This is a genomic window from Bradyrhizobium sp. SSBR45G, assembly GCF_030159255.1.
In the GTDB taxonomy this organism is placed as follows: domain Bacteria; phylum Pseudomonadota; class Alphaproteobacteria; order Rhizobiales; family Xanthobacteraceae; genus Bradyrhizobium.
In genome coordinates, this window is record NZ_BSCT01000016.1 from 1 (window position 1) to 90,395 (window position 90,395).

Annotated in this window: 77 protein-coding genes and 1 pseudogene; 34 read left to right on the forward strand and 44 right to left on the reverse strand. The window is 66.1% G+C overall.

Annotated features, from left to right (window positions below; all coding sequences use genetic code 11):
• Positions 1 to 359: 359 nt before the first annotated feature.
• Positions 360 to 1,979, reverse strand: a complete 1,620-nt coding sequence (locus QQL87_RS19080) for a GMC family oxidoreductase (protein ID WP_284418860.1) — start codon at positions 1,977 to 1,979, stop codon at positions 360 to 362.
• Positions 1,980 to 2,165: 186 nt separating this feature from the next.
• Between QQL87_RS19080 and QQL87_RS19085 the strand changes: the two genes are divergently transcribed.
• On the forward strand, positions 2,166 to 3,335 hold the full coding sequence (locus QQL87_RS19085; RefSeq protein WP_284418861.1) for a M20 aminoacylase family protein: 1,170 nt from the start codon (positions 2,166 to 2,168) through the stop codon (positions 3,333 to 3,335).
• A 7-nt stretch (positions 3,336 to 3,342) separates the two neighbouring features.
• Here the strand turns inward: QQL87_RS19085 and QQL87_RS19090 are convergent, their stop codons facing one another.
• The 3 genes from QQL87_RS19090 to QQL87_RS19100 all read right to left on the reverse strand — a co-directional run bounded on the left by QQL87_RS19090 (position 3,343) and on the right by QQL87_RS19100 (position 7,649).
• A complete protein-coding gene (locus tag QQL87_RS19090; RefSeq protein WP_284418862.1) occupies positions 3,343 to 4,608 on the reverse strand; it encodes a TIGR02281 family clan AA aspartic protease in 1,266 nt (421 codons plus the stop codon).
• A gap of 210 nt (positions 4,609 to 4,818) precedes the next feature.
• The gene (locus QQL87_RS19095) at positions 4,819 to 6,303 is read right to left on the reverse strand and encodes a UdgX family uracil-DNA binding protein (protein WP_284418863.1); all 1,485 of its coding nucleotides are present in this window, start codon (positions 6,301 to 6,303) and stop codon (positions 4,819 to 4,821) included.
• Positions 6,304 to 6,410: 107 nt separating this feature from the next.
• On the reverse strand, positions 6,411 to 7,649 hold the full coding sequence (locus tag QQL87_RS19100) for a putative DNA modification/repair radical SAM protein (protein ID WP_284418864.1): 1,239 nt from the start codon (positions 7,647 to 7,649) through the stop codon (positions 6,411 to 6,413).
• A gap of 182 nt (positions 7,650 to 7,831) precedes the next feature.
• On the opposite strand from QQL87_RS19100, the gene QQL87_RS19105 reads away from it, so the two are divergent.
• From QQL87_RS19105 to QQL87_RS19130, 6 genes are all read left to right on the forward strand, one after another.
• Complete coding sequence (locus QQL87_RS19105) at positions 7,832 to 8,626, forward strand: ImuA family protein (protein ID WP_284418865.1); 795 nt, start codon at positions 7,832 to 7,834, stop codon at positions 8,624 to 8,626.
• Positions 8,520 to 10,109, forward strand: a complete 1,590-nt coding sequence (locus QQL87_RS19110) for a Y-family DNA polymerase (protein WP_284418866.1) — start codon at positions 8,520 to 8,522, stop codon at positions 10,107 to 10,109. Before QQL87_RS19105 ends, QQL87_RS19110 begins: the two co-directional genes overlap by 107 nt.
• Before the next feature lie 379 nt (positions 10,110 to 10,488).
• Positions 10,489 to 14,133, forward strand: a complete 3,645-nt coding sequence (locus tag QQL87_RS19115; protein WP_284418867.1) for an error-prone DNA polymerase — start codon at positions 10,489 to 10,491, stop codon at positions 14,131 to 14,133.
• 187 nt (positions 14,134 to 14,320) lie between these two features.
• Positions 14,321 to 14,848, forward strand: a complete 528-nt coding sequence (locus tag QQL87_RS19120) for an REP-associated tyrosine transposase (RefSeq protein WP_284418868.1) — start codon at positions 14,321 to 14,323, stop codon at positions 14,846 to 14,848.
• A gap of 1,194 nt (positions 14,849 to 16,042) precedes the next feature.
• Positions 16,043 to 17,290, forward strand: coding sequence for an efflux RND transporter periplasmic adaptor subunit (locus QQL87_RS19125; protein ID WP_284419033.1), 1,248 nt, complete (start codon positions 16,043 to 16,045; stop codon positions 17,288 to 17,290).
• A gap of 42 nt (positions 17,291 to 17,332) precedes the next feature.
• Positions 17,333 to 20,455, forward strand: coding sequence for an efflux RND transporter permease subunit (locus QQL87_RS19130; RefSeq protein WP_284418869.1), 3,123 nt, complete (start codon positions 17,333 to 17,335; stop codon positions 20,453 to 20,455).
• On the opposite strand, the gene QQL87_RS19135 is transcribed toward QQL87_RS19130, so the two are convergent.
• From QQL87_RS19135 to QQL87_RS19165, 7 genes are all read right to left on the reverse strand, one after another.
• A complete protein-coding gene (locus QQL87_RS19135) occupies positions 20,452 to 21,153 on the reverse strand; it encodes a branched-chain amino acid ABC transporter ATP-binding protein (protein WP_284418870.1) in 702 nt (233 codons plus the stop codon). The two genes, QQL87_RS19130 and QQL87_RS19135, sit on opposite strands and share 4 nt — an antisense overlap.
• Entirely contained in the window at positions 21,150 to 22,913 is a 1,764-nt protein-coding gene (locus QQL87_RS19140; RefSeq protein ID WP_284419034.1) for a branched-chain amino acid ABC transporter ATP-binding protein/permease, read from the reverse strand. Before QQL87_RS19140 ends, QQL87_RS19135 begins: the two co-directional genes overlap by 4 nt.
• Positions 22,914 to 22,959: 46 nt before the next feature.
• Positions 22,960 to 23,796, reverse strand: a complete 837-nt coding sequence (locus QQL87_RS19145) for a branched-chain amino acid ABC transporter permease (protein WP_284418871.1) — start codon at positions 23,794 to 23,796, stop codon at positions 22,960 to 22,962.
• A 61-nt stretch (positions 23,797 to 23,857) separates the two neighbouring features.
• Positions 23,858 to 25,021 (reverse strand): substrate-binding protein, encoded by a 1,164-nt coding sequence (locus tag QQL87_RS19150; protein WP_284418872.1) that lies wholly within the window; start codon positions 25,019 to 25,021, stop codon positions 23,858 to 23,860.
• A gap of 45 nt (positions 25,022 to 25,066) precedes the next feature.
• Positions 25,067 to 25,897, reverse strand: coding sequence for a nitrilase family protein (locus QQL87_RS19155; RefSeq protein ID WP_284419035.1), 831 nt, complete (start codon positions 25,895 to 25,897; stop codon positions 25,067 to 25,069).
• Between the two features lie 284 nt (positions 25,898 to 26,181).
• Positions 26,182 to 26,805: an ANTAR domain-containing response regulator gene (locus QQL87_RS19160; RefSeq protein ID WP_284418873.1), complete on the reverse strand. Its 624-nt coding sequence runs from the start codon at positions 26,803 to 26,805 to the stop codon at positions 26,182 to 26,184.
• 14 nt (positions 26,806 to 26,819) lie between these two features.
• Entirely contained in the window at positions 26,820 to 27,995 is a 1,176-nt protein-coding gene (locus QQL87_RS19165) for a transporter substrate-binding domain-containing protein (RefSeq protein WP_284418874.1), read from the reverse strand.
• Between the two features lie 1,250 nt (positions 27,996 to 29,245).
• Between QQL87_RS19165 and QQL87_RS19170 the strand changes: the two genes are divergently transcribed.
• Both QQL87_RS19170 and QQL87_RS19175 read left to right on the forward strand, forming a co-directional pair.
• Entirely contained in the window at positions 29,246 to 30,325 is a 1,080-nt protein-coding gene (locus QQL87_RS19170; RefSeq protein ID WP_284418875.1) for an AI-2E family transporter, read from the forward strand.
• A gap of 486 nt (positions 30,326 to 30,811) precedes the next feature.
• Positions 30,812 to 31,873, forward strand: coding sequence for a fatty acid desaturase (locus QQL87_RS19175; protein ID WP_502871192.1), 1,062 nt, complete (start codon positions 30,812 to 30,814; stop codon positions 31,871 to 31,873).
• A gap of 396 nt (positions 31,874 to 32,269) precedes the next feature.
• On the opposite strand, the gene QQL87_RS19180 is transcribed toward QQL87_RS19175, so the two are convergent.
• From QQL87_RS19180 to QQL87_RS19195, 4 genes are all read right to left on the reverse strand, one after another.
• Positions 32,270 to 33,232 (reverse strand): amidohydrolase family protein, encoded by a 963-nt coding sequence (locus QQL87_RS19180; protein WP_284418876.1) that lies wholly within the window; start codon positions 33,230 to 33,232, stop codon positions 32,270 to 32,272.
• Between the two features lie 368 nt (positions 33,233 to 33,600).
• A complete protein-coding gene (locus QQL87_RS19185; protein ID WP_284418877.1) occupies positions 33,601 to 35,019 on the reverse strand; it encodes a TolC family outer membrane protein in 1,419 nt (472 codons plus the stop codon).
• A 546-nt stretch (positions 35,020 to 35,565) separates the two neighbouring features.
• A complete protein-coding gene (locus QQL87_RS19190) occupies positions 35,566 to 36,345 on the reverse strand; it encodes an enoyl-CoA hydratase (protein WP_284418878.1) in 780 nt (259 codons plus the stop codon).
• An 82-nt stretch (positions 36,346 to 36,427) separates the two neighbouring features.
• Positions 36,428 to 36,802: a hypothetical protein gene (locus QQL87_RS19195; RefSeq protein ID WP_284418879.1), complete on the reverse strand. Its 375-nt coding sequence runs from the start codon at positions 36,800 to 36,802 to the stop codon at positions 36,428 to 36,430.
• A 334-nt stretch (positions 36,803 to 37,136) separates the two neighbouring features.
• Between QQL87_RS19195 and QQL87_RS19200 the strand changes: the two genes are divergently transcribed.
• Positions 37,137 to 37,682 (forward strand): sigma-70 family RNA polymerase sigma factor, encoded by a 546-nt coding sequence (locus QQL87_RS19200; protein ID WP_284418880.1) that lies wholly within the window; start codon positions 37,137 to 37,139, stop codon positions 37,680 to 37,682.
• A gap of 2 nt (positions 37,683 to 37,684) precedes the next feature.
• Entirely contained in the window at positions 37,685 to 38,323 is a 639-nt protein-coding gene (locus QQL87_RS19205) for an NrsF family protein (RefSeq protein ID WP_284418881.1), read from the forward strand.
• Positions 38,324 to 38,339: 16 nt separating this feature from the next.
• On the opposite strand, the gene QQL87_RS19210 is transcribed toward QQL87_RS19205, so the two are convergent.
• On the reverse strand, positions 38,340 to 39,449 hold the full coding sequence (locus QQL87_RS19210; RefSeq protein ID WP_284418882.1) for a DUF2336 domain-containing protein: 1,110 nt from the start codon (positions 39,447 to 39,449) through the stop codon (positions 38,340 to 38,342).
• Positions 39,450 to 39,460: 11 nt separating this feature from the next.
• Positions 39,461 to 40,609, reverse strand: a complete 1,149-nt coding sequence (locus QQL87_RS19215; protein ID WP_284418883.1) for a sensor domain-containing diguanylate cyclase — start codon at positions 40,607 to 40,609, stop codon at positions 39,461 to 39,463.
• A 323-nt stretch (positions 40,610 to 40,932) separates the two neighbouring features.
• Here QQL87_RS19215 and QQL87_RS19220 point away from each other — a divergent pair, with 323 nt between their 5' ends.
• From QQL87_RS19220 to QQL87_RS19235, 4 genes are all read left to right on the forward strand, one after another.
• Positions 40,933 to 41,502, forward strand: coding sequence for a sigma-70 family RNA polymerase sigma factor (locus tag QQL87_RS19220; protein ID WP_009027432.1), 570 nt, complete (start codon positions 40,933 to 40,935; stop codon positions 41,500 to 41,502).
• Positions 41,499 to 42,383: a hypothetical protein gene (locus QQL87_RS19225; protein ID WP_284418884.1), complete on the forward strand. Its 885-nt coding sequence runs from the start codon at positions 41,499 to 41,501 to the stop codon at positions 42,381 to 42,383. Before QQL87_RS19220 ends, QQL87_RS19225 begins: the two co-directional genes overlap by 4 nt.
• Positions 42,384 to 42,452: 69 nt before the next feature.
• On the forward strand, positions 42,453 to 44,084 hold the full coding sequence (locus tag QQL87_RS19230) for a S8 family serine peptidase (RefSeq protein WP_284418885.1): 1,632 nt from the start codon (positions 42,453 to 42,455) through the stop codon (positions 44,082 to 44,084).
• Positions 44,085 to 44,516: 432 nt separating this feature from the next.
• Positions 44,517 to 45,221: a TIGR03809 family protein gene (locus QQL87_RS19235; protein WP_502871193.1), complete on the forward strand. Its 705-nt coding sequence runs from the start codon at positions 44,517 to 44,519 to the stop codon at positions 45,219 to 45,221.
• A gap of 4 nt (positions 45,222 to 45,225) precedes the next feature.
• On the opposite strand, the gene QQL87_RS19240 is transcribed toward QQL87_RS19235, so the two are convergent.
• Entirely contained in the window at positions 45,226 to 46,599 is a 1,374-nt protein-coding gene (locus QQL87_RS19240; RefSeq protein WP_284418886.1) for a TIGR03808 family TAT-translocated repetitive protein, read from the reverse strand.
• A gap of 241 nt (positions 46,600 to 46,840) precedes the next feature.
• Between QQL87_RS19240 and QQL87_RS19245 the strand changes: the two genes are divergently transcribed.
• Positions 46,841 to 47,128, forward strand: a complete 288-nt coding sequence (locus QQL87_RS19245) for a GlsB/YeaQ/YmgE family stress response membrane protein (RefSeq protein WP_284419038.1) — start codon at positions 46,841 to 46,843, stop codon at positions 47,126 to 47,128.
• A 13-nt stretch (positions 47,129 to 47,141) separates the two neighbouring features.
• Here QQL87_RS19245 and QQL87_RS19250 read toward each other — a convergent pair whose 3' ends face one another.
• The 12 genes from QQL87_RS19250 to QQL87_RS19305 form a co-directional block, all read right to left on the reverse strand.
• Positions 47,142 to 47,588: a cupin domain-containing protein gene (locus tag QQL87_RS19250; RefSeq protein WP_284418887.1), complete on the reverse strand. Its 447-nt coding sequence runs from the start codon at positions 47,586 to 47,588 to the stop codon at positions 47,142 to 47,144.
• A gap of 67 nt (positions 47,589 to 47,655) precedes the next feature.
• Complete coding sequence (locus QQL87_RS19255; RefSeq protein WP_284418888.1) at positions 47,656 to 48,312, reverse strand: pyroglutamyl-peptidase I; 657 nt, start codon at positions 48,310 to 48,312, stop codon at positions 47,656 to 47,658.
• Positions 48,309 to 49,301 (reverse strand): methylmalonyl Co-A mutase-associated GTPase MeaB, encoded by a 993-nt coding sequence (meaB, locus tag QQL87_RS19260; protein WP_284418889.1) that lies wholly within the window; start codon positions 49,299 to 49,301, stop codon positions 48,309 to 48,311. The genes QQL87_RS19255 and meaB overlap by 4 nt, the downstream gene beginning before the upstream one ends.
• 35 nt (positions 49,302 to 49,336) lie before the next feature.
• A complete protein-coding gene (locus QQL87_RS19265; RefSeq protein ID WP_284419039.1) occupies positions 49,337 to 50,083 on the reverse strand; it encodes a DUF3298 and DUF4163 domain-containing protein in 747 nt (248 codons plus the stop codon).
• A gap of 145 nt (positions 50,084 to 50,228) precedes the next feature.
• On the reverse strand, positions 50,229 to 52,385 hold the full coding sequence (scpA, locus tag QQL87_RS19270) for a methylmalonyl-CoA mutase (protein WP_284418890.1): 2,157 nt from the start codon (positions 52,383 to 52,385) through the stop codon (positions 50,229 to 50,231).
• Positions 52,382 to 52,534: a hypothetical protein gene (locus QQL87_RS19275; RefSeq protein ID WP_284418891.1), complete on the reverse strand. Its 153-nt coding sequence runs from the start codon at positions 52,532 to 52,534 to the stop codon at positions 52,382 to 52,384. The genes scpA and QQL87_RS19275 overlap by 4 nt, the downstream gene beginning before the upstream one ends.
• A 32-nt stretch (positions 52,535 to 52,566) precedes the next feature.
• Complete coding sequence (locus tag QQL87_RS19280; RefSeq protein WP_284418892.1) at positions 52,567 to 53,031, reverse strand: GFA family protein; 465 nt, start codon at positions 53,029 to 53,031, stop codon at positions 52,567 to 52,569.
• Between the two features lie 2 nt (positions 53,032 to 53,033).
• The gene (locus QQL87_RS19285) at positions 53,034 to 54,899 is read right to left on the reverse strand and encodes a methylmalonyl-CoA mutase subunit beta (protein WP_284418893.1); all 1,866 of its coding nucleotides are present in this window, start codon (positions 54,897 to 54,899) and stop codon (positions 53,034 to 53,036) included.
• A 102-nt stretch (positions 54,900 to 55,001) separates the two neighbouring features.
• A complete protein-coding gene (gene folK / locus QQL87_RS19290; protein ID WP_284418894.1) occupies positions 55,002 to 55,493 on the reverse strand; it encodes a 2-amino-4-hydroxy-6-hydroxymethyldihydropteridine diphosphokinase in 492 nt (163 codons plus the stop codon).
• A gap of 5 nt (positions 55,494 to 55,498) precedes the next feature.
• Complete coding sequence (folB, locus tag QQL87_RS19295; RefSeq protein WP_284418895.1) at positions 55,499 to 55,867, reverse strand: dihydroneopterin aldolase; 369 nt, start codon at positions 55,865 to 55,867, stop codon at positions 55,499 to 55,501.
• Positions 55,864 to 56,721, reverse strand: a complete 858-nt coding sequence (gene folP / locus QQL87_RS19300) for a dihydropteroate synthase (RefSeq protein ID WP_284418896.1) — start codon at positions 56,719 to 56,721, stop codon at positions 55,864 to 55,866. Before folP ends, folB begins: the two co-directional genes overlap by 4 nt.
• A gap of 79 nt (positions 56,722 to 56,800) precedes the next feature.
• On the reverse strand, positions 56,801 to 57,208 hold the full coding sequence (locus QQL87_RS19305; RefSeq protein WP_284418897.1) for a DUF4332 domain-containing protein: 408 nt from the start codon (positions 57,206 to 57,208) through the stop codon (positions 56,801 to 56,803).
• Positions 57,209 to 57,825: 617 nt separating this feature from the next.
• Here QQL87_RS19305 and QQL87_RS19310 point away from each other — a divergent pair.
• Together QQL87_RS19310 and QQL87_RS19315 are read left to right on the forward strand one after the other, a co-directional pair.
• The gene (locus tag QQL87_RS19310; RefSeq protein WP_284418898.1) at positions 57,826 to 59,436 is read left to right on the forward strand and encodes a helicase HerA-like domain-containing protein; all 1,611 of its coding nucleotides are present in this window, start codon (positions 57,826 to 57,828) and stop codon (positions 59,434 to 59,436) included.
• A 157-nt stretch (positions 59,437 to 59,593) separates the two neighbouring features.
• A complete protein-coding gene (locus QQL87_RS19315) occupies positions 59,594 to 60,997 on the forward strand; it encodes a M20/M25/M40 family metallo-hydrolase (protein ID WP_284418899.1) in 1,404 nt (467 codons plus the stop codon).
• A 268-nt stretch (positions 60,998 to 61,265) separates the two neighbouring features.
• Here QQL87_RS19315 and QQL87_RS19320 read toward each other — a convergent pair whose 3' ends face one another.
• Together QQL87_RS19320 and QQL87_RS19325 are read right to left on the reverse strand one after the other, a co-directional pair.
• On the reverse strand, positions 61,266 to 62,483 hold the full coding sequence (locus QQL87_RS19320) for a GGDEF domain-containing protein (protein WP_284418900.1): 1,218 nt from the start codon (positions 62,481 to 62,483) through the stop codon (positions 61,266 to 61,268).
• A 140-nt stretch (positions 62,484 to 62,623) separates the two neighbouring features.
• Positions 62,624 to 63,721, reverse strand: a complete 1,098-nt coding sequence (locus QQL87_RS19325) for a trypsin-like peptidase domain-containing protein (RefSeq protein ID WP_284418901.1) — start codon at positions 63,719 to 63,721, stop codon at positions 62,624 to 62,626.
• Between the two features lie 222 nt (positions 63,722 to 63,943).
• Between QQL87_RS19325 and groES the strand changes: the two genes are divergently transcribed.
• The 5 genes from groES (at position 63,944) to QQL87_RS19350 (ending at position 67,707) form a co-directional block, all read left to right on the forward strand.
• The gene (groES, locus tag QQL87_RS19330) at positions 63,944 to 64,258 is read left to right on the forward strand and encodes a co-chaperone GroES (protein WP_284418902.1); all 315 of its coding nucleotides are present in this window, start codon (positions 63,944 to 63,946) and stop codon (positions 64,256 to 64,258) included.
• Positions 64,259 to 64,304: 46 nt separating this feature from the next.
• Positions 64,305 to 65,927, forward strand: a complete 1,623-nt coding sequence (gene groL / locus QQL87_RS19335) for a chaperonin GroEL (RefSeq protein ID WP_284418903.1) — start codon at positions 64,305 to 64,307, stop codon at positions 65,925 to 65,927.
• Between the two features lie 254 nt (positions 65,928 to 66,181).
• Positions 66,182 to 66,412, forward strand: a complete 231-nt coding sequence (locus tag QQL87_RS19340; protein ID WP_284418904.1) for a hypothetical protein — start codon at positions 66,182 to 66,184, stop codon at positions 66,410 to 66,412.
• 218 nt (positions 66,413 to 66,630) lie between these two features.
• Positions 66,631 to 67,080, forward strand: a complete 450-nt coding sequence (locus tag QQL87_RS19345) for an Hsp20 family protein (RefSeq protein WP_284418905.1) — start codon at positions 66,631 to 66,633, stop codon at positions 67,078 to 67,080.
• 87 nt (positions 67,081 to 67,167) lie between these two features.
• On the forward strand, positions 67,168 to 67,707 hold the full coding sequence (locus QQL87_RS19350) for a hypothetical protein (protein WP_284418906.1): 540 nt from the start codon (positions 67,168 to 67,170) through the stop codon (positions 67,705 to 67,707).
• Positions 67,708 to 67,828: 121 nt separating this feature from the next.
• Here QQL87_RS19350 and QQL87_RS19355 read toward each other — a convergent pair whose 3' ends face one another.
• A complete protein-coding gene (locus QQL87_RS19355; protein ID WP_284418907.1) occupies positions 67,829 to 68,608 on the reverse strand; it encodes a class II aldolase/adducin family protein in 780 nt (259 codons plus the stop codon).
• Between the two features lie 106 nt (positions 68,609 to 68,714).
• Positions 68,715 to 70,367, reverse strand: coding sequence for a glycosyltransferase family 39 protein (locus QQL87_RS19360; protein ID WP_284418909.1), 1,653 nt, complete (start codon positions 70,365 to 70,367; stop codon positions 68,715 to 68,717).
• Positions 70,368 to 70,808: 441 nt separating this feature from the next.
• On the opposite strand from QQL87_RS19360, the gene QQL87_RS19365 reads away from it, so the two are divergent.
• Together QQL87_RS19365 and QQL87_RS19370 are read left to right on the forward strand one after the other, a co-directional pair.
• Positions 70,809 to 71,735, forward strand: coding sequence for a hypothetical protein (locus QQL87_RS19365; protein WP_284419040.1), 927 nt, complete (start codon positions 70,809 to 70,811; stop codon positions 71,733 to 71,735).
• A 193-nt stretch (positions 71,736 to 71,928) separates the two neighbouring features.
• Positions 71,929 to 72,345: a Ros/MucR family transcriptional regulator gene (locus QQL87_RS19370; RefSeq protein ID WP_284418910.1), complete on the forward strand. Its 417-nt coding sequence runs from the start codon at positions 71,929 to 71,931 to the stop codon at positions 72,343 to 72,345.
• 10 nt (positions 72,346 to 72,355) lie between these two features.
• Here the strand turns inward: QQL87_RS19370 and QQL87_RS19375 are convergent, their stop codons facing one another.
• Positions 72,356 to 72,781, reverse strand: coding sequence for a SufE family protein (locus QQL87_RS19375; protein ID WP_284418911.1), 426 nt, complete (start codon positions 72,779 to 72,781; stop codon positions 72,356 to 72,358).
• A 74-nt stretch (positions 72,782 to 72,855) separates the two neighbouring features.
• A complete protein-coding gene (locus QQL87_RS19380; RefSeq protein ID WP_284418912.1) occupies positions 72,856 to 73,317 on the reverse strand; it encodes a DUF5330 domain-containing protein in 462 nt (153 codons plus the stop codon).
• Positions 73,318 to 73,704: 387 nt separating this feature from the next.
• Between QQL87_RS19380 and QQL87_RS19385 the strand changes: the two genes are divergently transcribed.
• Genes QQL87_RS19385 through QQL87_RS19395 form a run of 3 tightly spaced genes read left to right on the forward strand, consistent with a single transcriptional unit; the run spans position 73,705 to position 76,627 of the window.
• On the forward strand, positions 73,705 to 75,537 hold the full coding sequence (locus QQL87_RS19385) for a PAS domain-containing sensor histidine kinase (protein ID WP_284418913.1): 1,833 nt from the start codon (positions 73,705 to 73,707) through the stop codon (positions 75,535 to 75,537).
• On the forward strand, positions 75,530 to 76,225 hold the full coding sequence (locus QQL87_RS19390) for a peptidoglycan-binding domain-containing protein (RefSeq protein ID WP_284418914.1): 696 nt from the start codon (positions 75,530 to 75,532) through the stop codon (positions 76,223 to 76,225). The genes QQL87_RS19385 and QQL87_RS19390 overlap by 8 nt, the downstream gene beginning before the upstream one ends.
• A gap of 51 nt (positions 76,226 to 76,276) precedes the next feature.
• Positions 76,277 to 76,627, forward strand: a complete 351-nt coding sequence (locus QQL87_RS19395; RefSeq protein WP_284418915.1) for a DUF1491 family protein — start codon at positions 76,277 to 76,279, stop codon at positions 76,625 to 76,627.
• Positions 76,628 to 76,631: 4 nt separating this feature from the next.
• On the opposite strand, the gene QQL87_RS19400 is transcribed toward QQL87_RS19395, so the two are convergent.
• On the reverse strand, positions 76,632 to 77,597 hold the full coding sequence (locus QQL87_RS19400; RefSeq protein WP_284419041.1) for a DUF2336 domain-containing protein: 966 nt from the start codon (positions 77,595 to 77,597) through the stop codon (positions 76,632 to 76,634).
• 393 nt (positions 77,598 to 77,990) lie between these two features.
• On the opposite strand from QQL87_RS19400, the gene QQL87_RS19405 reads away from it, so the two are divergent.
• Positions 77,991 to 78,179 carry a hypothetical protein gene (locus QQL87_RS19405; RefSeq protein WP_284418916.1) on the forward strand — a complete coding sequence of 63 codons (189 nt, stop codon included), beginning with the start codon at positions 77,991 to 77,993 and terminating at the stop codon, positions 78,177 to 78,179.
• Between the two features lie 26 nt (positions 78,180 to 78,205).
• On the forward strand, positions 78,206 to 78,958 hold the full coding sequence (locus QQL87_RS19410) for a hypothetical protein (protein WP_502871194.1): 753 nt from the start codon (positions 78,206 to 78,208) through the stop codon (positions 78,956 to 78,958).
• A gap of 6 nt (positions 78,959 to 78,964) precedes the next feature.
• Here the strand turns inward: QQL87_RS19410 and QQL87_RS19415 are convergent, their stop codons facing one another.
• On the reverse strand, positions 78,965 to 79,858 hold the full coding sequence (locus QQL87_RS19415) for a LysR family transcriptional regulator (RefSeq protein WP_284418919.1): 894 nt from the start codon (positions 79,856 to 79,858) through the stop codon (positions 78,965 to 78,967).
• Positions 79,859 to 79,955: 97 nt separating this feature from the next.
• On the opposite strand from QQL87_RS19415, the gene QQL87_RS19420 reads away from it, so the two are divergent.
• Positions 79,956 to 80,813: an MBL fold metallo-hydrolase gene (locus QQL87_RS19420; RefSeq protein ID WP_284418920.1), complete on the forward strand. Its 858-nt coding sequence runs from the start codon at positions 79,956 to 79,958 to the stop codon at positions 80,811 to 80,813.
• Here QQL87_RS19420 and scpC read toward each other — a convergent pair.
• The 5 genes from scpC to QQL87_RS19445 form a co-directional block, all read right to left on the reverse strand.
• On the reverse strand, positions 80,791 to 82,281 hold the full coding sequence (scpC, locus tag QQL87_RS19425) for a succinyl-CoA:acetate CoA-transferase ScpC (protein ID WP_284418921.1): 1,491 nt from the start codon (positions 82,279 to 82,281) through the stop codon (positions 80,791 to 80,793). The genes QQL87_RS19420 and scpC overlap by 23 nt on opposite strands.
• Before the next feature lie 105 nt (positions 82,282 to 82,386).
• On the reverse strand, positions 82,387 to 82,890 hold the full coding sequence (locus QQL87_RS19430) for a CYTH domain-containing protein (RefSeq protein WP_284418922.1): 504 nt from the start codon (positions 82,888 to 82,890) through the stop codon (positions 82,387 to 82,389).
• A 115-nt stretch (positions 82,891 to 83,005) separates the two neighbouring features.
• On the reverse strand, positions 83,006 to 83,590 hold the full coding sequence (locus tag QQL87_RS19435; RefSeq protein ID WP_284418923.1) for a DUF1254 domain-containing protein: 585 nt from the start codon (positions 83,588 to 83,590) through the stop codon (positions 83,006 to 83,008).
• Positions 83,587 to 84,168, reverse strand: a complete 582-nt coding sequence (locus QQL87_RS19440) for a DUF1214 domain-containing protein (protein ID WP_284418924.1) — start codon at positions 84,166 to 84,168, stop codon at positions 83,587 to 83,589. Before QQL87_RS19440 ends, QQL87_RS19435 begins: the two co-directional genes overlap by 4 nt.
• Before the next feature lie 15 nt (positions 84,169 to 84,183).
• A complete protein-coding gene (locus QQL87_RS19445) occupies positions 84,184 to 86,463 on the reverse strand; it encodes a transglycosylase domain-containing protein (protein ID WP_284418925.1) in 2,280 nt (759 codons plus the stop codon).
• A gap of 361 nt (positions 86,464 to 86,824) precedes the next feature.
• Here QQL87_RS19445 and QQL87_RS19450 point away from each other — a divergent pair, with 361 nt between their 5' ends.
• Together QQL87_RS19450 and QQL87_RS19455 are read left to right on the forward strand one after the other, a co-directional pair.
• Positions 86,825 to 87,337 (forward strand): YcgN family cysteine cluster protein, encoded by a 513-nt coding sequence (locus tag QQL87_RS19450; RefSeq protein WP_284418927.1) that lies wholly within the window; start codon positions 86,825 to 86,827, stop codon positions 87,335 to 87,337.
• Between the two features lie 169 nt (positions 87,338 to 87,506).
• Entirely contained in the window at positions 87,507 to 89,090 is a 1,584-nt protein-coding gene (locus QQL87_RS19455) for an MDR family MFS transporter (RefSeq protein WP_284418928.1), read from the forward strand.
• A gap of 187 nt (positions 89,091 to 89,277) precedes the next feature.
• Here the strand turns inward: QQL87_RS19455 and QQL87_RS37340 are convergent, their stop codons facing one another.
• Complete coding sequence (locus QQL87_RS37340) at positions 89,278 to 89,901, reverse strand: helix-hairpin-helix domain-containing protein (RefSeq protein ID WP_502871195.1); 624 nt, start codon at positions 89,899 to 89,901, stop codon at positions 89,278 to 89,280.
• On the opposite strand from QQL87_RS37340, the pseudogene QQL87_RS37345 reads away from it, so the two are divergent.
• Positions 89,893 to 90,395, forward strand: a pseudogene (locus tag QQL87_RS37345) (hypothetical protein); the annotation flags it as partial. The gene QQL87_RS37340 and the pseudogene QQL87_RS37345 overlap by 9 nt on opposite strands.

A 90,395-nucleotide genomic window follows, 5' to 3' on the forward strand; every position in this document is an offset into this window, starting at 1 on the left:
TCTTCCCGTATTCAATATCGATGTGTGAATACGGTAGCCCGCAAGGGGAGAGGGCTCTGTATCGCTCAGTCCGTAGGGTGGGCAAAGGCGCGCCCATGACGTCGGCCGCTTCACTGGAACTCGCGCGCGCCGTGCCCACCATGGGCTTGCGAGAACGCCGAGAGACGGTGGGCACGCGCCGCCCGCGGCGGCGCTTTGCCCACCCTACGATCCTGTCAATTAGCAACGCGTCGCTCACCAACTGGCGTCATTGCGAGGAGCCAAAGGCGACGAAGCAATCCAGAGTCGGGACGGGACTCTGGATTGCTTCGCTTCGCTCGCAATGACGGCAGAGCTGGGTGTTTGACGTGAGCGCCTGGCTAACGCCCATCCTCCAGGATCATCACCGCCGCCTTCTCGGCAATCATCGCCGTCGGCGTGTTGGTGTTGCCCGAGGTGATCGTCGGCATGATCGAGGCGTCGGCGATGCGCAGGCGGTCGAGGCCGCGGAAGCGGAGGCGCTCGTCGACGACGGCCATCGGATCGTCTGATGTGCCCATCTTCGCCGTGCCGACGGGATGGAAGATCGTGGTGCCGATATCGCCGGCCGCCTTGGCGAGCGCCGCATCGTCGTCGCCGACGGACGGGCCGGGGAGATATTCCTCCGGTCGATACGCTGCCAGCGCGCTCTGCTTCATCAGCCGGCGCGTCACCCGGATCGCGTCGGCCGCGACTTGGCGGTCATCAGTGGTGGCGAGATAGTTCGGTCCGATCGACGGCGCTTCATCGATCTTCGGCGAGCGGATGCGCACGGTGCCGCGCGAGGTCGGGCGCAGGTTGCAGGCGCTGACGGTGATCGCCGGGAAACGATGCAAGGGATCGCCGAACTTGTCGAGCGACAGCGGCTGCACGTGGAACTGGATGTTGGCGCGGTCGCGCGTCGCATCCGAGCGGGTGAAGATGCCGAGTTGCGACGGCGCCATGGTCAGTGGTCCCCTGCGGCGGAAGGCGTAGTCCAAGCCCATCAGGCCACGGCGCACCAGCGAGTAGTAGGTCTCGTTGAGCGTCTTCACGCCCGTGACCTTGTAGATCGCGCGCTGCTGCAGATGGTCCTGCAGGTTGCGTCCCACGCCCGGCCTGTCGATGACAACGTCAATGCCGAGCTCGCTGAGCCAGTCCGAAGGGCCGATGCCGGAGCGCTGCAGCACCTGCACCGAGCCGATCGAGCCGGCGCTCAGGATCACCTCGCCCTTGGTGCGGGCCTCGATGGTCTCGCCATTCTGCTGAAAGCGCACGCCAATGGCGCGGCCGTTCTCGACGATCAGGCGATCGACCAGGACGTTGGTTTCGAGCCGCAGGTTCGGCCGGTTCAGGGCCGGCTTGAGGAAGCCCCGCGCGGAGGACCAGCGCCGGCCGCGCTTCTGGTTGACGTGGAAATAGCTGATGCCTTCATTGTCGCCGGTATTGAAATCCGGGATGCGGCGGATGCCCATCTGCTCCGCGGCGTCGCCGACCGCATCCAGCACCGCCCAGGACAGCCGGGGTGCCTCGATCCGCCAGCCGCCACCGACGCCATGATGCTCGCTCTCGCCGAGGAAGTGGTCCTCCAGCTTCCGGAACACCGGCAGCACGTCGGAATAGGACCAGCCGGAGAGACCCAGTTGCCGCCAATGGTCATAATCCGCGGCCTGGCCGCGCATCGAGATCATGGCGTTGATCGCCGAGCTGCCGCCGATCACCTTGCCGCGGGGGTAGGCCAGCGAGCGGCCGTTGAGGCCGGGCTCGGCCTCGGTGCGAAACATCCAGTCGGAGCGCGGATTGCCGATCGCGAAGAGGTAGCCGACCGGAATATGGAACCAGATCCAATTGTCGTTGCCGCCGGCCTCCAGGATCAGGACGCGGCTCTTCGGATCGGCCGACAGGCGGTTGGCGAGGATGCAGCCGGCGGTGCCGGCGCCCACCACGATATAGTCGTAATCGCCCTCGAGCTGTCGCGCCATCGGCATTCCCTTCCCGTCGTTGGGAGGCTTTTAGTCAGCCGGGCGCACCACGGACAAGCGCCACGTTCATGGCTGCTTGACCGAGCCATGAGACAGGCGCAGCCCAGATCCTGCCGATAACTTGGGCGGTGCGACTTTTGCATGCTAAAACGGCTCAAATTTCCTTCTGGAGCTCCGAGAGTCCCCATGCCCATCGTCAACCGCGTCGCCGATCTGCAGCCCGATATCCAGGCCTGGCGGCGGGATATCCATTCGCATCCCGAGCTGCTCTACGACGTGCACCGGACCGCGGCGTTCGTCGCCGATCGGCTGCGCGAGTTCGGCTGTGACGAAGTTGCGACGGGTCTCGGCAAGACCGGCGTGGTCGGCGTCATCAAGGGCCGCAAGCCCGGCCATGGCGAGGTCAAGGTGCTCGGGCTGCGCGCCGACATGGATGCGCTGCCGATCGAGGAGGCGACCGGGCTGCCCTATGCTTCGAAGACCCCGGGCCTGATGCATGCCTGCGGCCATGACGGCCACACGGCGATGCTGCTGGGCGCCGCGCGCTATCTCGCCGAGACCCGCAACTTCGCCGGCGAGGTCGCCGTGATCTTCCAGCCGGCCGAGGAGGGCGGCGGCGGTGCGGACGCGATGATCAAGGACGGCCTGATCGACCGCTTCAAGATCGACCAGGTCTACGGCATGCACAACGGCCCGGGCCTCCCGGTCGGCGCGTTCGCGATCCGCCAGGGGCCGCTGATGGCCTCGACGGACTCGGTCGACATCACGATCGAGGGCCATGGTGGCCACGCCGCCAAGCCGCACAATTGCATCGACTCCCTCATGGTCGGCGCCCAGCTCGTAACGGCGCTGCAGCAGATCGTCGCGCGCAACGTCGATCCGCTGGAGGCCGCGGTGCTCTCGATCTGCGAATTCCACGCCGGCAATGCCCGCAACGTGATCCCGCAGAGCGCGGTGCTGCGCGGCACGGTGCGCACGCTGACTCCCAAGGTGCGCGAGCTGATGGAGAAGCGCGTCCGCGAGGTCGTGACCGGCGTCGCGCAGATGACCGGGGCCAAGATCGATCTGAGCTACACCCGCGGCTATCCCGTGGTGGTCAACCACGCCGAGCAGACCGAGATTGCCATCCGCGCCGCCAAGGAGGTCGCGGGCGATGCCAACGTCCACGAGATGCCGCCGATGATGGGCGGCGAGGATTTCGCCTACATGCTCGAAGCCCGCCCCGGCGCCTTCATTTTCGTCGGCAATGGCGACTCGGCGGGCCTGCATCACCCCGCCTATAATTTCAACGACGAGGCGATCGTCTACGGCACCTCGTTCTTCATCAAGGTGGTGGAGAACACGCTGGCGGCCTGAGCCGCCGCTACTCGTTCAGCGTCTTCGCCTTGAGCTGGATCTCGCGGTCCGAGATCACGACCGTGAACCGGCTCAGGAACGACATGCCGAGCAGGCCGTCGACGCCATCGCCGATGCTCTTGCTGGCGATGATCGTGGGGACGCTGGACGCCGAGACGCCGGCCAGCTTGACGCTGTCCACGGTCGCCAGATTGGCTGAGGTGGTGCCGTTGGCGGTCTGCATTTCGACCGGCTCGGTCCTGAACATCTGCGGCTTCGCCCTGTCGGCGAAGCTGCGGGTGAGGGTGACGAAGCTCGCGCCGGTGTCGACGATGAAGGTGCCGGTGATGCCGTTGATCTGCACCTTGGCGGTGGAGACGCCGTTGGAGCGGCGCGGGATCCGCGCCGTTCCGGTGGCATAGGCCTGGGTGCAGTTGCCCTTGGCAGCCAGCGCGGCGATGCGGCGCAGCAGCGGCTGGGTCGACCGTTTCTCGCTGTCCAGGGCGATATAGGTCTGGATCGGGCCGATCGCCTCGCAGGGGCGGTCGAGCTTCTCGTAGCTGTCCGACATCCGCGTGAACACCTCGGAGACTACGGATTTGGTATCAGGCAGCAGGCGGATCAGCGTCGTGTAGTCGTCGATTGCCGCAGCGTAGCGCTTCAACGCCTGCTCGGAGCGGGCGCGGACGAAATAGGGACGCTGCGCATCCGGCTGATGATCGATTAGGTCGGTGCTCAGCTTGATCGCCTTGTCGTAGTCGCCGAGCAGATAATACAGCTCGCTGGCGCGATAACGCTCGCCACTGCTTTCCGGGCAGTTGTCGGCAAAGCCGCTCAGCAGGTCGGCCGCCCCGCGCATCTCATGGCGCTCCTCGAGCGCGAGAGAGGCCTGGAAGGCAGCGCGGGAGTCGCACGGCTCCTTCTGCAGCGTGGCCAGCAGCGCGCTGAGCTTGGCGCCGTTTTCGATGTCCGACGCCAGCGGGCTGATCCGGTAGCGCTGATAGAGGCCGACGAACCGGCTTTCCGTCCTTGCGGCGTCGGCCGGAGCGGGCCTGCCGAGGTCGGCGGTGACAGGCGTTCGAAACGTCTGGAGGATCTGGTCGACGGGGGCCGCCCAGTCGGGCCTCAGCCAATAGATGCTGCCGCCGGCGATAGCGGCCGCCACGATCAGGCCGAGAAAGATCCGCGGCAGGACGCTGCGCCGTTCGAGGAATTCGGTGGTGCGATGATCGCCCGGCTTGAAATCGTGCGAGGGAGTGGTTGTCTGGCTTGCCGCCGGTTGATCGTCCGTCATCGCCCCCAAGGCCTTCGGCCTCCACCTCGCACGCGGCCACGGCCCGCGCGTTCCCCATCAGCATCCTGAATGCCGAACGCGGTTGCCAAGATCAAGCATCACCAGACCTCGCCGCGTGCGGACGATCTCGATCAGCTCATGGTTGCATTGTCGGGGCGAGAGGATGGACGAAATTGGACCGTGCCGCGGCGTTTGCGGAGCAGCGCGATCTCACGCCGCCTGCGCGCGCTTGAGCGCGGCGGCGGCGATCTTCAGGTCCTCCACGAACAGCTGATACTCCCGCGCCTTGGCCTCGGCGTCGGGCAGCCGCAGCAGATAGGACGGGTGCACCGTGATCATCGCCTTGGGCCCGTCGGGCAGGTCGACGATGTGGCCGCGGTTCTTGGTGACCTGCGTGATCCTGCCGAACACTGCCTGCGCCGCGGTGGCGCCCATCGCCACGACCAGAGCGGGCCTGATAGCGGCGAGCTCGCGCTCGTACCAGGGGCGGCAGGCCTTGATCTCCGGCGTGCCCGGCTTCTGGTGCAGCCGGATCTTGCCGCGGGGAACGAACTTGAAATGCTTCACCGCATTGGTGACGTAGACCTTGGACCGGTCGATGCCGGCCTCGGCAAGCGCGCGGTCGAGCATCTGGCCGGCCGGGCCGACGAAGGGATGGCCGGCGAGATCCTCCTTGTCGCCGGGCTGCTCGCCGACGAGCATCAGCGGCGCATGGTCAGGGCCTTCGCCGAACACGGTCTGCGTGGCATCCTTCCACAGCGGGCAGGCGCGACAGCCGGCGGCTTCTTCACGCAAGGTCTCAAGATCGCTCGCGGCGACGTCACGTGAGGTCTCAGCAGCGGCGGGCGCGTCGTCCCTCGGCTTGCGCGTCATCACGGTCTCCTCGATCCGTTTCTGCGGCTTGTGCGGCTCGGTGCCGGGCTCGGCGATCATCTCGGTGGTGCGCCGGCTGGCGGCCGCGATCAGCGGCTGGATCAGCTTCGCCTCGGGCAGGTTCTGCCAATATTTCTTCGGCATCTCCTTTTCCATCGCCTTCACTTTCAGCCGCGCTGGATTGAAAATGCTGGCGTAATAGCGCAGCCACACCTCTTCGAGCCGGTCTTCAGTTGGCGCTTCAGCCTTGCTCACACCCGGCGTGAACGAGACGTGGCTGCCGTCCCAATGCGCTGATAGCTCCGGCGTCAGGATCGACCAGGGCATGTCGGCGAAGCGGCGGGCGAAGAACGGCGCGGCGCGTGCGACGATGTGATGCTCCGGCTCGAACCAGGCGACATAGCGCGCCTCGCGCTCGCGGCCGACCTCGCGGAAGCGGACGAAGGCGTGCATCTTGTGGACGTCGCGGCGCACGGCGCGGGCGAGCGCGTTGGCCTGGGCGACATCGGGATCGGTCGCGATGTCCATGAGGTCGTGGTTGGTGCGGAGACGCCACAGCAGCCGATAGAGCAGCGCGAAGCGGTTGGGATCATTGTGCAGGATCGCGCTCTCGGCGAGCTCCATGAAGCTCGCCGGCACGGAGAACGCGCCTTTCGGCACCTCGGGCGGCCGTGTCTCTGACTGTTCGTCGAACAGATCAGCCGCCGCCCCCTTCACCCGCCATGACACATCGGCGGGCTTGACGTCGTTCATCGCCAGCGCCCGCGCCGCCTTGCGCCAGCCATCGAAATCAGTGTCGCTGTCGAGGGTTACGACGTGCATTTCACCTCTCTCGTCATTGCGAGGAGCGAAGCGACGAAGCAATCCAGAGTCATCGCGTCGCCCCTGGATTGCTTCGTCGCCTTCGGCTCCTCGCAATGACGACCTTGTTAGAATCCAAATCCCAGCTGCTGCGGTTTCGGCTGCAGCCGGGCTCTGAGGCTGGCGCCGTCGAGCAGGGACGGTGACGGCCGGTGGTCGGAGAGAACGATGAACGGCAGCGCCTTGTTCCTGATGACGTTCAGCTGGGCGAGGTCCGCAAAGCGGATCGTGGCGGTGCGGCGGGTCGAGAGGATGCGCTGCACCGTGCGGGTGCCGAAGCCGGGCACGCGCAACAGCTCCTCGCGGCTCGCTTTGTTGATGTCGAGCGGGAAGCGGTCGCGGTGGCGCAGCGCCCAGGCGAGCTTCGGGTCGATGTCGAGCGGCAGCATGCCCTCGCTCTCCTCGACGATCTCGTCGGCGTCAAAGCCGTAGAACCGCATCAGCCAGTCGGCCTGGTACAGCCGGTGCTCGCGCACCAAAGGCGGCGCCTGCAGCGGCAGCGCGCGGCTGGCGTCGGGGATCGGGCTGAAGGCCGAGTAATACACCCGCTTGAGCTTGTAGGCGCCGTAGAGATTGGCCGAGGTCGACAGGATGACACGGTCGTTGGCTTCGTCGGCGCCGACGATCATCTGCGTGCTCTGGCCTGCGGGGGCGAAGCGCGGCGGCTTGGCCCGGCGCATCGTCTTCTTCGCCTCCGCGGTCTCGTCGAGCTTGAGCCGGAGCCGGCCCATGGTGCGGCGGATCGCGCGCTGGTCCTTCTCCGGCGCGAGCTTGGTCAGGCTCGCCTCCAGCGGCGTCTCGATGTTGATGCTGAGCCGGTCGGCATATTTGCCGGCCTCCGCGATCAGCGCCTCGTCGGCTTCGGGAATCGTCTTGAGATGAATGTAGCCGCGGAAACGATGCTCCTCGCGCAATTTGCGCGCGACGCTGACGACCTGCTCCATGGTGTAATCGGGGCTGCGGATGATGCCCGACGACAGGAACAGGCCCTCGATGTAGTTGCGGCGATAGAAGTCGATGGTCAGCTTGACCACCTCGTCGACCGTGAAGCGCGCGCGGGCCACGTTGGAGGAGGCGCGGTTGACGCAATACAGGCAGTCGAAATTGCAGGCGTTGGTCAGCAGAATTTTCAGCAGCGAGATGCAGCGGCCGTCCGGCGCATAGGAATGACAGATGCCCATGCCGGGCGCGGTCGAGCCGAGTCCCTTGCCGTCGCGGGAATCCCGCATCTCGGTACCGCTGGAGGCGCAGGACGCGTCATACTTGGCGGCATCGGCCAGGATCTCCAGTTTGCGCAACAGCTCCATGCGTTTGAATCCCTTTGATTCCATTGCCTGAATCACACCCGGGGCAATCCCGATTGACTCATCGTCCGGCGTTAGCTTTATATTAGAACGTATCATGAACAAAGAAGGTCGTCGCCGGTTCACTGCCTGATCACTGAAAGAACGGCAGAGCCGGCACGATGGATTGAAAGGAGCGGCGACGGATGACCGGCGCACGCATGGAGACGCTCGCGCAATTGCGCGGACGCATCGCCCGTCTCGAAGTAGCCGATGGCGCACATGATCTGCGCCGGGTCGCGCTGGGCCATGACGAGGCGGATGCAACGCTGCAGGGCGGGCTCGCCACTGGCGCGCTGCACGAGGTGTTCGCCGAGACCGGCCGCCAGGCGGCGGCCGCGACCGGCTTCCTGTGCGGGCTGGCTGCGCGTGTCGCGGCGCGCCGTCCCCTGATCTGGATCCGGCAGGATTTCGCCGAGCGCGAAATGGGCGCGCTGTCGATGAGCGGGCTCGCCGAACTCGGGCTCGACCCGCGCCGGATGGTGATCGTGCGCGCGCCCGACCTCGATCATGCCCTGCGCACCGCCGCCGACGCGCTCGCCTGCGATGCGCTGGGCAGCGTGATGCTGGAGGTCTGGGGCGAGACGCAAAAGCTCGATCTCGTCGCCAGCCGCAAATTGACTCTGGCGGCGCAGGAGTCCGGCGTGACAGCGCTGCTGCTGCGCATCGCCGCTGACCCTGAGCCGTCGACCGCTGAGACGCGCTGGGTGGTGCGCGCCGCGCCGTCGCTGCCCGGGCCGGCCTGGATGGCGTGGGGCGCGCCGCGCCTCGATGCCGCGCTCATTCGCAACCGTCACGGCCAGACCGGACGATGGATCATGGAGTGGACATCAGATGCGTGCCGTTTCAGCGAACCGGCGGCGGATCCTCAGCCTCTGGCTGCCGCGCCTGCCCATCGAGCGCATCAAAAGGCAGCAGGCGTTCACAGGCGCTCCGCCTGAGAGCAAGCCGCAGGTCGTCGTCATCAAGGACGCCAATGCGCTGCTGATCCATGCGCTCGACGAGGCCGCGGCGCGTCACGGCGTGTCGCTCGGCCAGCCCCTGGCGAACGCCCGCGCCGTCTGTCCCGACCTCGTCGTGCACGAGGCCGATCTCGCAGCGGACGCTCAGATGCTGGAGGGCATCGCCGACTGGTGCGACCGCTTCACGCCGCTGGTGGCGCTCGACCCGCCGCATGGCCTGGCGCTCGACATCACCGGGTGCGTGCATCTGTTCGGCGGCGAAACAAAACTGATGCGGTCGGTCTGCGACGCGCTGACCGTACATGGCCTCACGGTGTCGGCGGCGATCGCCGCCAACGCCGTCTGCGCGCGCACCTTGAACCGGCAGGTGCATGGTCGCATCGTGCCTGACGGCGAGGAGGCGGCCGCGGTGGCGCCGCTGCCGGTAGCTGCCCTCGGCGGCAGCGAGGCTGTGACCCTCGGCCTGCGCCGCGCCGGCCTCAAGACCATCGGCGACGTCGCCGCGCGCGGCCGCAACGAGATCACGGCGCGCTTCGGCGCCGCCTTCACCCGCGTGCTGGCGCAGGCGCTGGGCGAGGCCGATGCGCCGATCAGCCCGCGCAAGGTCCCGCCGGACTACATCGTCGAGAAGCGCTTCGCCGAACCGGTCGCGACCGACACGGTGATCGCGGCGAGCCTCTCCAGCCTCGCCGCGATGCTGGTGGCGGCGATGGCGCAGCAGGGCAAGGGCGCGCGGCGGCTGGAGGCCTGCTTCTTCCGCACCGACGGCCTGGTGCGCGTGATCGCCGTCGACACCGGCCAGCCGGTGACCGAGGCAGGGGTCATCGACCGCCTGTTCCGCGAGCGCCTGGATGCCTTGAACGATCCGCTCGATCCCGGCTTCGGCTTCGACATGATCCGGCTGTCGGCGAGCCGTAGCGAGATCGTGGTGCAGCAGCAGCGCGATCTCGATGCCCATGTCCATGACAATGACGAGCTCGCCGCCTTGATCGACCGCATCGCCGCGCGCATCGGCGGCAAGCGCGTCATCGTGCATCTGCCTATTGACACCCACATCCCGGAGCGGGCTGCGCTGCCGCTGCCGGCGCAGCAAAATCTGGCGGCCACCAGCACGGCCGCCTGGCCCGAGCGCGCCGAGGGCGAGCCGCCGCTGCGTCCCCTGCGGCTGTTCGCGCGCCCCGAGGCCATTCAAGTGATCGCCGGCGTGCCGGACGGCCCGCCCGCACGCTTCGTCTGGCGCCGCGCCGCGCATGCGGTCGTGCGCGCCGAGGGCCCGGAGCGCGTCGCCATGGAATGGTGGCGGCCGGACGGGCAGGGCCTGACCCGCGACTATTTCCGCGTCGAGGACGAGCACGGCCTGCGCTTCTGGCTCTACCGCGACGGGCTCTACGACCGCGAGCTTGAGCAGCCCGAAGGCCTGCCCGTGCAGCCCGCCTGGTACATGCACGGCCTGTTCGCATGAAAGGCAAGGCAATCTCAGCGAGCGATCGCAGAGGGGCGATGCTTCCAGATGCGCGCCACGAACTCGGTGTCAATGACTCCGTCATTCCGGGGCATTCGCGCGCAAAATGGCGAAGCCATTTTGAAGCAGCGCGAATGAGCCCGGAATCCATAACCACAGGCCGATGTCGTGAGGCGAGATGCCCACCACCAGCGTGCCTCAAACGGCACCCTGTGGGTATGGGTTCCGGGCTCGCGCTCCGACTTGAGGCCGACATGCGTCGGCCTCAAGCTCCGCGCGCCCCGGAACGACGGCACCTGTGCAAGCCGCTGCGGCAGAACAAATCATCTGTATGGATGGATCGCATCGTCGCCGACCCAGCATTTGCGGCGGCCTCGTCATGACCTCCGTCCGCTATGCCGAGGTCGGCGTCACCACCAATTTCTCGTTCCTGCAGGGCGGCTCGCATCCGCAGGACTATGTGCACCAGGCCGCCGAATACGGCCTGGAGGCCATCGGCATCGCCGATCACAACACGCTGGCCGGCATCGTGCGCGCCTATAGCGAGCTCGGCAATGATCGGCTGAGTTACAAGCCAAAGCTGCTGTACGGCGCGCGGCTGGTCTTCACCTGCGGCACGCCGGATATCCTGGTCTATCCGCGCGACCGCGCCGCCTACGGCCGGCTGTGCCAGCTGCTCACCCGCGGCAAGCGCGGCAGTGATGCCGACAAGGTCGCGAAGGGCGACTGCCGTCTGAGCTTCGATGATTTGTTCGACTGCATCGAGGGCCAGCTCCTGGTGCTGATGCCGCCGCATCGCTTCGACGAGGCCGTCCTCACCCCAATCCTGGCGCGTCTGAAAGCCAGCCCCGCCGAAGGCGTGTGGCTCGCCGCGAGCCTGCTGTATCGCGGCGACGACCGGCGCCGGCTGGCGCGGCTGGCGCGCCTCGCTGCTTCAGCCAAGGTGCCGCTGATCGCCACCAACGACGTGCTCTATCATCATCCGCAGCAGCGGATGCTGCAGGACGTGCTGACCTGCATCCGCGAGAAGGCCTCGATCGAGAGCATTGGCCGAAGGCTGCAGGCCAATGCCGAGCGACACCTCAAGCCCGGACATGAGATGGCGCGGCTGTTCCGCGATCACCCGGACGCCATCACTGAGACCATCCGCTTCACTGACCGCATCATCTTCTCGCTCGACCAGCTCAAATACCAATATCCCGACGAGCCGGTGCCGCCCGGCAAGACCGCGCAGGGCCATCTGGAGGACCTGACCTGGGCCGGCGCGAAGGCCTGTTTCGGCGATGACCTCGACGACAAGCTCCGGGCCGTGCTGAACAAGGAGCTGGCGCTGATCGCCGAGCTCAACTACGCGCATTATTTCCTCACCGTCCACGACATCGTGCGCTATGCGCGCAGCCAGGGCATCCTGTGCCAGGGCCGCGGCTCGGCGGCGAATTCGGCCGTCTGCTATTTGCTCGGCATCACCTCGGTCGATCCGACCAAGATCGATCTCCTGTTCGAGCGCTTCATCTCCAAGGAGCGGCTGGAGCCGCCGGACATCGACGTCGATTTCGAGCATTCGCGGCGCGAGGAGGTGATGCAATATGTCTACCGCCGCTACGGCCGCCACCGCGCCGCGATCATCGCCACCGTCATCCATTATCGTCCGCGTAGCGCCATCCGCGACGTCGGCAAGGCGCTGGGGCTGACCGAGGACGTCACGTCCGTGCTCGCCGACACCGTGTGGGGCAGCTGGGGCGACGGCCTGTCCGACATGCAGGTGCGCCAGGCCGGGCTCGATCCCCATAATCCGATGATCCGCCGCGCGGTGGAGCTCGCCTCCGAGTTGATCAATTTTCCGCGCCATCTGTCGCAGCATGTCGGCGGCTACGTGCTGACCCAGGACCGGCTCGACAGCTACGTGCCGATCGGCAACGCCGCGATGGACGACCGCACCTTCATCGAATGGGACAAGGACGACGTCGATGCGTTGTCGATGATGAAGGTCGACGTGCTGGCGCTGGGCATGCTGACCTGCATCCGCAAATGTTTCGACCTGATCGCCGACCACAAGGGCAAACACTACGTGCTCTCGGACATCAGATCGAAGGACGATGACGAGGTCTACCAGATGCTGCAGCGAGGCGAGTCGCTCGGCGTATTCCAGGTCGAGAGCCGCGCGCAGATGAACATGCTGCCGCGGCTCAAGCCGCGCACGTTTTATGATCTCGTCATCGAGGTTGCCATCGTCCGGCCCGGGCCGATCCAGGGCGACATGGTGCATCCTTATCTTCGTCGTCGGAACGGCCTAGAGAAGGTCAGCTATCCGGCGCCGGCGAATGGCCCAGCCGACGAACTGTACAAGGTGCTGCACAAGACGCTCGGTGTGCCCTTGTTCCAGGAGCAGGCGATGCGGATCGCGATCGAGGCCGCGAAGTTTTCGCCCGAGGAGGCCAACGGCCTGCGCCGCGCAATGGCGACGTTCCGCAACGTCGGCACCATCGGCTCCTACGAGGAGAAGATGGTCGGCAACATGATCGCGCGCGGCTACGATCCTGCTTTCGCCAAGAGCTGCTTCGACCAGATCAAGGGTTTTGGCTCCTACGGCTTCCCGGAAAGCCATGCCGCGAGCTTCGCCCAGCTCGTCTACGTCTCGTCCTGGCTGAAATGCTTCCACCCCGACGCCTTCTGCTGCGCGCTGCTGAACTCGCAGCCGATGGGCTTCTACGCACCGGCGCAGATCGTCGGCGACGCCCACAAGAACGGCGTCGAGATCCGCAACATCGACGTGTCCCACAGCTTTGCCGACAATACGCTGGAGGAGACGGCTGGGAAGTATTGTGCCGTCCGCCTCGGCTTCCGCCAGATCGACGGCTTCCGCTGGATCGACCGCGACGAGGAGCGGATCAGGAAATTGTCGGAGAAGTTGCGAAGAGAGGCGTTGGCGGCTTCAACAACATCACTCTTAGAAGTGCAAACTCTCTCCCCACCGTCATTCCGGGGCGCGCGCAGCGCGAGCCCGGAATCCATAACCACGATCGGGAGTATGGATTCTCCGATGCGCAATTGCGCATCGCAGCTCGCCCTCCGGGCGCCCCGGAATGACGACGGGGAGAGAATAGTTTCTGACTCGCAAGATATTGATACATTGCGAGCGCACGATGCTGTCGCATCGTCCTGGAATGACCACGAGAAACACACTCACAACTCACTCCAGAACGACGTCCCCGACGATGACTGGGCCGACCGCATCATCAAGGCCCGCGCGCGCGGTCCCTTCACCTCGCTCGAAGACTTCGCCCGCGACACCGCGCTGCCCAAGCGCGCGCTGCTGCTGCTGGCCGATGCCGATGCGTTTCGCTCGCTCGGGCTCGACCGCCGCGCAGCCCTCTGGGCCGTGCGCCGGTTGCCCGACGACGTGCCGCTGCCGCTGTTCGAGGCGGCCACCGCGCGCGAGCAGCCGGACGAGGGTGCCAGGCCCCTGCCGGAGATGCCGCTGCCCGAGCAGGTGGTCGCGGACTATCAGACCATCCGCCTGTCCCTGAAGGGCCACCCGATGGAGTTCCTGCGCCGGCGCTTCACCGCCGAGCGCGTGCTGGCCTGCCGCGACGTCAACCATGCCAACGACCGCCGCCGTATCCGTTGCGCCGGCGTGGTGCTGGTGCGGCAGCGGCCGGGCAGCGCCAAGGGCGTGGTGTTCATGACGCTGGAGGACGAGACCGGGATCGCCAACATCGTGGTATGGCCGAAGGTGATGGAGACCTTCCGCAAGGAGGTGATGGGCGCGCGCCTCGTGCTGGTCGAAGGCCGCATCCAGAGCAGCCCCGAGAAGGTGGTGCATCTCGTCGCCGAGCGCCTGATCGATCGCAGCGCCGATCTGGCGCTGCTCTCCGACGATCGCCTCGGCGCAGCCGTGCCCCACGGCCCGATGCCCGCCGAGCCGCTCAACGACGACCGCCGCGACCACCCAGAAAATCCCTCCCAGCGCGTCAGCCACCCCCGCAACGTCCGCATCCTGCCGCGGTCGAGGGATTTTCATTGAGGGGAATGGTGGTGACGCGGTGGGCACGACACTTTGGACGATGCTGCGCATCATCCAAAGTGCCTTTGCCCACCCTACGATTCTTTGTTAGTTGAGAGACTGGTGCCACGAATTGTAGGGTGGGCAAAGGAGCGGCGCGTCTAGCGCCGTGACGTGCCCACCGGCCGCGGGCGCGATGGGGGTGATCATGCCGAACTATCGCAGAGCATCCATCAAAGGCGGCCTGTTCTTCTTCACGGTGGTATTAGAGAATCGAAGCAGCCATCTCCTCGTGGAACAGATCGAGTGGCTGAAATCCTGCTATCGCCTCGCATGCGAGCGTCGTCCGTTTGAAACGGTCGCACTCTGTGTGCTGCCGGACCATCTCCACGCGATCTGGGCTTTGCCGGAGAATGATGCCGACTACTCGATACGCTGGAGCATGATCAAGAGCGGCTTCTCTCGTGGTCTGAAGCCTCAGACTCAATCACGAAGCCTCTTGGCAAAACGCGAGAAGGGAATCTGGCAACGGCGCTATTGGGAGCATGCCATCCGCAATCAGGCGGATCTCGAACGTCATATCGACTACGTTCATTTCAACCCCGTCAAACATGGTCATGTGTCCCGTGTCTCGGATTGGCCGCACAGCAGCTTCCATCGCTTCATCGAACGCGGCTGGCTCGCTCCCGATTGGGGAGGGGACGTCAAGGAAATGGATGGTACGTTCGGTGAGTAAAGACGGTGGGCACGGCACTCCGTGCGATGCTGCGCATCGCCCGAAGCGCCTTTGCCCACCCTACGGTTCTGTACTAGTTGAGAGATTGGTGCCACGAATTGTAGGGTGGGCAAAGGAGCGGCGCGTCAAGCGTCGTGACGTGCCCACCGGCCGCGGGCGCGATGGGGCTGATCATGCCGAACTATCGCAGAGCATCCATCAAAGGCGGCATATGGAGCGCGGCTGCGCGATTCAGAAATCCAGAAAAAATCGCCTCCCACCCCAAACTTCCACTTTCATTTTTTCCGAATTCGTGCTTTATTGCCGCCATCCCGCTCCATCGAGAAGGGGCGTTGCGCGCGATCGTCACGACACGCGGGGCGGGGATGCGATGGCTGTGTTCATGCCGCAGCGTAGCTTGGCTACGCGGACGAACGGCATGGCGCGGACGCGAAAGCGTGTGGTCCTGGCGCCCCGATGCTGGCGCCAAGCCCGCGGGTGATGATCCCGCTGGCGACGGTGGCTCACAAGCCGGACACCGGGGAGAGCGCGCCATAAGCGTGAAAACCGTCGCGCAGGGAAGGCCGGGTCGCTCCGGCTGCACCTGTGGTACCTGCCGCCTGCATTTTTTTGAGCAGGCGGGCCGCAGGCGTCAGTCGGCGCCTGGCCTTCCCTGCGCCCTCCTCACGAGAGGGTGAAACGACCGTCACGACTCGGACGCATCTGCGCCGCGAGACTACGTCTCGATGTTTGTCGCTCGGTCGCTGTTCGCGGGGATCGTCGATGCATCTTACGGCGGATCGTTTGCCAATCGCAGGGCCGTGGAAACCATGACGCGAGATTGCAATGCCTCACGGCATCGCCGACGACTTCGATCCGGAACAGGCTCCTGGGCCGTGGTGATGGAACTGGCTGGAGGAGCGTACCCGCGGAGGTTGGCTTGAATGACAGCAACATCGTCACGGCGAGCCGTCGCCGGCTTCAGCCCACTCATGGTGCATCGCAATGCAGCTGCTCTTGTCCAAAACCAACTGAATGGAAGCTGAACGGCTGTCGTTGAACTTTCAAATTTTTAAAGCAAAACAGAGGCGAGTGGGGCGATTTTTAGGTTGTTTAAAGCTCCAGTTCCGCACTATTAGCGCAACGATGAGACCGCCGAAGCCGGACTCATCCACGGATGAAGCGAGCCGACCGAGCGAGCCAATCGAGCAAGCCATGGCGTCTGACACGAACCCATATCCGCCGATGCTCAGCACCAAGCGGCTGGTGATCGGCCTTGCCGTTCTGGCGTTCGCCGGGGTAGGCGGCTACGGCTACATGCAGCTGCGTGCGTCACCGGCAAAGGACAATATCGAGCTCTCCAGCCAGTCCAAGCGCAACGGCACCACCTTCACGCCGTCGGCGGCGGAATGGGCGACGCTGACGATGGAGCCGGTCTGCGAAAAGATATTCCGCGCCGAGCACATCACAGAGGGCAAGGTTGCCGTCGACGAGGACCGCTCGACACCGGTGTTTTCTCCCTATGCCGGCCGCGTCACGAAGCTGCTGGCACGCCCGGGCGACAGCGTCAGGCAGGGCCAGCCGCTGTTCGTGATCGAGGCCGCCGATACGGTGCAGGCCCAGAACGATTTCATCGCCGCAATCACCGCGATGAACAAGGCGAAGTCCGCGCTCGATCTCGCCGACATTCAGTACAAGCGCGCCAAGGACCTGTTCGAGGGCCGGGCGATCCCGCTGAAGGATTTCCAGCAGGCGGAGGCAACCTCCGTTCAGGCGCAGAATGACATGCGCTCGTCACAAACGGCGCTGGAGGCGGCGCGCAACAAGCTGCGCATCCTCGGTTTCACCGATGCCGCGATCGCCGATTTCCAGAGCAAGGGTGTCATCGATCGCGAGATCACGATCTATTCGCCGATTGCCGGCACGGTCGTGCAGCGCAAGGTCGGTCCGGGTCAATACGTCAATTCCGGCGCGAGCGACCCGGTGTTCGTGATCGGCGATCTCTCCACGGTCTGGCTCACCGCCTTCGTCCGTGAGAGCGACGCGGCGTTGGTCAATGTCGGGGAGGAAATCCTCGTCAACGTGCTGGCGCTGCCCGGCCGGCCGCTGAAGGCCAACATCAACTACGTCGCGGCATCGATCGACCCGGCGAGCCGGCGACTGCTGGTCCGCGCCACCATCGACAACAAGGACGGCATGCTCAAGCCCGAGATGTTTGCCAATGTGACGATCTATTCGCCAGGCGAACAGCCCGCGATCGCGGTGCCCCGGCAGGCGCTGATCTACGAAGGCAATCTGGTGCGCGTCTGGGTTGCCCGTCCCGACAAGTCGATCGAGCTGCGCAAGATCAAGACCGGGCTGATCAATGGCGATCAGGTTGCGGTCGAGAGCAATCTGAATGCGGGCGAGCAGGTCGTGACCAAGGGCAGCCTGTTCATCGATCGCGCCGCCTCGGGCAGCTGAGATGCGCTCCTCCCGCCTGCCGTGCTGAAAGCTCCGACCTGAATGAACCGTCTCGTTGCCATCGCCGTTCAGCGGCGCTTCCTGATGGTCGGAATGTTCGTCGCCGTCCTGATCGGCGGCCTGATCGCGTTCCAGCAGCTCAACATCGAAGCCTATCCTGATCCAACTCCGCCGATGGTCGACATCGTGACGCAGAGCAACGGGCTCTCGGCCGAGGAGATCGAGCGCTACATCACGATCCCGATCGAGACCCAGGTCGCCGGCATCAAGAACCTGCGCACGATCAGAACGATCTCGCTGTACGGCCTGTCCGACGTCAAGCTGCAGTTCTCGTTCGACTATACTTATGACGAGGCGCTGCAGCAGGTGCTGAACCGGCTGTCGCAACTGTCGCCGCTGCCCGGCAACGTGACGCCGCAGATCTCGCCGTTGAGCGCGGTCGGCGAGATCTATCGCTACCGGCTGCGCGGTCCGCCCGGCTACAGCGTGCTCGACCTCAAGACCTTGCAGGACTGGGTGCTGCAGCGCCGCTTCCGCGCCGTGCCCGGCGTCATCGACGTCACCGGCTGGGGCGGCAAGACCAAGACCTATGAGATCCAGGTCGACTTCAACAAGCTGGTCGCCAACGGCCTGACCCTGCCGCAACTGTTGCAGGCGGTCGGAAATTCCAACATTAATGTCGGCGGCAACACCGTCGATATCGGCACGCAATCCGCCGTCGTGCGCGGTGTCGGCCTGATCCGCTCGATGGACGACCTCGCCAACACGATGGTGTCGCAGAGCGGCGGCAATCCGGTGCTGGTCAGGGACGTCGCCACCGTCACGATCGCGGAAAAGCAGCGGCTCGGCATCGCCGGCCTCAACAACAATGACGACATCGTCCAGGGCATCGTTCTGATGCGGCGCGGCGAGCAGAGTTCGCCGACGATCGCGCGGGTCGAGCAGCTGGTCGACCAGATCAACAATTCGACGATCCTGCCGCCGGGCGTGCGCATCGAACGCATCTACGACCGCAAGGACCTGATCGACACCACGACCCACACCGTGCTCCACAACATGGTGGTCGGCATCGGCCTGATCGTGCTGCTGCAGTGGATCTTCCTCGGCAATCTCAGAAGCGCGCTGATCGTCGGCGCCACCATTCCGTTCGCGCTGTTCTTTGCCGTCATCATCCTGGTGCTGCGCGGCGAATCCGCCAATCTGCTGTCGGTCGGCGCGATCGATTTCGGCCTGATTGTCGATGCCACCGTCATCATGGTCGAAGCGATCTTCCGCCGGCTGACGCAGACCACGCCATTGTCGGCGGCCGAGGAGAGCCACATCTCGCCGGAAACGATGATGGGCATGAAGAGCCACGGCATTCTGTCGGCGGCCGCCGACGTGTCGCGCTCGATCTTCTTTGCCGCCGCCATCATCATCGCCGCCTTCCTGCCGCTGTTCACCTTGAGCGGCGTCGAGGGCAACATCTTCGGGCCGATGGCGCGGACCTATGCCTACGCGCTCGCCGGCGGACTGCTCGCGACCTTCACGGTGACGCCGGCGCTGAGCGCGATCATCCTGCCGGCCCATGTCGAGGAGACCGAGACGCGCCTGATGCGTCTGCTGCACGCCATCTATGCGCCGGTGCTGCGCTGGGCGGTCGGCAACCGCAACCTGGTGATGACCGGGGCGATCGGCCTCGTGCTGCTCACCGTGGTGGTGGGCCGCCTGCTGGGCCTCGAATTCCTGCCCAAGCTGGAGGAGGGCAATCTTTGGATCCGCGCGACCTTGCCGCCGACGATCTCGCTGCAGGAAGGCAACGCCTACGTCAACGAGATGCGCAAGATGATCCGCGCGCGGCCCGAGGTCGAGGCCGTGGTGTCGCAGCACGGCCGTCCCGACGATGGCACCGATGCCGCCGGCTTCTTCAATGCCGAATTCTTCGCGCCGCTGAAGCCGGTCAAGGACTGGCCCGGCACCAAGGACAAGGATCAGCTCACTGCCGAGCTGCTGAAGCAGCTCGATGAGCGCTTCCCCGGCGTCGAGTTCAACTTCTCGCAATATCTGCAGGACAACGTCTCGGAAGCCGTGTCCGGCGTGAAGGGCGAGAACTCCATCAAGCTCTATGGCAACGACCTGCAGGCGCTGACCGACACCGCCAACAAGATCAAGCAGGTGCTGTCGACGGTGCAGGGCGTCACCGACCTCGCGGTGTTCACCTCGCTTGGCCAGCCGACGGTCCAGATCGATATCGACCGCGCCAAGGCGGCACGTTATGGGCTCGCGCCGGGCGATATCAATGCCACCATCAAGGTCGCGATCGGCGGCGACACCGCGGGCGATCTCTACGAGCCGGGAAGTGACCGGCATTTCCCGATCATCGTCCGCCTCGCGCCGGAATATCGCAAGAGCGCCGAGGCGATCGAGAATCTGCGCATCGGCGCCCAGGGGCCGAACGGCATCACGCAGATTCCGCTGAGCGAGGTCGCGACCATCAAGCTGGTGTCGGGCGCGGCCTATATCTATCGCGAGCAGCAGGAACGCTATCTGCCGATCAAGTTCTCGGTGCGCGAACGCGACCTCGGCAGCGCGATCCAGGAGGCGCAGCAGAAGGTCGCCGACCAGGTGCAGCTGCCGCCCGGCTCTCGCGTCGAATGGGTCGGCGAGTTTGGCAATCTGCAGGATGCGATCAAGCGGCTGTCGATCGTGGTGCCGATCAGCCTCGCTTTGATCGGCGTTCTCTTGTGGTTCAATTTCGGCTCGATGGCCGACACGCTGCTCGCCATGAGCGTGATCCCGATGGCGATCTTCGGCGGTGTCGTCGGCCTCGTTTTGACCGGCATCCCGTTCAGCGTGTCGGCGGCGATCGGCTTCATCGCGCTGTTCGGCATCGCCGTGATGGACGGCATCATCATCCTGTCGCAGTTCAACCAGCTGATCGACGAAGGCCTCGATCGCATCGAAGCCGTCATCCGCACCGGCGAGCTGCAACTACGGCCCGTGCTGATGACCTGCGTCGTCGCGGGCATCGGCCTGCTGCCGGCGGCGGTGTCGAGCGGGATCGGCTCGCAGGTGCAGAAGCCGCTCGCGATCGTCGTGGTCACCGGCATGATGCTGGCGCCGATGGTCATCCTGATCACGCTGCCGGTGCTGATCTCGCTGTTCTCGCGCCGGCGGCCTCGCTAGATACGCATGTGCTCGTCGATCCGCGCAGCGGAGGTCTCATCCACGACGGCGGCATCGACGATCTCGCCGCGCTTGAACACCAGGTAGCGGTCGCTGATCCCCAGCGCGAACGGCAGATGCTGCTCGACCACGATCATGGAGGTGCCGATCTCGCGCCGAGCCCGCACCAGCACCTCCGACAGCCGGTCGACGACGGAGGGCTGCAATCCTTCCGTGACCTCGTCGAGCATCAGCACGTCGGGTTTCGCCATCAGCGCCCGCGCCACGATCAGCATCTTCTGCTCGCCGCCCGACAACGTCCCGGCGCGCTGGCTCAGCCGCTTGGTCAGCACCGGAAACCAGCCGCCGACCTGCTCGAACAGGGCGTCGATGTCCTTGTCGGACAGCAGCCCGAGCCTGAGATTGTCGCGCACCGACAGGTCCTGGAACAGCGCATGCTCCTGCGGCACATAGACCAGCCCCATCTTGCGCTTCTGATGCGGCGCAACCCGCGTGACGTTCTTGCCGCCGAGCTTGACGCTGCCGCGCCACGCCGGCAGGAAGCCGATGATGGCCTTGAGCAGCGAGGTCTTGCCCATCCCGTTCTTGCCGACGATGGCCAGCGTCTCGGCCTTTGCCAGCGCAAAGCCGACATTGCTGATCACCTCCGACGAGCCGTAGCCGCTCGCCAGATCACTCACTTCCAGGGCGGCGCTCATGCGTGGGCCTCCGCCTGCGGCACATGCTGGCCGGTATATATCTCGCGCACCAGCGCGCTGTTGACGACCTCGTCGACCGAGCCGTCGAGCGCGAGCCGACCCTGGTGCAGCACGATGATGCGCGAGGAGATCTCGCGGACGAAATCGAGATCGTGCTCGACGAGGAGAATGCAGAGGCGGTCGCGCTGCGCCAGCGCGGTCAGGATGTCGGCGAAGCTCTGTCGCTCGGCGCGGGTGAGGCCAGCGGTCGGTTCGTCCAGCAGCAGCACATCCGGCTCGAGCGACAGCACCATCGCGAGCTCCAGCGCCTGCTTCAGGCCGTGGCTCAGATTGCGCGCCTCCTCGTCGAGCCGCTCACTGAGACCGGACCGCTCGACCACGGACAGCGCCGCGGCCGGCAAGGTCAGGGTTGCGGAGCGCGATGTCAGGGCCGGCGGATCGGCATGGGTGCGAGCGACGCGCAGGCATTCCGCGACCGTCAACGTCTCGAAGACCGACGCCGTCTGGAACTTGCGGCCGAGACCAAAGCGCACGACGCGATCGGGCGGCAGCCGCCCGATGTCGTGGCCGGCGATGGCGACATCGCCAGCCGAGCGCTCGCGGCCGTCGGACAGGCAGCGGATCAAGGTGGTCTTGCCGGCGCCATTGGGACCTACGAGGCTGAGCAACTCGCCGCGATGGGCGGTGAACTGCACGCCGTCGAGAACCGAGAGGCTGCCGTAATGCTTGCCAAGCGACCGCACCTCGATGGCGACGGCATCCGGATGGCTGACCGCCGTGGCGGCGGGCGCCGGGCGCAGCATCGTGCCGGCGCCTTGCCCAGAGCCGCCGCGCTTGATCAGGCGCATCGCCGCGCCGAGCAGACCATCGGGGAAAACGAGGATGACGATGATCAGCGCCAGCCCCACGATCAATTCCCAGACGTAAGGCAGGCTGTTGGCCAGATAGGCGCTCGCCACCTCGATGCACAGCGCGCCGATCACGGGACCAATCACCGTGCCGCGGCCGCCGAGCGCAACCATGATGACGAGGTTGGTACCGAAGGTGAAGCTGGCGTTCTCAGGCGCAGCGACGGCACCAAAGCCCGCATAGAAGAAACCCGCGAGCGCGGACACGATCGCGGACAGCACGAGCACGATGATGCGCAGCCGAGACGTGTCGATGCCGAGATAGGTGCAGCGCGCATCATTGTCGCGCAGCGCCGCGAGCAGGCGCCCGGTGTCGCTGCGCATCAGGACGAGCGCGAGGACCGTGGTTGCCAGCAGCCCGAGACCGGCGAGGCGGAGCCAGGTCTCGATCTCCAGATCGAAGCTCTCGAAGCCGACGAGGCCGCTGGACGAGCCCGTGAAGGTGCCGCCGGAATAGAGAATCTGCACCAGCACGATGGGAACGACCAGCGAGATCACCGAGGCGTAGAGCGGTGTCGAGCCCGGATAGAACGACAGCCAGCCGGTGAAGGCGGCAATCGCGGCAGCGACCGCGACCGCGGCGGCAATCGCCGCGCAGACCTGCCAGGTGCCGAAGCCATATTCGGTGAACATGATCGCGAGCGCATAGGCGCCGATGCCGAAGAAGGCGGACTGGCCGAAAGTCAGCGTGCCGCAATAGCCCCACATGATGTCGACCGTGATGGCGGCGATGGCCACGAAGCAGGCGCGCACCAGGATGTTCACGAGATAGGTGTCGAGCAGGAGAGGGGCCGCGACGATCACGACGGCAGCGATCACCACCAGGAGCATCGGGATGATCAGGCGCGGCATCGAACGGCTGGCGAGCGGCGTGTCGTGTGAGACGAGAGGGCGCACCTCAGGCACGGGCAAAACCCTCCGGCCGAATCCGCAGCACGATGGCGGCGCAGATCGCAATGGTCAGCCCGCCAAGGATCGGATTGACGAAGGTGGAGACCAGCACCTGCAGCGTGCCGAGCACGAGACAAGAGCCGGCAAGTGCCGGAAGCGAGCCGCCTGAGACCATGACCAGCATGAACGCGCCGATCAGCCAGGGCACGCCCATGTTGGGATCGACGCTCGACAGCGGCGTGATCAGGGAGCCGGAGAGCGCCGCAAGTCCGCTGCCGAGCGCGAAGGTGATGAGCCGCACGCGCGAGGAATCGACACCGAGCCCTTGCGCCAGCGTCTCATTCATGATGACGGCCTTGGTCGACAGGCCGAGCCGTGTGCCGTTGAGCAGCGCAGTGAACAGCAAAGCAACGATCACAGCGGCCACGATCATCACCAGCCGATAGGCGGAGTAGTCGGCACCGAGCAGATGCACCGTGCCCGAGATCGGTGCCTGGACGAACTGGACCTCGCGGCCGAACATCAAAGTGATGAGCTGGCCGAGCACGATGCCAAGTCCCCAGGTGGCGAGGATCGCGTCGAGCGGGCGCTTGTAAAGGCGGCGAACAATCACGACTTCGGTGATGCCGCCGCAGACCGCGCCCGCGACGAAGGCGAGCGGCAGGATCAGGAACCACGGCAGATGCAGCTGGGCGCCGACCAATGCGGCATAGGCGCCCACGGTGAGAAAGGCAGCGTGGGCGAAGTTGATGATCTTCATGACGCCGAACACGATCAGCAGGCCGGCGGCGATGATGAAGAGCATGGCGGCCGTCGTGACGGCATCGAGGGCGACGGTCAGCATGGTCATTCCCGGTCGAGAGGGACGAGGCGGAGACGCTCCGCCTCGCCGGGATCATAGACGATCAGGACTTGCCCGGGCACTGCGCGCCCGGATCGACGTTCTTGAAGCTCTGGATCACCTTCACGCTGCCGTCGGCCTGGACTTGGCCGAGATACATGGTGAGCGGCGCATGGCGCTGCTTGTCCATCTTGATGGTGCCGCGCGGGCCCTCGACCGAGACCTCGGCGAGCGCCTTCAGCACCTTGTCCTGGTCGGTGCTGCCGGCCTTTTCAACGGCGGCCTTGTAGGCGTAGACCGCTTCATACTGCGGAACGGAGAGATCGTTCGGAGTCTTCAGCTCGGCGCCGAACTTCTTGGTCATCGACGCCAGGAAGGTCTTGTTGGCCGGCGTGTCGATGCTGGTCACGTAGGACGCGGACAGGTAGATGCCGGCGGCGTCAGCGCCCATGCCCTTGGCCGTGCCCTCGTCGACGGCGAGATTGCCGTAAGGCAGGTTGACGCCGGCCGCGCGCATCTGCTTGGTCAGGGTCACGTTCGGTGCACCGCCCGCGGTCGAGGTGATCAGGGCGTCGGCCCCGGAGGCCTTGAGCTTGGAGATAATCGAGGTCCAGTCGGAGCCGTCCATCGGCAGATACTCTTCGCCGACGACCTTGCCGCCGGTCTTCTCGATATAGGCCTTGGTGAAGCCGAGCATGCCGCGGCCGAAGGCGTAGTCCGAGCCGATCAGGAAGTAGCTCTTGGCCTTCTTCTCCTTGTTGAAATAGTCGACAATCGGCGGCACCTGCTGGTCCGGCACCCAAGCGTTGACGTAAAGGTAGGGGCTGCAGGACTTGCCCTCGTAGAACGAGGTGTAGATGTAGGGCGTCTTGCCGCGGGCGACGATCGGCAGCCCGGCGTTGCGCGCCGCGCTGGTTTCCATCGAGATCAGGACGTTGACCTTCTTCTGGAAGACCAGGGCGTCGAATGCCTTCTGCGCGCCGGCCGCGCCCGAGGCGTCGTCGGCGACCTCGAGCTCGAGCTTGCGGCCGAGCACGCCGCCCTTGGCATTGATCTCCTCGACCGCGAGCTCGGCAGACTGCACCACCGACGGCGCGACGACGGAGTTGGCGCCGGACAGGCCGACGGGGACGCCGATCTTGATCGGATCAGCGGCCAAAGCAGGCGAGAGCGCTGTCCCCGCCAAAAGAGCGAGCGCCAGCGAGGTCGTCAGTAAACGCGATGTCATCGATTGTCCTCCGTGAATAGTCGAAAAGAAAAAGGGGTGAATTGGTCAGTACCAGCCGCGCTTGACGTCGCTGCCGAGCATCTCGTCGTAGACGTCGGAGCGGCGGTCGCGCAGGACCTGGTTGAAGGCGTTCCAGTTGCGGGCGCGGCGGGCCTCGCCGAGCGCCACGTCGGCGATCACGATCTCTTCCTTGTCGCGGCTCGCAGGTCCGGCAACCGGCCAGCCTGTGTAGCTGACGATCAGGCTCTGGCCTTCGAACGGCTGGCCGCGCTCGATGCCGACGCGGTCGGCGCAGGCGATGAAGATCGAATTGGAGTGCGCTGCCGCCATCGCCAGGATGTTGGCCATCGCCTCGCGGCCCTCGGCCTGGCCGGGGATCGGCACCCAGTTGGTCGGCACGCAGACGATGTCGGCGCCCTGCAGCGCGTTGAGGCGGTAGCTCTCCGGGAACCAGCCGTCGTAACAGATCGCCATGCCGATGCGGCCGATCTCGGTATGGTAGACCGGGAAGCCGAGATTGCCGGGTTCGAAATACAGGTTCTCCTCGTTCCACAGGTGCACCTTGCGGAACGTGCCGATGTAGCCCTTCGGCCCGATCAGCACCGCGCTGTTGTACAGCTTAGTTCCGTCGCGCTCGCAGATGCCGGCGACCAGGTGCAGGCCGTGCTTTGCTGCGATCTCGCTCCAGGCGGTCACGGCGGGGCCGCCGGGGATGACCTCGGAGGCGGCGAAGGCCTCCTCGCGCGACTTGAACACGTAGCCGGAGGAGGCGAGCTCGGGGAGCACCACGAGCTTGGCGCCCATTGCTACCGCTTGTTTGATCAGGTCAAGGCTATGGGCGAGGTTGGTGGCCAACTCGCCGACCATCGGCTGCATCTGGATGCAGGCGATCCGCATTTTGCTGTCGTCATCCGTCGTCAAGGCACGAGTCTCCGTTCGCCCGCGGGAGCCGCGTGCGCCAAACAAAAAGCCCCCGACTGCGCCTTGCGGCGCAATGCGAGGGCTACATAGCCTGATGTGAAATGGCCGACCGGCCATTGGCGGACATCCGATGTCCGCGCCTGCCTCAAGTAACTCTCATGCGCGAAACGAAGTCAACGCCATCGCTTGCAAAAATTTGAGGCCTCCGCTGCCCAAGGCATGGGCGCGACAAGGCGCGCTCAGCGCGCGGCTGGCGCATCGAGCACGCCCAATCCACCCAGTGTCTCCTGCGCATTGATGATCGAGATCGCGATGTCGGCCATCGCGACGCGCTTCTGTGTGGCCTGCGCGCGGATCAGCTCATAGGCCTCGAATTCGCCGACCTGCTTCAGCCCCATCAGGATCTTCACCGCCTTGTCGACGTCGCGCCGCGCCTTCAAGGTCTCCTCGAGCTTCTGCACCTTGCCCTCGAGCCGCCGCGTATAGCCGCGCAGCGAGCGCGCCAGCACCAGCGACGACAAAATGCCGAACGAGCGGATCGGCTTGTTGACGACGCCATGCGCGTTGCTGTCGAGCAGGCGCTTCAGGATCGTCGGATTCTCGTAGTCGACGATGGCGATGAAGGTGAGGGGATGATCGCTGGTTCCTTCCGGAAAGATCATCTCCTCCGAGGTCTCGATCAACTGGAACACGGTGTCGATGTCGTGCGGGATCGCCGCCGGCGGCGGCCAGACGCCGCGGACGTTGCAGCCGATCCGCTTGAGCTGGTCGATCAGCGCATCGCCCTCGGCATCGCGCGGATGGATCACCAGCACGCGGGCGCCGCGCAGCTCCTCGATGAGGCGGCGGACGCCGGGCTTCATGCGGTCATCCGGCCTCATGCTGACAGCGCCTCTTCGCTCAGCCAGCGGCCGCCGATCGGCGACACCGAAAGATAGGGATCGGGCTTGATCGGGCTCTTGCTCTCCCAGACGATGTCGAACTGACCATCGGCGCGCACCCGCCCGATCCGCGGCGTGGTCCAGACGTGGTTGTTGTCGGGGTCGATGCGGATCGGCCCCTCCGGCGCTTCGAGGCTGAGGCCGAGCGCGGCTTCGACCAGCTTCTGCGTATCGAGGCTGCCGGCCTGCTCCAGCGCGCGCGCGAACAGCTTGATCTGCGCATAGGCCGATGCGCTCCACATGCTGACGGGAGTCTCGGTCCCAAAAGACGCGGCAAAGGCTGCCTTGAAGCGGTCGTTGCTGTCGCGCGCCAGCGTGCCGAAATAGCTCGCCGAGGTTAGGTGCCCGGCGCAGTACTCGGCGCCGATGGCGCGGACCTCGCCTTCGGCCATGGTGAGGCTCGCGATCGGCAGCCGCTTCGGATCAAAGCCGGCCTTCGCATACATGCGATAGAAGCGCTGCGCGGTCCGGCCGACGATGGTCGAGAACACGACGTCGGGCGCGGTGTCCCTGATGGCGTCGAGGCCGCGCGTAAGTTCGGCGTCAGTCGCCTCCATCGTCACATATTGCTCGCCGACGACGCGGCCTGCATAGGACTCGACGAGGTCGCGCATGATGCGGTTGGATTCGCGCGGATAGATGTAGTCGGAGCCGATCAGATAGACGCGCGGGCCGTGCTTGCGGACGATGTATTCAGCCAGCTGGAACGCGTTCTGGTTCGGCGCCGGTCCGGTGTAGATCACGTTCGGCGAATATTCAAAACCCTCGTAGAGCGAGGGATACCAGAGCAGGCCGTTGCGGCGCTCGATCGCCGGCAGCACCGCCTTGCGCTCGGCCGAGGTCGAGCAGCCGAAGATCACGGAGGCGCCGTCCTCGGTCAGCAGCCGATCGGCGAGCTTGCGGAAGGTTTCGGGGTCAGAGCCCGGATCATAGGCCACGACCTCGATCTCGCGGCCGAGCACGCCGCCGGCTTCGTTGATCTCCTGGATCGCCAGCGCCGTGCCAAAGAAATGCTCGGACTCGGTGATCGCCATCAATCCGCTGCGCGAGAACAGCACGCCGACGCGCCAGACATCCTTGTCGGATGATTTTGCGGTCGGTCTGGTCGTCATCATCATGCCTCCAGGTCAACGGGCCGGTCGCGCCGGCGCGGAAAGCGCGGACTATTGCGGCTTGCCGTGCGCTTGGCAACGGGGCGGGGACCACAGGTAGGGTTCCGTGTCAGGACGCGCCACAGCCTCGCCGCGACGCGCCTGCGTCCGGATCATGCATCAGGCGGGCCCTCGACGATGATGAGGGCGCAGGGAATGCCGGGCGCTGGCCGCACCCATGGCCCGCCTGCAGAAAAAAAGCAGGCGGCAGTCACCACAGGTCAGCCGAACGTTCCGGCATTCCCTGCGCGGCAGTTTTAACGCTTATACGCGATCTCCTCGGTGCACCGGCTTGTTGGCCACCGTTCGCGACAATGCGCTTAACGCGCCTTGCGCTGGACACCAGCTTCGGGGTGTCAGGACCACGCGACTTCACGTCCGCCAGCGCATCATTCGTCCGCACCGAAAGGCGCGCTGATGCCCTCGCGTCCACCGCATTGCCGGCCCAACGTGTCGTGACGACGCGTACGCCCCTCATCCGGACCGGAACGCGGGCACCATACGCCTGATTTGCTGATTTTCGGAAGTGATTTATTTTTCGCGCGGGCTCTTGAAACCGGCTTTGTCGTTGATCGCGTACCCGAAATCGGCGTTTTGGCGCAGTGCCTCGCCACTTGCTCCGCCGTCATTCCGGGGCGGCCCGCTGCAGCGGCCGAGCCCGGAATCCATAACCACGAGCGGTCGTCGCTGAGCGCAGTATCGCCACCTGCAGCGTGCGCCACACAAATGGCGGTGGCTATGGATTCCGGGCTCGCACTGGCGCGCGCCAGGGAATGACGATGGGGACAGAGGGGCTTCGATGAGGCGGCGGGCGTTGGTTGCCGCTCGCGATGTCAAAAGGGAGCCCAGTCTGCGTGTTAGCGCAGGGCTTCGCCACATCCTCAGGCGTCATTCCGGGGTAGCCGCGACAGCGGCTGGGCCCGGAATCCATATTCACGAATGGCTGTGATCGCGGAAGCCGGGGCTACGCTGATCTCGCATCATCTCGAACAGCGGTGGTTATGGATTCCGGGCTCGCGCTGACGCGCGCCAGGGAATGACGATGTGGGGGCAGGGGGCGTCCATGACGTCCGCCCGCATCGGCAATATCGCGCCGTGTTAGAGTCCAAAAGCCGCATTCGTACGTTGACCATCCTCGGTCGAGGCGGCAAACGGTTTGCCGTCGATGAAGGACCGGGTCCACGTCCCGATCGGTCCAATAGGAACTCGATATGCGTAGCCTCGAAGACCGAGCCCTGCTTCTCTTGCTCGTCGTGATCTCGCTGATGTTCGGCTGGATCCTGCTGCCGTTCTACGGTGCGGTTCTATGGGGCGTCATCGGCGTCATCGTCTTCGTTCCGCTTCACCGCTGGTTGTCGCGAGCGATGCACGGCCGACATGGTCTCGCGGCGGCCGTCGTGGTGCTGATCTTCATCATGATCGTCGTGCTGCCGCTGTCGCTGATCGCGGCGTCGCTGGCGCAGGAGGCATCCGGAGTCTACAAACAGATGCAGTCCGGTGAGCTCGACATCGGACAGTATTTTCAGAAGATGCTGGCCGCGCTTCCGGGATGGATGGTCGATCTGCTCAACCGCTTCGGGCTCGGCAGCCTCGCAGGAATGAAGGACAAGCTGTCAGCCGGCCTGCTGAAAGGCAGCGAGGTCATCGCGAGCCAGGCCCTCACCATCGGGCAGGGGACGTTCGAGGTCTTCGTCAATCTGTTCATCATGATCTATCTGCTGTTCTTCCTGCTGCGTGACGAAGGGACGTTGTCGAGGCGCATCCTGGACGCCATTCCGTTGCGTCCTGAGCCGCGCGATGCCCTGCTGCGCAAGTTCACGATCGTCATCCGCGCGACGGTGAAGGGCAGTCTGCTCGTCGCGCTCGCGCAAGGCGCGCTGGGTGGGCTGATGTTCTGGTTCCTCGGCATCAACGCCCCCCTGCTGTGGGCTGTCGTGATGGCCTTCCTGTCCTTGCTTCCCGCAGTCGGAGCCGGCCTCGTCTGGTTTCCGGTCGCGCTCTATCTTCTGGCCACCGGATCGATCTGGCAGGGCGTCGTCCTGATCGCCTATGGCGCGCTCGTCATCGGTCTGGTCGACAATGTCCTGCGTCCGATCCTGGTCGGACAGGACACCAAGATGCCCGACTACGTGGTGCTGATTTCGACGCTGGGCGGGATCGAGGCGTTCGGTCTCAATGGTTTCGTGATCGGGCCCGTGATCGCAGCGATGTTCATTGCGACCTGGGACATCTTCTCCGCCGCGCGACGCGATGGTGCTTTCGCGCCGGTCACGACGCGGGGACCGGGATGACGCGGACGTGATGCGCAGCGTTCGAGGGGGATGGCCCGGCGCCAAGGGCGGTTGCGCGTCATGAGCCCGGCGAGTGACTCGCATTCGCGGTTCCGTCATTGCGGCGAAGGCCCCGTAATGATGCGGAGCGGGAAGATCGCCTTCTCGTCTCGACCGAGCCTCAATTCGTGGGCGGTATTAACGGATCGTAACCCGTCCTCTCCTAGCAATGAGGCGTTCGGCAGGTTAAGTTCCAATGATCCGCCTTGCGCGTCCCTTTTATCTTTCTCCCGACGGGCGTATGCGTCGCAGACTTTCTCTTCCAGACCGGTTCGTCGGCAGGCGCACGATGAACCATTTGGCTTCAACCACGGTTAGACCAGCGAACGCTCATGGTTTCGAGCGCCTGCAGCGCTCCGCGGGCGTCCATTTGGGTGCGGCCGCGACATGCGCGATCGCCAAGAACACAAGGTGGAGACGACATTGCAATTCGATCAGCCAGTCGCGATGGCGATTGTGCCCCCCAAGGACCGCGCCACGCTGCGCACCGGCGACGACGAGGGCCGCGTGGCCGACGCACGGTACTGGATGCAGATTCTCAGCAACTATCGCACGCCGAGCCGCCTGCGCAGCATCACCGAGCTGGTGATCACGGCCGTGCCGCTGGTGGCGCTGTGGACCGCCGCCTGGTTCGCGTTCTCGATCGGCCATGCCTGGGCGTCACTGCTCATCGCGATTCCCGCCGGCGGCTTTCTGGTGCGTCTGTTCATGATCCAGCATGATTGTGGCCATGGCACCTTCTTCGCCGGGCGACAGGCGAACGACTGGGTCGGCCGCGTCCTGGGCGTGCTGACCCTGACGCCGTACGACTGGTGGCGGCGCGCGCATGCGATCCACCACGCCACCAGCGGTAACCTCGACCGGCGCGGCATCGGCGACATCGATACGTTAACCGTGCGGGAATACCAGGAGCGGTCGGCCTTCGCGCGGCTGCGCTACCGGCTGTACCGCCACCCCCTCGTCATGTTCGTGGCCGGGCCCGCTTATCTGTTCTTCCTGCAGCACCGGCTGCCATGCGGCTTCATGCGCGCCGGCTGGCTGCCCTGGGTCAGCACGATGGCGACCAATCTCGGCATTGCCCTGGTCGTCGCCGGGCTGATGTGGCTGATCGGCATCCAGGCGTTCCTGGTCGTGCATCTGCCGATCATGCTGCTCGCCGCCATGGCCGGGGTGTGGTTGTTCTATGTTCAGCATCAGTTCGAGCACACCGTCTGGGAGCGCGACGAGCGCTGGACGATGCAGCATGCCGCGCTCTACGGCAGCTCCCATTACGACCTGCCGGGATGGCTGCACTGGTTGACCGCCAATATCGGCATCCACCACGTCCACCATCTGTCGAGCCGGATTCCCTACTACCGGCTGCCGGTCGTGCTGCGCGATCATCCCGAGCTGCGCGAGATGGGCCGCATCACGCTCCCCGAGAGCCTGCGTTGCGTCCGGCTGGTGCTGTGGGACGAGCAGCAGCGCCGCCTGGTGTCGTTCCGCGAGGCCGGGGCGAGCAGGCGCTGAAGCTTTGGGGATTTGTAGGGTGGGCAAAGCGACGCCGTAGGCGGCGCGTGCCCACCAACGGCGCCGGTGAGTGAGGACGGTGGGCACGGCGCGCGATACAGCTGTGCAAGCCGAGACGGCGGTGGAGCGCGCCTTTGCCCACCCTACGTTCCTCGGCAGCCATACGGCGAGTTGCGTTGCGCTCACCCGCTATGAAGCTGATGCGATGACGTAGCCCGGGCGAGCGAAGCGACTCCGGGGTCTCCGGCGCAGCTCGCGTGAACCTGCATGTCGCTGCGCTCATGCGGGCCACGGATTTTCAGAGCGTAGGGCGGATTAGCGCAGCGTAATCCGCCAGCGGGTGCCGCGCGGCGAGAGTGTGGCGGGTTACGCTGCGCTAACCCGCCCTACGGATTTTCAAAACCCGTACAGCCGCGCCGGATTGTCGACCAGGATCTTCTTGCGGATCGCGGCGTCTGGCGCCCACACCGGCAGCTGGTTCATCAGGCGGCCGTCGTCGATCGCGTAGAACGGCCGGACGTCGCTGACCTTGAGCTCGGGATGCGGTGACGAATCCGGGTGCGGCCAGTCGGTGCCCCAGACGATGCGGTCGGGGTTGGCGTCGATCAGCGCCTTCGCAAACGGGATCACGTCGGCGTAGTCGGGACCACGCGTCGAGGAGCGGTAGGCCCCGGAGATCTTCACATAGGCCTTGCCGCTGCGCACGAGCTCGACGAGGTCGGCAAAGCCCGGCTGCTCGAGGCCGAGCTCAGCCTGTGCGCCGCCGAAATGATCGAATACGGCCGTGACGGGCGACTGCATCACGAGGTCCTTGATCGCCGCGATCATGGCCGGCGTGGTGTAGAGCTGGACGTGCCAGCCACGCGCCTTCATGCGGTCGACGGCGGCCTGGAAGCGGGCGCGACCGACCTTGGGATCATTGACGCCGCCGGTCGCGAGATTGAGACGGATGCCGCGAAAACCCTCGGCGTTCATGGCGTCCAGCTGCGCCTCGGTGGTCTTGTCGTCGATGACGGCGACGCCGCGCGCGTCATTGCCGCGCGCCTTCATGCCGAACAGGGTCGATGCATTGTCGGTGCCATAGATGCTCGGCGTCACGATCACGACGCGCTTGATGTGCAGCGCCTTGTGCAGCGCGGCCATCTCTTCCGGCGAGGCCGGCTCCGGCGTGTAGACGCGGCTCGCGGCGAACGGGAATTTCTCCGGATCACCGTGGATGTGGGTGTGGCAGTCGCAGGCGTCGGCCGGCACGTCGAAGTCGACGGGCGTGGCGGGCTGCGACGGCTTGGCGCGGGCTGTCGTGGTCATCGTCACTCCGGCGGCGAGCGAGGCCAGCAGCAGGCTGCGGCGGTTGAGCATGGTGATCCTCCCCGGATGTCGGCGCGTGCGTTGAGCGTGACGCGCCTGTTGTCCAGGGATCAGCGTGAACCGGCGCGGAGCAGGGGGCAAGAGCGAACAGCGCCGCAAAAAACTCGGTGTCATCCCCGCGAACGCGGGATCCATAACCACAGGAGGCCTTGTGGTGGCAGACGCGTGGCTCCGATCTCGTGTCACCACATCGTCCTAGGAGTATGGGTCCCGGGTCGGCGCCTGCACGGCGCTGGCGCGCCGTTCCGGCTTGCCCGGGACGACAGCGGAGGGCGAGGGGCTGCCTTTCATCTCACTGCAAACGACAACAAGATCGTCATCTGCGCGGCGCGCCCCACAATCGCCCATGGTGACGATCGCTACTGCCCCGCAGGCGTGCGCAGGCCGTGCCAGGCGTCGCGGACCTGGTGGTAGTGGACCTCGGGCAGATAGTCCGGCGTGTTCAGATTGAGGTTCTTGACGTCGAGCCGGCCGACCGCGCTGAGCAGCGTGTAGGAGGCAATGACGCGGTCGCGCTGGGCGCCGATCAGCCGCGCCTTGGCCTGGATCAGGTCTGACTGCGAGTTCAGCACGTCGACCGTGGTGCGCTGGCCGCCCTGCGCCTCGCGCGAGACGCCCTGCAGCGCGACGGTAGCGGCCTTCACCTCGGCCTCGGAGGCGCTCACCGCGACCTTGGCGCCTTCATTGGCGACCCAGGCGCTGATGACGGCGGTGCGCGTCTGGTTGCGAATCTGATCGAGCACGAGGCGGCTCTGCGCCGCGAGCTCCTTGGACTGGCGGGTCTGCGACGCCGCCGTGCCGCCGTCATAGATCGGCGCGGTGACGCTGCCGACGATCGAAGCCTGGTCGGTGCCGAAGGTGCCGAGCGTCTGGTCCGAATCGCGGCTGCGGCTGACATTGCCCTGCAAGGTCACGCTCGGCAGCAATGCGCCCTCGGCGATGTGAATCGAGGTCGAGGCGGCGTCGACGTCGAAGCTCGCGGCGGCGACGGCCGGGTTCTCCTTGTTGGCGAGCGCGATGGCGTCCTCGCGCGAGCGCGGCAGCAGGCGGTCGATCGGATCGGCGGCGCGGAGTTGGCCCGGCGTCATGCCGATGACCTGCGCATAGGTCGCCTGGCTGATGGCGAGATTGACCTCGGCGGCGTTGAGATCGGAGAGACCGCGTGACAGCCGTGCTTCCGCCTGCGCCGAATCGGTCGGGGTGACGTCGCCGGCGTTGAGGCGGCGCTGCGTGACGGACAGCGTCTCGCGCAGGAAGGCGACGTTGGAGCGCTGCGCCTCGACCAGCGACTGGTTGGCGAGCACGTTGGTGTAGGCGGTGACGGCGTCGAGCAGGATGCCCTGGCCGACATTGCGCAGCGCCTCGCGGCCGGACTGCACCTGCAGCTCGGCCATGCGCACGCCGTTGGCGGTACGAAAGCCGTTGAACAGCGTCTGCGTGACCGTCACGCCGATGGTCCAGGGCTTCAGGGTCGCGGTCTGGATGGTGTTGCCGGGGAGCAGATTGCGCACCGCCTGCAGGCCGGCGCCGAGGCTCGCGATCAGCTGCGGACGATAGCCGGCGAGCGCCTGCGGCACATTCTCGTCGGTGGCGCGCTGGCGCGCGCGCTCGGCGTTGAGGGCGGGGTTGGTCTGATAGGCCTTTGTCAGCGCAGCCGCGAGATCCTCGGCACGGACCGGCGAGCATACGGCGACAAGGCCGGCGGCGACGGCCAAGCCAAGGCCAGCCCGCCATGCACGTCCCTTGCCGACGCCAAATTCTTTGGCTCGACTCACCATCCGACTCCGCCGCGTCCCACTGTCTTAACCGGTTGTTTACCTGTTTAAGCCGGAGGGCAGCCACACACAAACCGCGGATGTGGAATTCGGCAGGCTTTTCCATGGTTTGTTGTGGCGGTCGCGCCACAGGCCAATGGTCGCAGCGCTGTGACATGGCCGCGCGGTAGGCGGGTGGGTGAGTCGGCGGACAAGGCGTCACCGCCTGCGTGGGCCGCGAATCATCTCGGTGATGTGCGAGCTATCAACGGCTTGCGCGGTGCACCTCGCCCCGCTTGCGGGGCCGCGACGAGCTTCGCTCGCGCTGAGAGGTCGGATTGCGTCGAAGATGCAATCCGGGTGAGGGGGTACAGGTCTCACTCAGCCCGCTCCTCGCGCGGCTGTCACTCCACTCGCACTTCCCGTGCGGCTGCCCCTCACCCCAGCCCTCTCAGCGCGAGCGAAGCTCGTCGCGGCCCCGTAAGAACGGGGAGAGGGAGCGCACCGTTCGTGTGGAGGCGGCTCGAACTCACTTTCTAGAATATGAACTCAGACTCTCTGAGCCGCTGATCAGCGGTTCTTGTTCACCGGCTTGCGCTTCTCGATGAAGGCGGCCATGCCTTCGGCGCGGTCTTCGAGGGCGAACGTCGCGTGGAAGAGGTTGCGCTCGACGTTCATGCCCTCGGACAGCGGGGTCTCGAAGGCGCGGTTGACGGCCTCCTTGGCCATCGCGGCCGCCGGGCGCGACATCGATGCGATCTTCTCGGCGGCGGCCATCACCTCGTCCATCAGCTTGTCGGCCGGCACGATGCGGCTGACGAGGCCGGCGCGCTCGGCTTCCGCGGCGTCCATCATGCGGCCGGTGAGGCAGAGATCCATCGCCTTGGCCTTGCCGATCGCGCGCGTCAGGCGCTGCGTGCCGCCGATGCCGGGAATGGTGCCGAGCGTGATCTCGGGCTGGCCGAACTTGGCGGTGTCGGAGCAGATGATGAAATCGCACATCATCGCGAGCTCGCAGCCGCCGCCCAGTGCATAGCCGGATACGGCGGCGATGGTCGGCTTGCGGCAGCGCGCGACACGGTCGCCGCCGATCGCGGTGAAGTCGCTGGAGAACATGTCGATGAAGCTCTTCGGCTGCATCTCCTTGATGTCGGCGCCGGCCGCAAAGGCCTTCTCGCTGCCTGTGATCACGATGCAGCCGATGGCGTCGTCGGCCTCGAGATCGTCGACGGCGGCGGCGATCTCGCGGAAGACGCCGAACGACAGCGCGTTGAGCATCTTCGGCCGGTTCAAGGTGATGACGCCGACCGCGCCTTTGCCCTCGACGATGATGTGCTCGTAGACGCTCATGATCCCAACCCCGCAAAATCAAACAGCGGGCAATCTGCCCGCTGAACGGTTGCGCATCAAGTAGGGGTGGGACGGCCGTGCATCAGATCATGAACATCCGCGCGGCCGAGCCCAGCGTGAGCAGCGTGCCGCAGGCGATGAAGATCTTGCCGATGATCGAGGCCTTGTCCCAGCCGGAGCTGTCGTCATTGCTGACGGTGACGAGGTTCACGGTGGCGGACTCGGTCTGGGCCGATTCGCCCTCGGTCGTTTGAGACGCTGGTGCCGCCTGCGCCTCGGCCGCCATTGGCGCCGGAAACACGTCCTGTTTGGCTGCAGGCGCGCTCTCGGATCCGACCGGCAGGAACGGACTGTAGGTCTGCGATTCGGCCGCGGATGCCAATCCAGTGCCTGCAAGGCTCAGGACGCACGCGGCGGCGATGATCAGTGCTGAACGTCCACTGGCTTGGATCGTCATGTTCGGCCTTCTCCCCATCCTGCCAGCCCAGGACGGAGTTGGACCCCGACAGATGTCGAGAACGGGGCAGAAAATGGGTATCTTCCTGCCGCTCACGGCAAAAGGGAGGCGACGCCGAACCGGTCGGCGGCCTTGGCGGCACAGCTCACAAGTCCGATCCTGCAACCGCCGATTCGGTGCTATGAGCGGTTCCCAGATTTGCTTGCGGGCGTGCTCTCCGTGTGGCGCAACTCGGTTAGTTCCGAGGCCACGCAAGTGATCACGAATTTGTGATAATGCCCTGGGAATGTAACAATCCCAGGGGCCCGGCGAACCAGTGGGGGTGGGAGCGTAGGTGCGCGAGCGTGACGACGAGTGGACGGGCTGGATGCGCCAGGCCGTCGCCGGGGACGACGAGGTCTATCATCGTCTGTTGAAGGCGATCACGCCCGTGCTGCGCGCAGCATCACGGCGGGGACTCGCGCGCGCGGGTCAGCCGCCGGATCAGGCCGAGGATATCGTGCAGGAAATTCTATTGGCGGTTCACCTCAAGCGGCACACCTGGGACGTCAACGCGCCGTTCGCGCCCTGGCTGTTCGCGATCGCGCGCAACAAGCTGATCGACATGCTGCGCCGGCGCGGAAGGCGGGTGTTCGTCGACATCGACGATTTCGCCGAGACGCTGGCCGACGAGCCGCCGGCGCCGAGCGTCCCGGCCAGCGAAGTGGAGGCGCAGCTGAAGACCTTGCCGCAGCGCCAGCGCGACGTGCTGCAGGCGATCGCGGTGGAGGCGGCTTCGATCAAGCAGACGGCGCAGAAGTTTTCGATGAGCGAGGGCGCGGTGCGGGTGGCGCTGCACCGGGCGCTCGCGAGCCTCACGGCCAAGCTACGGGATAATTGATCATGGACACCGATCAGCTCATCCGCACCCTCGCCGCCGACAATGCGCAACGTGTGCAGCCGGTCGGCATCATCATGGCGCTGGCGCTGATGGCGGCGACGCCGGTGTCGACCGCGATGCTGCTGATCGGCCTCGGCATCCGGCCGGACATCTGGCTTGCGGTGCGCAATCCGTTCTTCGACCTGAAATTCGTCGTCACCACGGCGCTGGCGATCCCCGCGCTGGTCATCAGCCTGCATCTGGCGCGGCCCGAAGCCTCGCTGCAGGGCTGGAGCTGGCTGCTGATCGCGCCGATCGTCGTCCTGATCGGCGGCATCGCGGCGGAGATGATGCTGCCGCAGCGGGCGCCGATGATGGCGCGGATGGTCGGGCACAATTCGATGCTGTGCGTGAGCGCGATCCCGGTGCTGTCGCTGCCGCTGCTGGCGGCGGCGCTGTTCGGCCTGCGTCATGGTGCGCCGTCGCGCCCGGCGGTCGCGGGCGCCATTGCGGGGCTGGTGTCGGCGGGCATTGCGGCCACGCTCTATGCCGCGCATTGCAACGATGATTCGCCGCTGTTCGTCGCCACCTGGTACAGCACTGCCGCGCTGATCGTGGCCGGCCTCGGGGCTGCGATCGGGCCACGGGTGCTGCGCTACTGAGATTGCGGCGGATCGGTCAGGCCTGTGCGGGCGCCGCGGTGTCCTGCACGCGGTGGAAGCGCAGCACCTGCTGCGCCGTGGAGCGCCGCAGCCGCTCATAGGTCGCCCTGCAGGCGCCGAGGTCGGTCGCGGCTGCGCCGGCCAGCTCATCGCGCATCAGGATGATCGATTCGACCACCGGCCAGGACAGGCTGGCGACCTTGGCGAGGATCATGACGCCCTCGGCGCGGCTTTCGATCATGATGCTCTCGGCGACCGCGACCGGCACGTTGGCCATGGCCGCGACCGCCGCATTGGCCTCGTCGAATTTGCGCTGCTCGGTGAACTGCGCGACGAGCTGCTCGTCGAGCCGGCCGTCGGCATGCAGCGAGCGCACCAGCGCGTGCGCGATCTCGGTCTGGCTGGTCAGCGCCACGGTGCTCGACCGCGCGCGCCGGCTCGCCGTCCGCACCGCCGAGGAGACCTCGTGGGCGAGCTTGGGATTGTCCGCGTCCAGCCGCGCGCGCACCGTGGCGGAGGCCTTGGACACCAGCTTCAGATAGAGGTGGCGGGGCAGATTGGGCCGCATGGCGAGGCAGGCGGCGAGGTTTTCATCGAGCGCGGCGCGGTCGACCAGCGTGTCGAAGCTGCGCTCGGACAGGTCGGCGCCGGGATTGCTCACCGTGCTCTGGACCACCGCGTCATTGCCGCGCCGGAGCAGGATGTCGGTGACCGCCCGGCTCAGCACGCGGCGGATCGAGATCGCGAGCAGATGGGCCTGGCTCTTGGTCTCGGCGGTGCGGATCAGGGCGGCGTCGTCGAGCCGCTCGGATTTCGACAGCACGGGTCCGGCGACCTCGATGGCGTCGTCATCGGCCAGCCGGCGCAGGGTGCGCGGCGGTGCGCGGTCGAGCGGCGCCAGCCGGTTCGCGAGCAGCATCCTGGCTGACGTCTCGATGTGGTCGATCAGGCATTCGAACACGTCGTCGAACAGCGCGACCTGGTCGTCGGCGAAATCCGCCGCGCCGTCGACGAACAGGTCCGTCACCTTGCGCAGGGTCTCGACCCGGCGCGCCACGGTGCCGTGGGCGAGCGTGTCCTCGAGCTCGTCCAGCAGGCTCTCGTTGGGCGCAGGCTTGGGTCTCATGCGGCAATCGCTCAGGTGCCGGTGACGCGATTGCGTCCGCGCGCCTTCGATTCGTAGAGCGCATGATCGGCGCGGGCCAGCAACGAGTCGGCGCTCTCCTCGCCGCGCTGCGTCGCCACGCCGGCCGAGAACGTGACCTGCAGGCCGGTCGAGAACGCGCTCCAGTCGAGGTCGGCAATGATCTGGCGCAGCCGCTCGGTGAGCCGGATCGCCGGCTCCGCCGGCGCACCCGGCAGGACCAGCAGGAACTCTTCGCCGCCATAACGGCCGAAATGGTCGCTCGAGCGGATGTTGGCGAACATCGTGATGGCGAAGGTGCGCAGCACCTCGTCGCCGGTCGGATGGCCATGGCTATCGTTGATGCGCTTGAACCAGTCGAGATCGATCAGCACGATCGAGCAGGGCTTGCCGGCCTGGCGCGACCGCGCCATCGCCTTGTCCAGCACATGCATGATGGAGCGCCGGTTCAGCGCGCCGGTCAGTTCGTCGAGCTCGGCCAACTCCTCGATGCGGCGATAGGCTTCCTTCAGCTTCAGGCCGCGCTGATACAGCGTCTCGCGCAGGCCTGAGGAGAAGATGCCGAGGAACATGCAGCCGGCGATGGTCAGCAGGAACACCAACAGCGTCGCGAGCCGCTCCAGGCCGTTGCCGCTGGGCATGCCGAGCGGCTTGTCGGTCAGCAGGAACAGGCCGGCGAGCCCGAGCGCCAGGAAGGTCCAGCAGATCGCGGTCTGGCGCGGGGTGGCGCGCAGCGAGCTGAAGCCGACGACCAGATACAGCGTGCACAGGAAGACGATGCTGACTTCCGGCGCGATGTAGCAGAACGCGACCGTCAGCATCATGCTGCTGATCGACTGCGGCACGACCAGATAATGGTCCTGGAAGCGATCGTTGAACCCGCTCTCCGACAGCATCGTCCACAGCGCGACGGTGAGAACGCCGATCGCCGCGTAGGACGGCGCGATCGTCGACGGCACGGTGCCGGCCTGGGCGTAGATGAACAGGATGATGGCGTCGATCAGGTAGCAGGCGGCGATCATCGCCAGGATCTGCCGGCGCCGGCCCGCACGCCGCTCCCGCAGCTCCCCCGCGGGGGGCGAGCGCGAGCCGTCCGCCTCGGCAGCGTTGGGACTGGGATAAGGCGGTACGGTCGTATCCATTTGCTCGCAATTCTTCGTCGTTCAACTGAAAATCTACGTGGGAAAGCCTTTAACTTTGGTATCTAGGGAACTGGGACGACGACCTGCGTCGCGCGGCGTCGCGGCAGGGAATCTACGGCTTTCGGGGCGCAATTGGCGAGGGTGCGGCGTAAAATGGCAGGCGGGAACCCGCTAGGCGCGATCGGCCCGGGCGCTGCAGCACAATTCGCACATCTGTGCGCCATCTCACAGTCGGGGACGTATCTTTCCGGTATTTTGAAGAATTTTGCGGTTGTATTCGAACCCCGAGCTCATTCCTCCAGACCAACTTTGCGAGACGGCCATTGAGCGTGACAGCAGCGGCGTCAGACGAAACCCTGATCGCCCGGATCGCTCAAGGCGACCGGCTCGCCATGCAGGTGCTGTATGGGCGGCACCATGTCAGGGTGTACCGTTTCGGGCTCCGGCTCGTGCGGGACGAGCAGGTCGCGGAAGATCTCATCAGCGAGGTCTTTCTCGACGTGTGGCGTCAGGCCGGCAAGTTCGAGGGCCGCTCTGCCGTCTCCACCTGGCTCCTGGCGATCACGCGCTTCAAGGCCCTCTCGGCACTTCGGCGCCGCAAGGACGTTGAGCTGGAAGACGACGCCGCGAACGCGATCGAGGACACGTCCGACGATCCGGAAGTGGCGGTGCAGAAGAAGAATACCGGGGAAGCCCTGCGCAAGTGCCTGACCGCGCTTTCGCCTGACCACCGGGAGATCGTCGATCTCGTCTACTACCACGAGAAGTCCGTGGAGGAGGTGGCCGAGATCGTCGGAATTCCGGAAAACACCGTCAAGACGCGCCTGTTCTATGCGCGCAAGAAATTGGCCGAACTCCTGAAGGCGGCCGGCATTGAAAGAGGCTGGCCATGATGGCTTTGAGCAAGAAGATGCTGGAGCAAGAGCCCGGTGACATCGAACTGCTGTTGCCGTGGTATGCCGCTGGCACGCTGAGCGCGCGCGACATGCGCCGCGTCGAGGACGCGCTGGCGCAGGATGGCGACCTCGCCCGGCAATATGCCGAGATTCAGAAGGAATATGCCGAGACCATCGCGCTGAACGAAACCCTCGGCGCGCCGTCGATGCGCGCGATGCAGAAGCTGTTCGCCGCGATCGAGGCCGAGCCGGAGCAGGCGCCCAAGGCGTCGCCCGGCGCAGGCTCCCGCATCATGGCGTTCTTCGAGAGCCTGTCGCCGCGCACGCTGGTCTGGACGGTGAGCCTCGGCGCGCTGCTGGTGCTGGCCCAGGCCGGCATCATCGGCGCCGTGCTGCTGCGCTCGCAGACCGCGACCTACCAGACCGCGTCGCTGGAGCAGGACAAGGCGGTGGCCACCGAGCCGGCGGCTCCCAGCCCCAAGGCTGCGGCAAGCGGTGCGGTCGCTGAGCGCAGACCCGCGCCGCCGCCGAGCGCTGCGGCTCCGGCCGCCGTCGAGCCGCGGGTCGCCGACAGCCTGAACCGCGCGCGCATGGCCGAAGCGCCGGCGCCCGCTGCCCCCTTGATCCGCGGTCTCGGACCGCAGGTGGCTGGTTCGCCGGCTCCGGTTTACGCGCTGGTGCGGTTCGCTCCGGAGGCGCGGATGGCCGACATCACGGCGCTGCTCGACAACTACCAGGCGTCGGTCGTCGAAGGCGCCAAGGGCGGGCTGTTCAAGCTGCAGCTCGGCAACCAGCCGCTATCGAAGGCCGAGGCCGATGGCCTGATCGGCCGCCTGGCGCGCGAGAAGATCGTCAGCCTGGCGGTGGCCGCGCAGTAGCCGTCCGGGACGTCGTTCGGAGGCACCATGTCGTTCAGCGCGTTGTTGCGGTCCGCCAGATCTCTCGTCATGCTGAGCGCCGTCGCGGCCCTCATTGTGGTGAGTGGAACCGTCGGCGCCTCGGCGCAGGCGATGATGCGCTCGCCGAACATCAACATCCCGAGCCGGGTGCCGAGCATCAATCCGGGCGCAGCGATGCGGGCGCCAGCACCGGGCCTGTCCGGCATGGCCGTGCGGCCCAGCCTGCCGAATGCGCGCTTTTCGCCGAACCTTCAGACCTCCTGCAGTCCGGCCGATCGAAGCGCGTCCGGTGAATGTCTGCGCCTGAAGCCGGCCGCCGATGGCGGGTCTGACAGCGCGACCGCGACCGGCGTCCGATCGAACAAGGGCAGGTCCGCCAAGGCTGCGCAGCGGCGCGAGCCGTCGGCCGCGGCCGCGGCCGATCCGCGCGTCATTGCCGATGAGCTGGTTGCCGAGATCGACGGCAGCCTGTCCGCCGACCAGGCCGACGCGCTGGCGCGCCGTCATGGTTTGCGGCGCATCAGCTCGCAGAGTTTCGCGTTGATCGGCGCCACCATCGGCCTGTTCCGCATCACCGACCGGCGCTCGTTTGACGCGGTCAGCCGCGCCTTTGCCGCCGATCGCAGCGTTCGTTCGGTGCAGCCGAACTATCGCTATATCCTGCAGCAGAGCGCGGCGCCGGCGGAAGGTGATCCGGCGCAATATGCCCTGGCCAAGCTGCGGCTGCCGGAGGCGCACAGGCTGGCGCAGGGCTCCAACGTCACCATCGCGGTGATCGATTCCGGCGTCGATCTCAAGCATCCGGAATTCGCCGATGCCGCGTTCGACACGTTCGATGCGCTCGGCGGCGACGACGCGCCGCATGTCCACGGCACTGGCATCGCCGGCGTGATCGTGTCGCACAAGCGGCTGATGGGCAGTGCGCCCTATGCGCGGGTCATCGCCATCCGCGCGTTCGGCGTCGCCAAGAAGGGCGGCGGCCCGGAGAGCAGCTCCTATGTGATCCTCAAGGCGCTGGACTACGCGGCGCTGCACGGTGCCCAGATCGTCAACATGAGTTTTGCAGGGCCCAAGGACGCCGTGATCGAGCGCGCGATCGCAGCCGTCGCCACCAAGGACGTCGTGATGGTGGCCGCAGCCGGCAATGCCGGCGCGAAATCGCCGCCGCTTTATCCTGCCGCCAATCCGAACGTCATCGCCGTGAGTGCGACCGATCCCAGGGATCAGCTGTTGCCGGCGTCGAACCGCGGCAACTACATCGCGCTCGCGGCACCCGGCGCCGATATCTTCCTGCCGGCACCGGACGGCAAATATCAGATCATTTCAGGCACCTCGTTCTCCGCGGCCTATGTCAGCGGGCTTGCGGCGCTGGTGCTGGAGCGCAACCCGGTGCTGAAGCCGGAGACGGTGCGGACGTTGCTGACCCGGACCGCGCGCGATCTCGGCTCACCCGGGCAGGACGATCTGTACGGGGCAGGGCAGCCGGATGCGTTGGCGGCGGTGCAGGCGGTGGTGTCGCCGCTGGATGCGCCCGCGGTCTCGGCCGCGCCTGCGGGCGGAACGCCGCGCGACACGGGACAGGATCAGGCGCCCGCGCGCGAGCTGCGCCCGGCCTCGGCCGCGGCGATGACGACCGGTGCGGCTCCTGCCGCCGAGGCGCTTCGGCCGGCGCAGCAATAGGCATCAACGTTTTCGTGAACGTTCCAAAATTCCGGCGCTCGTTTTGAACGTGGGCCGGGGCGTTCACGACAGAAAGTATGTGGGAGCGGTGATCCCCTCCCCAGGCTATATACGGCGCGAGCGCCCATCCACCCCAAGCGCCCATATGGCTCGAGCCGTCCGGTTGTCCCCCCGGACGGCTCCTTCATTTTGGGCGATGAGGACTGTGGTCGGTGACCACCCAAGCTCCATCAGATCGCGCGCGTCAGCTGCTGCTGCTGCATCTTTGAGTTGTTGGAAATTGTCGTGGATCGCGCCAGCGTTGCTGCGACGTGCTGGAACCCCGAAAAAATGCGGGCAAAGATTCCGGGCGATTACGGTTTGGCCGCCAAAGAAGATGGCGTTAGCTAGACTTTGTTAACCTTTTCCACAAAATATTCACGTCACGTTGCGTTGATTCGTGCCGAGTGCGTCCGACCCCTTTCTCACGGGCTTTCTATGACACACCGACCGGACGTGGCTTGCAGCCGCGAGCTGGCTGCGCGCTGGTGCGCGCTTGCCGAAAAGCGCCTTGATCATCTCACCGAGCTGTTCGATAGCGGCCGCTGGCGCCGCTACTACACCGAGCAGTCTCTGCTGGACGATATCCGCCACGCCAAGGCTGCGGTGCAGACCTGGAAGGCGTTGGCCGTCGGCGAGACCGAGCAGGTGAGCATCGTGCCAAGCCAGGCGCCGCCTGCGGTCGTGGCCGCCCCGCCGGCACCCGTGCGCCTCGCGGCGCCGGAGCCGATTACGTACCGTCCCATCACGAGGGACACCGCAGACGATCGGCCTTTCGAGCACCGGCCGATCGAGCTGCCGCGCTCGCTCGAAACCATCCTGGCGGAGTCCGAGATCGTCGTCGCGGCCGAACTGGAGCCCGCGGTGGATGATCTTGAGCCGAATGACGTCATCGAACCGGACTATGTTCTGGAAGATGACGTCGTGAGCGAGGATCGCTACGAGCCGGAACTGAGCCTCGCGTCGCCGCGCATCGACATGGCGGCGCTGGAGCAGGCCTTGAGCATCGGCATTGCGTCCGACGCTGACCATGACGAGCCAATGATCGATCTCGATGCGATCGAGCGCCGCTATCCGGCGCTGGCTGTGGCCTATTAGGCTTTCACCGGACGACGGCGTTGCCGCTGACGTTCAGCTGCGCAAAGCGCTGCGCGCCGTCCTGGGTCAGGTCTGATGTCACCGGCCTGATGTGATCGAGCCCGATCACGGCGCCGCGCGTCGTGCCGGAGATCATGTTGTTGCTGACGAGGGCCGTGCCCGCGCCTGGGACGACGGACACGCCGACACCCGCCAAGGCGTTGCGGATCACATTGCCGGAAATGACCACGTCCCTGAGATAGCGGCCCCAGCCGGCGACGATGCCGTAGGACGGGGCATTCTCGACCACATTGCCGGTCACCGACGAGTCCGCCTCGACATAGATGCCGATGCCGGCGTCGTCGTCGGGCGCGGTGCCGATCGGGCGCTTCGGGATCAGGTTGCGGATGATGTTGCCCTGAACCACGGCGATACGGCCGCCTTCGTTGAAGTTGCAGACGGACACGCCGAACGCGGCGCCGTCCACGTTGTTGCCTGATATCACGGCGCCTTCGAACGAGAACTCCGAATACAGCGCGACCTCGCGCACGTCGGTGACGCTGTTGCCTGTGATCTGGATGTTCGAGGCCGAGTTGCCGCGCACCGCGGAGTAGTCGCAATTCCTGATGCGGTTGCCGCGGATGATGACGTTGCCGGCGCGGAAGGCGTTGATGGCGTTTCCGTACTGGCCGGAGCCGCCAGGACCGGCCTTGATGTCCTCGATGCGATTGTCTGTGACCATCGTGCCGTCGTCGCCGATGGCGGTGCGCAGGATCTCGATGCCGTTGTCGCGGGTGCCTTTGATGGTGTTGCGCGAGACGATCAGTCCGAGCGCATCGAACGACACGATCGCGGTGACGGCGATGTCGGTCAGGATATTGCCGCTGACATCGCCCGAGACCTGCTCGAGCCAGATGCCGCTGCCGCCGGAGCGAGTGATCTCGCAATCCGTGATGCTGACATCACGGCCTGCCGCGACGTGAAGCAGGCCGCGGCGCTGGGGCAGGGCGATGCCGCCACCATCGAGCGACAGGCCGGTCAGGCCGAGGCCGTCGGCGCCCTCGGCTGACAGCAGCGAGGGGCCGCCGCCGGTGAACACCAGCCGGGTGGCGCCGCGCACGCCGACCAGCTGGCTGCCCTTGGCAAGCCGCAGCATCGAGCTGCGGTAGATGCCGGGCGGCAGCGCCAGCGGTGCCTGCGCGCGTGCGGCCTCGTCGATCGCTCGCTGCAAGGCACGAGTCTGGTCGTCGGGACTGTTCGGCTTGACGCCCAACTGCGTGGCGTCGCGGCCAAGCGTGGCGATCAGGGGGGCGGCCTGTGTCGCATCCACCGGCAGGGCCAAGGCTCCGGCCGCACCGGCAGCCGATCCAGCCAGAATGCGGCGGCGATTGACGTCCATGGTCAGCGTCTCGCGCAAAAAATGACGTGCTGCCTCGACTTAAGCCGAAAGCCTCAATGCTGATGCCAGGGATCAGCGACGCTGCGCGGGATTGTTGCCGGTAGGGTTAAAGCTTCACATCAGGTCGCCGCTGGCGTTGGCCGGTTTGCCGAAACGCGCATTCGCCGCAACGGTGTCCTTCTGAGGGGAACCAATGGGACTCGCCGGGCTTGTTCCAGCAGGGATCAAGGAGGAGAGGGTCATGCATTTGTCCAACGAGAGTCTGCTGGTTATTCTGTTCGTCGGCGTCGTCGCCGGGTGGCTTGCGGGCCGCGTCATGGAAGGCGGAGGCTTCGGCCTCATCGGCGATCTGATCGTCGGCCTCCTCGGCGCCTTCATCGGCAACTGGCTGCTGCCGCAGCTTGGAGTTCATCTTGGTGTCGGACTGGTCGCCGCGATCATCAACGCCTTCATCGGCGCAGTGGTCCTGCTGCTCATCCTGCGCCTGATCGGCGGCGGATTTGGTGGTCGACGTCGCTGGAGCGTCTGACGTCTAACCCACGTCAATACGGCGTCCCGTCCTTATGGAAATGGCCGGACGCCGTGGCGTGAAGATCGATGTCCGGATAGTGGCATTCATCGTCCCGGGTCACCGGCGAACCGATCTCCAGAACGCGTGCGATCGTCTGGGATCGGTTCTGCAGATGATGACCATTGGCGTCAGTGGGCAGGAAGGCCGCGCAATCGCCGCGCCGCAGAACGTCTTCGCGCCCTTCGGTCACCAGCACGACCTCGCCGTCGACGACATAGACGAACTCTTCGGCCTGGGTGTGCCAATGCCGCTGGCTCGACCACGCGCCCGGTGGCAGCTCCAACAAATTGATGCCGACCTGGGTCAGGCCGGCGGCTTTCGCCAGCCGGCGCCGAAACATCTCCTGACATCGATCATTGAAGCCGGCAGGATAGCGCGAGCCCGCCAGAATCGGCGCGGTATCAATGTCGAGTTTCATCGTCTGCCTCCGCCCGGGTCGGATCAGAATACCCGATCGGCCAGCGAACCGGAAATGATCGCACGGATCATGGGCTGCGATGGCGCGCCCGACGGGTCAGCTTGACCAGCTCCATCAGCATGGCTTCGCCGGCATCGACCAGCGCCTCCAGCGTGATCCGCGGGCTGCCCTGCGGCAACGTCGTGCCGCTCCGCGGCAGCGGCGGAATGTGGATGAAGGCGGCAAGACGCGGGCCATCGGCGGTCTTGGTCGCCTCGATCGCGCGCCAGCTCAGATAGTTGCAGAGATAGCTTCCAGCGTCGCGCGACGGACGGGCATCAATGCCGGTGGCGCGCGCCGCGCGCAGCAGCCGCGCCATGTGCGGACCAAACGACATCGGGTGCGCGCCGGGCACGATCACGCCCTTGCGCGCGACGTGGCGATCGGCATCGGGGAAGGTGGTCGTGACAGCGTTGCGGGCGCGGGTCTCGATGCGGAGATACGGCGTGCGCCCGGCGAGACCGAACATCAGCAGCGCCTGCGGACGCCGTTCTGCGATCAGCTCGGGCAGCTCGCGATCCACGGTGCCGGTGGTGACGTGAAAGATGTGGCGGCTGATCTCCACGTCATCCAGCGCAGGACGCCGCAGCTCGGACAGCCGCTTCACCAGCGGCATGGTCGGATTGAACGGGGCGCCGGGAAACGGGCCGAAGCCGGTGATGAGGATGCGTAGCCGTTCGCTCATGCCAGCATCTCCGCGAGCTGCTCGGCGGCGAGCGCCGGCGCGACGCGGCCTTCGGCGACGTCGGCCTCGAGCTTCTTCACTTTCGTGCGGATCGACGGATCGGTGCGCAGCCGCGCCATCAGCCGCTGCTCCAGCATGGTCCACATCCATTTCACCTGCTGGTCGCGCCGGCGCGCGGCGAACTCGCCGGAGGCGATCATCGCCGTGCGATGCTCGAGCACCTTCTGCCACAGCTCGGCGATGCCGGTGCCGGCCATTGCCGAATAGGTCACGACCGGCGGATGCCAGTGCTCGGAGCGGGGGCTGAGCAGGTGCAGCGCGCCGCGATAGTCGGCGGCGGTGATGTTGGCGCGCTTGATGTTGTCGCCGTCGGCCTTGTTGATCGCGATCATGTCGGCAAGCTCGACCAGGCCCTTCTTGATGCCCTGCAACTCGTCGCCGCCGCCCGGCAGCATGAGCGCGAGGAAGAAGTCGGTCATGTCGCAGACCGCGGTCTCGGACTGGCCGATGCCGACGGTCTCGACCAGGATGACGTCGAAGCCCGCGGCCTCGCACAGCAGCATCGCCTCGCGCGTCTTGGCGGCGACGCCGCCGAGCGTGCCTGACGACGGCGAAGGCCGGATGAAGGCGTGCGCGTGATGCGACAGCCGCGCCATGCGCGTCTTGTCGCCGAGAATGGAGCCGCCGGTGCGCGCCGAGGACGGATCCACCGCCAGCACCGCGACCTTCTGGCCCTGCTCGATCAGGTACATGCCGAGCGCGTCGATCGTGGTCGACTTGCCGACGCCGGGCGAGCCGGTGATGCCGACCCGGATCGCATTCCCCGTCTGCGGCAGCAGCGCCTGGACCAGCTCGCGCGCGGCGGCCTGATGGTCTGCGCGGCGGCTCTCGACCAGCGTGATCGCGCGCGCCAGCGCTGCGCGGCTGCCGGCGCGGATGGCCTCGGCGAGGGACACGGTGTCGGGCGGGGAGGCGGAGCGCAAGGACATGCGCCGGTTATAGCGGATGCGCGGGACCGGGCCAGCTAGTTGTCGTCGGCGTCCCCCTTCGGCCGGCTGCCGGCAAAGATCGCCTGACCTTCCGGCGAGAGATACGGCTTCAGTGTCTCCCACGGCACGAACGCGACGTACTGGCCCTCGGCATAGGAGCCGACGGCGTAGGGCGGATAGTGGAAGGTGAGGCCGGAGCTCTTGCCGGTTTCCGTGGAGGGAGTGAGCGTGACGGCGCCGATGCCGAGCAGTTTCGGCTCAAGCCTCTCGAACAAGTCGGCGGTGATGGTTTCCCCGGCATCGCGCCTCTTCTTCTCGGCCTTGAGCGAGGTGATGATCGCCGCGAGCATTGTCTTCATCGCGGGACCGTTGTCGGCGGTCTCAGTGAAGAACGGGCGGATGCTGATCGGCTTGGCTGCAGTCCTGTCCCACAGGATGGTGTTGACGTCGCTGTAGGGATGCGCGCCGCCTGTGTAGATGTAGTCGTCCCTGAGGACGCTGACATAGCGGCCGGCGACGACAGAGCGGACGGCGAAATTGCGCTCGAACGCCCATTTCCGGTCACGGAACAGTTGCGGGTCGGCCTGGCGCTGCGTGGCGGCGTCAGCGGCGTTCTTGTCGATCCACTTCTTGCCGTCGGCGAGGCAATAGGCCGACAGCGGCGCATCAGCCTTGATCTTCGCGTCGAGCGTGACGCTGGCCTCGACTGCCTTGTTGATGATGCTAGCGTCGGGCTTGGGCTCGGCGGCGAGGGCGGGCGCAACAGCGAGCAGGCCCAGCAGGGCGGAGTGTGGAAAAGCTCATGGCAATCGAAATCCCGTGTGTGGAAATGCGTATCACTTGGGGGCGCGCAGGTTCATGACCGCAAACGCATCGGCGCGCGATCCATGACCGCGCGCCGGCAGCGGCTGTTCGATGATTGACTGGCTACTCCGCCGCCTCGCTATGGCCCAGCCGCGCATTGAGCTTGTGGATCAGCTCCTCGGCAGCATCGGCGATCACGGTGCCCGGCGGGAAGATCGCCTCGGCGCCGGCCTTGTACAGCGCGTCGTAATCCTGCGGCGGCACCACGCCGCCGATGATGATCATGATGTCGTCCCGACCCTGCTTCTTCAGCGCGGCCTTCAGCTCCGGCACCGCGGTGAGATGGGCTGCGGCCAGCGACGACACGCCGAGAATGTGGACGTCATTCTCGACCGCCTGCCGCGCCGCCTCGTCGGCGGTGGCGAACAGCGGCCCGATGTCGACATCGAAACCGATGTCGGCGAAGGCGGACGCAATCACCTTCTGCCCGCGGTCGTGGCCGTCCTGGCCGATCTTGGCGACCAGGATGCGGGGACGGCGGCCCTCGGCCTCCTCGAACGCCTCGATCAGCGCCTGCAGCTTCTCGGCCTTGCCGGACATGGCGGCAATCTCCCGCTTGTAGACTCCGGTGATGGATTTGATCTCGGCGCGGTGGCGGCCGAACACTTTCTCCAGCGCGTCGGAGATCTCGCCGACGGTCGCCTTGGCCCGCGCGGCTTCGATGGCCAGTGCCAGCAGGTTGCCGTTGCCGTCGCCGGCCGAGCGCGTCAGCGCGGCGAGTGCGGCATCGACCTCAGCCTGCTTGCGTTCGGATTTGAGCCTGGAGAGCTTGTCGATCTGCAGCCGGCGCACGGTGGAATTGTCGACCTTGAGCACGTCGAGCGGCGGCTCGTCGGTGGGCTTGTATTTGTTGACGCCGATCACCGACTGGCGGCCGGTGTCGATGCGGGCCTGGGTCTTGGCAGAGGCCTCCTCGATGCGCAGCTTCGGCACGCCGGCCTCGATCGCCTTGGCCATGCCGCCGAGTTCCTCGATCTCCTGGATGTGGCCCCAGGCCTTTGCGGCGAGGTCGCGGGTGAGGCGCTCGACGTAATACGAGCCGCCCCAGGGATCGATGATGCGGGTGGTGCCGCTCTCTTGCTGCAGGAATAGCTGGGTATTGCGGGCGATGCGCGCCGAGAAGTCAGTCGGCAGCGCCAGCGCCTCGTCGAGCGCGTTGGTGTGCAGCGACTGGGTGTGGCCTTGCGTCGCCGCCATCGCCTCGACCGCGGTGCGCACCACATTGTTGTAGACGTCCTGCGCGGTCAGCGACCAGCCGGAGGTCTGGCTGTGCGTGCGCAGCGACAGCGAGCGCGCGTCCTTCGGATTGAACGGCTTTAAGAGCTTCGCCCACAACAGCCGCGCCGCGCGCAGCTTGGCGACCTCCATGAAGAAGTTCATGCCGATCGCCCAGAAGAACGACAGCCTGGGTGCGAAGCGGTCGACGTCGAGGCCGGCGGCGATGCCGGCGCGCAGATATTCGACACCGTCGGCGAGCGTGTAGGCGAGCTCGAGGTCCTGCGTCGCGCCGGCCTCCTGCATGTGATAGCCGGAGATCGAAATGGAATTGAACTTCGGCATCTTCTGCGAGGTGAAGGCGAAAATGTCGGAGATGATCCGCATCGAGGGCGTGGGCGGATAGATGTAGGTGTTGCGCACCATGAACTCTTTCAGAATGTCGTTCTGAATGGTGCCCGACAGTTTTTCCGGCGGCACGCCTTGCTCTTCGGCGGCGACGACGAACAGCGCCAGGATCGGCAGCACCGCGCCGTTCATGGTCATCGACACGCTCATCTGGTCGAGCGGGATGCCGGCGAACAAGGTGCGCATGTCGTAGATCGAGTCGATCGCGACACCGGCCATGCCGACGTCGCCGCCGACGCGCGGATGATCGGAATCATAGCCGCGATGGGTGGCGAGGTCGAACGCGACCGACAGGCCCTTCTGTCCCGCGGCGAGGTTGCGCCGGTAGAACGCGTTGGAATCCTCGGCCGTGGAGAAGCCGGCATATTGCCGGACGGTCCAGGGCTGGTTGACATACATGGTCGGGTAGGGACCGCGCAGATAAGGTGCTGTGCCCGGCCAGGTGTCGAGGAAGTCGATGCCGGCGAGATCGGCCTCGCCATAGGCCGGCTTCACCGGAATGCCTTCGGGCGTCAGCCACGGCTCGGCGGCGCCTGCGGGCGCAGGTGTGGGCGCAGATGCAAAGGCGATGTCGGCAAAATTCGGAATGCGGGTCATTCCCTGGCGTCCTCAAACCTGCGGTTTCGTTCGATCAGTTCTCGAACATTGTTCTTGTAGACCGGATCATCGCGTCGATCCGTCGCGACGCTCCAGCTCCAAAACGAGCGGAACGCCTCTTCGAAGAGTGCGGCCAACCAGCTGAACATGGTTCATCCTAACACTTTCAGAGGTTCGGCACTCAATCATGGTCCGGATGCTGATGGCTGACGATGGTCGCCATCTTGTCCGGACCGTAGTTCTGCTGCGTCGTCTGGCTCGGCAAATTGGCGATCGCGACCACCCAGCCGAGCCGGGATTCCGAGCCGAACTGGCGTGTCGGCACGATGCGGTCGGGCCGGTCGAAGGTGCCGGTCGTGATCTCGATCCGCGGGCCGTCCACGCGGCCGAAGCCGAGCGGCGTGCCGCAGGCGGCGCAGAAGTAGCGGTCGGCGATCGAGGAGGAGCGGAACGTCGCCGGCTGGCCGCGTGTCCAGGTCAGATTCTCGCGATCGACGTCAGCAAAGGAAGCGAACGGCGCGCCCGAGGCCTTCTGGCACATCCGGCAATGGCAGATGCTGACGCGGGTCGGCGCCGCCATCAGCGCGTAGCGGATGGCGCCGCATTGGCAGCCGCCGGTCAGGATGGGCTTGCTCGCCTCGGTCATGCTCACTCCAGATGCGTATAGGCGTCTTCGAGCGTCTTCAGCGCGTCGCCGCCGGCGAACACGAAGCTGCCGATCCCGGCCTCGCGCAGCGCAGCCTCCTGCTCGCCGCCGCGGCCTGCCAGATAGATATGCCGCGCGCCGGCCGCCTGAAGGGCCTTGGCGGCGGGAACCGCTGTTTCGGCATAGACCTTGTCCGACGAGCACAGACAGACGATCGCGGCGCCGGACGCGCGGTAGGCCGCCGCGAGCGCGGCGGGATCGGACGCGCCCTGGCTCTCGATCGCCGCGATGCCGCCGGCCTCGAAGAAGCTGCGGGCGAAGGTGGCGCGTGCGGTGAAATCGGCGGCGCTGCCGAGATTGGCCAGGAAGATCGAGGGACGCTTGCCCTTGCTCTTCAGCCGCGCGTCGGAGCGATCGCGCAGCTGCTCGAAGCCTTCCGCAAGGCGGATCGGCGCGAGCGCAGCGAAGGTGAGGACGGCTTTCGCAGCTGGCGGCGGCGCCACCGGCGCAACGGTCTCCACCGCGACCTCGGCCTCGCTCAGATTTGGAAACTCGCTGGCGCCGGTCAGCACGTCGCGGCGCTTGGCGATGTTGGCCGCCCGCGCCGTGCGCACGCCGGCGACTTTGCTCTGGATCAGTCCGGCCTGCAGCGCGGCCACCACGCCTCCCGCCTTTTCGATCTCCTGGAACAGCGCCCAGGCAGTGCTGCACAACTCGCTCGTCAGTGCCTCGATGCCGCCGGCGCCCGCGGCAGGATCGGCGACGCGGGCGAGATTGCTCTCCTCCAGCAGCACCAGCTGGGTGTTGCGCGCGACGCGGCGGGCGAACGCATCGGGCAGGCCGAGTGCCGCCGTGTGCGGCAGCACCGTCACCGCATTGGCGCCGCCGAGCCCGGCGGCGAAGGCCGCGATGGTCGCGCGCAGCATGTTCACATAGGGATCGCGCCGGGTGAGCATGCGCCACGCGGTCTCTCCGGAGATGAAGAGCGGCTTCGGCGCCAGGCCGCAGGCCTGCTCGATCCGCGCCCAGAGACGGCGCAGGCTGCGGAACTTCGCCAAATTGAGGAACTGATCGGTATCGGCGGCGAGCCGCGCATAGATCATCTCGCGGGCGGTTTCGAGCGCAATGCCATCGGCTTCGAGCGCGCGCAGATAGGCGAGGGCGGACGCCAGCACGAAAGCGAGCTCCTGCGCCTCCGATCCGCCGGCGTCGTGCACGACGCGACCGTCGGCGGCGAAGAAGGGGCCCTTGAAGCCCGCGCCGTGCAACTGCTTCACCAGATCGACGGCGCTGCCTGCCAGCGTGGCCGCGTCAAATGCGTTCGCGCCGCGGCTGGCCGCATCGCCGATCGGATCGAGGCCGAACCGGATGTCGCAGGCGCCGGGCTTGACGCCGCGCTGCTTGACGTCGTCGGCCAGCAGCGCGGCGGCCGAGACCGAGGCTTCGCCGAGCTGCAACTCGATGGCAATCGCAGCATCGAGATGCACGCCGTCGAGTGCGCGCCCCAGCGCGTCGGCCGTGGCGGCAAGGCCGAAGCCACGCGCGGCATTCGATCCGGCAAAGACCAGCGTCAGTCCGGTCGCGCCGTTCTCCAGATCGAGCAGCGCCTGCGCATTGGCCTTGGCCGGATCGGGATGATCGACGCGCTGCATGATCTGCCAGGCTGCCGCCGGCGCGCGGCCGGCGACCGGCGCGGCCTCCTTGGCGCGCGGATAGATCGGCTGGATCTTGAGCCCGTCATAGGTCTTGCCGACCAGCTTCTCGAACGCCGCGCCCTTCAGCACGCCATCGACCAGCTTGCGCCAGTCCGCCTCGCTGGCGGGCGCGAAGTCTGCGGCCAATCGCAGCTGTTCGGTGTCGGTGGTCATGCGGCTGGGTTCTCCCGGAAGCGTCTGTTATCGCGATTATTGTGGCGCAAAATGCCACGTCGCGACCGCCAAGCCAAACGGTTGTTTGGCCGGAGATGTCAGCTATTCGGCTGAGGGCAGGGGGCGGATTCCGTCGCATGAAACGTGCGTCACGGCCTCGCCGACGCGACGGCCGGCAATCCGGCGATCCGGCACGATCTCCGCCAGCGGCACCAGCACGAAGCCGCGCTCGAACAGCCGGGGATGCGGCAGCGTGAGGTCGGGCGTGTCCAGCGTCAGATCATCATAGGCGATCAGGTCGAGATCGAGCGTGCGCGGGCCCCAGCGGGTCTCTCGCGCGCGGTCGCGGCCGAACATGCGCTCGACCTCGTGCAGGATCGCGAGCAAGGCCTGCGGCGCGGTGTCCGTTTCGATGGCGATGCAGGCGTTGACGAAGGGCGGCTGCTGCTCCTCGCCCCAGGGCGGAGTGACATAGTCGGCTGAGCGCGCCACCAGCATGGCGTCGGCTCGACGGCAGATCTCGGCGGTGGCCTGCACGAACGTAGCCCTGACGTTGCCGACATTGCCGCCGAGGGCGATCAGCGCGCTGGCCATCGCGGTCACGGATGCCGCGAGCGCGTCAGCACGACGCCGACATCCTCGAAGATCGCGGCGATCGGCGCATGCGGCTTGTGCACCGTGACCTTCACCGCGCGGATGCGGGCGTAGGTCGACAGGATCGCATCGGCCACCGCGCCGGCCGCGCGTTCGAGCAGGCGGTAGTTGACGTCCTTGAACGCGGCGGTCGCGGTTTCCACCACGTCGGAATAGGACACGGTGTCGGCGAGGCGGTCGCTGCGCGAGGAGTCCGACAGATCCGTGTCGAGCTCGAGATCGATGACGAAGCGCTGGCCGACCTCGCTCTCATGCTCCATCACGCCGTGACGCGCGTGAATGAGAACGCCCTTGATGAAGATCCGATCGGTCATCGCTGTGCCTCGATGCTTGCTGCCACGCGCACGGCCTGAACGGTTTCCGCGACATCATGCGCCCGGATGATCGCTGCACCCCGCTGAGCCGCGATCAGATGCGCCGCGATCGATCCGCCGAGCCGCTGCTGCGGCTCCGACGCCACCACGGTGCTGATGAAACGCTTGCGCGAGGCGCCGACCAGCAGCGGCAGGCCGAAGCGCGCGAAGGTGTCGAGCCGCGCCAAGGCCGTCATGCTCTGCTCGGCGGTTTTGCCGAAGCCGATGCCGGGGTCGAGCACGATGTGTCCCTTGGCAATGCCGGCCTTGGCGGCGATGTCGAGCGAGCGCGCGAAGAAGCCGACCATGTCGTCGATGATGTCGAGTTCCGGATCGACGGCAGCGCGGTTGTGCATCACGACGACCGGAGCGCCATGCGCCGCGACAACCTCGGCCATCGCCGGATCGCGCTGCAGGCCCCAGACGTCGTTGGCGATCACGGCGCCGGCGTCGAGCGCGAAATTCACAACTTGAGATTTCATGCTGTCGATCGAAACAGGCACACCGAGTGCGACGACGGCAGACAGCACCGGCCGCAGCCGCGCCAGCTCCTCATCGGCCGTCACCGGCTCCGCGCCCATGTAGGGGCGGGTGGACTCGGCGCCGATATCGATGATGTCGGCGCCGGCCGCGATCATGGCTTTCGCCTGCGCGATCGCGCGTTCCGGCGCATCGAAGCGGCCGCCGTCGGAGAACGAATCCGGCGTGACGTTCAGGATACCCATGACCGCCGGATACGGACGCGCCAGCCACGGCCGCAGCAGCGGGTGGCTCAATGCGAGGTCCGAAGCGGAGTGCGGCGGAATTGCGCTCATGCGCGCCGCTTTGCGCGGTTGCCATCCCCAAGTCAAGGTGTCGCGCTGCACAAGCGGCGCGCAGCCGATCAGGGCCTGATCAATAGCTGATCTTCGGCTCCAGCCGGCGCGCCTTTTCAATGAGCTGGCCGACCGACTTCTCCGACGGCAGGATGCGAACCAGCTTTCGCCGCGTGTTCACTTCCTTGATGTTCTGCGCCAGCCGCGCCGGATTACGATGCGCCAGCTCGCGCACCGTGGTGACGCCGGCGGCGCGGACCAGGCCAACCTTGGCCTTGCCCATGCCGGGAATGCGCATGTAATCGGCGACATTGGCCCAATCGAGCAGCTGCTGCTCGCTGATGCCGGTCTTGGCGGCGAGCGCCTTGCGCCCCTTCACGGTACGGGCGGCTTCGAGGAACCCATCGGTGGTCCGGATGCCCAAGGCTTTCAGTTTGGCGGCATAGAAGGCCGTCATGCCTTCGAGTTCGGTGATCGGATATGTCATGATACTCGGCGCGCGAAGGTGCTTCAGTCGAACTGGTTCAGGCCCCGCGTGCCTAACCGCATCGTGCCCAGCTGGTCCGTTGCGAGTTGGTCGTGGCCGGACCTGGAAAGTTCAAGGCCGACCGATCGTTGGCTGTGCTGGACAGGTCGGCAAACCGACGTCGAGGCTTAGGGTTGCAGAGGACCTTGAGAAGGACACGTCTGGGCTTTTCAGCCACGGCGCTATCGATGCCGGCCATTCTGGCCAGCGGCTCAATCAGCTCGCTCATGTGAACCCCGTCGTCATCCGGTCCCCCACGACCGGACGTCCTCGCTGAATTCATCTTGATCGGACGATCCGTGAATTACAAGCGACGAGCACGACAGTCGCGCGAATCGATTCGCGATCCACGATGAACTGTTGCAACGATGCAAGACCAGATGCTGAATTCAAGGATGAAACCTGCGTGCCGCGCGGCACCAATGGTATGAAGTGGTGCTCGCGTTCGCGAACGGGGTGAGACTTCCTGACGCTGGTTCCAAACTGCGAGACTAAAGTATGTTACCGCTGGCAATCTCCCTTGGGCGATGTCTTGCGCCGCATGATGCAGAACAATCATTCTCGAAAGACGGATCAACATGGCACCATCCGGAAAATCACTGGCTGATACCGACGACAAGATTCTCGTAGGTGCCGGCGAGCAGCCGGCCTGGTTGACGCTTGCGCTTGCCAACCGCCACGGACTCGTGACCGGAGCGACCGGCACCGGCAAGACGGTGTCGTTGCAGGTGATGGCTGAGGGCTTCGCTCGCGCCGGTGTTCCGGTCTTCGCCTCCGACATCAAGGGCGATCTCTCCGGTATCTCGCAGACCGGCGAAGCGAAGGACTTCATCATCAAGCGTGCAAGCGAGCTCGGCCTCACCTATCAGCCCGATCAGTTCTCGACGGTATTTTGGGACGTGTTCGGCGAGCAGGGGCATCCGGTGCGCGCGACCGTCACCGAGATGGGACCACTGCTACTGGCGCGGATGCTGGATCTGAACGATGTCCAGGAGGGCGTGCTCAACGTCGCGTTCCGCGTTGCCGACGAGAACGGCCTCGCGCTGATCGACATGAAGGATCTGCGCGCGCTGCTCGACGCCATCATTCCGGAGGCGGGCAAGAAGGGGGCGGACGCAGACGCTGATCCGCTGGCGCCGATCCGCAAGGCGGCGCAGTCGTTCGGCAACGTCACGCGCGCCACCGTTGGAACGATCCAGCGCCAGCTGCTCGTGCTAGAGAACCAGGGCGGCGCGAAATTCTTCGGCGAGCCGGCGCTGACCTTGACGGACTTCATGAAGACCGACCGCGACGGCCGCGGCATGATCAACATTCTCGTCGCCGACAAGCTGCTGCAGAACCCGCGGCTCTACGCGACGTTCCTGCTATGGATGCTGTCGGAGCTGTTCGAGGAGCTGCCGGAGGTTGGCGATCTCGCCAAGCCCAAGCTCGTGTTCTTCTTCGACGAGGCACATCTGTTGTTCAACGACGCGCCGAAGGCGCTGATGGACAAGATCGAGCAGGTGGTGCGCCTGATCCGCTCGAAAGGTGTCGGCGTCTATTTCGTCACACAGAATCCGCTCGATGTTCCCGACCGCGTGCTCGGGCAGCTGGGCAACCGGGTGCAGCATGCGCTGCGCGCGTTCACGCCGCGCGACCAGAAGGCGGTGGCTGCGGCCGCCGACACCTTCCGTCCCAATCCCAAGCTCGACACCGCCAAGGTGATCACGGAACTCGGCAAGGGCGAGGCGCTGGTGTCGTTCCTGGAAGGCAACGGCACGCCGGCGATGGTGGAACGCGTGCTGATCCGGCCGCCATCGGCGCGGATCGGCCCGGTCACGCCGGAGGAGCGCAAGGCGATCATCGCTGCGAGCCCGGTCAAGGGCAAATACGACACCGAGATCGACGCTGAATCCGCCTATGAGCTGTTGCAGAAGCGGATTGCCGGAACCGCCGCGACGGCGGAAGCTTCGTCCGGCAGCGTGCTGGGCAAGATCGGCGACATCGCTGCGTCCATCTTCGGCACCAACGTCAAGCGCGGGCAGCTGTCGACGACGCAAGTGATCGCGCGCAACGTTGCGCGCTCCGTCACCGACAAGGTCGTCGGCGGCATCGCGGCCGATCTCGGCAAGCAGGTCGGCGGCTCGCTGGGCAGCTCGATCGGCCGCACCTTGGTGCGCGGCGCGCTCGGCGGATTGTTGCGGCGCTGATCCCGATCCCGTTCGCGGTCGGCACGACATCCTCGGTGATGTCATGCGCCGGCCGCGGACATGCGGCATCGGCTCCCATCGCATCAGGCTGGCCCGCACCGCGCAACGGCGCTACAAGCGGGCCAATAGACGCCAGATTGCGAAGGATCCGTTGGACATGGCCAATGCGCAGCTTCAATCCGTTCTCGACCATATCGATGCCGATTTCGACAACAGCCTCGACCGGCTGTTCCAGCTAATCCGCATCAAGTCGATCTCGGCCGATCCGGCCTTCACGGCCGACTGCAAGGCGGCGGCCGACCATCTCGCCAAGGATCTCGCGACGCTCGGCTTCGCCACCGAGGTGCGTCCGACCGCCGGCCATCCGGCGGTGGTCGGCAAGAGCAACGGTCATGGTGCGGCCAAGCCGCATGTCCTGTTCTATGGCCATTACGACGTGCAGCCGGTCGATCCGCTCGATCTCTGGCATCGTCCGCCGTTCGAGCCGGTCGTCACCGATCATGCCGATGGCCGCAAGATCATCGTCGCGCGCGGCGCCGAGGACGACAAGGGCCAGCTGATGACCTTCGTCGAGGCCTGCCGCGCCTGGAAGAAGGTGGCGGGCGCGCTGCCGCTCGATGTTACCGTGCTGATCGAGGGCGAGGAGGAGGTCGGCTCCAAGAACTTCGTGCCGTTCCTCGAGGAGAACAAAGACGAGTTCAAGGCCGACTTCGCGCTGGTCTGCGACACCGGCATGTGGGACCCGAACACGCCGGCGATCACGACCTCGCTGCGTGGTCTGCTTTACGAAGAAGTGAAGATCAAGGCCGCCAACCGCGACCTGCATTCGGGCGTGTTCGGCGGCGGCGCGCGCAATCCGATTCGGGTGCTCACCGAGGTGCTCGGCGGCCTGTTCGATGCCGACGGCCGCATCACCGTTCCGGGCTTCTATGACGGCGTGAAGGATGTGCCTCCGCAAGTGCTGGAGCAGTGGAAGAAGCTGAACCTGACGCCTGAGAGCTTCCTCAAGCCGATCGGACTGTCGATCCCAGCCGGCGAGAAGGATCGCCTGCTGATCGAGCAGATCTCGTCGCGGCCGACCTGCGACATCAACGGCATCTGGGGCGGCTACATCGGCGAGGGCTCGAAAACGGTGATCCCGTCGCTGGCCCACGCCAAGGTTTCGTTCCGCCTCGTCGAGGGCCAGGATCCGCTCAAGATCCGCAAGGCGTTCCGCGACTATGTGTCGGCGCGCATTCCCGGCGACTGCTCGGTGGAGTTCGGCGATCATTCGGCCGGCGCCGCGATCGCGCTCGACTGGACCATGAAGCCGCTCGCCGCCGCCAAGCAGGCGCTGACGGACGAGTGGGGCAAGGAGACGATTCTGATGGGCTCGGGCGCCTCGATCCCGATCGTCACCGACTTCAAGAAGACGCTCGGCCTCGACTCGCTGCTGGTCGGCTTCGGTCTCGACGACGACAACATCCATTCGCCGAACGAGAAGTACGACCTCAAGAGCTACCACAAGGGCATCCGCTCCTGGGCCCGCATCCTCGCGGCGCTCGCGGAGATGCCGCGGTAGGGCAAAGGACCTCTGTGACCCATGGTCGTGTGATGTGAGGGTGAACACCAACCACACTCTCCGTCATTCCGGGGCGCGCGGAGCGCGAGCCCGGAATCCATACCCACAGGATGTCGTGTGAGGCACCTGGGCCGTGGACGTTCCTGCCTCACATCCGCCTGTGGCTATGGATTCCGGGCTCATTCGCGCTGCTTCAAAATGGCTTCGCCATTTTGCGCGCGAATGCCCCGGGATGACCGCCGGGATGGAGGGCCGCTTGCGGCCGATGTCAAGCTGCGCTGGCGACTGACGTAGCAGTCAGATCGCCGCCAGCGAACTTGCGCAGCGCTGCGAGGTTGGCTTCGGCGGACGCCAGTCGCCAGCATGATTTGCCGCTCGACTTCGCCTCATACAGCGCGGCATCCGCAGCGAACAGCAGTGACTCCGGATCGTTGCCGTGATCGGGCGCCGCGGCGATGCCGATGCTCATGCCGATGTTGACGCGGGTGCCGCCCGGCAGCGTCAGCGGTGCGGTCATTACGTCGATGATGCGCTCGCCGAGTGCGAGCGCGTGATCGATCGCCGGGTCGCTGGCGAGAACGACGAACTCGTCGCCGCCGATGCGGGCAATGACGTCGGCCGGAGAGACGATCTGCCGGAGCGTTGCTGCGACGATCTTCAGCAGCTCATCGCCTGCGGCATGGCCGAAGGTGTCGTTGACCGGCTTGAACCCGTCGAGGTCGAGATAGAGGAGGGCGAAGCTCTGGTCTGCAATGGCCTTGCGCGTGAGTCGGCTCTGCAGCGCATCGATCAAGCCGGCGCGGTTGTTCAAGCCGGTGAGCGGATCGAGCCGCGCCCGCTCGTCGCTCTCGCGCTTGGCATGCATGACGGCGACCAGCATCTTGTTCAGCCGGAAGGCCGCGCCGGTCATCGCCAGGAAGTACACCGGCATCTGCAGGTACATCGCGAACAGCAGCGGCTCATGGGACATGGCGACGCCGGGAATCACCGGACCGACGCTGAAGAGGATCATCGTGCCGACGAGGCGCGGTGCGCTGAAATTGCGAAAGCAGATGCCGCCGACCATGGCGGCCGATGAAATGCAGGTGAGTGACGCCGCGACCCAGTCGCCGGACCCCAGGCTGATGCCGACACCGAAGCCGACGCTGGCGCTCCAGGCGACCGACAGCAGGATGTGGATGTCGGTCGGCGTCCTCATCTTCGCGCGGGCACGGCGATAGGAGATGATCATGACGATCAGCCGCGACAGGCAGATCGCAACCTCCAGCACGAACCAGCTGATGAAGAGAACGGTCGGGGCGCGCAGCGCCAGCGCAGCAGCGACGGCGACGGTGTTAATGGCGCCGCCGGCAAAGACGGACCAGCAGCCATAGAGCTCGCCGATCAATGAGACCCGGATGTCCGATGACACCGGATATCCCGGGTCTGCCAGCCAGCGCGTCACGCGCCAGCGTGGCAAACTGAAAGCCAGACCATCACCCCGCATTTCAATACCTCCGCGGGGTTGCAATAAGCGGCGCGACACTTAACAGGTCTTTAGAGAGGTATCTGAGTCTCGCTCCATGCTTGATGGACGGTAAAATTCGAGTCGAATTGGGGGATTAAAAGCTGAAGGCTGATGCTGCCTCAACCCGACGTGCGCACGCGGGCGCGCTCCTCCGTGATGGGAGCGACCTCCACCGTTGCATTGCCGAGCGCACGGTCGCGCTCGAACACGAGGCGGACGCGCTGGCCGACCGGCGTCAGCCCGATCAGGTTGCGGACCTGGGTCGCGCTGCGCACCGGCATGTCGTTCGCCTTCACGATGATGTCGCCCTTGCGCAGGCCCGCCTGTTCGGCGGGAGATCCTGGGGTCACGTCGGCGACCCGCGCCCCCACGACGCGGCCGTCGGCCGCCGAGTCCAGATCGAGCAGGGTCACGCCGATGCGGCCGCGATCGACGCGTCCGCTGACGGCCAGCTGCTCCATCACCCGCCGCGCCATGTTGATCGGCACGGCAAAGCCGATGCCGACATTGCCGCCCCCGGGCGAGATGATCGCGGTGTTGATGCCGATCAGCTCGCCGCGCAGATTGATCAGCGCGCCGCCGGAATTGCCGGGATTGATCGCGGCGTCGGTCTGGATGAAATCCTCATAGCCCTGCTTGCCGAGGCCGGTGCGACCAAGCGCGCTGACGAGGCCCGAGGTCACCGTCTGGCCCAGCCCGAACGGGTTGCCGACCGCGATCACGAAATCGCCGACCTCGAGCGCGTCGCTGTTGCCGAGTGCAATGGCCCTGAGATCGGCCGGATCGTCGATCTGCAACAGTGCGATGTCGGTTGCGGGATCACGTCCGACCAGACGTGCGCCGAATTTGCGGCCGTCCTTGGTCCTGATCTGCGCCATGTCGGCATGTTCGACGACGTGGTTCGCCGTCATGACATAGCCGCGCTGCGCATCGACGATCACGCCTGAGCCGGCGGCGCTGATCTGCTTTTCGACCTGCCTGGGGACGTCGGCGAAGTCCCGGGATCGTGGGTTCAGGTAGAGCGGATTGTCCTGCCGGACCTTGCCCTCGACCGAGATGTTGACGACGGCCGGGGTGACCTCCTTGACCAGGGGCGCCAGCGTCGGCACCCGGCCGAGCTTGAGGTCCGGGATCTGGGCCAAAGCAGGTGCGGCCAGAAGGCAGAGCACGATCACCGGCATCAGGACCAAAGGCCGGACACAACGCAGAAGCTGCATCGTTTTTCCTCGACGGGGGCTGGACGGATTTTGGCGCTGATAGAGCTGGTCAGGACGGCTGCCGCGGTCAAGAGCCGTCCTGGCAGCCGTTTCCACCGAGTGCCAAAATTTTTTCGTGACCCTCTTGAACGAAAACTTCGGCTTTCATAGGTCGATCAGCGCCCGGGAGCCTCATGGGGCCCGGGTCCTATGACATCGCTGATCTTTCGAAGGAGGATGTGCATGCATTTCCGTCCATTGCACGACCGCGTGCTCGTGCGCCGCATCGATGCCGAAGAGAAGACCAAGGGCGGCATCATCATTCCCGACACCGCCAAGGAGAAGCCGCAGGAGGGCGAGATCGTCGCCGCGGGCCCAGGGGCGCGGAATGAGCAGGGCCAGCTCGTGCCGCTCGACGTGAAGCCGGGAGACCGGGTGCTGTTCGCCAAATGGTCGGGCACCGAGGTCAAGATCGACGGCAAGGATCTCCTGATCATGAAGGAGAGCGACCTGCTCGGTATTGTCGAGACCCCCGTGACGGCCAAGAAGGCCGCTTGATCACCCGCAGAAACTGACAGTCATCGAAAGAAAGGAGACGACGAACATGGCTGCCAAGGACGTGAAGTTTTCGACCGACGCACGCGACCGCATGCTGCGCGGCGTCGACATCCTCGCCAATGCCGTCAAGGTGACGCTGGGCCCCAAGGGCCGCAACGTCGTGATCGAGAAATCATTCGGGGCGCCGCGCATCACCAAGGACGGCGTGACGGTCGCCAAGGAGATCGAGCTGGAGGACAAGTTCGAGAACATGGGCGCGCAGATGGTGCGCGAGGTGGCCTCGAAGACCGCCGATCTCGCCGGCGACGGCACCACCACCGCGACCGTGCTCGCCCAGGCCATCGTGAAGGAGGGCGCAAAGTCGGTCGCCGCCGGCATGAACCCGATGGATCTGAAGCGCGGCATCGACCTTGCCGTCGACGCCATCGTGGCCGACCTCAAATCGCACGCCAAGACCATCACCAGCAACGACGAGATCGCGCAGGTCGGCACCATCTCGGCCAATGGCGACGACGAGATCGGACGCTTCCTGGCCGAGGCCATGCAGAAGGTCGGCAATGAGGGCGTGATCACGGTGGAGGAGGCAAAAAGCCTCGACACCGAGCTCGAAGTGGTCGAGGGCATGCAGTTCGACCGCGGCTATGTCTCGCCATACTTCGTCACCAATTCCGAGAAGATGCGGGTCGAGCTCGAGGATCCCTACATCCTGATCCACGAGAAGAAGCTGTCGGGCCTGCAGACGATGCTGCCGCTGCTCGAAGCCGTGGTGCAGTCCGGCAAGCCGCTGCTGATCGTGGCCGAGGACGTCGAAGGCGAGGCGCTGGCGACGCTGGTCGTCAACAAGCTGCGTGGCGGCCTGAAGATCGCAGCCGTCAAGGCGCCGGGCTTCGGCGATCGCCGCAAGGCGATGCTGGAGGACATCGCGATCCTCACCGGCGGCACCACGATCTCCGAGGATCTCGGCATCAAGCTGGAGAACGTCACGCTCTCGATGCTCGGCCGCGCCAAGAAGGTGGTGGTCGACAAGGAGAACACCACGATCGTCGACGGTGCCGGCGCCAGGAAGGACATCGATGCGCGCACCCAGCAGATCAGGCTGCAGATCGAGGAGACCACCTCCGATTACGACCGCGAGAAGCTGCAGGAGCGGCTGGCCAAGCTCGCCGGCGGCGTTGCGGTGATCCGGGTCGGCGGCGCCACCGAGGTCGAGGTCAAGGAGCGCAAGGACCGCGTCGACGATGCGCTGCACGCGACCCGGGCCGCAGTGGAGGAGGGCATCCTGCCCGGCGGCGGCGTGGCGCTGCTGCGCGCCACCAGGGTGCTCGACGGCGTCAAGACCGCCAATGCCGACCAGAAGGCCGGCGTCGATATCGTCCGCCGCGCCATCCAGGTGCCGGCGCGGCAGATCGTGCAGAACGCCGGCGAGGACGGCTCTGTTGTGGTCGGCAAGCTGCTTGAGAAGGAGACCTACAGCTGGGGCTTCAACGCCGCGACGGGTGAGTACCAGGATCTGGTGCAGGCCGGCGTGATCGACCCGGCCAAGGTGGTCCGCACGGCGCTGCAGGACGCGGCCTCGGTCGCCTCGCTCCTGATCACCACCGAGGCGCTGGTGGCCGACAAGCCGAAGAAGGCGGAAGCCGCTGCGGCTGCGCCGGCGATGGACTTCTGATCGCAATCCGCCGTGACGGGCTCGCACGCCCGTCACGGCTCATCAAAAGAAAGTTAGTAGCTGCGTCACCCGGCCGTGGATCGGCCACAACACGCAGCTATCAATCCGAGCTACGACCGCAATCCGTCCAGAGCCGGCCACATTCGTCATCGCGACCGGCCTGTCGATGGACCGACGGTCGACGGGAGGTGCGGTTGGGCGCTGTCGCGCCGCCCGGTCTCAATGCAGCGCAGCGCGCGTTTGCAGGGGCTATCATGCCTGCCTGGCAGTACAATCATCCGCCGCCCAATCCGGTATCCGTCATGGCGATTGCGGATCCAAGGCGGCTGACGAGGTTTCTCATCGAAAGCGAGCAGCGCGTCGTCGCGCATTGCCAGGCCGTGCTCTCGCGCGGCGACGTCGATCCGCGCGAGCGTGAGCGGCTTGTCAGCGTCTTGCGAGAGGCCACCATGCGGCTGCAACAGCTGTCGGCCGCGGCAGCTTGAGGCCTTGGAATAAGCCATCGGCCTCGTGAGAAAAAATTGCGGAAGGCCCTTGAAACCTGCCTTCCTTCTTCTAATTCCATCGTTGCCGCTTCGGCGGCGCCGGGTGCCGACAGGGCCCGGCGGTAGTCTGGGCGCTGACCGGTTGTCGGGTTCTCAGAAAGTCCTGCATCGGCTCGGCGCTCCTTCGTATCCATCTTGCTCTTAAGGAGGACTTGGCTATGAGGACGTATGATTTCACCCCGCTGTGGCGCTCGACCATCGGCTTCGACCGCCTGTTCGACTTGCTCGACGAGACCCAGCGCGCGGTCGATGACAACTATCCCCCTTACAACATCGAGCGGCTCGGCGACGACCGCTATCAGATCTCGCTGGCGCTCGCCGGCTTCGCCCCGGATGAGCTCGCCATCACGGCCGAGCACAATGTGCTCACCGTGGAGGGCCGCAAGTCCGACAAGGAGACCCGCGAGTACCTGTATCAGGGCATCTCGTCGCGGTCCTTCAAGCGGCAGTTCAGTCTCGCCGACTATGTGCAGGTCAGGAGCGCCTTCTTCGACAATGGCCTGCTGCGGATCGAGCTGGTGCGGGAGATTCCCGAGGCCATGAAGCCGCGGCGCATTACCATCGGCACGGCGCCGGTCGAGCAGATCGCGCAGCAGAAGGCGGCCTGAAGGCTCTTTGATCCGGGACGCGGGCGGCTTGTTGCCCGCGTCCGTGCACCATCTGTCTCTCGTGAAAGGAGCGTAAGGAGACACGCCATGAGTGAGCGCAGTGTTTCGATCATTGCGGGCGGCACCGGTTTCCATCCGGTCTCGCACTACGAATGCCCGGCCGACCTGCTGAACGACAGCAGCCTGTCCCCGGCTGAGAAGCGCCTGATCCTGTCATCCTGGGCGTCGGACATGTACGCCGTCGAGTCGCAGCCGCATCTGCGCAAGATCCCCGGCATCGGCCGGCCGTTGCACCTGGCCGACGTGCTCGGCGCGCTGAGGCAGCTCGACCGTGAGGATCAGCCGCCGCGGCCGCGCGGCGGGGCCGCGATGCGCATCGTGCCCCGAGTCGACGTCAACGCCGACGCTGCGGCGGCGGATGCCGCCCCTGCCGCGGGCGTTCGGCTGCGTCCGGCCGCACGTGTGCGGTTTTCACGCGAAGCCAATGTGCAGCGCTATCGCAAGCTGCTTGCGACCCGGCTTGCCGACCACGAGCGTCGCTTCGTCGAGCGGCGGCTCGCGGAGGAGTTGGAGCAGCCGCCCGTGCTGCCGGAGCGGCGGGGCTTTGCGCGGGCCGGCCGCTGCTGACGCCGGTTGCACACCTTCCCGCGAACCTGCGAACGCAAAAACGCCGCCCGGAATTGGGCGGCGTTTGACTTCAGGAAGCGTAGAGGGTGATGAGTCCTTGTAGCTCAAAAGCCCGCGAACATCAATTCCGGTAGCCCGGATTGACGCGATCGAGCCGGCGCAGCAGCGGCGGCCAGACCAGCTGATTGGAACGGAGCTCGGCGCGGTCCTCGTTTTCGAACAGCTTGGCATTCTTGTCGATGACATCGTCGCGGACCGGATAGGAGGTCGGTCCGAGCGTGCGGGTGCGGACCTGGATCGAGCAGGCGCGCTCCAGGTGATACATGCGCTCGAAGGCGGAAGCGACCGAGCGGCCGACCGTCAGCGTGCCGTGATTGCGCAGCAGCATATTGTTCTTTGTGCCGAGATCACGCTGCAGCCGCGGCCGCTCGTCATGGTCCAGCGCCACGCCCTCATAGTCGTGATAGGCGAGGTCGTGGGTGACGTATTGCGCGATCTGGTTCAGCGGCAGCAGGCCGTCGGCGCAGCTCGACACCGCGACGCCGTCGAGCGTGTGCAGGTGGATGACGCAGCCGGCATCCTCGCGCACCTCGTGGATCGCCGAATGGATGGTGAAGCCCGCCGGGTTGATGCTGTACTCGCTCTCGGAGAGCTGGTTGCCGTAGAGGTCGACCTTGATCAGGCTGGAGGCGGTGATCTCCTCGAACAGCAGGCCGTAGGGGTTGATCAGGAAATGATGCTCGGGGCCGGGCACGCGGGCCGAGATGTGGGTGTCGACGAGATCGTCCCAGCCGAACATCGCCACCAGGCGATAGGCGGCCGCGAGGTTGATCCGCTGCGACCACTCCGCTTCCGTCATGTTTGACGGCACTTCCTTGAGGCGGGCTTCCGCGGGCGACATGGCATTCTCCGATTTCCGAGGGCTGGCCGCAGCCTAAGCGGCCCGCCGCCGCGCGACAAGGCGCGGGGCGGGGAGAGCTGTCATGTCGTTTGACCGAGCCGGCCGCTCAGGGCGCCGGGATCGACAGCAGGCTCGAGATGCTGCGGCCGCGGATGTCGTAGACCCGGGCGAACACGACGTCGTCGCGCTTGATCTCGACCATCACGGGGGCGGTCAGTCCCTTGCAGTAGAACTCGCCGAGCGTCATGGCGAAGTCGGCCGCATGGCTGTCCCAGCCGATGGTGAAATCCGGGCCGAGCGCGACCTGGGCCGGGCGCTGCGGGCCGCACACCGCCACCTTCCATTTGTGCCCGATCGGCGGCACCTCCTGGCGCTCGTCGAGCTGCTCCTTGAGCCCGTCGGAGGCCTGCTTCAGCGCCAGCCCCCAATAGTCCAGCATGTAGCGCGTATCGGCCTCGCGCACGGTGCCGGCGATGTAGTTGAAGTGGGTGTACTGGTAGGGATGCAGCCGGATCATCTCCGCCAGCGGCAGCAGCAGCCCGAAGCAGAAGGTGGCGATGGCCACCGGCTGCCAGCTGCGGCGCTCGTCGGCGTTGAGCCAGGACAACAGCCACGAGAAGGCGACGCCGCCGAGCAGCGCGATCGGCGGGATCACGAATACGAAATGGCGGATGCCGTTGTACAGCGCCGGGCGTTTGACGATCGCGATCAGGATCGGCAGCGTCGCCGCCAAGGTCAGCATCAACAGGATGCTCTTCTGCCGGGCCGGCATGTCCGGCCGCGACAGCGACATCAGCGAGGCGACCGCACCGGCCACGAACAGCGCGATCATCAGCTCGGGCAGCTGCAGCGCGAACAGGGTCGGCAGGTACGACCACGGCATGTCCGGCACCGAGACCAGCGCCCCGTCGAACATCTCCTTCCACGGCTTCTCGAAGAAGTGCGAGAAGTAGGTCAGCGCCCGGAACGGATTGGCAGGCTCGATGATCGACCACGGCCAGATCAGGCCCATGATCAGGTAGCCCAGGATCAGTCCGGGAATCAGCATGTAGAGCACTTGGGCGAAGCGGCGGATCGCCTCGCGGGTACCCTGCGTACGGTATTCGTCCATGAACAGGGGAATGAAGCCGACCATGGCATAGACGACGGCCATGCCGCCCAGGATGCGGCAGCCGATCGAGAAGCCGGCGCCGAGACCCAGGATCAGGATGGTGCGGGGCGAGGGGTAGGGATATTCCTCGGCGAGGCGGACGAGGCCCATCAGCAGCACGACCATGGCGACCGCGAAGGGGGCATCCTTCGGGTTCATGAACATGTGGCCATAGAAGATCGGGCACAGCGCCAGCAGCAGCAGGGCCGACAGGCCGGCCACGGCGCCGCCGATCCGGCGTGCCAGGCGCCATGTCACGCCCAGTCCGACCAGTCCGACGATCGCGCCGACCAGCCGGCGCGTCTCGAACAGCTCCAGCGGCAGAATCTTGTGCAGCAGCGCTGCAACCATGTCGAAGCCGCCGCCGTACATATAGAGATTGGCGAACGACAGCGCCGCCTGGTCCCTGAAACCGGAACCGTACATGCGCAGCAAGAGATCGGCGTATTCGGCATGGGTGTAGTCGTCCCAGCCAAGGCCATAATCCCGGAATGTCAGTCCGGCCACCACCGCGACCGCGGCGAGCACGAACATGGCAAGATCGTCACAAGTCCGTTCGAGTGTCCGCCGTATCGGCGTCTCGAGGACCGAAGTGGTTATCGATGTCATGGCTGATAGTGACCCGGCGTCCCCTAACGACCCCGCTTCCGCGCTTCAGGCCTGTTTTCCCCGCCTGCGTATAGCGCGTCCCGGTTTCCGAGGTGTCGGAAATCTGCGCGTCACGCTTCCATCGCAGTGCAGCAGGGGCCCGAATTTCGGCCGCTTGGCGCCATATTGGCACAGTGACATGAACGCGTCCTGAACCATGCGGCTACGGATAAACCCGGAGGAACCTGAGACGGTTCCGTGGGTTGGCGGGGATTGAATGTGGCGTGATCGTGGCGCATTCAGCCCCGGCAGCGGGCGGATGAGCGTTTCGGCCGAACTTCTGCTGCAAATTGTCGCGGATTTCGACTAGAAACCGGTTTCGAGGACGCGGGCAACCGCAGCTAACTAGTGTGATATCGGTCGGGACGCCGTCCGGAACCGACGCATTAGGGGATGGGTTCGATGATGAGTGCTATGTTGACCGCTGCGGCCATGGTTGTCCTGGCCGGGCTTGCAGCGATCGCTTTTGGAATTCCGAACAAGGAGTTCAGCATCGGCGGCCTGCTGATCCAGTCGGGAACCCTGGGCGTCTGTAGCGGGCTGATCCTGTTCGGCCTGTATGCGGTGCTCGGCGAGCTCAAGGTCATCTCGAGCCGGCTGCGGCAGCGCGGGCCCGAATCGGAGGTCCGGCCGTTGCAGCTCCCGGGCCTCGGCAGCAAGGCCGATCTCGAACCTGCCCCGGTGCCCCCGGCAGAGGACGCATGGCGCGAGGGTGGCTCGCCACGGTCTCGGCCGCGGATGCCGGATCTGTCTTCGCCCCTGTCGTCAGCTCCGTTGTCCCAGGCGCCTTTGTCGCCACCCCTGCCGTCCTCATTGCGGACCGCGTCTGCTGCGGATCAGGAGGCGGACGATCCGGTTGCCGAGCCTGCCGAGCGGCCCCGGCGCAACCTGTTGTTTGCATCGACCTCGCGGCGCGAGCGCGAACGCGCCGAAAAGCGCGCCGGCGAACCGATGCCGACGGATTTCCGCTCGCCGCCGCTCAGCGAGCCGCCTTCTATCCCGCTCGATGAGCCGGCCTCCGAGCCCGCGTCTTCGGGTCTGGACGACACCTGGTCGCGTCCCGAGCGGGCGCGCCCGCCCGAGTCGCTGCGACCGCCATTCCCCCGCCGATTGGCGCGCGCCGCGCCTGCCTTCGAGCCCGAGCCGGCACCGGCTCCCGAACCCCAGGATCTCGATACGCCGCCCGCGAGCATCATCAAGTCGGGCGTCGTCGACGGGATGGCCTATTCGCTCTATTCCGACGGCTCGATCGAGGCGCAGATGCCGGAGGGGATGATGCGCTTCGCATCGATCGACGAGTTGCGCACCCACCTGGAAGGCCGCAGCTGACGCGGCAGCTCGCCGTCAACTGGCATACGGTACACAGTACTGGAATTGGGACAGACGTCTCAAGAAGAAGTCCTCACCTTCTTGTCATTTGGCCAGTCATTTGCCCATATTGCTTGGAGAATTGACAGATGACGCAATCACCCGCTTCGGGTGATACTTGCGAATGAAAGTCAGTGGGCGGGATGAGTTTTCAATGACCGAAGGGGCCGGCAAGAGCTTTATCGATCTGACGGCCGACATCGTCTCGGCCTATCTCAGCAACAATCCGACGCCTGCAGCCGAGATTCCGTCGCTCATCAGCCAGGTGCATGCCGCGCTGACCCGGGTCGCGGCCGGGCGCAGCGAGCCGGCGCCGGAGCCGACGCGCCCCGCGGTGCCGGTGAAGAAATCCATCCACCCGGACTATCTGGTCTGCCTCGAGGACGGCAAGCGCTTCAAGTCGCTGCGGCGGCATCTGCGGACGCAGTACAGCATGACGCCCGAGCAGTATCGCGACAAATGGAACCTGCCGCCGGACTATCCCATGGTGGCGCCGAACTACGCCGTCACGCGCTCGCAGCTCGCCAAGAAGATGGGTCTCGGCCAGCAGCGTCCGGAGCGCGAGAAGTAGCCCGGATCGATCAGGTCGCCGTGGCGAGTGCTTCGCGGGCGTCCGCGCGGATGCGCTCGACCATGGAGCGCAGGCCGTTGGAGCGCTGCGGCGTGAGGTGGTCGCGGAACCCGAGCTCGTCGAACACGGCGGGCGCGTCGATGGTCAGAATCTCCTGCGGCGTCCGTCCGGAATAGAGCGTCAGCAGGATCGCGATCAGGCCGCGGACGATGTGGGCATCGCTGTCGCCGAGATAGTTGAGGATCGGCGTGGCGCTGCCGTCATCGACATGCTTCGACAGCCAGACTTGGCTGGCGCAGCCCTGCACCTTGTTCGCGGCGGAATGCTCGTCCTCCGGCATCGGCGCCAAGGTGCGGCCGAGCTCGATCACATAGCGGTAGCGGTCGTCCCAATCGTCCAGCAGGGCAAAATTGTCGCGGATATCGTCGATCGTCATGGTGCTCTTCGGTCCCGTCCGAACCCCATATAGGCGTTCGGCGCGACGAAAGCGACAGCCGGTTCCGAGACAAATCAGGGCGACGGCGGCAGCTGCCATTCACTGCTGAGGTCGTCGGTCGACAGCGTGTCGGCCGGGGCCTCGCTCGCGGGAACCTCCGCCATGACGGGAGCGTCGATCGAGCCGGTGTGATCGTTGCCGCGTTTGTCGCGGCTGGCCGGCTTCACCGGGCCGATGAACTTGTCGGCGGCGTTTGGCTTCTCGGCCGTCTCGGGCTTGTCGGTGATGATCTGATAGATCTTGCGCGCGCCTTCCTCGGCGCGATGACCGATCACGGTCGCAGCCTGGCCGCCGACCTCGCAGGCCTGCGGCTGGCGCTTGCAGAACTGGCTCATGTCGGAGACGGCAGCCGTCGCGGCCTGCACGGCTTCGTGCGCATTGATCTGCGGCAGCTTGTCGGTGTCGGGGCTCTTCTCGCGCGGCAGCAGCACCAGCACGAGCCCGAGCCAGAATGCCATCCGAAGCAGAAAGAACATCACGCAACCCCGACCCGTGCTGCTGATCCCGCGTCCGTTCCTGACCGCGCAACCGAGATCGCAGCTGCCTTGTTCTATGTCGCGACTGCTTGCATTGGGCTTAATTGGTTGAGAATTCGCGAAGCGGACCTCCGAACTTTTTTCGGCGTAAATTTTTGGTTGGCGCGAACCGAATGCGTCATGCAACCGGCTGTGGATCGCGGCGCTTTCGCAACCGCAGGCGCGGCCGGAAACGATGCATTCACCATCCCGTCGGAATGGCGTGGTTGCCGCAGTCTGGGCCTTAGCGTTCGCTTAATGCGAGTCTGACACGGTGCTTCAGACGACAGGGGGCGTCCCGGCGCGTTCTCTCAAGTAGAACGACCGATGGGCCGAGGCGCGAGAGCCGTGAGTGTGTTGAGTATCATCCGCGATTGTCTTGATGCGTTGCTGCATCCGTCGGCTCGAACTGATGCGATGACGCGTGCCCGCCATCGCGCCTTCATCGCGCCGCGCCTGCTCGGCAGCCTCGCCGCCTTCGCTGTGTTCCCCGCCTATCTGGCGATGCGCGGAGCGCCGAGCGCGCTCGAGGTCGGCGCGCTGACATGGCTGATCGCACCGATCCTGTTGTCCTGGTATCTGTCCCGCACCGGCCGCTATGAGAGCGCCTGCGCGCTGTCGTCGCTGGCGCTGTCCGCCCTGATCATGGCGGTGTCGATCGAGACCGGCGGGATCGAATCCTTTGCCGCAGTCTGGCTGATCGTCGTTCCCCTCGAGGCAGCGTTCTCGGCATCGCGCCGCGTCGTCGTGCTCTCCGCCGCGCTCGCATTGTCATGCGTGCTGTTGCTGATCCTGATCGGGCATCTCGGCTGGCTGCCGAAGCCGGAGACGAATCCGGCGCTGCGGACGAGCCTGCTAGCGTTCGGCGTCGCCTCCGCCACGCTCTACGCCGCCGTGCTCGCCTTCGCCGCCGATACGCTCGCGCGCACCAGCGTGACCTTGCTGTCGATGGAGGAGGAGCGCTACCGTCTGCTCGCGCGCAACATGAGCGACGTGATCTCCCGCCATCGCCGCAACGGTGCGGTCATGTTCATTTCGCCCGCAGCGGAGACGCTGCTGGGAGCGCCGGTCGCGCAGTTGCATGGCCACGGCCTGTTCGAGCGTGTCCATGTCGCGGACCGGCCGGCCTATCTCACGGCGCTGGCCGAGGCAGCGGGCGGCAGCGAGGCATCGAGCGTCGAGTTCCGGCTGCGCCGCGACGCGCCGGGCGAGGGACGCGGGCTGCAGCATCAGGTTGATTTCATCTGGGTGGAGATGCGCTGCCGGCCGCTCGATCGCGCAGGCGTGACGCCTGCGGGATCGGAGCAGGAGGTGGTCGCGGTGCTGCGCGACGTCACCGACCGCAAGCTGCAGGAGCAGGCGCTCGAGCTGGCACGCGGCGCAGCTGAGCGCGCCGACGCCGCCAAGACGCGGTTCCTTGCGACCATGAGCCATGAGCTGCGCACGCCGCTGAACGCCATCATCGGCTTCTCGGAGATGCTGATGCAGGAGCAGATGCTGGTGCTCAACGCCGCGCGGCGCCGCGAATATGCGCAGCTGATCAACGATTCCGGCCAGCATCTGTTGTCGGTGGTGAACGGCATCCTCGACATGTCGAAGATGGAGTCGGGCAATTTCGAGCTGACGCCGGAGCCGTTTGCACCGCGCGCGGCGCTGTTGAATTGCTGCAACCTGCTGGCGCTGCGCGCGCGCGAGAACGGCGTCGATCTGGCGGCGGACGTGCCGCATGATCTGCCCGTCATCACCGGCGACCCGCGCGCCTTCAAGCAGATCGTGCTCAATCTCGTCTCCAATGCCATCAAGTTCACCGAGCGTGGCGGCCGTGTTGCCGTGTCCGCCGGCGTCGATGGCCCGCGTCTGCTGTTGCGAATCACCGATACCGGCTGCGGCATCGCAGCCGACGATCTCAAGCGCATCGGCGATCCGTTCTTCCAGGCAGGCAAGACCTATCAGCGCCGTCACGAGGGAACCGGACTGGGGCTTTCGATCGTGAAGAGTCTCGTGAACTTGCACGGCGGCGAAATGTCGATAGAAAGCAAGCTCGACGAGGGAACGACGGTGACGGTCGCGCTGCCGATCAACTGCGTCGCCGAGACGACGGCCGGCGCCATTGTCACCCCGCTGTCGCCCGTGCGTTCCGCCCAGGCAGGGCAGGTGATTCAGGTGAAGAAGAGTGCCTAGACGAGCTGCAGATGATGATCAGGCGCCGCCGCGCCGTCGCAAGCGCGCGGCTGCGGCTGCCGCCGTCCTCGAAGCTGCTGACGAGCGCGGCTTGCTGATGCGCGCCATGCTGTACAGCCCGAAGGATCTTCTTGCCGGCCTGCTGGCCTGCGCGGCCTGCAGCGCGATCATCGTCAATGCCGTGTTCCTGCAATCAGGGCCGCATCCGGCACCGATGTTCGGTTCCATCGTGACCATTCCGCCGGTTCTTGCGAGTTCCAATCCGTTGCCCCGTGCGAGGCCGGCGGACGCCATCTCTCCGTTCGATCCGAAGGTGATCGAGACCCGGCCGCCCGAGACCCGTGCGACGGAGCCGAAGGTGGCCGACCAGCGATCGGCGGATGTACGGTCCGACCAAAAATATGCCGATCCCCTGGCCGACCTCGTCCGCTCCGTGAACGGCGGCCAGGGCAACGTGCCGCGTCCGCAGCCGACCCAGCAGGGCGCCAATGTGCGTCGTGTCGCCGCCGTTCAGCGTGCGCTGACCGAATATGGCTATGGTCAACTGAAGCCGACGGGGATGATCGGCTCCGATACCCTGACGGCGATCCAGAAGTTCGAGCGCGAGCGCAAGCTGCCGGTGACGGGGCAGGTGTCGGATCGCCTGGTGCGCGAGCTCGCAATTGTCATCGGGCACCCGATCGAATAGAGCAGGCCGTCAGCTGCCGGTTGCAGCGCGCTTTCATGCGGCCCGAACATCATGCGATTGAAGACGAGCATCTGGGTCAGCGCCTATCTGCGCCGCTGCCAGTCGGCCGGCGTGTTCGGCGCGATCAGCCACCGTGGCGCGGAGGAGGCGGGCGCCGTCTTCATCAAGGTCGCACTGATGGATCGCACGGCGCAGCTCTACGTCCCGGCGCCGCAGACGGTCTATGACGACAGCAGGCCGATCGAACGTCTGTTCGTTCCCGCCTCGCCGCAACCGATGGCGGAGTTCGAGGTCGACGAGCGGCTCCGCAAGGAGCTGCGTTTCGATCCCGATGCGTGGATCGTCGAGACCGAGGACAAGCAGGGCCGTCACTTCCTCGATCTCGCGCGCGAGCAGCCGTAAGCCGTCAGCGCTTGAAGCCGTCGGTTCCGGTGCGAACGATGGGCTTCGATAGACCCGGCGTGCCGGCCCGCGCCGAGCTCGCGCGAACATGCTGACGTTCGTCGTCGTACAGGGCGGTGCGGTGCTTGGCCCTGACCGCCGCCATCGCCGAGCCGCGCCATGCGGCCAGCATGATCAGCGCTGCGCGCTCGCTGAGGCGGCCGTAGAAGCGCGACAGCCGAAACACGGTGTGGACCGACTGACCCATTTCAGGCTTGAGGAACAGCAGCACGCGCTCGAACACCGGCGCCGGCATGCCCAGGGCCTTGGCCGCGCAGGCAAGCGGTTCGCCGCTCTCATCGTTCATCACCTCCTGGGTGATGCGTGCGGGCAGGATCAGGCTTTCGCCGAGCTCGATCGTGAAGGTCTCGACGTCGGCGTTGAAGGCGGCCATTTCCAGCGCCTCGATCGCGTGCGCTGCGCGATGCAGCGGTGTCGGCGCGGCCGGTTTCAGCGGCGCCGTCGCGATGTTCTCCAGGATGGCGATGCGCTCTTTCGACCCCGCGCGCAGGAACATCTCGCTGAGCTCGGCCGCATCCCTCGGCTGCATCGCCAGTCCCGTCGAGTCCGAATCGTCGCGCGTGGACGCTCTCGCTGAGGGTGAGCGAAGCGCGGGCGGGATCAGGCCCGCCAGCGGCCGCATCGGCTCATCGAGCGCCGGGCGCAGCCCGAGCTTCGTCAGGATCTCGACCGGCGTGTTTGGATAGATCGCGAGGCGCGCGCGCACGGCGGCGCGGGTCGTGTCATCGACGTCATCGACCAGCCGCGAGACCAGCTCGACGAACTGCCGTTCCTCGTCCGCCGAATGGGTGCTCGCCTGGACATAGAGATCGGTCAGGACGCGCAGCAACGTCGGCTTGATGTCGACGCCCTCGCGGCGCGAGAGCGTGAGCAACCCGTCGAAGCCGGGAAACAGCGAAGATCTTGTCATGTCGGGTACGCAACTTCGGCAATCGTTGCGCCGATTAGAGCCCGTTTGTTTTAATAGGGCGTTAAGGAAAACAGACGGTGAAGATGGGCCGAAACTTCCCGGTGAGACAAAGGCGCAACGCTGGCTTGCCATTTCCCGTGCCGCTGCACGCGATCCGTGTTCGCTTGCAGCGCATTAAGATCCTCTTAACCACGTCCTGATCTTAATCGACCCGTTCGATGATCGCGCCTTGGCCTCGTCACGCCGCCGGCCTGATCCTCGCCGCGTTGGATGCCGCGTCGCCAGTCGTTGCGGCGGCATTCGTGATCGTCAGTTTTGCGTGCCCCAGTGCCTGCGAAGTTCGGGCAGCGGGGAGTTGGGGGGTAAGAACTTCGGGCACGAAAGAGAGTCAACATGGCGACCATCATTGAATTCCCGGCGGACGTTGCGCGTCGCGCGCGGCCTGCCGTGGCCGGCGCGCCGCAGGAGGGCATGGCAACGATCCTGATTCTTCCCGTCGTTCGGATCGAGCGCGAGGGCTCGACCGACGACCGCGGCCCCCGCGAGGGCGCCGCTCCGAGCCGCCGCCGTCGCCGCCGCTGACATTCGGGGGAATGGGAATGCCGGCCATGAGGCTTCCGGCCCGGCGTGTCGCGCCGTTCGTTGCATTGCTTCTCGTCGGCGACCTGCTTGCCGGCTGCAGCGGCGGTGATTTCGGCCGCACCCGAGCCGACATGCGCAACGACGACATGCACAAATGGATCGGGGCGGAAGCCACCGCGAGTGTCGGCGTCAAGCCGTCGCAGTTCCAATTGACCGACAATGAGCGCCAGCTGCGCGATCTGGCCTATCCGCTGATCGAGCCGCCGCATTCGCGTCCCGCGTGGAAGGCGGTGTTCGGCGACTATCAGCCCTCGGCCTCGCCGTGGCGCCAGAAGGTGGCGTTCGACCGCACCGCCTATGGCCGCGCCTTGATCGACGAGCCGCACCGCTCGCATGCGTCGCGCTATCAGCAGCTGATCGACGACGTCCGCGACGACATCACGCGGTTCGAGCCGTTCTTCGCCTCCGCCATCCGCGTCATCGACCTCGATCGCAAGCGCGATGCCAGCATGGCCTACATGACCGAGCTCTCGCCGCGCGAGAAGGCCGATGCGGTCGCGCGCATGCAGGAGAACTCGCTGATCGTGCAATGGGTGCAGATCAGCCTGGAGCAGCGCGTCTCGTCCTATCGCTGGGCGCTGGAGCGCCTGGTGCTACAGGCGCCTGACGGGATGGCCGCCGAGGCCGATCGTCTCATCAACGAGCTGGCCGCGCAGACCGCCAATCCGCCGGTCGCGGCGCGGCCCTTGATCGAGCGGCCGCTGACGACGCGGGGCTAGATCAGACTAGCCTTGCGTCCGCTTGATCCGGTGCCGTGCCGGCTTTGCCGGCGCTCGCTTCTGCCGCCCTGCTGCGGTGCGCGGCTTCTTTGGCGCTGCCGCCCGCAACGTCGCGATCAGCGTCTCCAGCACCTCGGATGGTGGGCGCGACGCCGTATAGGCCAATCCGACCTGACGCTTCAACGTCATGTCGATGTTGCGGACGGCGATATCGCTTCTGCCGTGGACGACGCCTTCAGGAACGATCGCGACGCCGACACCGGCGGCCACGAGTGCCAACGCCCAATCCTCGGTCTCGGCGATCGCGGCGACCTCGCGCGGCTTGCGCCCGGCCAGCGCGCCATTCTCGCAATGACAGCGGTCGATCATCGCGACGTCGGCGAAATCAGCCGCCCGCAGCCGCGGCTTCAGCGTCAGTGGATGGGCCAGGGGCAGGGCTGCGACATAGCGCTCACTCCATAGCGGCAGGAAATGCTCGTCGTCACGGATGAGGCTTCTGGCGACGACGCGCGCGTCGGCCCGCTCCGAGGGACCGACGATGTGAAGCTTGAGATCCTGGCGCGCCGTGAGCGGTTTGAGCAACGCGGTGACGCGCCGCCCGTCCAGGGTGCGCATCAGGCCGAGCTTGAGCACCTGCTTCGGCGCGCCTTGGCGGAACAGGTTACGGGCCGCGTCGGCCTCATCGACGATGCGGCGAGCAATCGGCTGCAGGCGTTCCGCGGCCTCGAGCGGCACGACGCCCTTGCGGTGGCGGATGAACAGCCCGGTGCCGAGCTCGGTCTCGAGATTGGCGATCGCCAGCGAGATCGAGGGCTGTGACACGAAGCAGCGCGCCGCCGCTCTGGTCAGGCTTCGCTCCTCGAAGACGGCAGAGAAATAGCGGAGCTCGCGGATATCCATAGGTACAGCCTATGACAAGTATCAATCATCAATATTTTACTTATTGCAGGAGCAGACGCAAGGATGCGCCGGATCTGGCAGGCTTGGGAGAAGGTCGATGCGCGTCCACCACATCAACACCGGCACGATGTGCCCACGCGGCGGCCGATTGGTGAGCGGCAGCGGCGGCCTGTTCGCGCGTGCACGTCTGGTCTGCCACTGCCTGCTGATCGAGAGTGATGACGGATTGGTCCTGGTCGACACCGGCATCGGCACGGCCGACATTGCCGAGCCCGCACGATTGGGGGAGCGCTGGGTGAGGCAGGCCGCGCCGCGGCTCGAGCCGTTGGAAACGGCGTTGCAGCAGGTGAAGGCCATGGGCTTCTCGCCTGACGATGTCAGGCATATCCTGCTCACGCATCTCGATCGCGACCATGCCGGCGGCATCGGCGATTTTCCCAGGGCCAAGGTGCACGTTCATCGCAAGGAGCATGCGATGGCCGTCGACGGGGCTCCACCACCGCCGCGCGGCCGCTACGTCGCCGGCCAATGGCGTCATTGTCCCGATTGGCAATTCTACGGCGAGGACGGCGATAGCTGGTTCGGCTTTCGCGGCGTCCGCGCGCTCGGCGACAAGGACCCTGATATCCTGATCGTTCCATTGCCCGGCCATACGCCCGGGCATTGTGGGGTGGCCGTACGTCGCAGCGGCAAATGGCTGTTGCACGCCGGCGATGCCTATTTCTTTCACGGCCAGCTCGACGCGCAGCCGCGCATGCCGCTACTGCTCGGGCTGTTCCAGCGCAGGGGTGATCTCGATCGTACGACCCGCATCGCTAACCAGGAGCGGTTGCGACGCCTGAAATGCGACCATGGCGATGAGGTCACGATCGTGAACAGCCACGATCCCGTCGACTACGAGTCATGTCGCTGTGGTGAGCCGGTCGCACCGCTCATCCTGGCGGGACGACGTTGAACGCCTCGTCGAGCAGATGCGGCGTGTGCTTGCCGGTCGCATCGCGGCAGGCGCGCTCGAAATAGTCCGATAGCGCCGGGCGGAATTTCGCGTGCGCGGCCTTCTCGATGATGGTGCGGGCGCGCTGCTTCGGCGACAGTCCCCGCAAATCGGCGAGCCCGTGCTCGGTCACCAGGATCTGCACATCGTGCTCGGTGTGATCGACATGGGTGACCATCGGCACGATGCTGGAGATCGTGCCGCCCTTGGCCGTCGACGGCGTCATGAAGATCGACAAATAGGCGTTGCGCGCGAAGTCGCCGGAGCCGCCGATGCCGTTCATGATGCTGCTGCCCCTGACATGGGTCGAATTGACGTTGCCGTAGATGTCGGCCTCGATCAGCCCGTTCATCGCGATGACCCCGAGCCGGCGGATCACCTCGGGATGGTTCGAGATCTCCTGCGGCCGCAGCACGATGCGGTCGCGCAGGAACTCGATCTCGCGGTTGAACTCGAGCGCCGCATCCGAGCTCAGCGACAAGGCGGTTGCGGAGGCGAGATCCATCCGCCCCGAGCGGATCAGGTTCAGCATGCCGTCCTGCAGGACCTCGGTGTAGGCGGTCAGATGCGGGAAGGGACCGTCGTCCAGCCCGGCCATGACGGCGTTGGCGACGTTGCCGACGCCGGACTGCAGCGGCAGCAGGTTGCGCGGCAGGCGGCCCTGCTTCACCTCATGGGCGAAGAACTCCAGGATGTGACCTGCGATCGCGCGCGAGACGTCATCCGGGGCCGCGAAGGTCGTGTTGCGGTCCGGGGCATGGGTCTCGACGACGGCGATGATCTTGTCGGGGTCGCAGCGATAGGTGGTCTCGCCGATGCGGTCGCCGGGCGCGATGATCGGGATCGGTTTGCGATGCGGCGGCAGCCGCGTGCCGTAGTAGACGTCGTGCATGCCGAGCAGCGCCGGGTTCATCCACGAATTGACCTCGATGATGACGCGGTCGGCCTGGTCGAGCCAGGTCTTGTTGTTGCCGATCGAGGTTGACGGAATCAGCCGCCCATCGGGGAGAATGCCCGAACATTCGATCACGGCGATGTCGAGGTGGCCGAGGAAGCCGAACCAGACGAACTGCGCGACGTGGCTGAGATGCAGATCGATATACTCGATGCTCCCCGAGTTGATGCGCTGCCGCGTCGTTGGATCGGACTGGTAGGGCAGCCGTAGATCGATGCCGTTGGCCTTGGCGAGCGCGCCGTCGAGCTCGGGCGCGGTCGAGGCGCCGGTCCACACGCCGATACGGAACGGCTCGCCGCGGGCATGCGCCGCCTCGATGCGGCGCGCCAGCGCCAGCGGCACGGCCTTCGGATAGCCGGACCCAGTGAAGCCGCTCATGCCGACATTGTCGCCGGGCTTGACCAGCGCGGCGGCCTCGTCCGCCGACATGATCCTGGCGCGCAGCGCCTGCGACATCACCTGCGATGAACTCATCCTGCCCAACTCCGTGCGCAGGCCGTTCGGACCCGCAAAGCCCGCGCTGTTTAGGATGGGCGTTGCACCGGCGGATTGACGCGCGTCAAGCCGCGTCTCTGTGCATCACAGACCTGCAGGACGCGCGCGTCGCAGCTCGTGCACCGTCGCCGCCCGCAGGCGCTCCGTCAGCAAATTGGCCTTGCTGTAGCGCGGGTCGCCGGTGACCTCGTCGCCGATCCAGTCCGGGAGCGTCACGACCGTCGTTTCCGCCGGCAGCTCGATCTCGGCGATGATGATGCCGTCGAGCGCGCCGTGATAGACGTCGACTTCCCAGACGCCGCTGTCGCCCGGCACATAATGACGCGTCTTCTCGATGATGCGCCCCTCGCAATGCGCGAACATCGCCTCGGCATGGTCTCTGGGAATCTCGTATTCGAACTCCTCGCGCGACAGTCCGCGCCGGCCGCTTTTCACGCACAGCGTCGTCCGATTGCCGTAGCAGCGCACGCGAACCTTGAGTCCGTCCTGGCGCGCGACGAGGCCATCGCGAAGCGGCTCACTGTGGGTCGCCTGATCCCGCCAAGCGTCGGTCCTGACGAGAAACTTACGTTCGATTTCGAGGGGCATGACCTGATGATGAGCGAACCGTCGCGACGCCAATGAATCCATATCAGCTGATCGGGACAGGCTCTATGCCACGAAGGGTGAAGAGAGCGTTGTTGAATTGCCGCGATCGCCGACCTTACCGCTTGCCGCGCGGCTTTTCCGCCTTGGCGGGAGCCTCGGCTTGCACGCCACAGCTCGCCGACGCCAGCGAGGCCTGCGCCTGCGGCATGAGGCCCGGCTCGGCGGCCAGCGCCTTCAGCACGATCAGCCCCGTGGTGGTCGGCGAATCGATGATGAGCCGGTCCGCTGCGGTGATCTCTTCGTCCTCGGGCAGATCCTCGTGCTGGGCCTCGGTCATCAGGTCGAGCTCGATGACGCGCTTGCCGGCCGAGCGGTCGTTGATCGCGTAATAGGCGATTTCGTTGCGGGTGTAGAACGACACCGATGTGTAGGCCTGGCTCACGGGAACCGTGAGCTTCAGCGGTCCATCCGACAGATCGTAGCGGCAGATCGCCATCGCGAAGGCCGGATCCATGAACGGCATCGGCGAGTTGCCGGGATCGGCGAGCGGCAGCGGCGTGACGGCGTTGAGCTTGGTCATCGGCGTCAGCCGCGAATAGGCGTCCTGGGTCGAGATCCGCGGCAGCGCCAGCACGCTGACGAGGTGGACCACACCGCCCAGCAGCACGCCGACGACCACCGTGAACAGCAGCCGGATCATGATGGGCAGCCCACTGTGGAGATCGACGGCATCGGCGCGTCACGCTGGGTTCGAGTCGCCACGCCGACCGGCGTGTCGTACAGCCGCAGCATCAGCGCATAGCGCTCGATGCCGCCGGTGGGCAGCCAGTTGCCGGACCGCGAGCGCGCGGCCACGCGGATCTCGAACGATCCGTCGGCGCCGCGCACCAGCTCCTGGCTGGTGAAGCCGTAGCGTTGCAGCGTGTTGGCGACGAGATGGCCCTTGCGGTCGTAGAGCGTCAGAGTCCAGAACCGCGCCGGCGGCGTGACGCCACTGACCAGGATGTCGCAGCGGCCGTCGAGCGGCTTCTTCTTGTCGTCCGTGGTGGCGGTGAAGGCGACACCGTCGCCGGTGCCGATCGGCAGCTCGCCGTTGCGGGTGATCGTGGCGCGCGCGTAAGGATCGACGTCCGCGGTTCCGGTCTTGGGACGCGCTGTCCAGGCGCCGATCGTCAGGGTCCCGAATTCGGTGCCGCGTGTCGTGGTGATCCAGGTCGCACCGATGCCGACGCCGGTGGCGATCAGGAGCGTGAGCAAGGTGATGAAGAGCAGCCGCACGGGAAATCGCTGACGTCAGTTCTTGCGCAGGGCAGGGGCTGTCACGCCGTCGGCCGTTGCCGCAGCGTAGTTCTCAGGAAAGGCGAGCGCGCTGGATGACACCGGCTTGCCGGGCTTGCGCGGGTCGGCTGGCGCGGCCTTTTCGGCGACGCGGGCGGCGTCGTCGAGCATCTTTTCGACCTGGACCAGGACCTCGGCGCCGCGGCGGGTGAGGATCGGCGGCGGGCCCGGCTTGATCTCGAGCGTCTTCGGCTGGCCAGCCTGCGCCATCGCCGCATTGGCCGGCTGCGGCAGCTTCTCGCCCATGCCGACGCCGGCCAGCTCCTTGACCTCGACGCCCTGATGCGCGGCGACCATGATGTCGTGCCAGGTCTGCGCCGGCAGCGAGCCGCCGGTCATGCGGTTGGTCGGGGAATAGTCGTCATTGCCGTACCAGACCGCGCAGGTGAAGTTGCCGGTATAACCGACGAACCAAGCGTCACGATAGGCATTGGTGGTGCCGGTCTTGCCGGCGGTCGGAATGCCGTCGAGCGCGGCGCGGCGCGCCGTGCCTTCGCTGACCACGTGGCTCATCATGCCGGCCATGTCGGCGGCGACGGAGGCGGGGATCGCCTGCTTCGGCTTCGGACCGTCGCGGTCCCAGCGCCAGACCAGGTCACCGGCGCCGGTGCGCACCTCCAGCACCGAATGCGGTGTCACCGCCTTGCCCTTGTTGGGGAAGGTCGCATAGGCGACCGCGTGCTCGATCACCGTGACTTCGTCCGAGCCGATCGGCATTGACGGCGTATCGGGCAGCGGTGCCTTGAGGCCGAAGCGGCGGGCGACCTCGACGATCTTGGCGCGGCCGGCCTTCGGGCCCTCCTTGCCGCCAAGCGCGATCGAGAGCTTGACCGGCACGACGTTGATCGAGCGGGTGATGGCCTGGGTCAGCGTCACCGAGCCGGAATAGGAGTGGCCATAGTTCTGCGGGCACCAATTGCCGATGCAGACCGGGCCGTCAACCACGATCGAGGTCGGCTTGAAGCCGTTCAAGAGGGCGGTGGTGTAGACATAGGGCTTGAACGACGAGCCGGGCTGCCGGTAGGCGTCGGTGGCGCGGTTGAACTGGCTGGCGCCGTAGTCGCGGCCGCCGACCATGGCGCGGATGCCGCCGTCGAGGTCGGAGACCACCGTGGCCGCCTGGGTCGCGTGGTAGTCGCGGCCGAACTGGCGCAGCTGGTTCTCGATGGCGTCGTCGGCGGCGTGCTGCACGGTCATGTCGATCGAGGTCCGCACCACGAACACGCGCTCGGTGTAGGATTTCGGGAACGTGTCGACCAGCTTGCGCATCTCGTCGAAGGCATAGTCGAGGAAGTAGTTCGGCGAGCTCTCGTCGCGGCGGTCGACGGCGAAGGCCGGATTCCGGCGGGCGCCGAACACCTGGCCCTCGGTCATGAAGCCGGCGTCGACGAGGTTGTCGAGAACGACGTTGGCGCGGGCGCGGGCCGCGGGCAGGTTGATGTGGGGCGCGAACTTGGTCGGCGCCTTGAACAGGCCGGCCAGCATCGCCGCTTCCGACAGGTTGATGTCGCGCACCGACTTGTTGAAGTAGAAATGCGCGGCGCCGTCGACGCCGAAAGTACCGCCGCCCATATAGGCGCGGTCGAGATAGAGCTTGAGAATCTCGTTTTTGGTCAGCCGGGTCTCCAGCCAGATCGCCAGGAACGCCTCGTTGACCTTGCGCTCGATGGTGCGCTCGTTGGACAGGAACAGGTTCTTGGCGAGCTGCTGGCTGATCGAGGAGCCGCCCTGGCGGACGCCGCCGGCCTGGGCGTTGGTGACCAAGGCGCGGGCGAGGCCGGGGAAGTCGATGCCGAAATGGTCGTAGAAGCGGCGGTCCTCGGTAGCGAGCGTCGCCTTGATCAGGTTGTCGGGGAAGTCTTCCAGCGGGATCGAGTCGTTGTGCTTGATGCCGCGGCTACCGATCGGGTTGCCGTAGCGGTCGAGGAAGGTGACCGCGAGGTCGGATTTCTTCAGCCAGTCCTCGTCGGCGGTCTCCCGGAACGCAGGGATGGCAAGCGCCAGCATCAGCACCAGGCCGCCGAGGCCGATGGTGGCGGCCTCCGACAGCGGCTCGACGAACACCCAGCGCTTCCAGCCGCCGACATAGAAGCGGTCCATGAACGCCGAAAACCGCTCGTAGAGTTCTCGGGTGCCGCGCAAGGAGGAGAACAGCGCCGAATCGAATCGCGCATCGAGATCCAGGCGGAAATTGTTGATCCGCTTCTTCCAATCGTCTGGAATGATCTGCCGCACGGGAACCCTGGTCGTTTCGAAAGCGTCTCAGCTGGCTTCGAAAGCACTCAGCACGAGGGCTGGGGCTGTCGAAAGGTCTTGCGCGTTTGTTGCGGCAAAGCCAAGGCATTTGCGCCAGGGCACTCGAGCCAAGGTTGGCCGGACTCGATACGCCGGAACGCGAGCCGCCCTGTCGGCGCCGCCGCTGGAGTGACTCAGTCTAGCCCATTCTATCTAGCCGAGCGGGGGGGATAAACCAATGGTTCCCCTCACAATTCAATACACAAAGCTAACGTCGTGCTTGAGCGGGCGCGAGCCCCTTGCGCCGCCCCTTGCCGGGCACCTAGATGGCGGCGACGCCGCGCCCGATGGGAATCGACCGATGACAGCACCCTTCAAGCGACCCTCGGGCCAGGAGGGATTGTTCTGGAAAACCAAGACCTTGGAAGAGATGTCGGAGGGCGAGTGGGAAAGCCTCTGCGACGGCTGCGGGCGCTGCTGCCTGGAGAAGCTCGAGGACGAGGATACCGGCGACATCTATTTCACCCACATCTCCTGCAAGCTTCTGGATGCGGGGCTATGTGCCTGCAAGGACTACCCGAACCGCTCCGAACAGGTGTCGGATTGCGTTCGCCTGACGCCTGAGAACGTGCGCACGCTGACCTGGCTGCCGCCGAGCTGCGGCTACCGTCTGGTCGCGGAGGGGCGGGATCTCTACTGGTGGCATCCCCTGATCTCGGGCGATCCTCAGACGGTGCATGAAGCCGGCGTCTCCGTGCGCGGACGAGTCGAGGGAACGGAAGAGGATGTTCCGGACGACCAGCTCGAGGATCACATCGTGCAATGGCCGGTGCAGCTGCCGAAGCGGGCCAAGCTGAAGCGCCGGCCCGCATAGCTCGATCACTTCGCAGCTGCAGTAAGTCACGATGACGCGACCGGTCCGGCGCCTCCGGGATGCACCCATGCGCGCGACCCGCTGCCGCCAGGGAAAATTATGCCTTAAGTAGTTCGCTACCCAGCGAATCCGCGCGGCCCTCGTCGCGCCCGGCACAGCATTTATTCCCATGAACAAGTTCGATCGGCAGAGCCATTATCCTGCCGCGTCCCCATCCTTGCCCGAAGAGCTCGCCGCCGAGCTGCCGGCGATTCCGCCGCAGATGCAGGCGATCGACGATGCGCCTGCGATCGTCTCGACGGTGCCGCTGACCCCGGCCGAGGTGCGTACCATCCTGATGAGCCTGCTGCTGACGATGTTCCTGGCCGCGCTGGACCAGACCATCGTGGCGACCGCGCTGCCGACCATCGGCCGCGAGTTCCAGGACGTCACCAATCTCTCCTGGGTCATCACCGCCTACCTGCTGGCCTCGACCGCGGTGGCGCCGGTGTTCGGCACGTTGTGCGATATCTATGGCCGGCGCTCGATGATCATCACCGCGCTCAGCCTGTTCGTGGTCGGCTCGGTCGTCTGCGCGCTGGCCCCGAACATGCCGGTGCTGATTCTCGCCCGCGGCCTGCAGGGGCTCGGCGGCGGCGGCATCATGCCTGTCGTGCAGACCGTGATCTCCGACGTGGTCAGCCCGCGCGAGCGTGGCCAGTACCAGGCCTATTTCAGCGGTGTCTGGCTGCTCGCCGGCCTGCTCGGGCCGGTCATCGGCGGCTTCTTCGCCGACCACCTGCACTGGTCGATGATCTTCTGGATCAACGTCCCGCTCGCGATCGTGGCGCTGGCACTGCTGCTGCCCAAGATGGGCCGGCTGCCGGTCTATCACCGGCTGCGCAAGGTCGACTGGACCGGCGGCCTGCTGCTGATGGCCTCGGCCGTCGTGTTCATGCTGGTCCTGACCTGGGGCGGACACAAGCTCGCCTGGCTGTCGCCGACCATCCTGGCGATGATCGGCAGCGCGGTCGCGCTGGGACTGGCCTTCGTCTGGCACGCCAAGCGGGCGGACGAGCCGTTCCTGCCGCTGTCCCTGATGGGCGGCACGGTCATTCCCTACGGCATGCTGGCGAGCGGCTGTGCGCTGGGCGCCTTGATCGGACTCACGGTTCACCTGCCGCTTTATTATGAGCTGGTCTATCATCTGACGCCCAGCCAGGCCGGTCTCGGCCTGATCCCGATCGCGGCGATCTCGACCTTCGGCGCGGCGATCGCCGGCCGTACCATGGCCCGGGTCAAGCACTACAAGCGCGTCGCCATCATCGGTACGCTCGTCGGTACCATTGCCGCTGCGATCATGACGGTGACGACACCGTCGCTCTGGGTGCTGATGGTGCTGTTGTCGATCTTCGGCATCGGCCTCGGAACCGCGTTCCCGATCTCGGTCGTGTCGCTGCAGAACGCGGTCGACCGCTCGCAGATCGGCACCATCACCGGCGCCATGAACTTCTTCCGCTCGATGATGTCGTCGTTCACGGTCGCCGCTTTCAGCGCCATCCTGCTGATGGTCCTCGGCGCCGACATTTCGCTCGCCGAGGGCGCCCATGGCGCGGTCAGCGGCATCGCCGAAGCCGACATGATCCACGCCTTCCGCTTCGTCTATGCCGCGGCGACGGCGATGCTGGCCTGCGCCTCCGTCTGCATGATCCTGATGGAGGAGCGGCCACTGGCGGGCCCGTCGCGGACCGAGCCGGTAGAGATGGCGGAGTAACGAAAGAGTAGGGTGGGCAAAGGCGCGAGGCACGGCCTTTTGTTCGAGGCGCGGTGTCACGCGCCGTGCCCACCATCGTCCTGCACAGTCCGCGGCAATATGGTGGGCACGGCGCCACCACGATCGCGTGTGAGGAGAGGGCGCGTCAGCGCCTTTGCCCACCCTACAGTGCGGACGCTTAGCGCCGCTATTCGCGCGGCTGGACGACCTCGATATTGTCCTGCCCGCGCGAGCCGTCGTCGAGCGACGACTTCACGAGGCCCGCCTCGACCCGTTTCGCAAACTCGGTGGTGCCGCCGCTCGCCAGCTCCTTGGCCTGCGAGATCCATTGTTCGCGCTCGATCCGGCCGGCGAATGCGAGATATGAGCCGACCCATTTGGCGTGGTCGGCGGTCCAGGCGGCGATCTGCTCGAAGTGCCAGATGCCGAGGCCATGCAGGCGCGCCTCATTCTGCTTGCCGATGCCCTTGATCAGCTTGAGGTCGTCGGCCTTGCCGCCGCGCGGCGCCGCCAGCCCGAGTGGCCGGGCGCCGGCATGGGCCTCCTCGTTCTCGACAGGCGGCATCAGCGCCGGCAGGTGGGCCAGGAGGTAGCTGGCCTCTTCCTCGCTCAACGGCGCGTCGGCCTGATCGTCGATCGTGATCGCTCCCGATTTCACCGCGGTCGAATGCGCGGTCTCGAGGCCGGCGGCGAGCAGCTTGGCCTGGGCGATCCAATGCTCGCGCTCGATGCGGCCCGGGAAGGCCATGTGATGGCCGACCCAGCTCGCATGGTCGGGAGACCACGCCGCGATCTGGCTGAAATGATGCACGCCGATGTCGTTGAGGACGCGCTCGTTCTTCGGCCCGACGCCTTTGATGAGCTTGAGATCGTCAGCGGCGCCGTCGGGCGCGGGCAGGGCCGGTGGCCGTCCATCGCCGGCCTCGCTCTCCGGAGCTGGCTCGGCGGCAACCGCGGCGACCTCGGCCGCCAGGCGGTCAGCCTCGGCGTTGGCCGCTGCTTCCGCGGCGAGGCGTTCGGCCTCCGCCTTCGCGGCGGCTTCAGCGGCAAGGTGATCGGCTTCGGCCTTCGCAGCCGCCTCGGCGGCCAGGCGATCGGCTTCGGCTTTCGCCGCCGCTTCAGCGGCCAGGCGATCTGCCTCGGCTTTCGCCGCCGCTTCAGCGGCCAGGCGATCAGCTTCGGCTTTCGCGGCCGCTTCAGCGGTCAGGCGATCGGCCTCGGCTTTCGCGGCGGCCTCAGCGGCCAGGCGATCGGCCTCGGCTTTCGCGGCGGCCTCAGCGGCCAGGCGATCTGCCTCGGCTTACG

Bases quoted from the DNA above. Each gene is read 5' to 3' on its own strand.
- QQL87_RS19155 (WP_284419035.1), bottom strand. From the start codon at position 25,897: ATGCAGCCGATGGTCGGCGAGTTGGCCACCAACCTCGCCCATAGCCTT.
- QQL87_RS19400 (WP_284419041.1), bottom strand. From the start codon at position 77,597: ATGACAAGATCTTCGCTGTTTCCCGGCTTCGACGGGTTGCTCACGCTC.
- QQL87_RS19230 (WP_284418885.1), top strand. From the start codon at position 42,453: ATGCTGAGCGCCGTCGCGGCCCTCATTGTGGTGAGTGGAACCGTCGGC.
- scpA (WP_284418890.1), bottom strand. From the start codon at position 52,385: ATGACCCGCATTCCGAATTTTGCCGACATCGCCTTTGCATCTGCGCCC.
- QQL87_RS19145 (WP_284418871.1), bottom strand. From the start codon at position 23,796: ATGCTGACCGTCGCCCTCGATGCCGTCACGACGGCCGCCATGCTCTTC.
- QQL87_RS19090 (WP_284418862.1), bottom strand. From the start codon at position 4,608: ATGACGGACGATCAACCGGCGGCAAGCCAGACAACCACTCCCTCGCAC.
- QQL87_RS19130 (WP_284418869.1), top strand. From the start codon at position 17,333: ATGAACCGTCTCGTTGCCATCGCCGTTCAGCGGCGCTTCCTGATGGTC.
- QQL87_RS19140 (WP_284419034.1), bottom strand. From the start codon at position 22,913: ATGCCGCGCCTGATCATCCCGATGCTCCTGGTGGTGATCGCTGCCGTC.
- QQL87_RS19435 (WP_284418923.1), bottom strand. From the start codon at position 83,590: ATGATCCGGCTGCTGTTCACGGTGGTCGTCGGCGTGCTGCTGGGCGGT.
- QQL87_RS19170 (WP_284418875.1), top strand. From the start codon at position 29,246: ATGCGTAGCCTCGAAGACCGAGCCCTGCTTCTCTTGCTCGTCGTGATC.
- QQL87_RS19215 (WP_284418883.1), bottom strand. From the start codon at position 40,609: ATGGATACGACCGTACCGCCTTATCCCAGTCCCAACGCTGCCGAGGCG.
- QQL87_RS19225 (WP_284418884.1), top strand. From the start codon at position 41,499: ATGATGGCTTTGAGCAAGAAGATGCTGGAGCAAGAGCCCGGTGACATC.
- QQL87_RS19185 (WP_284418877.1), bottom strand. From the start codon at position 35,019: ATGGTGAGTCGAGCCAAAGAATTTGGCGTCGGCAAGGGACGTGCATGG.
- QQL87_RS19190 (WP_284418878.1), bottom strand. From the start codon at position 36,345: ATGAGCGTCTACGAGCACATCATCGTCGAGGGCAAAGGCGCGGTCGGC.
- QQL87_RS19280 (WP_284418892.1), bottom strand. From the start codon at position 53,031: ATGACCGAGGCGAGCAAGCCCATCCTGACCGGCGGCTGCCAATGCGGC.
- scpC (WP_284418921.1), bottom strand. From the start codon at position 82,281: ATGAGTTCATCGCAGGTGATGTCGCAGGCGCTGCGCGCCAGGATCATG.
- QQL87_RS19415 (WP_284418919.1), bottom strand. From the start codon at position 79,858: ATGGATATCCGCGAGCTCCGCTATTTCTCTGCCGTCTTCGAGGAGCGA.
- QQL87_RS19305 (WP_284418897.1), bottom strand. From the start codon at position 57,208: ATGACATATCCGATCACCGAACTCGAAGGCATGACGGCCTTCTATGCC.
- QQL87_RS19195 (WP_284418879.1), bottom strand. From the start codon at position 36,802: ATGACGATCCAAGCCAGTGGACGTTCAGCACTGATCATCGCCGCCGCG.
- QQL87_RS19175 (WP_502871192.1), top strand. From the start codon at position 30,812: ATGGCGATTGTGCCCCCCAAGGACCGCGCCACGCTGCGCACCGGCGAC.
- QQL87_RS19360 (WP_284418909.1), bottom strand. From the start codon at position 70,367: ATGACATCGATAACCACTTCGGTCCTCGAGACGCCGATACGGCGGACA.
- QQL87_RS19105 (WP_284418865.1), top strand. From the start codon at position 7,832: ATGACCGGCGCACGCATGGAGACGCTCGCGCAATTGCGCGGACGCATC.
- QQL87_RS19255 (WP_284418888.1), bottom strand. From the start codon at position 48,312: ATGAGCGAACGGCTACGCATCCTCATCACCGGCTTCGGCCCGTTTCCC.
- QQL87_RS19340 (WP_284418904.1), top strand. From the start codon at position 66,182: ATGCCTGCCTGGCAGTACAATCATCCGCCGCCCAATCCGGTATCCGTC.
- QQL87_RS19395 (WP_284418915.1), top strand. From the start codon at position 76,277: ATGCGATTGAAGACGAGCATCTGGGTCAGCGCCTATCTGCGCCGCTGC.
- QQL87_RS19450 (WP_284418927.1), top strand. From the start codon at position 86,825: ATGACAGCACCCTTCAAGCGACCCTCGGGCCAGGAGGGATTGTTCTGG.
- QQL87_RS19120 (WP_284418868.1), top strand. From the start codon at position 14,321: ATGCCGAACTATCGCAGAGCATCCATCAAAGGCGGCCTGTTCTTCTTC.
- QQL87_RS19315 (WP_284418899.1), top strand. From the start codon at position 59,594: ATGGCCAATGCGCAGCTTCAATCCGTTCTCGACCATATCGATGCCGAT.
- QQL87_RS19115 (WP_284418867.1), top strand. From the start codon at position 10,489: ATGACCTCCGTCCGCTATGCCGAGGTCGGCGTCACCACCAATTTCTCG.
- QQL87_RS19080 (WP_284418860.1), bottom strand. From the start codon at position 1,979: ATGGCGCGACAGCTCGAGGGCGATTACGACTATATCGTGGTGGGCGCC.
- QQL87_RS19405 (WP_284418916.1), top strand. From the start codon at position 77,991: ATGGCGACCATCATTGAATTCCCGGCGGACGTTGCGCGTCGCGCGCGG.
- QQL87_RS19160 (WP_284418873.1), bottom strand. From the start codon at position 26,805: ATGAAGCCCGGCGTCCGCCGCCTCATCGAGGAGCTGCGCGGCGCCCGC.
- folP (WP_284418896.1), bottom strand. From the start codon at position 56,721: ATGAGCGCAATTCCGCCGCACTCCGCTTCGGACCTCGCATTGAGCCAC.
- QQL87_RS19245 (WP_284419038.1), top strand. From the start codon at position 46,841: ATGCATTTGTCCAACGAGAGTCTGCTGGTTATTCTGTTCGTCGGCGTC.
- QQL87_RS19325 (WP_284418901.1), bottom strand. From the start codon at position 63,721: ATGCAGCTTCTGCGTTGTGTCCGGCCTTTGGTCCTGATGCCGGTGATC.
- QQL87_RS19375 (WP_284418911.1), bottom strand. From the start codon at position 72,781: ATGACGATCGACGATATCCGCGACAATTTTGCCCTGCTGGACGATTGG.
- QQL87_RS19430 (WP_284418922.1), bottom strand. From the start codon at position 82,890: ATGCCCCTCGAAATCGAACGTAAGTTTCTCGTCAGGACCGACGCTTGG.
- QQL87_RS19110 (WP_284418866.1), top strand. From the start codon at position 8,520: ATGCGTGCCGTTTCAGCGAACCGGCGGCGGATCCTCAGCCTCTGGCTG.
- QQL87_RS19320 (WP_284418900.1), bottom strand. From the start codon at position 62,483: ATGCGGGGTGATGGTCTGGCTTTCAGTTTGCCACGCTGGCGCGTGACG.
- QQL87_RS19240 (WP_284418886.1), bottom strand. From the start codon at position 46,599: ATGGACGTCAATCGCCGCCGCATTCTGGCTGGATCGGCTGCCGGTGCG.
- QQL87_RS19410 (WP_502871194.1), top strand. From the start codon at position 78,206: ATGAGGCTTCCGGCCCGGCGTGTCGCGCCGTTCGTTGCATTGCTTCTC.
- QQL87_RS19350 (WP_284418906.1), top strand. From the start codon at position 67,168: ATGAGTGAGCGCAGTGTTTCGATCATTGCGGGCGGCACCGGTTTCCAT.
- QQL87_RS19420 (WP_284418920.1), top strand. From the start codon at position 79,956: ATGCGCGTCCACCACATCAACACCGGCACGATGTGCCCACGCGGCGGC.
- groES (WP_284418902.1), top strand. From the start codon at position 63,944: ATGCATTTCCGTCCATTGCACGACCGCGTGCTCGTGCGCCGCATCGAT.
- QQL87_RS19310 (WP_284418898.1), top strand. From the start codon at position 57,826: ATGGCACCATCCGGAAAATCACTGGCTGATACCGACGACAAGATTCTC.
- QQL87_RS19150 (WP_284418872.1), bottom strand. From the start codon at position 25,021: ATGACATCGCGTTTACTGACGACCTCGCTGGCGCTCGCTCTTTTGGCG.
- QQL87_RS19100 (WP_284418864.1), bottom strand. From the start codon at position 7,649: ATGGAGCTGTTGCGCAAACTGGAGATCCTGGCCGATGCCGCCAAGTAT.
- QQL87_RS19205 (WP_284418881.1), top strand. From the start codon at position 37,685: ATGGACACCGATCAGCTCATCCGCACCCTCGCCGCCGACAATGCGCAA.
- QQL87_RS19125 (WP_284419033.1), top strand. From the start codon at position 16,043: ATGGCGTCTGACACGAACCCATATCCGCCGATGCTCAGCACCAAGCGG.
- QQL87_RS19250 (WP_284418887.1), bottom strand. From the start codon at position 47,588: ATGAAACTCGACATTGATACCGCGCCGATTCTGGCGGGCTCGCGCTAT.
- meaB (WP_284418889.1), bottom strand. From the start codon at position 49,301: ATGTCCTTGCGCTCCGCCTCCCCGCCCGACACCGTGTCCCTCGCCGAG.
- QQL87_RS19095 (WP_284418863.1), bottom strand. From the start codon at position 6,303: ATGCACGTCGTAACCCTCGACAGCGACACTGATTTCGATGGCTGGCGC.
- QQL87_RS19180 (WP_284418876.1), bottom strand. From the start codon at position 33,232: ATGCTCAACCGCCGCAGCCTGCTGCTGGCCTCGCTCGCCGCCGGAGTG.
- folK (WP_284418894.1), bottom strand. From the start codon at position 55,493: ATGGCCAGCGCGCTGATCGCCCTCGGCGGCAATGTCGGCAACGTCAGG.
- QQL87_RS19355 (WP_284418907.1), bottom strand. From the start codon at position 68,608: ATGTCGCCCGCGGAAGCCCGCCTCAAGGAAGTGCCGTCAAACATGACG.
- QQL87_RS19345 (WP_284418905.1), top strand. From the start codon at position 66,631: ATGAGGACGTATGATTTCACCCCGCTGTGGCGCTCGACCATCGGCTTC.
- QQL87_RS19285 (WP_284418893.1), bottom strand. From the start codon at position 54,899: ATGACCACCGACACCGAACAGCTGCGATTGGCCGCAGACTTCGCGCCC.
- QQL87_RS19085 (WP_284418861.1), top strand. From the start codon at position 2,166: ATGCCCATCGTCAACCGCGTCGCCGATCTGCAGCCCGATATCCAGGCC.
- folB (WP_284418895.1), bottom strand. From the start codon at position 55,867: ATGACCGATCGGATCTTCATCAAGGGCGTTCTCATTCACGCGCGTCAC.
- QQL87_RS19275 (WP_284418891.1), bottom strand. From the start codon at position 52,534: ATGTTCAGCTGGTTGGCCGCACTCTTCGAAGAGGCGTTCCGCTCGTTT.
- QQL87_RS19165 (WP_284418874.1), bottom strand. From the start codon at position 27,995: ATGACGACCAGACCGACCGCAAAATCATCCGACAAGGATGTCTGGCGC.
- QQL87_RS19210 (WP_284418882.1), bottom strand. From the start codon at position 39,449: ATGAGACCCAAGCCTGCGCCCAACGAGAGCCTGCTGGACGAGCTCGAG.
- QQL87_RS19370 (WP_284418910.1), top strand. From the start codon at position 71,929: ATGACCGAAGGGGCCGGCAAGAGCTTTATCGATCTGACGGCCGACATC.
- QQL87_RS19365 (WP_284419040.1), top strand. From the start codon at position 70,809: ATGATGAGTGCTATGTTGACCGCTGCGGCCATGGTTGTCCTGGCCGGG.
- QQL87_RS19135 (WP_284418870.1), bottom strand. From the start codon at position 21,153: ATGAGCGCCGCCCTGGAAGTGAGTGATCTGGCGAGCGGCTACGGCTCG.
- QQL87_RS19455 (WP_284418928.1), top strand. From the start codon at position 87,507: ATGAACAAGTTCGATCGGCAGAGCCATTATCCTGCCGCGTCCCCATCC.
- QQL87_RS19380 (WP_284418912.1), bottom strand. From the start codon at position 73,317: ATGTTCTTTCTGCTTCGGATGGCATTCTGGCTCGGGCTCGTGCTGGTG.
- groL (WP_284418903.1), top strand. From the start codon at position 64,305: ATGGCTGCCAAGGACGTGAAGTTTTCGACCGACGCACGCGACCGCATG.